We start from the raw sequence: 115343 nt of genomic DNA on the forward strand, positions 1-115343 counted from the left end.
AAAAGGCCATACCGCCCACCCTGGCACCAGTCAACTTGTTGCTGAGTGTATTAAGGCTGCACTTGAGAAAGAGTGCTTACCGCAAGCCATCTTCACGCTATTGCAAGGTAACAAACGTGCACTTGGCCAAGCACTCGTTACCCATCCAAAAATTAAAGGGGTTGGGTTTACAGGTTCAGTCGGTGGTGGCCGTGCGCTGTTCAATCTAGCCCAGCAAAGACCAGAGCCAATCCCCTTCTATGGCGAACTAGGGGCGATTAATCCAACATTTATTCTCCCTTCAGCCATACGGGCAAACGCATCATTGGCTGAAGAATTTGTGGCTTCTATGACTTTGGGCTGTGGACAATTTTGTACAAAACCAGGCGTTGTATTTGTCTTGAATAGCCCAGAAACGCAAGCCTTTATCGAAATCGCTCAAGGGTTAATTCGACAACAATCAACGGCCACTTTGCTAACGCAAGGAATCCGAGAAACGTATGAATCCGAAGTGGATAAGCGAGCTTCCGAAACAGGCATTAACGTCACTCGTTCTGAACAAGCAGAAGCGACCAATGTCTCACCAGCACTGTTCGTGACGGACAGTAAAAACTGGCGTGAAAACCCGCAATGGGAGGAAGAAATATTTGGTCCTCAATCGTTAATCGTAATCTGTGAAGATTTCGATGACATGTTGAAACTGAGTGATTCACTGACTGGATCGCTCACCGCAACCCTTCACGCTACCGCTGAAGACGAAGAACAAGCCAAGCAACTGCTTCCAAGTTTGGAAGAAATCGCCGGACGCCTTGTATTCAACGGTTGGCCAACTGGCGTCGAGGTTGGTTACGCTATGGTTCATGGTGGACCATATCCGGCTTCAACCAATTCTGCCTCAACATCTGTCGGTGCGGAGGCTATTCATCGTTGGTTGCGTCCGGTCTCTTATCAAGCTTTGCCAGAATCTTTATTGCCGGATTCATTAAAAGCGTCGAACCCACTGGGTATCCAACGCGCCATAGATGGCAGGGTGTCCCAATAAGCCCACCAAATGGCTCAAAAAGGCATCAACTGATGCCTTTTATTTCACTCTACTTCTCAAAACCTTCTTTCCTAGTTGGTTTGTGCCAGAAAAACAATAAACTACTAAAGTAAAATGGATTGGATACAATATTAATTTCACGGGAGACTTCAATGTCACAGAAACCTGTTTTTAAAACGCGCACTCAGCTCGTTGAGGAAGCAATTCGAACTCAGATCTTGAAGGGCGAGTTAAAAACTGGTCAACCTTTACGTCAAGATGCGTTAGCAAAAGAGTTTAATGTTAGCCGAATTCCTGTGCGTGAAGCGTTAGTTCAATTGGAAGCACAAGGACTCGTTAGCTTTGAACCTCACAAAGGTGCGACGGTCACTGAGCTATCTCCAGAGAAAATCAATGAGCTATTTGAACTGCGCGCTGTCGTGGAATGCCACATTTTAGAGCGCGCGATTCAAAATATGACAGACGCTGACCTTGAACGCGCGCGCGAAGTTCGCGAACGTTTCGAGTCAGTAGTGAACAGTGGCGACGAAGTAGAAGAATGGAGCAACTACAACTACGAGTTCCACAAAGCCCTATATGCGCCAGCCAACATGCCTGAAACTATGGACGTCATTTACAACCTGAACACAAAGTGTGACCGATACATACGCATGCAGCTATTGTTTACTACAGGCATTAAAAAGGCAGAAGAAGAGCACTTAAGCTTGTTTGAAATGTGCCAAAATCGCGATATCGAAGGCGCCAAGTACCTACTGAAAAAGCACATTCTAGAAGCAGGCACAGCGATTCGAAACCTGCTGCTTGAAAGGCAAAATATCAGCCAGTAAACGGAATAACGAATAAGGTGATATTCAAGGATGAATGTTGGACCAAAGTTTTTACTTGCAGCGCTACGACAAAAGATTAAAGAAGAAGGGCTTTGCTACAATTCCTTGTCAGAGAAAAGTGGCATCCCTTTATCTAGTATTAAACGCCACCTACATAATCCAGCTTTAGGTTTGGATAAAGTACTTATTTATCTGAACTACCTGAATACCGATCTCATCGAACTCGCAACCTTAGCCAACGAGCTTCAGCACCAAAACGAGCAAATGCTAACAGATGAAGAGAGCGCCCTTTTCGTTGAGCATCCTTATTTACTTGATTTTATTTATATGCTGACTTCTCGTGATATTAAACCGCAAGAGATAGCCCAAACTTACGGACTTTCTGATACAAGCTTACGATTCTATTTGCGTATCGCGGAAATTCTAGGATATGTCGAAAACTTCGGAGACGGCTTGTTTTACCGTTCTGGTCGTCGATTTATTATGGAAGAAGGTACGGCATTAGACACCTTATTCAAAGAGCGATTTCAACAAGATTCGCTTTCTCATGATATCAACCCAGGCGTATGTATAGGTCGCATTAGGCTCACCGAAGAGCAGAAAGTGCAAATAGAGGACGAGCTTTGTAATAAATTAGCGAAACTTAACGCAGTTAACACTTCCAACAATGAAGGTGAACTAACAAATATATTAATGCGCTGCACTCCCGGTGCTCAGATATTTTTCGCTGATGATTTACCTAACATTGACGGAAGCTTATTAAAGCACGTCGCTCAACTCACTAAATTAAGTTAAAGCATCAGATAAATAAATCAAACACCCCCGAGATAACATCATATATCCCTACCAAACTATTGATTCAAAGCGTTTCCTGAATCTAATTCTGATTTTTTATTTAGCAAGCGTCGCTTAGTCAACTAAGAACTTGTCTTAATTTCACACTTATTAATTGTCTTGTTAGCTCTTTTGAAATAGACAGAAAACTTAAGTAATGACTAATTTAGCTTAAGTATAAAAGACAACTTTTTTACGTTATTTACCTCACACTATTTAACTATAAATTTGCAGACGAACAAATTAAATTAATACATTCACCTAGCTAATAAAAACAAAAGCAAAACACATAATTATAATTCTATTATTTATAAGGACATAGAAAAGTGAAATTTAAGTATTCTTTAGCAACGGCAGTCACTCTCGCATTATTACAAGGCTGTGGCGGTGGTGGCGGTGATAGCTCATCACCTACTCAGTCCACTAGCAGTGCAAACGGTCCAACGTGGAAAGTTCATGATTTTAGCCAACCGTCGAAAACGTTTATCAACCAATGTGAAACGCCCCGCGTCGGACTGGACCCATATGACAACTATGCCGCCTATCCAGATAAATTGGGCTCTGCATTACACGAAAAACTCTTTTTAAGAGCTTTTACTAACGAAACGTATCTATGGTATGACGAGGTTCCTGATAATAATCCAGCAAACTACAAAACTGTTACTGATTACTTCAATACGCTGGTCACCTCTGCTACTACCGCGACGGGTAAACCAAAAGATCGCTTCCATTTTACCGTCCCTTATGAGGATGATATGAAATCATCGCAATCCGGTTTAGTTGCTGGATTTGGTTTTAACTGGGCATTCCTACGTGGCGTACAACCTCGAGACGTTCGTATTTCCTACACTGAAGAAGCCTCGCCAGCTGATAGAAGCGGCATTGCTCGTGGTGATAAGCTTCTGAAAATCAATAATATTGATGTGGTTAACACCGGTAGTCAGTCCGACATTGATTTTATTAATAAAACGCTCTTTAACCCTGACATCAATCAAGATTACACCTTCACATTTGAGAGTGTTGGCGGTCTAGAGAAAACCGTGACGCTTACCGCCTCTGATGTCATGACCTCTCCAGTTAAAAATGCCAAAGTGATTACACAAAATGGTATGCGGATCGGCTATCTGCAATACAACTCCTTTGAACCAAGCGCTCAAGCCCCGCTTATTGAGGCGTTCAGTACGCTCTCAGCAGAGAATGTTGACGAGATCGTCGTTGATTTACGTTACAACGGCGGTGGCTTAGTCCTTCAGTCCTCGCAAGTAGGCTACATGCTAAGCGGTGCTGGTCAGAACCGAGTCTTCAGTGAGTTGATTCATAATGACAAAGTGATGCGTACCATTAAAGATGGGGATAACATCTATCGCTTTACGAATCTAGCAATAGACTGGGCAGCACAGAAATATTCGGACCAAGTGCTTCCGACACTGAACAAAAAGCGCGTATATGTACTGACTTCAGGAGGCACGGCTTCCTCAAGTGAACTGTTGATCAACGCTTTGCGCGGCATTGATGTGGAGGTTATCCAAATAGGCTCAACAACCACAGGTAAACCGTATGGGTTCTCACCAGAACAAAACTGCGGCACTATGTACTACACTATTCAGTTCAAGTCGGCGAACGAGAAAAAATTTGGCGACTTCGCTGATGGTTTTATTCCTACTCCAAAGAGCCAAATCAATACCGAGTTAGGCTTAAACAACAGAGTGGAAGGTTGCTGGGTCAATGACGACCTAACAAAACCATTAGGCGATCCGTCTGAAGGTATGCTTTCTGCGGCACTAAACTACATGGAAACTGGAACCTGTCCGCCAGTCTCCTCTTCAAGTTTCAACGCCATGCCGCGTAACATTTCATCTCCGGAGTTAAGCGATCTTCGCTCTCCGCTACGAACAGAGGCAATTCATGTTGAGATCAACTAACTTTTTACGAATGCTGATTCGGGTTGCGCTTTTCTTAGGCACTTCGATTTCTTTGATAGGATGCCAAGCTATGTCACAAGAACCCGTTGAAGCATTGAGTAAAAAGAACTCTCCGGAAACAGTCATAGAGATTCAAAACGCGATCGCAGAAATCCAAGGGACACCAGCACCTAGAGTCGCAAATAACGTATTTGAATCCTCACCGCATTTGTTGATTGAAAAAGGACGAGTAAAAGGGAACAACAATCAACTGTTGGATGGCAGCTATGCGGATCTTCCAGACCAATATACGTTGCAGATAAGAGGTGAAACCTGTGGCTTGTACTATGCCAAAACAGATACTTTTGTCTCTCTCAGTTCACTAGATTGTGAGCCCATCATTAAGTTTTAGATCTCCCAAAATAGAAGCCCGCTGATATCAGCGGGCTTCCTACTTTATTGTTCAGTGTGAAACGGTCAACGTTACTTTAGTTCAATCCATGCTTTGCGCTGTTGCTTATCCATGTATGACCAAGCTACAAAGCGGCTCACTTTCTGCCCTTGACTCATTTCAACCACACAAACGGCTTTCACACCCAATTTTTCAAGCTGCTTGCGCATCGGGCGAACGTTGTCTTTTTTGGATATAAGTGTTGTAAACCACAAGACCTGTGCGGCAAAAGCTTGGCTTTCATTCGCCATTTTTCGGATAAACGCCGCTTCTCCGCCTTCACACCACAATTCAGCGTTTTGACCGCCAAAATTCAACGCAGGCTTACTTGTCTTTACTGGTGCGGTTTGAGGTTTTAGCCCTTTCTTGCGCTGGTTTGCTTTTAGATTATCGATTTTACGCTGGCTGCCCATAGCGGCATCTTCCGCCGAACGGTGGAATGGCGGATTACATGTCGTCACATCATAACGATCATTCGGTTGAATGATACCTCGATAAATATTGGCATCATTGTATTGCTGTACCAGTGCAATTTTTCCCTTCAAAACACGATTGTGCTCTACGATCGTTTGAGCCGATTGGATGGATTTTGGATCGACATCGCTGCCCGTATAGTGCCAACCGTATTTTGTTACACCAACAATCGGATAAATACAGTTTGCTCCCACGCCAATGTCCAACGCTTTCACTTTTTGGTGCGCGTACTGACCTTTTACTTCACTATCAAGTAGTTCTGCCACTCGGTGAATGTAATCAGCGCGGCCCGGAATCGGTGGGCAAAGGTAGGTGTCGGGAATGTCCCAGAACTCGACACCATAATACGCAGCAAGCAATGCTTTATTGAGCATTTTAACAGCGTTAGGATCAGAGAAGTTTATGGAGTCTTCCCCTTTCGGATTTTTGATAACGAATGGCTTTAACTGTGGTTCACTTTCCACGAGTTTTTTAAAATCGTAACGACCTCGATGAACATTACGCTCATGCAAACCATTCTTCGCTATTTTTATGAACTCGACTTCGCTCTTTCCTGCAGGCTGCGGAGATTTGCGCGCAACTTTGTCTTTAACACGCTTCGGCTTGGCTTTATTCGCGTCTTTATTCTGAGCCGCCTTTGAAGTCTTTGGCTTTGCTTGCTTCGCGTTGTGATTATTGTTCTTCATTCAAATTCGCTTTTAAATCGAGGTAAATCATAAACAAACGAGCATCAAATTCGAGTTGGTGATACTCAGGCTCCATATAGCAACATAGCTGATAGAACGCCTTGTCGTGGTTTTTCTCACGAGTATGCGCCAACTCATGTACCACCAGCATTCTTAATAGTGGCTCGGGCGCATCCTTAAATACATTGGCAATGCGAATCTCGTTTTTCGACTTCAGCTTACCGCCATGGTTTCTACTGATTACACTGTGCAAACCAAGCGCGTTGTTTACCGCGTGAATTTTCTTATCGTAGACGACTTTACTGATTGGCGCGGCTTTCTTCATGTAGCGGTTTTTGATTGCCATGGCGTACTCATAGAGCGCCCTTTCGCTTTTGATTTGGTGCCTGTCGGGATAACGCTTTTCGAACCAAGGAACAAACTTGCCACTCGCTATCAATGAGCTCACCTGCTCTACGATGTTTTGTGGGTAGCCTTGAATGTATCGAAGTGACGGATGCATAGAGTTAACGTCTGTTATGACAAAATAAAGGCGCTCAATATACCTGAGATAAAGGACAGTTTCACCTTAGCTTTCGCCTTTCATTTATGACGAAAGGCCGTTAAACTTCGCCTCCCAATGATAATGGAGAGAAATTCAATGAAACGTGTCGTTCTTTATGTCAAAGACAAATGCCCTCACTGCAAAGATGCTCAACGTTATCTGGATTCGAAAAATATTAACTATCGTTTGTGCAATGCTAAGATGCAACGCGGTCGCAAAGAACTTGATGCGCTTGGTGCTCGTTCAGTGCCAGTTTTAAAAATTGGTGATCGGGTAATGATTGGCTGGAACCCAAAGAACTTCGAGAAGATGTACAAAGGCGACTAGTGCTCGGACGATGAATCTGCGCTGCGTTTAAACGTAGCGCTTGATAAAGTCGATAAACGTTCGATCTGCTATTGATAAGTACCCCTGCTTGCGCCAAGCAAGTGCCAGATCCAGCGTCACTGGTGGTTCAAACGGTAAGCCAACAACGCCCGACTCATGTTGAGTCACCAATTCCAGTAACGCGGTAATCGCAAACTCTTGTTTTACAATACTCAAAATCAAAGGCAGTAAGTTGGTCTCGAATGATGACTTCATGGTAAACCCATGCTCCTCACTCACCTGATCCAAAAATTCGCGGTGAAAATAGCCATGCTGAAACATAACCAAATCGTGTTCAAAGAACTCATCAAAAGTAAGAGCGTGTCGCTGGGCTAACTCATGCTCAGGTGAAACAACTGCGACCATTTGGCTAGTAAACAAATGGTCAGTTTCTAGATCATCAGGCACATTATCACAACTGATCACACCAATATCGAGTTGACCATTGAGCAGCATACGACGAATCGATTGAGTCCCAGCTTCGACCAAGGTCAATTTTAACTCCGGGAACTGGCTTTTAAACGCCATCACAATTCGTGGAAAGAAATAACTGCCCATCATTGATGGCGTCCCTAGTCTTACTTCGCCTTTCGCTAAACCTTTCAACTCATCAATCGCGAGCTGCGCGTCGTGCAACTGTTGAATCACCCGCTTAGCATGCACAAGTAACGTTTCGCCCTCTTTCGTTAAGCTGATTTTTTTATCATCACGGCGAAATAGGGTAACGCCCAAAGACTGCTCAAACTTTTTGATAGAAATGCTTAATGCGGGCTGGGCAATATGCAGGGCTTTCGCTGCATGGGTAATGTTTCCATGTTCAGCGACCGCCAGAAAATGTTTAAGTTGTTTCGATTCCATTAGATCAAAAATATATGGTGTCCATATTTTTAATATATTTTTTTAATTTACAACGAACTGATAGATTGATCACAGTCTCTCCATTTGCTCACATTAGGCAGGATTCATGGTCAGTTTTGGCACACCGGAATACAAACGCATTACGCTCTCGCTAGCGCTTGGTTCCTTCTTGGTTTTTTCAAATTTATACCTACTACAGCCAATGCTGCCCACTTTTGCCCAAATTTTCACGATCTCAGAAACGCAAGTGAACTGGTTATTTGCGGCCTCAACACTCGCTCTCTCTTTTAGCCTCGTTCCAATGGCTGTGTTGTCAGAATCAGTGGGACGAAAGCCAGTCATGATGGCTGGTCTGTTTTCGATTCCTACCCTTTCCGCTTTGATGCTGTTTGGTGACTCATTCCTGTTTTTGGTGGTATGTCGAGCACTGATCGGTGTCGCGCTCGCAGCTTTTGCTGCGGTCGCCGTGGCTTACATGGCAGAAGAGCTCGACACGCACGCCTTCTCGATGGCAATTGGAACGTACATTGCGGCTAACTCATTAGGCGGTATTGCAGGGCGTATTAGCGGCGGCTTATTGGCGGACAATTTCAGTGTTGATGTCGCCATTGAGGTTATGATGGTGTTCACTCTTCTTGGTGTCATTGGCGTTCACTATTTATTGCCAACACAGCGCAACTTCACCCCGTCATCAAGCAGCTTGCGCCATCAAAATCGTGCGCTTATTGGTCATTTTAAAAACCAACGCGTGTGGTTCGCGATGCTGATAGGAGGACTCAACTTTGCTTTGTTCGTCAACCTTTACTCCGTAATGGGGTTCCGTCTGGTGAGTGAACCTCACAATGTGCCCGTCGGGTTGGCCTCACTGATCTTTATTTGTTACTTGGGAGGAACTTTCTCCTCTCGTTGCGCAGGCCACTGGAGTAAACGTTATTCCTCAATCCTAGGTATGTTCTTAGGCGCGATAGTAAGCATGACGGGAATGTGGATTGCTGCGGTTGAAAGCCTGACTGCAATGCTAGTTGGGTTGTTGCTGATAAGTTTTGGTGCCTTCTTTACTCATACCCTCGCCTACGGATGGGTCGGTCAGAATGCCACTCGCGCCAAAGCCACCGCAACAGCGCTCTACTTAGTACACTACTACGTAGGCGGTAGCTTGGGAGGATTCTTACTTCTTTATTGTTGGCAGCATGGAGGTTGGTCGAGTGTTCTTATGGGGGGAAGCGCAGTCTACCTAGCGATGTTTGCTGCGATTGCGTATTTGAAACACATTGCCGAAAGAAAGCATACTGACCAAACACCTGACGCTGCGAGTTTAAAGAGTAGCTAAGGTACGCTCATTTGCGTAATACCTCTCTGGTTACTTGGATAACCAACTCTGCTATGCTTGGGCTACTTTAATAAAAACCAGAAAGTCGTATGTCAACGCGTTCAACACAAAACACAGATATCGAAGCGATCACTCAACAGGTCGATCAATGGCTCAACGATGTGGTAATCGGACTCAACCTTTGTCCGTTTGCTGCCAAGCCGCAACGTAATAAACAAATCAAAATCTTTGTTAGTGAAGCGACTCAAGAAGAAACGCTTCTTGAAGATATTTTATTGCAACTGATTGAGCTGAGTAACACAGAGCCCGAACAACTTGAGACCACGTTGGTTGTGGTTCCCAACATGCTACAAGATTTCTGGGACTACAATTTTTGTATCGATTGGGTTGAAGGGTTAATTAAGCAGCAGAACTGGGAAGGCATTTTCCAAGTAGCGACTTTCCATCCTGATTACTGTTTTGGCGGCGCTAGGCCTGAAGACGACGAAAACCTGACCAATCGTTCTCCTTACCCGATCTTCCATTTGATTCGCGAAGAGAGTATGGAAAAGGTACTAAAACACTATCCTGATCCTGAATCCATTCCCGATACGAACATCGCTCGTGTTTCCGCCCTTTCAGAGGAAGAACGTAAAAAGCTGTTCCCTTACCTATTTCGTTAAGCCCCACCATTCCCCAAAGGCAGATTTATCACCAGTTAGATGCAATGCCCTTGGGGTTCAAAGTGCGGTTTGGTATCATTGCCGCTTCAATCGATTCAATGGAAATTAGAATGCAACTGTCAAAGCTAACCCAAGAGATTTTTGATCACTTATACCGTGATATCACCGAGTTCCGTAGTACGTTCGACTTACCAGTCGCAGACGCTGCAAGCCTTGATACGCAAGCAGACACACTACACACCTCTTTGGCGATCGAAGAGCTAACAGAGCTAGCAGAAGCAGATTGTAAAACTGAGCAAGCAGATGCCATCGTAGACAGCGTGTATGTATTAATGGGCCGTCTCGTTCATCTTGGCCACAGCAAAGTAGAAGACAATCTGGCGATCAGCTACTTAATTGATCTTCTATTAAACGTTGCGGTAAACCGTGGTATCGAGTTTATTCCTTGCTGGGATGAAGTACATTCAAGCAACATGAGCAAAGTATGCCGTAACGAGCAAGAGTACTCAGAAACAGAAGCATTCTACGCAGAACAAGGCATCAAGTTGATGGCGGTGCAGAAAGGTGAATACATCATCGCGAAATGCGCCGAAGATTTCGTATCGGAAGGTAAAACCATTCGTAAAGGCAAAGTACTCAAATCTGTTTACTACCGCCCAGCAGATCTAAAACCGCTAACTCAGTAAGCGTTGAGTTTGGCTTTCTCGATTAAAAAAACGACCTCAAGTAGGTCGTTTTTTTATTGTCCCTAAATACTAATCAAAGATTAAATAAGGTTGCTCATCTACGATGACCTTTTTGACTTGAGTATTGAACACTTCCCCGAGCGCTTCTTCCGTTAGCACAGTATCGGCACTTCCGGATGAGTGCAGCACACCGTTGTTAAGCAGCAATACTTTATCTGCGTGCTTTAATGTGCGATTGAGATCGTGATTAGCAACCAATACTCCAATTCCCTGCGCCGCCATAGCGTTAATCAATTGATAGAGCAGACCCTCTTGCGCAATATCTAACGGTGCTGCTGGCTCATCCAAAATTAAAAACTGCGAAAAAGGATTAATGGTACGCCACACCTGCAAACATACACCTGCTAATCGGACACGCTGCCACTCACCACCGGATAATGTTTGAATACTGCGATGAAGCTTATCTTGCAGTTGTACCAGCTCCACCACCATATTGACGGCATCACGCACTTTGATATCCGCAATCTCAGCACCACTTGGCAGAGATAAAGCGAGATACTGGAACACATCAACATTAAACGCTGGGCGCGATTGCTGACACAAATAACCTCGAACATGAGCTTGCTCTGACAACGGTAAAGTAAGCAAGTTTTTGTTGCCAACGTACACTTCACCACTCATACCGTCTCGGTGACTTAACGTACCAGAAATCGCAGCCAATAAAGTACTCTTACCGGAACCATTAGGCCCAACGATATGTACGATTTCGCCAGCTTTGCATTCAAAAGAAAGAGGCAATAATCGACTACCAACCGACATATGTTTAACGTGCATCATGACTCTTCACCAGCATCCAGATGAAAATAGGTGCGCCAATCGATGTTGTCATGACACCTAAAGGTAACTCTGCGGAGTCCAATAACAGTCTTGCGCCGATGTCAGCAAATACAAGCAACGCAGCACCAGATATTGCAGAAAGTGGCAATAAATAACGGTTTTCCGTACCAAAAGCCAAACGCAACAAGTGCGGCACCACCAAACCAACAAAACTGATGATGCCACCCAAAGCGACTGAACTACCCACCAAAACAGAAATGGCGAGGATCAATTTCCAACGCATTTGATGCACATCGACACCCAATTGGGTCGCATGAATCTCACCCAGCATCAATTTATCAAGCGACTTGCCTTTACAACATAACCAGATAAGCACCGGTAACATCACCAAAGTAACGGTATGTTGATACCAACTTGCACCGCCAATACTGCCCATTAACCAATACATCAGTTGGCGTAAACTGAGATCATCACTAAAGTAAAATGCCCACGTCACAATCGCGCTCGATAAAATACCCAATGCGACCCCAACCAAAAGCAATCGAGCCGTCGTCAGGTGCATTGCCCTTGCTATCGCCACCAAAACAAACGTGAATACCATCGAGCCTGCAATCGCTGCCAACATAAAAACAATCGGGGTAGGAAGAACAGGTGACGCGAACATGATTAAGACCATTGCTAAGCTTGCACCACCAGATATACCGAGTACGCCGGGTTCAGCCAACACGTTCCCAAGCAACACTTGTAACGTCGCGCCAGATACCGCTAACGCAGCACCAATAATTGCCGCAGACACTAACCTCGGTAAACGCAAGTCCACCAATAACTTCTGTTCAAATGCAGATAAGGATTGAAAAGGAGAAAGGAAAATTTCTCCGACCATCAAGTGAATGGCAGAGAGTACAGCGAGCACGATCGACATAACCATCAGGTTACGTTGCCAGCGTCGCTCCTTGTTCAGGATAAGTTGTTGAAAATCCATAGCAGCCGATACAAACAAACGAGGCTTAACCTTACAGTTAAGCCTCGGTAAATTGCAATTAACTTCTCAAAGCAATGTTGGATTAATCGTAAACCAACTCACCCTCTTCAAAACGGGTTTTCACTTCACAAACCATCAGAGCTGCGCGTTGACCTATTGCGACGTGGCGATTCGGGAAGACAATCGCTTCGTTTTCATTCTTCGCCATTAATGGTTTGTCGCCATCATGACCAAACACTTCGCCGTGAACAAATGAGGTGAAGTTTTCAACATTGTCGTCGAACATAAAGTCAAAGTCTTCGTTCAAACGAACGATTGTGCGACTTACGCGATACTTAATGCATGGTTTTGGTAGGTGTTCTGGCTTCGTTTCCGCAATCAAATTACGTAAAGACAAATCAAACGCGGTCAGTTTATCGAGGTCATTTTCACCGATACGAGCCACACGGCCAAGCTCCATTGTGAGAGCCTGCGCACCAAAGTTCTCGGCACTGTACCAGCTAAACGTGCTCGATGGTGAGTTTGACAGGAGCACTGCTTCAATGTGTGCACTGTCCAAGAAATCGATCAATGCTTTGCTGCGCACAGGATGACGAGTCTTAGGACTTACTGCAAACGTATAGTGCTTCGAGCCTCTAATCGCGCAGTGTAAATCAAGGTGCCAGCGTGTTGTCGGGTCGGTATCCTGATAAAAATCTCGAACAAGCAGCTTAAGCGTATCGGCGATAACAAGCTCTTTTGTCTGTTTGTGTTCTTTTTCGTCAAACAGACGGTTGAGGTTTTCTTCAAGGAATCGCGTGTGCGCCAGAGTGGATTCTGGGTGAGCAATAATGAACAGACAACGGGTATCGACCGTCTGGAACCCAGATTCTATGTCTTGAATAATGGAATCCACCAGCTCCATCGGTGCGGTTTCATCTCCGTGAACCCCACAAGAGATGATGATGTTCTTCGTATCCTGAGTATAATTCGCAGGGATTACTTCTAATACACCACGCTGATAGAGTTTAAGTTTTACACCGTTAGAAAGCACCTGCTCCGCTGGTGCAACATCAATATGAACATCTAACGTGTCAGTTAAAAACGATTGGCGAAAGAGAGACTTCGTCATGCGTTACTCCTTAATAGCACGGCGGATATGTTAATAAATTGTACAAAGGATTTTTGTTGCTGCGATCTCACTTATGAGTAGAAATCACTATTTCCCTCGAAAATCCGATGCCTTTTCGCGCCAGGCACTCAAATCAAGCATTGAGGCGTTTAATTTTCAAACAATTACAAAGTGTTAGGGCTGTGAACTTTACCACAGCCCTGATTAAGATCATTATGATTTGATCAAATTTTTGTAGCTATAAAGCAGATTATGCATCAACACTGCGAAAAACTTAGCCGCGCTGTGCGAGCAAACGCTCAAACTCATCGACTTTTTCACGCACTAGCTCAACACTCTGCTGCCAAAACGTTGGCTGGGTTAAATCCATCGACAGATGCTTTTCAACGACATCTTCCGCCATCATGCAGCCTGTATCGCGCAGCAAATTGATGTAATCGGTGTAAAACGCTTCGCCTTTGGTTTCTCGCTGTGCATAGATACCCTTGCTAAACAAGAAACCAAATAGGTATGGGTAGTTATAAAAGCTCACGCTATCAATAGAAAAGTGCAGCTTGCTTGCCCAGAAGTACGGATCCGGTTCGCTCATTACGTCGCCATACCATTCTTTCCAAGTTTCTGACATCAACTCACAGAATTCATCTGCGGTTAACTCTCCATCCTGGCGGCGTTCATAGAACGATTTTTCAAACTCATAGCGAACCGGAATGTTGATCATTAAAGCTAGCGCAGATGACAACTCTTCCCACAACATCTCGAGCTTTTCATCAACGCTCTCAGCTTTCGAAATCAAATGATCACGAACGATGTTTTCTGCAAAGATAGAGGCGGTTTCTGCTAACGTCATTGGGTAGTAAGTTTGGCAAAGTGGCAAATCACGAATAACCCAGTTATGGAACGCATGGCCAAGTTCATGTGCCAGAGTCATAAGGTCTGACCGGCTGCCACTCCAAGTCATAAATACAAGTGGTGTTCGCGTTGCTGGCAGTTTGGTGCAGTATGCGCCAAGACGCTTGTTAGCATTTGGCGCGGCATCAATCCAACCATTTTGTACCATCAAACGGACAAATTCCGACATCTCAGGGTTTACTGTTTCAAATGCTTCACAAATAACCTCAATCGCTTCATCAAAGTCGTAAACCTTCGCTTCACCGCTCAAAGCAGGCATAGCCGCCAGATGATTCCAAGGTTTCATCTCATCCAGACCATGTACTTGCGCCATCAATAAACCCGCTTTCTGACCAATAGCTCGACTGTCTTTGGCTACGGTCATCATCGCATTTAAAGTTTCAGCTTGGATTCGGCTACCATGCAAACTCGGCTCTAGGAAGTGAACTTCACGCTTCGTAGAACGCTTTTTATTTTCAGTTAAGCGCCATCCTGCTAACGCATTCAAAATCGCAGCGAATGATTCTTGGTGCGTTTGCATTGCATCTTGTACGCCTCGCCACGCGGCTTCTTGACGCTCGAATTCAGAACCATAAAGAATGCTTGCCGCTTGAGAAAACCCAAGCTCTTCACTATTACCATCTGTGTACTCAAGCTTCACTTTCAATGAGCCAGTCAGGTTATCGTATAGGTTACCCCAAGCCGATTTGCCATCCACACTCATCGCAGCCAGTAACTGTTCTTCTGCGTTGCTAAGACGAGTATCCGCCAACTTTCTAGAATTCAAGATAGAAAAAGCTTGCCCACTGATATCAGGATTCTCATGGTCTAACACGCGCAAGATAAACTCTTCGTCGGCATGCGTTAGTGTCAAATCAAAGGGACTGAACGCTTGGGAAAGCTCCGAAAAGATGCGGGTCATTTTACCAAGTAACGATTTCGCTTCGGCGTTTGTTGCATCAACAGAAGCATAACAACTCGCAAAATTTGCAACTGTGCCCGCTAAACGACTCGCGGCTTCATTGGTTAAAATCGCATTTTGCATGATCTCTACGTTGCCACAATCTGCTGATTGTTTATTCAAAAGATCAATACATTGTTCCACAAGAGCAATATCGTCTTGAATTCGTGGGTCAGAAAGGTCGTTATAAACGATGGACAAATCCCAACTCGGCGTTGTCATTTCTATATTTCCTTTTTATGTAACTGAGTCAATTTTCGCTTCCTGCACCTAGCAGATGGGCTTCCACTGACATCTTCCGTGACTATGCCCGTAAGCAATATCGTTCTGGGCATTTTAATATTTATAAATTAACGAGTTAAAAGAGGTACGCCAATCGAACGCACCGAGGCGTAAATTTGCTCATCTATGGTAATTGTTACATGCGTGACAGAAGCGTTTCCTATCGACAACGTCGAATACCACTTTGGGTTACGCCAATCTAACTCCAATACATGAGCAAGAATCATACGAATGACGCCACCATGCGTGACGATAAGTAGATTGTCATTGATATCGTTGATGATTTGAGACCAAACGCGACATATGCGCTCAGAAAATGTGCTTAAGCTCTCAGCATTCGGCAACGTATGTTGTGCTGGCGATTGCCAAAAAGCATCTAGCTTTTTCCACTGCTCAGTGAGCATATCAAAAGGCATACCATCAAAATCACCAAATGCCATCTCTTGTAAAGATTCATCCGTCATTACTGGTAATAATTGCTGTTCAGCAATGATGTTTGCCAGTTCTTGACAGCGTGAAAGTGGAGAAGAAATTATTCCACCCACACCTCGTCCACTCTCAGCCCAAGCCCGAGCAATACTCTCTTGATCAGCAGGCGTAACTTTTACATCTGTTTGGCCATGGAGTCCTGGTGGAGCGTCTACTTTTCCATGACGCACAAGATAGATATTGAGTGTTTTCATTTTGTTCCATCCTACTCTTTAAGAACCAACGGCAAACCAGCAGCAACAAAGGTAACGCGATGGCAAACACTGGCTAGTTTTTGATTCATCCGTCCTGCATTATCCACAAAATAACGACTAACCGCCCCCAAAGGTACAATGCCCATTCCAACCTCGTTAGAGACGAATATTAACGTCGCATCTGAGCCACGTACCACCTGTATAAGCTTTTCAATTTCTGCTTCTAGCTTCTCATTGGAACATTCATCACCTAACTCAAATATCCAATTGTTGAGCCACAAGGTTAAACAGTCGATCAATACAACATCGGTGATAGCGAAATTTGTCAGTAACTCAGATAAATGAAGGGGGCATTCATGCTCTTGCCACTCGCCCCCGCGTTGCTTTTGATGATGCGCTATTCGCTCTCGCATTTCTTGGTCAAATGGCAGCGCGGTTGCAACATAGTGTAATGAACGATGAGAAGCGACCGATAATTGCTTAGCTGTTTTTTCTGCCAAATGCGACTTCCCAGAGCGCGCGCCACCGAGTATCAATTGCTTCATGAGGAGTGATACAACCCAATCATAGTGAGATAAATAAGCAGTTCCGACAACTGTTGCGCTGCGCCAAGGCAATCCCCCGTAAAGCCGCCAATTCTCTTGGTTAACCAACGTTTGAACATCAAACGAAATACCACGAGAACAAGCGATATCAAGATCGCATCCGCGATACCAAGCACAAGCAATGTTACGCCACCAGTAAACAACAAAATGGAGACTTCTAGAGAAGACTGGCGACTTGCTAGCGGTTTACTTTTCGACGTATCACTGTCACTGACATAAGGCATGTCATAAATAAGCGTCGCTGCTAGTGCTCGGCTTGCGGTGTAAGCGACGACAATGACCAACCAAAAGTGCGGCAAGTTAGCCAGTTCACTCCAAAAAACATACTTAGCCAATAACGCCATAATGAGAGTGGCGGCACCATAAGTGCCAATACGACTGTCTTTCATAATAGAGAGGCGTCGCTCTACGGTCATGCCACCGCCAATGCCATCCGCCATATCGGTCAAGCCGTCTTCGTGAAAAGCCCCAGTTAACAATAAGCTAAACACCATCGTTAATACTATGGCAACCGACTCTGGGAAAAAAATTGAGGTGAGCGAGAATACCAAAGCGCAAAGTGCTCCAAGCACGAGACCAACTAACGCGAAGTAACGGCCTGCCTGATTCATGCGTTCTTCACTGTAAGGCAACGCTTGGGGCACGGGTAAGCGGCTAAAAAAACTGGTAGCTAATAGAAATAACTCCCACTGGTATCTTAACGATGACGGCGTGACTTTCTCAGAATTATCAGGGACTGACACTATACTGTAACTCCTGCACTCTCGAAGCTCGCCATTTTGTTGTAAAACTGAGCGGCAGCTTTTAACAAGGGTAAGGCAAGAGCGGCTCCTGTTCCCTCCCCTAGCCGTAAACCAAGGTCGAGCAGAGGTTCTGCTTTAAGATGTTCCAATACAAATTTATGTCCATTTTCTTCAGAGCGATGGGCAAACAACATGTATTCACGCGTTTCTTCGTCTAACAACGTCGCAATATAAGCCGCTACCGATACGATAAACCCATCCACTAAAACTGGAGTTTTAAGCCGCTTGGCTTCTAAAAAAGCGCCCACCATTTGTACGATTTCAAAGCCCCCAACCTGTGCGAGAATCGCTTTGGTATCAAGACCTCGACATCGGTTTACCCCCTGTGCTACCAGTTTATATTTGCGGCTCAACTGCTGTTGATTGATTCCGGTGCCAACGCCAACACAATAATCAATATCTAATGAGCTCAGCGCCGATAACAGTGCTGAGGCCGAACTGGTATTACCGATGCCCATCTCGCCGAACATTAAGAGGTTTGAACCATGCAAAATGGTATGCTCAGCAATCTTCGCACCATATTTTAAACCTAACGCCACTTGTTGTGGGGACATCGCGGATTGTTTAGAAAAATTAGCCGTGCCGTTACCCAACCGTTGTTCAACCAAGTTGGGATGGGATTTAAATTCTGGAACCAGCACATCAATAGGAGCCAACATGCCGCAATCTATTACTTTGAGTTGAATGCCATTAATGTCGCAAAAACAGTTGATGGCTGCGCCGCCAGCGAGAAAGTTAGCCACCATTTGCTGAGTGACTTCGCTTGGCGCAATGCTCACACCCTCCTCTGCAACGCCGTGATCTCCAGCAAATACCAGCATGCTCGGTTTGCAGATAGCGATGGAATCAACTGGCTGAGGTTTATCCTGACTTTGAATAAGAGCTAACTGCAGTGCCACCTTTTCCAATAAGCCTAAAGAACCGACGGGTTTGGTTTTGTTATCTATGCGTGCTTGTATCTCCGCAGCAAAAGAGTCATCCATTTTTTACGTTCCTTTGATGTTGTCTGGGTGAGAGATGTTCTGTTGTTCAAGAGGTCTTGTTCAGCGACAGTTTTTGCGCGCCCCACTATTGTATACACTTGCATCCAATTGGGGCAGCGCTAATCAAGTTTATCTCAGGATAGTCTGCCGAGTTCGCAGAGCGTCTCACCTTTCTTGCACGAGATTATAAGTAACTCGTTGAAATCCGCTACAATAGCTTAGACTATGTTCCCATATAGGAGAAAAGATATGGATAACAACACCTGCGCAATCATCGCCGGTGCAACTGGCTTAGTAGGCTCAAAAGTCATTGCAAACCTCATAAATCAATCAGGTGTTGGAACATTATATTATCTTTCTCGCCGCCCACTCGATGGCGTCCTAGATGTGGACAACAAGCTTATTCCTCTCATTGATGCAGACCTTTCTATCCACGAATGGGATGAGAACCAACCAACACCAACCATCGGCTTTATCTGTTTAGGCACGACCCTTAAGCAAGCAGGCAGTAAGGATAATTTGCGTAGAGTAGATGTTGATCTGGTGTGTAAAGTCGCCCAGCAGATGAAAACAATCGGAGTTAAACGCCTTGCGGTTGTTTCTAGCCTCGGTGCAAATAGTAAATCGCCATCCCATTACTTAGCTTGTAAAGGACAAATGGAACAACGAATCGAAGCTATGGATTTTGAGGAAATCGTATTTGTTCGCCCAGGCCCGCTTGTTGGTCAACGTCAAAGCCCAAGAATGGACGAGAAGTTAGTACAAACTCTGTTTAAGGTAATTCGCCCATTCATGCTTGGCAAACTGTCCAACTTTTTACCGATTCGAGCAGAAGATGTCGCCAAAGCGATGATTTATCAACTTTTCAGTTATCAAGAAGACTCGGTGGTTTACTTACAAAGGAAAGAAATGCGTGACTTACTGCATCACTACGAATAACCATTTTGTACAATTAACGTGCTAATTCACGCTCTCACGCGACTTAGATCTCGTTTTTATATTCATTTTAGATCTAGCTAATACCCGTTTGTCATTTTTAAAGTTATATCACGAGCGTTATCTTACGCTCCATAAATACATCCGTATAAAACCCCGTATAAAAAACAACCGCCACTTCGGTTGGTTGATAAGGTCAAATTATGAATTTTGCAGTGATAGCCTCTCTAGCCGTCTTTGTTGGCATATTGTTCTTTCTATTTAGTCAGCAACAAAAGAAACATACTCTTTCACGTCTCGTTTTGATCGGTCTTGTTACCGGTTCTCTTTTTGGTCTTGCTTTGCAACTCATTCACGGTGAAGGCAACAGCGCAATTGCTCAAACACTTGAATGGGTGGGCATTGTAGGCAGTGGCTACGTTGGTCTACTGAAAATGGTCATCATGCCACTAGTATTGGTATCGATGATCTCTGCAGTTGTTAAATTGGAGAAAGGTGGATCTTTAGGTAAAATTTCTGGCCTGACCATCTCTGTTCTTCTAGTAACGACTGCAATTGCTGCACTTATCGGTATCTTGGTGACAACAACATTTGGCCTTTCAGCAGAAGGGTTAACTGAAGGTGCGCGTGAAACCGCTCGTATCGCCGTTCTAGAAAGCCGTGCCGGTACAGTAAGTGACCTAACTATTCCTCAAATGCTAGTTAGTTTCATTCCAACCAACCCATTTGCTGATCTAACAGGTGCTCGCTCGACATCGATTATCGCTGTAGTGATTTTCGGCGTGTTAACTGGTATCGCCGCTCGTAAAGTGATGATGGAAAAAGCAGAGTTGGAATCACCGATTCGTACTTTCGTAGAAGCTGCTCAATCTATCGTTATGCGATTAGTGAAGATGATCATGGCCCTAACGCCATACGGCATCGCAGCACTGATGGCAAAAGTGGTAGCGACATCAAGCGCAGGCGACATCCTAAACCTACTTGGCTTTATTGTGGCGTCTTATGTTGCTATCGCACTGATGTTTGTTGTTCACGGCGTATTAGTCTCTTTTGTCGGCGTTAGCCCTGCGGAATACTTTAAGAAAATCTGGCCTGTACTGACCTTCGCGTTTACATCTCGTAGCTCAGCAGCAACAATTCCACTAAACGTAGAAGCGCAAATCACGAAGCTTAACGTACCACCAGCGATTGCAAACCTATCAGCATCGTTTGGTGCCACTATCGGCCAAAACGGCTGTGCGGGTATCTATCCTGCAATGCTTGCAGTGATGGTAGCTCCAACAATGGGTATCAACCCACTTGATCTACACTTTATCCTGTCATTGATTGCGATTATCACCATCAGTTCATTTGGTATTGCAGGTGTTGGCGGCGGTGCAACGTTTGCAGCCTTGATTGTTCTTCCTGCAATGGGCTTACCTGTGACCATCGCGGCGCTACTTATCTCTATTGAACCATTGATTGACATGGCACGTACCGCACTAAACGTTTCAGGCTCAATGACTGCGGGTACAATTGCTAGCCGAGTGCTGAAGTCACCAGAAAGTGAAGCAACATTGGAAGAAACACGAGCATAGAACTCAAATTCCTTCCAAAGCGATAAACGTAAAATATCAAGCCGATGGTTCGCCATCGGCTTTTTTCATTTTCAAAAATTCAACTTGCATCTTTCGTTGCTAGTCAAGGCGTTGAATGGTCTAATACTGTCATCGGTTTTGTAAACGGTAAGCAGAATGCACCAAGATAATCAGCCCACTTTTTTCTTCTTTGATTATGAGACATGGGGAACCAACCCCGCGAAAGATCGCCCAAGCCAGTTTGCTGGTGTTCGTACAGATGAAAACTTTAATATCATCGGCGAGCCTTTAGTCATGTACTGTCAACCACCAGCTGATTATCTTCCGTCTCCTGAAGCTGCGCTTATTACTGGTATTACTCCGCAAAAAACGGTTCAAGAAGGCCTTTCTGAGCCAGAGTTTATCGCTAAGATTCACGCTGAACTCGCGAGACCAAATACCACCAGTTTAGGCTACAACAGCATTCGCTTTGATGACGAAGTGACCCGTTATACTTGTTATCGCAACTTTATCGATCCATACGCATGGAGTTGGCAAAACGGTAACTCGCGTTGGGATTTACTCGATGTACTACGCGCGTGCCATGCCCTTCGCCCAGAAGGCGTAGAATGGCCAGAAAACGAAGATGGCTTCACTAGCTTTAAATTAGAACACTTGTCTGTGGCTAACGGCATAGAACATAGTAACGCGCACGATGCCATGGCAGATGTGATTGCGACTATCGAAATGGCAAAGAAAGTAAAAGCAGCGCAACCAAAATTGTTTGATTACTTTTTTTCTATGCGCCAAAAGCGCAAGCTCAATGATTTAGTCGACATCGTCAACATGACACCGTTGATGCACGTTTCAGGCATGTTAGGGCGCGAATGCCAGTACACTAGCTGGATTGTGCCTGTTGCTTGGCATCCAACCAATAATAATGCCGTTATCACCATCGATTTAGCGAAAGACCCTCAACCTATTCTTGAGCTATCCGCAGAAGAGCTGCACGAAAGACTCTACACTAAGCGCGAAGATCTTGGTGAATTGCTACCAGTGCCAGTTAAACTAGTTCATTTGAACAAATGCCCTATTCTCGCCCCTGCAAAAACGTTAACGGCTGAAAATGCAGAGTCTATTGGCATTGATCGCCAGCAATGTCTCGCTAATCTCGCTTTGTTGCGCCAACATCCTGAAATTAGAGAAAAGCTGATTAGCCTCTTTTCAGTCGAGCGTAAATTCGATAAAAGTGATGACGTCGATACACAGCTTTACGACGGGTTCTTTTCTCCGGCTGATCGCGCAGCTATGGATATCATTCGAGAAACCGACCCGAATAATCTTGCTGCATTAGACATTGAATTTGATGACAAGCGTATTAAACCTCTATTGTTCCGCTATCGTGCGCGTAACTTCCCAGGCACATTAGACGAGCAAGAACAAAGACGCTGGGCACTACACTGTCGAGAAGTGTTTGAAAGCCAAATTGAAGAGTACATGCTGAATTTAGAAAACTTAGTTCACGAACATGAAAGTGACGAAAAGAAGATTGCGATATTAAAATCCGTGTACTGTTATGTAGAGAGCTTAGCTTCCTAACTCCTCCTAATACAAGCGCACCTTATGGTGTGCTTGTTGTTTATATACTGTCAAAATGATTAAAGAACGATTCTTACAACTGATCCAACTGCTCATTTCAATCTTCCTCATCATGGGAGCACTTGGCATCGGAATTACCATTCAAAAGTTCACTGGCGTTTCCGTTCCTGGAAGTGTCATCGGTATGCTCGTACTGTTTTTCTCCATGACTCTTGGGCTTGTAAAAGTCGACTGGGTCAAACCGGGCGCCACGCTATTTATCCGCTATATGATCTTATTGTTCGTTCCTATTAGCGTCGGATTAATGCAACATTTCGATATGCTACTCGCTAATGCCCTCCCTATCATTGCCAGCGCAGTTGGAGGCTCACTCATTGTACTAGTCAGCCTCGCTTGGCTGCTGGACTACTTGCTAAAGGAGAAACACTGATATGTGGTTAGTTGTTACCATTGCGGTTTTTCTTATCGCTCGCCAAATCGCAATCAAAGTGAACAATCCTCTAGCAAACCCTTTGCTGATCAGTATCGCAGTGCTCATTCCTTTGCTTACTTACTTAAATGTGCCATTTGAAAAGTATTATGCGGATAACGAAGGAATTAGCTTTTTGCTTCAACCTGCTGTAGTTGCTCTGGCTTATCCACTATATGAACAACTACCACAAATTAAAGCAAACTGGCGAATCATCACTTTCGCTTGCACAGTAGGCAGTGTGATGTCGATGATGACAACCACCTTGATCGCAGTCGCTTTCAAAGCAGATATCAGTTTAATCGCAAGTCTAGTGGGTAAATCCGTCACTACGCCAATAGCAATGGAAATTTCGAGTCACCTCGGTGGTGAAGCTGCCGTTGCGGCGATCTTGGTTCTGATTGTTGGTTTATTGGGCGCGATTTTGGCATACCCAATTTACAACTTAATTGGAATTAAACACCCGATTGCACGTGGTCTGACAATGGGTACAGTCTCTCATGCCTTAGGCACCGCTACTTGTGCAGAGAAACAGCCCATAGATGCCGCGTTCTCATCACTCGCATTGGTTTTATGTGGGATCATAACTTCTATTTTGGCTCCAAGTTTTTTTGCTTTGGCGGTCTGGCTATATCAATAGTTAAGCGCTCTCGGTCTGCCCTCCTTCCGGCAGGCCGTAGCCTTTCCGTTTCTTACTTATCCCTTTTCAAAACCCTATCTTATCTATCAAACTCACCCAGTAATATCGTGAAGGGACTTGACTGAGATATACATTCATAGCATTAGCATTCTAGCTGCTACCACTCGCTCTAGATTACGTAAGTATAAAGTAGCATAGCGGTAAAAGTCGCGTTGGTAACATACTCCTGCTCCTTGGTCATATGAATATATACTGATATGGTTAATTGTGAGACGGAGATAACGCTTCACACCTGTGCAATCGAATACATGTGTGAGCTCACTCTAATTATGTAACAGAATTATCAATTGCATTATTTATCGTGATCTAACGCACGGAACATTTCTATCTTTCACATAGAATAACTGTCCATGCAATAACAAGGATTCAACATGAAAAGTCGCATTGAACAGGCGCTAGCAGGCGCTCCAGAAGCACTTTCCAAACAACTTGCTCCTATCATCCAAGCTGATGATTTTGATGCTACGCTTTCAGTTCAACAATTTGAGCAGTTGCTTTCAGCTACCGGTCTATCAGACAAAGAGCTTCGTGTTGCGCTACTTCCTTTTGCCGCAGCGTACTCCTATGCTCCCCTTTCTGACTTTTATGTCGGCGCTATCGTTCGTGGTCTTTCAGGTCGCCTTTACTTCGGTGCCAACATGGAATTCTTTGGTGTACAGTTGGGTCAAACGGTTCACGCAGAGCAGTCTGCGATTAGCCATGCTTGGATGAAAGGCGAACGTGGTGTTAAGGATATCACTATCAACTTCAGCCCATGTGGTCACTGCCGCCAGTTCATGAATGAGTTATCTACCGCAAACGAGCTTAAAATCCAGCTCCCAGAACGCGAAGAAAAGTCACTTCATGAATACCTGCCTGAAGCCTTTGGACCAAACGATCTCGGTATCGAGTCCGGCTTAATGGCAGAAGTTAAACACCAATTCTCATGTGATGATGAAGACGCACTCATCCAAAGTGCAGTTGAAGCGATGAACATGAGCCACTCTCCATACACCAACAACTTGAGTGGTTTAGCATTAGAGATGACTAGCGGCCGTGTATTCCAAGGCGCTTATGCAGAAAATGCAGCGTTTAATCCTAGCTTGCCACCGCTACAAGTTGCGCTAATCCAAGTTTTACTTGCGGGTGAAACCTTTGACAGCATCAAAGCCGCTGCATTGGTAGAAAACTCTGAAGGTAAGATCAGTCACTTAGCCGATACGCAATCAACGTTGGAAGCGTTGAATCCAGATATTCCGCTTAGTTTTGTCAACGTATAAACGACAAATTCAACAAAAAGCTCTACAACATGTAGAGCTTTTTTATTACCTAAAAACCAAAAGCAAACGTTTGCTTTGTCATGAAACTTGAGTATGATCTCCTGCAATTTCTGTCTCATCACTCTATTTTGTAAGGGAACACTATGTTTGGCACTGCAACTAGCGCAAATGCTACCCGTGTATTACTTTTAGGCTCTGGCGAACTCGGTAAAGAAGTCGCCATTGAATGCCAGAGACTTGGTTTAGAAGTGATTGCTTGTGATCGCTATGCCAATGCTCCAGCGATGCAAGTCGCTCACCGTAGTTATGTTATCGACATGTTAGATGGGAACGCCTTAGAAGAAGTTATTACGAAGGAACAACCTACTTACGTCGTACCAGAAATTGAAGCCATCGCAACCGGCAAACTGGTAGAGCTTGAAGAAAAAGGACTGAATGTTGTTCCAACCGCTAAGGCAACCAGGCTAACAATGAATCGTGAAGGTATCCGACGTTTGGCAGCAGAAGAACTGGAATTGACGACTTCACCTTATCGTTTTGCAGATAACTTTGAAGACTTCAAAGCCGCGGTTGAGCATGTGGGTATTCCGTGCGTGGTGAAGCCTGTGATGAGCTCTTCAGGTAAAGGGCAAAGTGTTATCAAGACCGAAGACGACGTTACAAAAGCATGGGATTACGCTCAGGAAGGCGGGCGTACGGGTGCAGGTCGCGTTATCGTGGAAGGTTTTATCGACTTCGATTACGAAATCACTTTATTGACCATCAGAGCCGTTGACGGTGTGCATTTCTGTGCTCCAATTGGTCATCGTCAGGAAGATGGCGACTACCGCGAATCATGGCAACCGCAAACTATGTCAGAAAACGCAGTAAAAGCAGCTGAATACACGGCTGAGAAAGTGGTAAACGCGCTCGGTGGCTACGGCATCTTTGGTGTAGAGCTATTTGTTAAAGGCGATAAAGTCATTTTCAATGAGGTCTCTCCTCGCCCTCACGATACGGGTATGGTTACAATGATTTCACAGGAAATGTCTGAGTTTGCTCTCCACGTGCGCGCGTTTACCGGAATGCCAATTAATAATATTGTGCAATATGGCCCATCTGCGTCTGCTGTTATTCTTGGACAAGGGACTTCCACAAACATTCGCTTTGAAAACCTAAGCAAAGCTTTAGCTCAACCTCAAACACAAGTTCGTCTATTCGGTAAGCCAGAAATCGATGGTCGCCGCCGTTTAGGTGTTGTCCTTACGCGACGAAAAACCACCGAAGAAGCCGTTCAAGATGCTATTGAAAGTGCTTCAAAAGTGAATATCATTTATTAAATACGAACCACTCATACAAAAATAGCGCAGCTCAAATTGCTGCGCTATTTCGTGTTCCAAACCGAAGAGAGCCTATTCACTCTCGATTAAGTACACTTCTTCAGAGAAGCGACTTAAGCCTTTTTTCGCAATTTTAGGATGATTCTCGTCAGCTTCATCTACGTTCAAACAAGTAACTTTGTAACCTGAAAATAACTGCTCAATCTCTTCGACCGGCACGCTAAATGGAGGCCCCGCCATCTCTTCTTGAGGATAGTTGAGTGTAACAAGCAAAATACGACCGCCTGGGTTCAAAAGTTGCTTGAGACGCTCTACATACTCCTCTCGCATATCTTGCGGTAAAGCAACCAACGCGGCGCGATCATAAATGATATCGGCTTGAGATACTGGTGCAGTGAAAAAGTCCCCAGTATAAATAGAGAGCTCATCAAATTGATAAAGCTCGTGCATGCCATTAAGAGGCGTTACCGTTGGCGTGTAAAAATGTTCAGCAAAAAAGGCACGCACAGCAATATGGCTTAGCTCAACGCCTTCAACCGAATCATGCTTCATCGCTAGCCAAATCAAGTCTTCTGACTTTCCACATAAAGGAACTAACACTTTATCTTCACGCTTTGGATTAGTGTGTTTCCAATATACTGGTAATAGCGGGTTTACATCTTCCAAGTGAAATCCGATTTGATTGCTGGCCCATTTGTTATGCCAAAATTCTTGGTCTCTCATTTTACTTTCTACTTGTCGGCTGTTTTCATTTTGAGAGGTAAGACTAACGTTTTTTTTCAATTTGTCTATGCCGTTCATCTTTGGTTAATACTGCGGTGATAGGATGTAATCGGTCTCATAGGAGACGCGCCTTTATCTGATAATCAGAATAAAGAAAAGAGAAATGGTGATCTAACGCATGATTCTACTTCAAGATAAAACTGAAACCTTGGAATCTTTCGTAATGGCCCCATTTATAAGTTAGTACCTGATTTGCCGAACTTAGCGACCTTTATGTTCCCTATTTTCTAAGTACAAGCAAGTTAAGGAGAGTGAATGAGCTTATTTCTTCGTACTACAGCATTGATGCTTTTGGTACTTAGCCGTGCACCGGCATTTGCCGCACTTCCAATTACCCCTGCGCCTAATGGCGAACAAAATCGTTCAACCAGCCAAAACGAAGTTTGTTCGAAACTTTTTAAACACAGCCTTAGCGGTTTATATGGCATTCAGTCAATCGACACCACACCAACTCAGCCATATTCTGACTTCGACATCCTTTACAGCAAAGCTCACCAAGCACAATTTGAACTTGAAACTATCTGTAAGAGTACCGCACTTCTTAATGACGCTCAGCCATACTTCGCAGGCGTGAAATCCAAACAACGAGCAGAAGAAAAGATAGCTTTAGAGTTAGATGGGAAAGTTGAACGTATTACTGACCTAGCACGTGCAACGATTGTAGCTGAAGACGTCGCGAGCTTAGTCTCCATTTATGAAACGTTAGAGCGTGAAACAACGATTGTGAAAGTAAAAAATCGATTCAAAAAACCTGGCCCTTCAGGATATAGAGACTTGAACTTGCTCGTTCGTTTACCAAAAACAAACCTAGTAGCCGAAGTTCAACTGCACTTGAAAGCAATCGCAGATGTAAAAAGCGGTCCCGAACACGACCTATACGAAAAAATCCAGAAACTAGAACGTCAAGCGATGTTGGAAAAACGTGAGCTAAGCGAAATAGAGCTTGCCTCTATTCGCAACATGCGTACACAGTCTAAGAACTTGTACCAACAAGCATGGCAACCATACTTAACAACGCATCTAGAAGCGGCGTAACCGATATCATTAAGCGTCTCTCATAAACAGAAAAACCACCGCATGGCGGTGGTTTTCATTTGTATGCACACGAATTTTACGCAAAAAAAGACCACGCCTTAGCGTGATCCATTTATTCGGCTTACTGTACTTTCTTCAGGTTTTCTACACGAGCTTTTAACTTCTGACCCGGGCGAAAAGTCACTACACGTCGAGCAGTAATTGGAATATCTTCACCAGTTTTCGGGTTACGACCAGGTCGTTCATTCTTGTCACGAAGATCAAAGTTACCAAAACCTGACAGTTTTACCTGTTCGCCACTTTCCAGTGCCTTACGAATCTCTTCAAAGAACACTTCCACCGTTTCCTTGGCGTCCCGCTTACTAAATCCTAATTTATCAAACAGGTTTTCTGCCAGTTCGGCTTTTGTGAGCGCCATAAAACTTTCCTCAAAGCTATGTTAAACAATGCTACGTTAGTGTAGCGCCAGAGCAGTTTTACCCTACCAATTCAACAACATATCGGGGTTACATCAGGAAGTGTATGACAAGCTTATGATTTTCGCCAACTTTTTTCTTGGCGAACAAAAGGAATAGCACTACGTAAATTATTGTTAAACGCCAGAAATTTGATATTTTTGTTTTTGTTTCATCTTTATCAGGAAAAACATCCAGATTATAAAACTAAAAGTAGTTTAAATATCAACATTAAACACTATTTAATAAAAATATCAGATATTGGTTATTTAACAGACATTTGACATAGAACTTGTCGTAAATTCAGTGATTTGTATGTAACTCGATACGTAACAATTAGATTAAAAGGTATGACCACCTGTACTTTGCAACTGTGCTTTGAAAGCTTGATTAAACCCACGCTTCTCGCTGTTTAACGATGACGCCATATATAAAGATTGATAATGTGGAAGTTCGTGTATTTCCTCATTAGCTTCTTACACTGCTTCTAGGCGACCATGATTAATCAAATCATAAATATTCTTTTCCCTGTTTTTGCTCTTGTCGGAGTTGGCTATTTGGTCGGTCGTTACATCAAGCCTGACTTTCGCCCAATAAACCGCATTAATATTGAGGTGTTTACGCCAGCACTGGTATTTTCGTCACTCGTTAGCATGCCGCTCGATTCAAATCAGGGGCCGCTTCTTTTGGCGGCAATTGTCGCGGTTTTAATTCCCGCACTACTCATGATCCCGGTATGTCGATGGACGTCACTCTCGTTTAAAACCTGGGCGCCACCACATATGTTTCGCAATAGCGGAAATCTAGCTATTCCTTTGTTTACCTATACGTTTGGAGAAATTGCGCTGTCGTCAGCAGTGCTTTTATTTGTCGTGTCAGCATGCTTGCATATCAGCTTAGGCGTAATGCTGCTTAGTCATGGCAACCCTTTTAAGCAAATAGTCAAGATGCCAATCTTTTTAGCAGCGTCGTTGGCTCTGTTTCTCAACGTGTCAAATGTGGGTGCATGGGCGCCTTTATACGAAGCCACTGCTCTACTTGGGCAAGCGGTCGTACCCGTGATGCTTTTATCTCTGGGGGCACAAATGTGTCATTTACGGTTGGACGGTTTAAAGATTGGTGTGTTGTGTACCGTGCAGTCACTGGCAACTGGTGCTGTCGCTTTTGCACTTATTTATTGGTTAATTCCCCTTCCAACGATGCAATTGCAAATGATGGTGCTCTTCACAATGCTGCCGCCAGCCGTCATGAATTACCTATTTGCGGAAAGACTGAATATAGAACCCATGAAGGTGGCGTCAATGGTACTATTTGGCAACTTTTTCAGCATTCTTACGCTGCCTCTTCTGCTTAGCTATACCCTCTCACTCGCTGCCTAACCGCCAATAAGCTATCGTTAGCGTGTATTAGCTGAAAAACAATACGTTCCTAATCTCGGGTAAGGGCCATCCCTAGTTTGGTCTAGTATTTTAAAATAATGAGGGGTGGTGCGAGCAGTAAGGAACTTGAACAACGATAAGGTAATCCTAAAAATAAAAAAACCCTGCCAAACTGGCAGGGTTTTCATTTCTTAAGAAGATACGTTACGCGAGATTAGTCACGTAGAGACGCACCAAACTTCTCAGAAACGTGAGCAACGATAGCGTCAACCGCACCAGCGATATCTGCATCTTCAAGCGTACGCTCAAGTGACTGTAGAGTCAGAGCGATTGCTAGGCTCTTCTTACCTTCTTCAACGCCTTTACCTACGTAAACGTCGAACAGTTTTGCATCTTTAAGGAACTCGCCACCTTGCTCTAGACAAGCGTTAACAATGTCACCAGATGCAACAGCTTCATCCACTACTACCGCGATATCACGACGGTTTGAAGGGAATTTAGAAAGTGCTACCGCTTCTGGGATCACTTTGCTGTTAATTGCAGACCATTCGATTTCGAATACGATAGTACGACCATTTAGACCGAACTTACGCTCAAGCTCAGGGTGAACGGTACCGATCACGCCCACTTCTTTGCCATCTACGATGATTGCCGCAGATTGACCTGGGTGAAGTGCTGGGTTAGCTTTTTTGCTTTCAGGTGACAGTGCAGCGAAAGAGTACGCTTTTTCGTTCGCAGATAGCTCTAGAATCGCTTCTAGATCGCCTTTAAGGTCGAAGAAATCAACCGTGTTAGTTTCGATATCCCAATGTTCTTCACCGCGAGTACCAGCGATAACACCCGCTAGCATAGGCTCTTGGCGCATGCCGTTTTCTGCAGATTCACATGGGATGAAACGTAGGCCGTATTCGAATAGACGAACGCGTGGCTGTTGACGCTTCTGGTTGTGAACAACCGTGTTCAGCAGACCTTGGATAAGACCAAGACGCATTGCTGACATGTCTGCAGAAATTGGGTTTGGAAGTACTAGAGGCTCAACACCAGGTACAACTAGCTTTTGCTGCTCAGGCTCAACGAAGCTGTATGTGATTGCTTCGTGGTAACCACGGTCAACAAGAAGATCACGAACGCGTTTCAGTGGAAGATCCGCTTCAACGTGGTTGTGCATCTTAAGTGCTGCTGCTGGGTTTTGGTTAGGAATGTTGTCGTAACCGTAGATACGGCCAACTTCTTCAATCAGATCTTGCTCGATAGCGATATCGAAACGCCATGTTGGCGCTACTGCCACCCAACCTTCTTCTGAAGCTTCAACAGTCAAACCTAGGCGCTCTAGGATTTCTACTACATCAGCATCAGCGATGTGGTGACCTAGTAGGTTGTCTAGTTTCGTGCGACGTAGTGCAACTTTGTTTGGCTTAGGTAGGTCTGCTTCAGATTCTACAGCTACAACAGGTGCTACTTCACCACCACAAATTTCAACAAGAAGCTGTGTTGCACGCTCCATTGCGCTCACTTGTAGTGCGTAATCCACACCACGCTCGAAACGCATTGAAGAATCAGTGTGAAGACCGTAGCTACGTGCGCGGCCACGGATGTGGTCAGGTGCAAAGAATGCACACTCTAGTAGAACGTCTTTAGTCTCAGTTGTTACACCAGACTCTTCACCACCAAAGATACCTGCGATTGCAAGTGCTTTGTTGTGGTCAGCAACTACTAGTGTATCTGCGTTTAGTTCTGCTTCGTTGCCGTCAAGAAGCGTTAGCTTCTCACCTTGCTCAGCCATACGAACTACGATGCCACCTTCGATCTTCGCTAGATCGAATGCGTGCATTGGTTGGCCTTGCTCTAGAAGAACGTAGTTAGTGATGTCTACTACAGGGTCGATAGAGCGAATACCACAACGACGCAGTTTCTCTTGCATCCATAGTGGTGTTTCAGCTTGAACGTTTACGTTCTTAATAACACGACCTAGGTAACGAGGACACGCAGCAGGAGCTTTCACTTCGATAGACACTTTATCGTCGATTGAAGGGGCAACTGCTTCTACTAATGGCTCTGTCACGTCAGCACGGTTTAGTACGCCAACTTCACGAGCTAGACCACGAATGCTGAAACAGTCAGCGCGGTTTGCCGTTAGGTCTACGTCTACTGTTACGTCGTCTAGACCTAGGAATTCACGGAAATCGGTACCGACTACTGCGTCTTCTGCTAGTTCCATGATACCGTCTGACTCAACGTCGATACCTAGTTCAGTGAATGAACAAAGCATGCCGTGAGATGGCTGGCCACGTAGTTTCGCTTTTTTGATTTTGAAATCACCTGGAAGAACAGCACCAACTGTTGCTACTGCTACTTTCAGACCTTGGCGACAGTTAGGTGCGCCACAAACAATGTCTAGAAGCTCTTCTTCACCCACGTCAACTTTAGTTACGCGCAGTTTGTCTGCATCTGGGTGTTGACCACATTCAACAACGTGACCGACTTTAACGCCAGTAAAAGAACCTGCAACAGGAAGAACGTCGTCTACCTCTAGACCGGCCATTGTAATTTGGTGAGTTAGCTCGTCAGTAGTAACCGCAGGGGTTACCCACTCACGAAGCCATGATTCGCTGAATTTCATGTTGATGAACCCTCTGGATTACTTGAACTGTTTTAGGAAACGAAGATCGTTCTCGAAGAACGCACGTAGGTCGTTCACGCCGTAACGAAGCATTGTTAGACGCTCAACACCCATACCGAATGCGAAACCAGAGTATTTTTCAGGATCGATACCTACGCTACGTAGCACGTTCGGGTGAACCATACCGCAGCCTAGTACTTCTAACCATTTACCGTTTTTGCCTTTCACGTCTACTTCAGCTGAAGGCTCAGTGAATGGGAAGTAAGATGGACGGAAACGTACTTCTACTTCTTCTTCGAAGAAGTTACATAGGAAATCGTGCAGGATGCCTTTCAGCTGAGCAAAGTTTACGTTCTCATCAACCAGCATGCCTTCCACTTGGTGGAACATTGGCGTGTGAGTTTGGTCGTAGTCGTTACGGTATACACGGCCTGGTGCGATGAAACGGAATGGTGGTTTACCATTTTCCATCGTACGGATCTGTACGCCTGACGTATGAGTACGAAGCATCAAGTCTGGGTTGAAGAAGAAAGTATCGTGGTCAGTACGCGCTGGGTGATCAGCTGCGATGTTTAGCGCATCGAAGTTGTGAAATGCATCTTCGATCTCTGGTCCAGCCTCGGTGTTAAAACCAAGTTCGCCAAAGAACTTCTCAATACGCTCTACAGTACGAGTTACTGGGTGTAAACCACCGTTTTCAATACGACGACCTGGTAGTGTTACGTCGATTGTTTCTGCTGCTAGTTTTGCTTCAAGCTCAGCACGTTGTAGTGCATCTTTACGAGCTGCGATAGCTTGCTGAACGACGCCTTTCGCTTTATTGATCTCTTGACCAGCTTCACGGCGTTCTTCTGGTGGTAGTTTGCCTAGGCTTTGAAGTTGAGCAGTTAGCTCACCTTTTTTACCCAGATACTGAACACGCACTTCATCAAGTGCGACTAGCGATTCGGCAGCTTCAATTGCAGTGCTCGCGCTAGCAATGATCTCTTCTAGATGTTGCATCGTTTCCTCATCTACCTGTAGGTAGTGTCCATAAGGGAGTGATTGGTTTTTTGATAGCTGTACATAGTAGCCAAACCGGGCACCAATGCCAAATTGAATTACGAAAAGAAGAGGTTATTGAATAAAAAGAGCACAAAAACGTCAAAAATGTCATCTTTAGTTGAACTGCCGTTTAGTTGTGCCCTTTTTTTTAGAAATAGTATTGAATAGATAGCTCGATAAAATCGTCATCTCTAGCGAAGTAGAGCAAATCATTTGGTGTTTCATTTTTAAACAACCAAGCATCAATTTGCCACTTAACGTGATTCGATATTCGGCTCGATGCTTCTAACTTAGCATTGTAAACATCATCGTTATCTAAATCCTTCGTAATTCCCGTCAATACTTCCGTTCCGTCCTCATCATTGAGCGCCCAACGAATACCTGCAAACACATCATTTTGACCGATAGTTTGTGCGTTGTTCCCACGACTGTCATAGAGGTACTCACCAATAACTCCCACATCCCAAACCGTGTCAAATGCACCGACGAAGGTATACTCAAAACCCGTCACAAGACCGACATGATTATCAGCGCTATCTCGATAAACACTTTCTAGTTTCCATAACCAATCGCCAACAATTCCTTGCACATCCAGACCGACATGACTCATCAGAGCGTAGTAAGGCTTTAATTCTCCGTACTCAAAACGAAAGTAAGGATCCCGGTTTGTTCCATATAAATAGCTCAGGCCTACGTCCCAATCGCCAAGCATTTTCGAATATCGAAAAGCCACATCTACGTGCTTCTCTTCTCTGCTTGATTCATAGATAGCATCATCAGAGACAACGGGGTCGGTTCGCAAGCGGCCATCTGTACCCGCAAACGTTCGTTCCCTAAAGTAAGGTAACAACATTGCGTGGACGGTGCCCCAGTCTTTGAAAGAGGTAAAATGTAACATCGGCTGACCGAGTTTATCTTCACCATCGACGGCTTCAATGGCATCTGTTTGGTTTACGACATCAACTAAATGGGCTGATTCAGTCACTCCCCAAAAGACCTTACTAATCCCAACTCGAAGCTCATAATCATCCCAATAAGTCAGATAAAGTGCCTCTCGTATGTCGCCATGACTTCGCTCATCGTCTAGACCATCCAGACGATAGAAAGGTGTGAAAGTAAAGTTTGCATCACCATTTTGCATCTCCCAGTAAAATTCTGGCTGCAAAACCAATGACGTTTGCGCTTTGCTCTGACCCTGAGAGCCCGTTTTAAAAAACTGACGATGCTCAATATTGACTTGTCCTGCGAGCTCGACGGCAGTCAGAGGCATCGAGTAAAAAAAGGCTGCTGCACTAAGCAACAACCCAACATTTAATCGCTTCATTTTTCCTCCACTACCTCACTCGCTTCAACACATTCTTATGAAAGTCATTGTCTTGTAATCCAGTGTTAAAACGCATTTCGCTAGTCGTTAGCTCAGTACTTTTTCCTGTTTGATGGTTTGTCATCGCCATAGTGTGCGCTCGCCAATATTGGTTGAGATATTGCTTGTAATCGGAAAAAGAAAGCGTTTTTAACAAAGAGCCTTTGCGGTCGTAAAACTCAACTTTAAGTGGACGATAATGCGCTTTATCTAACCATACCGTTTGCTTGGTATAACCTGAGTTCTTATCGGTCGGAATTTGCTCTACGACGAAAACATCTTGCCCGTTTATGCTGTCATCTTTTAGGTAGTTGAAACGGTATTTTTCAATCTCAAAGGAACTGAGATCCTCATACGCGAATTCACTGCCCATAAAAGGACCTGATTTGTTACGCGAGGAAATACGTTTCACACGTTTCAGTGCAGGAAGGTAAAGCCATTGGTCATCGGCACCCACCGTATGAGAATGGTTAAGAAACGCCGTGCCTTTTACATCTCTCGGTTCATCAAATATCGTGAGCCCTTTGTCACCATCGCCATCAACTTCGAGTGATTGTAAGCGCATTAAACGTGTGCTGCTTTCTCCTTGCGCGTTTCGCAGAATCATTTGCATCGTAGCAACAGAATCCCCCCACCCTTCATCACGGGCTTTGCGCTCTTGGGCAATTTCTAGTCCTTTGGCTTCATCCGCCAACACCGCATGACTCATAATAAGCGAGACAGAAAGTACTGATACTTTTAAGGCATTTTTTACTAAATTCATGTTCAATCCTTTAATTCGTTATGACTGAGTAACAGTCTTGGTTTGAGAGTCAGTTGATTTAAGCTTATTTCGGCGCTCCACCTCGTCGTAAACGCCTTTGTCAAACAACATCAGTAGAGTCGGTAGAAAGATGAAATCCACAACAAGAGCAATGAAGATAACAATGGCACTCAACTGTCCCATATCGGCATTTAAGCGGAAGCTCGACATCGCCAGAACAGAGAAACCAGCAACAAGCACGACCGTCGTAATCCAAAGCGCGCGCCCCACGGTGCGAAAGGCGTAGCGAACCGCTTGCTCCGCACTGTGGCCATCTTTACGAGCATGTTGATATTTAGAAAGAAAGTGAACGGCGTCATCGACAACAACACCAAGCGTTAATGTCACAACGACAGACAATCCCAAGTTTATCTCGCCAGAAACCAGCGCCCAAATACCAAAACCAATAAGCGCAGGAGCAATATTCGGGACAAGACTAATTAAGCCAAGCTTGAACGAACGCAAGGCAAAGATCAGTAATGCAGAGATTAAGACAAGAGTAATGGGCAAGGTTGACAGCATGCTGGCCATATTCGTTTCACCAATATGCGCAAACATCAATGAAGGACTAGAAGCAACAACATCATATTGAGGCGCGTTTTCGTTAAACCATTGGTAAATGCGATTTTCCAAATCAACAAGCTCGACGCTGCCCAAGTTCTCCACGGTGAGAACCATCTTGATCGACGACTTATCTACATTGATTTGGTTGTTCAAATCTAAACCATACGGTAGTGACATTTCGTAAAGCATCAGATATTGAGCCGCTAATTCTCTGTCTTGAGGGAGCGAGTAATAAGCCTGATCATCTCCATGCATGTTCTTGTTTAGGCGCTTATAAACATCGCTCAAGGTCGCAACATGGTCCGTTTCTGGCTGCAACCTTAGCCAGTCAGTAAATTTACCCACGGTATTGAGAAAATTAGGATCCGCAATACCCTGCGATTCGTTGGTTTTTATCGCGATACTGATGTTCGCCATGCCACTGATTCGCTCTTCCATAAAATCAGCCGCTCGGCGAAATTCATTGCTATGGCCAAAGTACTCGACGGATTCATCATTGACTTTGTTCAGTGGAATCAAGCTCGCACTCGCGACAATAACAAGCACCGACAACGGCAATAAAGCATGTCGCTTTGACACCACGAAATCTCCTAAATGATCCATAAAGTGCTTTCTTTCATCAGAAATATCCGACTTCACCGTAACCGGAAGGATATTAAGCAAGGCGGGAAGTAACGTGATGGAAAGGAAACAAGCAACCATGACGCCAAGGGCTGATAGGTTGCCGAAATCTCTCAGGATTGGAGAATCCGACATATTCATCATTAAAAAGCCGATCGCGGTGGTAATGGAGGTAATCAAGATAGGCATGAAATTGAGCGCAATACTTCGCTCAATAGAGTGGGCTTTACTAAAGCCGTTTTGCATAGACTGACGCATTGTCGCGATGATGTGTACACAGTCTGCGACGGCAAGCGTCATCACCAAGGTAGGCACATTAACGGTCGCCGTGCTTAAGAACATACCAGCCCATCCTGACAAGCCCATTGTAACCATAACCGAGCCGATAATAACGATGAGCGTCGCGATGACGCTAAGCAATGAGCGCAACATGATGGTCAGAAACACCAATATCACTAGTAACATAGTTGGCACTAATGTTGCGCTATCATCTTGGGCTGCGGTCATAAACGCGTAGTTCATTGCAATAATGCCAGCCTTGTGGAATTCGGTGTCTGGGTACACTTGCTGATAACGCTCAATCATTCCGTTTATGTAAGCAACCACCTCTTGTACTTCAGCAGTTTTATCTATTTCAGGGAGTTGGACCGTAATGTTTACGACCGTGACATCTCCTTTTTCAGAAATCAGTGAACTTTTCAAAACCGGCTCACTCAACGCAATACTTTTGACTTTCTCTATTCGTTGAGGTGTCAATTCATATTCGCTATACAGTAAATCTTTGACAAGAAGATCATCTTCAAACGCTTCGGTATGCTGGTAGTTAGCGAGGGAATCAACGCGGGTGGAGTATGGAACTTGCCACGCCTCGTCAGTGATCTGCTGAATAAGAGATAATGTGCTAGGAGTAAAAACAGTGCCGCTCTTTGGCGCTATAACCAAAGCAAGACTGTCAGATTTTGCAAAGGTGGTTTGAATTTCATCAAACGCAAGTAACTGCTCATTTGTTCCATCAAAGAAGATGTCGTAATCTCCTCTAAAGTAAAGATTTTTTCCTCCAATGGTTGCTATGACAATCAATAAAACGGTAGCAAGCATCACCAATACACTGTAATTCGTTGGTAGCTTACCCCACCCTGAACGGGCGTATTGTTGAACGTTGTGATGTGGCATCACACTCTCCTTTTGTGACGTTTCGTCAAATTTAAAAACTAAAAAAACAGCAAATGCTGTAAATAACCAGACAAACTCGACATGCAAACTTTAGATCGAATGAATTTGGCTACATAAGTCAGTTTTTAGTAACTTCCTATGCTTCTCGTGATCATTGGCTGAACGCCAACCCTCGAGATTTAATGACGATTCGTCACAATAGTGCGATAAAAAAGCCAACCATAACGTCAGATTGGCCTTTCCAGTTTATTAGCGATTCACTGACTCTAAATAAGCAAGCTCTTCACTAAATAACTCCTGCTCCACTCGACGCCAGGTTTTACGGTAGTCCCATTCTGTAGATAAAGGCGACCAACCTAAACCATCAAGTAACATATTCGCGTTGTGCAGTACTGAGAATGGGTCTTGAATTCGCTGAATACATCGACTGTTCGATGCATTTTGCGCCAAAGCGTTTGAACCGAATGCAATAGACCAGTTGGCGAATACAATAGCATCAGAACCAATTGCGGGAGAAAACTTAAGATCACCACATTCTACCGCATTGTTCACCAGCGCATCAGCACCATCTATTACTTGTTCTTCCAAGTTATTCAGTTCATTCACACGTTTAGGCGAAGCCTTCTCTAGAACCCAAGGCGTCTTTGCAACAATCGCACAAGTTGATAGTACTGGCTCCATACGAGCGTAAATACGATAACCTACATGCATCGCAATGATTTTTTCTCTGGTATTGCCATTAAATTTGGCGGTACGTTCGAAAAATATTGCTTCGCTTTTCAGCGAATGAATACAAAGCGCAAGAATCACATCTTCTTTGCTGCAAAAATGATTGTAGATCGTCCCTTTAGAATAAGGGCTTGACGCTGTAAGCTTGTCCATCGTTAAGTTGGCAAAGCCTTGCTCTTGAACTAAAGACTTAGCCAATTGAATAAGCTCTATCTCACGATCAGCAATCGCCTGTTGCTTTTTTGTTAGCCCTGAAGACACACGACATCCGTCTTGCTTGCTATATTTTTTACAGCGAAAGTTAAACATAATCCTTTGATCCGTATACCAACACACTCCCAATAATTGTAACACGATTCTTTAATACGGGAACGCAACTAAAGTTGACGAACCGTCACAAATGACACTTCGTCATAATAGATCAAAAAACAAACATTTCAAGTATGAATTTATAATTAGAAGATAAATAGCTACCAATTATGCATACCCAAGTAGCTACAGGATGCTTGGTTCAACGAGAATGGTTTCTTTGTAGAGGAAGCGAGAGAGGCTTTGGGAGGAACAACGAAGGAAATCAGCATGTTAAAAATAACGAAAGTAGATGCTGAACAGGTATTATTCGAAATAAGCCCAACACACTTTAAGTCTGAATTAAGAGCAAACACCGCTGAATGCCCTACTTACAAAGTATTTGCTGTCTTAGGCTTTTTCTTTTGCAACGCCCTTTCAGAAACTCTCTTCAAAAAAGGCTCAAAATCTATATAGATAGGCTTGGCTTATCACCTGCAGCTGCGATGGCATAACGAATATCATCAATAAATCGCCCCTCTGTCTCAATAATGCCGTCAGAGAATGTGACTGGCTGATGTGGCCCAGCAAGTAGAACAATATTAGTAAAATCAGAGACATTAAAGTTCTCTGCTACAACATTTTTGGAATGAAAATCAATGACGGTCTTTGCAACTTGATCTTCCAGTAACAAAAGCTGTTCTTCAGTAATTTTCATACGCGCCAAAGCAACGCGAACACACTTATCGTGGGTAGTCGTCTGCTCTTTTATGATTTCGGTATATTTGTCGTTGAGCTTGGAGTTCTCTGCATAGCTATAATATAAAGGCCCGTGCAGCGTTATATTTTTATCTTCATCAACGTAAACGAGATCCAACAACTCTAATGCTTTTAAGTAATCAGACATGCTCTGCTCAGACAAGTCATACTTTTTCTTTAAAATAGAATAACCGTCTTTACCTCGAAGCATTCTCAATTCACGATAAAAGTCGTAAAGGTGAGGGAATTGAAAGAATACTTCATCCTGTGTGCGACTAAAGTAATCCTCGTCTTCACCTTGCAATTGATTTGCGAGCTTTTGTAGTTCATCTAACGTGCAATCAACCGCTCTACAATATTCCAGCAACTTATCTAAAGCGAGATTCGTGCTTGTAAGATGTCTCTTAAAGGTAGATAGTGGCATACCCATTTTCTCAGATAGCTCTCGATATGTTAGCCCTTTTGTTTTAATCGCTTGGCGTAATGCGGCTAGCAAGTATTCGGGAGTCAGATCTCTCATCTACAATTCCTTTTGGCAATGTTACAGCTGTATAGTATTTGTAACAATTTAGAACCGCTTGGCAAGGTATAAGTTCATATTTTTATAAGAAAAACATGAATTAATATACCGAAAAGAGAATTCACACAACAAATGAAAAATTCAATATGAATTCAATTTCATTATAGATATAAAATAATATGCAAAATAAAAGTAAAGCAATTACTCTAAATCATCGTGATTAATTTTAATAGTAACGTAAAGTTGAGAATATAAACCTATTCTCTCTACAAAAATCTAGAATAATTAACCTAAAAGGAACAGAACGGTAAATGCATAATAATTCACCGCTCTCTATTAGCATTTTTGCAATGCTATTCAAGTAGACTAGTCCGCTAGTTTCACTGCAGTACCAAATGCCAAAATTTCCGAAGAACCATCTACGATTGAGCTTGTGGTAAATCGAATCCCTACTATTGCATCGGCACCTTTAGATTCAGCGTCCGCCACCATGCGCTGTATAGCAATATCACGCGCGTCGGTCATCATTTCCGTGTAACCACGAATTTCGCCGCCAACAATGCTCTTGATACCCGCCATGAGGTCACGGCCAATATGCTTTGATTGAACAACATTACCAGTTACAACCCCTCTGATTTCAGAGATCTGCTTGCCAGGAATGCTTTCGGTCGTTGTGTAGATCATTTTTAATCCCTTATAAACGTAAAAATTTATACCCAAGCTACCTTATAACTAACATAAGATGCTAACCAATAAATTGAGAACACTGATAAACAATACTCTAAATAGCCAAGCTAAAAGTCATTTGGGTATAAATTTTAGCAATAAAAAAGGAGAGCTAATGCTCTCCTTCTCTTAATCCTAAACTGCTAATTAAAGAGCAGCTTTCGCTTTTTCAACTAGAACTGCAAATGCAGCTTTGTCGAATACAGCGATGTCCGCAAGGATCTTACGGTCGATCTCGATAGATGCTTTCTTCAGACCGTTGATGAAACGGCTGTAAGATAGACCATTTTGACGAGATGCCGCATTGATACGTGCAATCCATAGTTGACGGAATTGACGTTTCTTAGCGCGACGGTCACGGTAAGCGTATTGACCAGCTTTAGTAACTGCTTGGAAAGCTACGCGGTAAACACGTGAACGCGCACCGTAGTAACCTTTAGCTTGTTTTAGAACTTTCTTATGACGTGCACGAGCTTGTACACCACGTTTTACGCGAGGCATTATGCTTCTCCTAAACTAAACGATTGATAACTAAAAAGAATTAAGCGTATGGCAACATACGGATTACTGCAGCCACTTCACATTTTGGAAGGATTGCATTCGGACGTAGTTGACGCTTGTTCTTAGTAGTACGCTTAGTCAGGATGTGACGTTTTGTAGCGTGCTTGTACTTAATACCACCAGCAGTTTTCTTAAAACGCTTAGCAGCACCTTTGTTGGTTTTCATCTTAGGCATGATGAATAACTCCGCATTGAGTAGGTTTAATAAACAACGTAATTAGGGCGAACAAAACCCAGCCATATGCCTTTATATAAAGGAAAGCGGCTAGGTTTTAATTACTTGATGAGCCGTTAATTACTTCTTTTTAGGGGCTAGCACCATGATCATCTGGCGACCTTCAATCTTCTTAGGGAAAGATTCAACTACAGCAATTTCTGCAGTATCTTCCTTAAGACGATTTAGAACGTCAACACCGATGTCTTGGTGTGCCATCTCTCGGCCACGGAAGCGAATTGTTACTTTCACTTTGTTGCCTTCTTCAAGGAAACGCGTCAGGTTGCGTAGTTTTACCTGATAGTCTCCAATATCAGTTCCAGGACGGAATTTTACTTCCTTGATCTGGACCTGCTTTTGCTTCTTCTTCTGCTCTTTAGCAGTTTTGCTCTTCTCGAAGAGGAACTTACCATAGTCCATCACACGACAAACAGGTGGCTCGGCGTTAGGACTGATCTCAACGAGATCCATACCAGCTTCTTCAGCAGCTGCAATGGCTTCTTGAATCGATACAACACCAACTGATTCACCGTCAGCGCCTGTTAGTCGAACTTCACGAATACCACGAATTTCACCGTTGATACGGTGCGGGTTTTGTTTTACCGGCTGTTGGCCACGTCTTCCGCCTTTAATAGCTTATTCCTCCAGATTGAGCTTACGGCTAGAGATCTCGTCTTGGATGTATGCAATAAAATCATCCACTTTAAATTTACCAAGATCTTTACCTTTACGAGTACGCACTGCTATTTCGCCAGCTTCCATTTCTTGGTCACCAACAACAAGCATATACGGTACACGCTTCAAAGTATGTTCGCGGATTTTAAAGCCAATCTTCTCATTTCTCAAGTCCGCTTTAGCTCTAATTCCACTTTTTTGTAGTTTTTGTACTATTTCTTGAACATAACCTGACTGTTTATCAGTAATGTTCATAAGAACTGCTTGTTCTGGCGCCAACCAAGTTGGGAAGAAACCAGCATATTCTTCGATAAGGATACCGATGAAGCGCTCTAGTGAACCTAGAATCGCACGGTGAATCATTACCGGTACAAGACGTTCATTGTTTTCACCTACATAAGTTGCACCTAAGCGACCTGGTAGGTTGAAGTCTAGCTGGACAGTACCACACTGCCACGCACGGTCTAGACAATCGTATAGTGTGAATTCAATCTTAGGGCCGTAGAACGCACCCTCGCCTTCTTGAATTTCGTATGGGATATCCATCGATTCAAGAGACTGCTTCAATGCTTCTTCAGATTGATCCCAGATTTCATCTGAACCTACACGTTTCTCTGGACGAGTAGACAGTTTCACTACGATGTTGTCGAAACCAAATGTTTGGTACGTATCGTACACCATCTTGATACAGTTTGTTACTTCTTCTTGAATTTGGCTCTCAGTACAGAAAATGTGAGCGTCATCCTGAGTAAAGCCACGTACACGCATAATACCGTGTAGTGCACCAGATGGTTCGTTACGGTGACATGAGCCAAACTCAGCCATACGTAGCGGTAGGTCGCGGTACGATTTTAGACCTTGGTTGAAGATCTGTACGTGACCTGGACAGTTCATTGGCTTAATCGCGTATTCACGGTTCTCAGAAGAAGTTGTGAACATTGCATCAGCGTATTTGTCCCAGTGCCCAGAGCGTTCCCAAAGAACACGGTCCATCATAAGTGGACCTTTCACTTCTTGGTAACCGTACTCATCTAGCTTAGCGCGGATGAATACTTCTAGATCACGGAAGATAGACCAACCATTGTGATGCCAGAACACCATACCCGGTGCTTCTTGCTGCATGTGGAATAGGTCGAGTTGCTTACCAATCTTACGGTGATCACGCTTCGCCGCTTCTTCTAGGCGAGTTAGGTGCGCTTTCAGTGCTTTCTTGTCGTGGAAAGCCGTACCGTAGATACGTTGAAGCATTTTGTTGTCGCTGTTACCACGCCAGTAAGCACCTGCAACATTCAGCAAAGTGAAGTGTTGACAGAAGCTCATGTTAGGAACGTGAGGACCACGACACATGTCGATGTATTCTTCATGGTGGTAAAGGCCTGGACGATCATCACGAGATACGTTTTCGTCAAGGATTTCCACTTTGTATGGTTCGCCACGTGATTCAAACGTATCACGCGCTTCCTGCCAGCTTACTTTTTTCTTAACCACTTCGTACTTGGTTTTCGCTAGCTCTTTCATACGCTTTTCAATCTTTTCAAGATCTTCTTGCGTTAGAGATTCGTCTAGGTCGATATCGTAGTAGAAGCCATTGTCGATGGTTGGACCGATCGCCATTTTAGCTTGAGGGTAAAGCTGCTTAAGAGCGTGACCAAGAAGGTGAGCACAAGAGTGACGAACGATTTCTAGACCGTCTACTTCATCTTTAACTGTGATGATTTCAAGGCTTGCGTCTTCTTCAATTAGGTCACACGCATCAACGCGGTTACCGTTTACACGACCAGCGATAGTTGCTTTGGCAAGACCGGGACCGATCGATTGCGCAACTTCCATAGTAGATACTGGGTTGTCAAATTGACGCTGACTGCCGTCAGGAAGAGTAATAATAGGCATGCTATGTCCTTTACAGTGGTGTTGCACACCAAGCAACACATGTTATTCAAATTAGAAGCTATTTGTTGAAAATAGTTGAGAGTCAATAAAGGCCTCTCGGTAACACGAATACCGGACCGTTATCGAAAATGGGATTGTACCTAGCTCACATTTAGAATGCAAAGCGCGATTTTGTTTGGTCATAAGAACTTAACCGCAGACCCGTCACGACAAACTGATCATGCTTTTTTAAGAGACCGCATAGCTGGTGAATGGAATTGCCCCTCAATGAACTTACACAACAAATTACAATATCGCCTATTACGTGTGAACCGATACAAAGCCTAACACGCTGGGCGAGTGCTCAACGTGCGATTTAGGTATATAGTTGTTTTATAGAGTAGTTTGTATGTAGGTATTCATCATGGTCTATTTCAAATCGCACTTTATGGTGCTTCTAAGCACCTCGATATGTTCTTTGCAAGCCTTCGCATCAAATGACTTATATGGCCCGCTGCGTTCTTACGCACAATCCCCAATGCAAGTGGTTAGTCACACCAACGTACTGCGTTCAGGACATAGTCTGCCCTATGGTTTTGTCGAAGCTTATGGTTCGGGAACCGTGGCAAGTGTTTGGGCTCATACTGATGAATACGCACTGGATTATTACCACAATCAAATCGAATTAGGCAGCAAATGGCAAGTCAGCAACCGTTGGCAGTGGGAGCTCAACTATCGATGGGTCTTTGCCGCTGACAACCATTTAGATGGACTGACGAAAAGCTTCCATAAACTTTTCGGTATCGGACAAAATGGGCGGGATAAAGTAGACAGAGATCGTTTTTACATTTCAATGCCGCAATATGATGTGCTTGAAGATGATTTCGAAGGACAAACACTGGCCAATAACCTATCTACTTACTTACAGTATCAAGTGTTCCAAAATGAACATCACGGCCTATCGATTGGCGGCAGTTTGTATTTTAACGATGTGGCTCACGGTACTTTTCAAGGTAGCAGTTTCGAGCAAGGCTTCCAATTAAACTACAGCTACTTAAGTGATGCTCATGCATTTTATTCGATGATTGGCATGACTTTTCGCTCGGATGACCGTGCCTTGCTCGATCTGCCCTATCGACATAATACGATTGCCATTGCGGGTGGGTACCGTTATGCCTTAGAAGATAACCATCACCTGATGTTGGAATATCATTGGTATCAAGGCTCAACAGAAGGGCCCACAGAGTTTGCTGATGCCTCTAATGAACTGGTATTGGGCTATCGATATCTAATGGAAAATTCAGCGCTTGAGTTTTTAGCCGTAGAGAACGCAAGAAACATGGATAACAGTACCGATATCGCTTTCACAATAGGATATCGGTACATATTTTCATCAAGTTGATGAGAGCTATAGATTTAGCGTTGGTGCAACTGCGGCAGCGACTTGAGCATCGGTTGCATTGATCGGCAACGTAAACGAGCGATATTGGTCACCAGCCAAGCTGAGCGAACGGTCAATCTCTGCCAAACAATGCATGACCTGCCCTTCCAGAATAAAAGAGAGCTCAATTTCTTTTGATGAGATAAAGCCGCTGTTACGGAACTCTAGCTCTTGATAAATACCAGAGCGAGAGGCAAACGAGCCACCGCGCAAAAAGCCTTTTTCAACATCGGCTTTAACCATAGTGAAGCCAGCTTGCTCGATCGCTTGAATAACCCGAGATGCTACTGGTAGTGGTTTCACTTCAATATAGTCACGGTCACGCGGGTCAATCGCAAAATCAATATCTAACGTCGTCTCGACCCAAACATGACATTGATTCTTAAGTGCGCTAACCGCAGTAATTGGCGTTTCATCAGGCAGTTTTAGCTCAAACGGAACCTGCTTTTCTTCATTAGGTTGAATCACAAAAGGGTCAACTGCTTTCAATTGATCAATAGTGAAGGTTTGGTAACTTACGCTATCATCCACTTCGACTTTCATTTCCGTGTTCAATTTAATCGTAATAGCATCAATTTGTTGTTCGACGTCTCCGCCTTTGATATGAACATGCCCTTTCAGCGTCGCTCCTTGAAACACGCTCATTTCGTCCAAAATGGTATCTACTTTTGCAGAGCCGATCCCCAGTGATGCTTTCAATTTTTTAAACATATTTTTCCTTTTTTAGCGACTTTTCTTCTAATGATCGTTTGTTTACACAATTGTTTTCTGCTGTGCAAGCAATAGACCACAAGAAAATGTTTGAATTCAATCATCAATCCAAATAATGCTCAGCAGCAAGAGTCATTCAGCCCTGCAATAGGATTGTTCGGTCACTAAGCTGTACATTCGTCGAGAAATGTTTGCAATTTGTACCTAAATTAAGCAGTATTTGTATAGTCAAATAAAGGAAAATGATTATGTCTGCACCACTCTACATTCAAATTAAACAATTTATCCTGGATAAAATTGAGGCTGGAGAGTGGGTAGTTGGTCATCGCATCGCCACCGAGATTGAGCTTACCGAGCAATTTGGTGTCAGTAGAATGACAGTGAACAAAGCAATTCGGGATTTAGTTAATGAGGGCCGATTACAACGTCGCCCACGCTTAGGCACGTTCGTGTGTGATCCTGGTGAAAAGTCAGAATCTCCCCTGCTAGACATTCGAAACATTGCCGAAGAAGTCAGCGATAGAGGGCGAAAGTATGGCAGTAAAGTGCTCAAACAGATTGCCATAAAAGCAGATGACAACATTGCGACAAAACTCGGCGTTATGCTAGGCACGACAGTGTTTTACAGTGAAATTATTCACTATGAAGACCAAACGCCGATTCAATTGGAGCTCCGCTGGGTGAATAGCCAATATGCTCCGAGTTATTTAAATCAAGACTTCACACAAATCACTCCAAATCAATACCTGTCAAATAATTGCCCACTCAGCGCGATAGAACATACTGTAGAGGCAATTGTGCCTGAAAGCCGTATTAAGCAAGACTTAAAAATGCAAGCCAATGAACCTTGCCTTCTCTTGAATCGCAGAACGTGGAGCCAAGATAAATTAGTCAGTACCGCCCTACTTTATCACCCTGGTAGCAAATATAAGCTGAGCTCAAAAGTGCTCATTTAAGGACAAGATTTGTCCTCTAGATCTACGTTTTGATCACATTTTAGCAACATCAACCTTGTCAGTGTTCTTATTTTGCTCTATTTATTTGTATATACATTTAATGATACAAATAAACACAGGGACACAAACATGGATTTGCTGATTGAAAACGCACGTCTAGTTACCATGCAATCGGGAGAATGCGGATACCTTCCAACGCCTCCAGCGCGCATTGGTATTCAATCTGGAAAAATCGTTGCGATCAGTACCTGTGCCATTGGTGAAGACGCACCGCAAACCGAGTCTCTGTTGTCTGCCCAACATTACCCTCAGAGTATCGATCTTCAAGGCCAGTTAGTTCTGCCAGGTTTGATCGACTGCCACACTCATCTTATTTACGCGGGCAATCGTGCCAACGAATTTGAAATGCGCTTAAACGGCGTGCCATATCAAGAAATTTCCAAACAAGGCGGCGGGATTCTCTCAACGGTACATGCGACACGCTCTGCAACCGAAGCACAACTAGTTGAGTTAGCGTTACCACGTTTAGATGGGTTACTCGCGAGTGGCGTCACTTCTGTCGAGGTGAAATCTGGCTATGGATTGACACTGAATGATGAAATAAAAATGCTCCGTGCCGCCAAAATGCTAGAGCAAGAGCGCAAAGTTAAAATCACCACTACACTTCTCGCCGCTCACGCTATTCCGCCAGAGTTTCAAGGTCGTGCAGATGATTATATTGAGCACATTTGTCAGGACATAATCCCTGTTGTCGCAAAGGAAGAATTAGCTACGAGTGTCGATGTTTTTTGTGAATCGATTGGTTTCAATCTTGAACAAACAGAAAAAGTGTTTGTAGCTGCAAAACGCCACGGCTTAAAGGTTAAAGGGCATACTGAGCAACTTTCTAATCTCGGTGGTACAGCCCTCACTGCGCAATACAACGGTCTGTCAGCGGATCACATCGAGTTTTTAGATGAGCAAGGTGTTAAAGCACTTGCTCGATCAAACACCGTCGCCACTCTATTGCCTGGCGCTTTTTATTTTCTAAGAGAAACTCAGTTACCACCGATTGAGTTGTTGAGAGAGCATAACGTGCCGATGGCAATTGCTACGGACGTCAACCCAGGTACATCACCATTTTCTGATCTCACACTCATGCTGAATATGGCGTGCACGCTATTTCGCCTTACACCGCAAGAAGCTCTGCGTGGTGTAACGCAACATGCAGCCAAAGCTCTGGGTTATCAAAACTTACGTGGCGAAATCAAAGTAGGGTTTGATGCGGACTTCTCTATCTGGGATATCGAAAGCCCTGCGGATTTAAGCTATCAAGTCGGAGCAAAACGTCTGGTAGGTCGTATAGTAAATGGTGAATACATTTCACACGGAGGCCAATAATATGTCTCAATTCGACCTACACTCTCCCCTATTTCATTGGCAAGGCCGTCATGATGCCGAGGACGGCAAGCTTGGTCAGCGAATTCATCACGTTGTTCAACGCCAAAAAGCAGATGAGTTGAGTGCCGTTGCGCATGGCGTCTCATTACTCGGTTTTGCTACCGACGCTGGCGTTGCGAGAAACAAAGGACGCATTGGCGCGAAAAAAGCGCCAGACTTAATCCGACGAGCACTCGCTAATTTAGCATGGCACCAAGACGCCCCACTATATGACTTAGGTACTGTGGTGTGTGAAGACGACTTACTGGAAGAGAGCCAAGCTCTATGTGCAGCAACCATTTCAAGCGCACTGCCCCATACGCCAGTCATCGTGCTAGGTGGTGGGCATGAGATTGCGTGGGCCTCGTTTTCCGGCTTAGCGGAATATTTTAAAGCGCACCATCCAGAGAAGAAGCCTAAAATCGGCATTATTAATTTCGATGCGCATTTCGATTTGCGCGCATTTGAGAGCAACCTCACCGACATAAGACCGAGCTCTGGTACACCCTTCAACCAAATTCATCATTTTTGTCAACGTAACGATTGGGACTTTCATTACGCTTGTATTGGTGTAAGCCGTAGTAGCAACACTAAAGCGCTATTTGAAAAAGCAGATGCGTTAAATGTTTGGTATGTAGAGGACAATCAGCTCTGCTACTTAAACCACAGTTATCACTTAACTCAGCTTCAGCATTTTATTGACGACTGTGACTACCTCTATTTGACCATTGATCTAGATGTATTTCCTGCCGCAACCGCACCTGGAGTCAGCGCACCAGCAGCTCGGGGAGTGAGTTACGACACTATTGCACCCTTTTTAGAGCGAATTCTTCATTACAAAAATAAGCTAATGCTGGCTGATATCGCCGAATACAACCCAAATTATGACGTCGATAGTCAAACTGCACGATTAGCTGCCCGTTTGTGTTGGGATATCGCCAACGCAATGGCGGAAAAACAGCACAAACCATAATGCATCCCAGATGCCACTGATTATTACGACCAAGCAAGTACTTGGTCATCACGAGAAACTAAAGGAGTCTGAAATGACACAGCGCCAGGGACAAGATCCACGACTTGATACAAGCAGAACAATTCGTGCACCTCACGGAGATAAACTGCGCGCAAAATCTTGGCTAACCGAAGCCCCTCTTCGTATGCTGATGAACAACCTTGATCCTGATGTTGCAGAACATCCACATTCACTGGTTGTATATGGCGGCATTGGCCGAGCAGCGCGAAACTGGGAATGTTACGACAAGATTGTTGAAGTACTTGAAAGACTCGAAGATGACCAAACGCTTTTAGTTCAATCAGGCAAGCCTGTTGGTGTTTTTCCTACTCATAAAAATGCCCCACGCGTGCTTATCGCAAACTCAAACCTTGTTCCGCATTGGGCAAACTGGGAACACTTCAACGAGCTCGATAAACAAGGCTTGATGATGTACGGCCAAATGACCGCTGGCAGCTGGATATACATTGGCTCGCAAGGTATCGTACAAGGCACATACGAAACGTTCGTATCTGTTGCAAAAAAACACTTTGACGGTGAAGCAAAGGGCCGTTGGATTCTAACAGGTGGTCTTGGTGGCATGGGTGGTGCTCAACCTCTCGCTGGTACAATGGCGGGCTTCTCCATGATTGCAGTAGAGTGTGATGAATCACGTATCGATTACCGCCTGCGTACAGGCTATGTCGATAAGAAAGCGACTTCTTTAGATGAAGCGCTAGCTATCATTAAAGAGTCAGACACACCAGTATCGGTTGGTCTACTAGGTAATGCAGCAGACGTTTTCTCTGAGCTGGTAGAACGTAATATCACGCCTGATGTCGTAACAGACCAAACGTCTGCACACGACCCGCTCAATGGCTATTTACCACAAGGCTGGAGCATGTCTCACGCAGCAGAAATGCGTTTGCAAGATGAAGCAATGGTCGTAAAAGCAGCGAAAAAATCCATGGCTGTGCAAGTTCAAGCGATGTTAGAGCTGCAAAATCGCGGCGCCGCAACACTCGACTACGGTAACAACATCCGCCAGATGGCCTTGGAAGAAGGCGTAGAAAACGCATTCGATTTTCCTGGCTTCGTTCCAGCCTACATTCGTCCTCTATTCTGTGAAGGTATCGGTCCTTTCCGTTGGGCTGCTCTCTCTGGCGATCCTGATGACATTTATAAAACCGACCAAAAAGTAAAAGAGCTAATTCCAGATAATCCGCACTTACATAACTGGCTAGATATGGCTCGCGAACGCATCCAGTTCCAAGGTTTACCTGCGCGTATTTGCTGGGTTGGTCTTAAAGATCGTGAGCGTCTTGGTCAAGCATTCAACGAAATGGTGAAAAATGGCGAACTTAAAGCGCCCGTTGTCATTGGTCGAGATCACTTAGATTCTGGCTCTGTAGCAAGCCCGAACCGTGAAACCGAAGGTATGATGGACGGTTCTGACGCCGTATCAGACTGGCCATTATTAAACGCGCTACTCAACACGGCGGGCGGCGCAACTTGGGTTTCACTACACCACGGTGGTGGCGTAGGTATGGGCTTCTCGCAACACTCAGGTATGGTTATCTGCTGTGACGGCAGTGAAGATGCCTCAGAACGTATTGCCCGCGTGCTGCATAACGACCCAGCAACAGGCGTTATGCGTCATGCTGATGCGGGATACGATATCGCTAAACAATGTGCAGCAGAGCAAGGGCTAGATTTGCCAATGCTCAACGAAGAACTGAAGAAGCTCAAGTAAGGATGAAAGAGATGTTAAATTTAACGCTAAAGCCAGGTCATATTAGCTTAAACGAACTACGCCAAGTGAGCCGTTCACCAGTCAACCTTACTTTGGATCCTGAAGCCATTCCGGCCATTGAAGAAAGCACACAGGTCGTAGACCGAGTCATCGCGGAAGATAGAACGGTTTACGGAATTAACACTGGTTTTGGGCTATTGGCTAACACACGAATAGCACCAGAAGATTTAGAAACACTTCAACGCAGTATCGTTCTTTCTCATGCGGCAGGTATCGGTGAGTTTATGTCAGATGAAACGGTTCGTCTGATGATGGTATTAAAAATCAATAGTCTGTCTCGTGGCTTTTCTGGGATTCGCCTAAAAGTCATTAATATGCTGACCGACCTAGTCAACGCACAAGTTTACCCTTGCGTACCAAAAAAGGGCTCTGTTGGCGCATCAGGTGACTTAGCTCCTCTAGCCCATATGAGCACAGTATTACTGGGAGAAGGACAAGCTCGCCACAACGGTAATATTATTTCCGGGCAAGAAGCATTAAAAATTGCAGGTCTAGAGCCTATCACTCTGGCGCCAAAAGAAGGCTTGGCGCTACTAAATGGGACTCAGGCATCAACAGCGTTCGCATTGGAAGGCCTGTTTATCGCGGAAGACCTTTTCGCGTCAGCAACCGTTTGTGGTGCAATGTCTGTTGAAGCCGCTCTCGGCAGCCGACGTCCATTCGATCCGCGCATTCACCGTGTACGTGGTCATCGCAGCCAAATAGACGCAGCACTCGCATACCGTCATTTGTTAGACACATCGAGTGAAATAGGTGACTCGCACACTAACTGTGAAAAAGTGCAAGACCCGTATTCTTTGCGCTGTCAGCCTCAAGTGATGGGCGCGTGTTTACAGCAAATCCGCAATGCGGCGGAAGTATTACAAGTAGAAGCGAACTCCGTATCAGATAATCCGTTGGTGTTTGCTGAAGATGGTGACATCATCTCTGGCGGTAACTTCCACGCGGAGCCGGTTGCAATGGCAGCCGACAACCTAGCACTTGCGATTGCCGAGATCGGCAGCTTGTCTGAACGTCGTATGGCATTACTTATCGATAGCGCGCTATCAAAACTGCCACCGTTCTTAGTCGACAATGGTGGTGTGAACTCTGGTTTCATGATCGCTCAGGTTACCTCTGCTGCGTTAGCAAGTGAAAACAAAACACTCGCTCACCCAGCGTCAGTAGACAGCTTGCCAACATCTGCAAACCAAGAAGATCACGTGTCAATGGCAACATTCGCGGCTCGCAGATTGAAAGAAATGGGCGAAAACACTCGCGGTATTCTGGCTGTCGAATACCTCTCAGCAGCACAAGGCCTAGACTTTAGAGCGCCAAACAAGTCCTCTGAGCGTATTGAGATTGCGAAACAAATGTTGCGTGAAAAAGTATCGTTCTACGATAAAGATCGCTACTTTGCGCCGGACATTGAACAGGCAAACACTCTGCTGAAGCTGGCTATCCACAACACGCTCATGCCAGAGAGCTTGTTACCAAGTGTTCAATAATTTAGCACAACTGGCATTTCATCGAATAAACAGATGATGACTTGAAGGCTCTACGTTCTGCGTGGAGCCTTTTTACATACGATTAAACATGTTGATGGCACTATTTATGAACGCCAGTCTACTTTGATGGCTATACTTTAAAAGATAGGCGAGCGAAAAGGTCGTTGTTTATTGTTTTCACAAATAAAAGCGTTGCTAAAGTATGCGTTTTTAACGGTTTATCCGCCGAAATAGTGTCTTATTGTTAGGATACGGTGAAGTTTTCACTGGATGGACCATTGCTACGCAGATATTCGCATATAATCCCACACAGTTTTGGTTACTACGTAAAAATTATGTTTCTAACACCTTATTTTTCAAACACTAATCACCAGTTTCAGTTCACTCGCGAACAAGCAAGCCACTTTGCAAAACGTGTCGCAGGTGACTACAACCCAATTCATGATGAAGACAACAAACGCTTTTGTGTCCCTGGAGATTTACTTTTCGCTGTGCTTCTTAGTAAAGAAGGCGTTAGCCAAAAGATGCGTTTTAACTTCTCTGGCATGGTAAACGATGGTGTAGCACTTCATATTGAAAATAAGTGTGACAAAGAAAGCGCTGTTGTTGACGAGGCAGGTAAAGAATACTTACACATGTCCCGTGAAGGTGAAACTAACCACGATCCGGCATTTATTGAGCATGTAGTGACAAATTACGTGCAATTTTCTGGTATGAACTTCCCTCACATCATGGTTCCTCTTATGGAAGAGAAGCAAATGATGATTAACTGCCAGCGTCCATTAGTTATTTATGAAAGCATGGAAGTCGAATTTTCACGCTTAGACCTTACGCATCCAGAGGTGGATTTCACTGGCGCAACATTCGACGTAGAAGGAAAACGAGGTGTAGTCACCTTAAACTTTGCGTTTAAAGAAGACGGTGAAGTCGTTGGTAAAGGTATTAAGCGCATGGTTGCCAGTGGCTTGAAGCCATATGACCAAGAAGCGGTTGATGACCTTGTACGCCGCTTTAATGAACGTAAGGATGCATTCCTAGCAAAGTTCGTTAAGGCAGCCTAGTCGACTGCCCTATCAGAAGCGCACAAAAAACGTGTTTACTAAAAGAAAGCCCAACGTCGACCGTTGGGCTTTCTTTTTATGTCTCATCCAAACAAAACTAAACGCAATGCTTAGAGCCAACGACGAACATGATTTTTATAATCCACATACTCCTCACCAAACAATCGCTCTAGAACGCGTTCCTCAGGCTTGATTTGAAACCGATTCATATAACTGACAAATATCACGCCACAAAGCACCACACTCAAGTGCTGCCACCACAAACCAGTTGCTATGATTAGAAGCAATAATGCCGTGTACATAGGGTTGCGTGAAAAGGCAAACACACCAGTTCTTACAACAGAAGATGCCGCTTCAGGTTTTACTGGGTTCACTGTGGTTTTTACTTTGCGAAATTCATACACGCCAGCAATGCCCATGTAGCCAGACAACAAAGTTAATACACCTACTACAAATTCAACAAAGGGTACTCGAATGTTCATGCTCGGCGTCAAAACTTTAAGTCCGTACATCAAAAGTATGACTAGCAAAAACACCACAACAGGTGGGACTTTGAGTTCAAGTTTTCTCAAGATTCATATCCTTTGAAAGGGTCTAAATACGGTTTCTAAAAAGCCCAGTAAAACTGGGCTTGATTTAGTCCGATTACAACAAAGTTAACAGCGCCTGAACGGGATGCTTGGGCTTCGTTCCTTCAAAGCGTTTAACTTGGCTGCGGCAAGAATAGCCTGTAATCAAACATCTCTCGTTATCCAACTTATCTAAGATTGGCTTCCAGCTTAAATTGTAAATATCTTTCGACATCGACAACTTATCAACCTCATGACCAAACGTACCCGCCATACCACAACAACCAACAGGTACCGTATTCAAAACTGCACCAAAGTGAGCAAAAATAGCGCCCCACTCTTTTTCCGCATTTGGCATTTTGGTTTTCTCAGTACAGTGAGCAAACAGATACCAAGGTTCTTGCGCCTTATGCTCTCCGCTTTCAAACGCTTCTAGTCTTGGGTAAAGCCATTCGTGGGCTGTTAGTACATCGAAATTACCTCGCTTACTGCCAAGCACTTCAGCGTATTCATCTCGATAACACAGCACCAAAGCAGGATCGACGCCAACTAATGGAATATCCAGATCCGCTACCATCGCCAAGAACTTCGCTGTGTCGGCTGCTGTGCCCTTAAACTGACGTAAAAACCCTTTAATGTGTTGTGCTTTACCATTCGGCTTAAACGGCAGAAGTACCGGATGCATACCCAGCTTTTTCAATAACTTAACGAAGTCTTCAACGACATCAGCGTCGTAGTAGCTAGTGAATGGGTCTTGAACAATTAAAACATGCTTGCTCTTTTCAGACGAAGACAAACCACTGAGCGCTTGCAGATCATAAGGCGTTGTCAGCGACTCTACTCGTTGTTTCAAGGTGGGTACTGATAACAACGGCGCATCGACATACCCGACCGTAGATGCCGTTAAACTTTTCACCCACGACTGCTTCAAAACACCATTTACGACACCTGGCGCTTTTGCCATCATCGGCAGCATAGTCTCAATGTTCGCAACCAGATAGTCTTTTGCAGGACGTTGATAACGAGAGTGATAGATGTTTAAAAAGCGTGAGCGAAAGCTCGGAACATCGACTTTAATCGGACACTGGCTCGCACATGCTTTACACGCCAAACAACCATTCATCGCTTCATACACTTCGTGGGAGAAATCGTATTCGTGACGACGATTGATAGAATGACGTACGCGGTCAATCATGGTTTTGATTGATGTTTTGTTTTCTAGTGTTTGCTTTTCTAAGTCAAGAATATCAATGCCTTGCTCAGTAAGCTGACGCAACCACTCACGAACCAAACCTGCACGACCTTTTGGTGAATGACGACGATCGGCTGTTACTTTCATCGATGGACACATTGGCGAGCTAGTATCGTAGTTAAAGCACAAACCGTTACCGTTACATTCCATCGCTTGTTTAAAGCTGTCACGTACTTGAACGTCAATCTGACGGTCATAGTAACCACGTTTGGTATCGGTAACTTTTACTAACTCTGCATCACTATCAAGCGGCGTACAGATTTTGCCCGGGTTCATTTTGTTGTGTGGATCGAATGCCGCCTTCACACGTCTCAGCTCAGTAAACAACTCATCACCGAAAAACTCAGGGCCATATTCTGAACGGAAACCTTTGCCGTGTTCACCCCACATCAAACCGCCGTATTTCGCCACCAGCTTAACCACTTCATCAGAAACTTCGTGCATCAATGCTTCTTGGTGCGGGTCACACAAATCCAACGCAGGACGTACGTGAAGCACCCCGGCATCGACGTGACCAAACATGCCGTAGTTCAGAGACTTGCTGTCTAACAGCTCTCGAAACTCTACAATGAAGTCCGCCAGATTTTCTGGTGGCACACAGGTATCTTCAGCAAATGCGACCGGTTTAGCGCGGCCTTTTGCTGCGCCTAACAAACCCACCGCTTTTTTACGCATGTTGTAAATACGCCCGATACTCGCTACATCGTTACAGACTTGGTAACCGATGATGCCCGCTTCTTCTGTTTCCAGCATGGTATCGAGCTTGGCGGTCAGCGATGCAACCTGCGCTGCAACTTCTTCTTCGTCCTGACCTGCGTATTCCACCATATTGATGCCAAGCATCTCTTTATTTGGAACATCGGTAAGTAAATCGCTCACGGTGTGCCAGACGATATCTTGCTTCGCGAGATTAAGCACTTTCGAGTCAACGGTTTCTACAGACAGCGCTTTCGCTTCGACCATCAACGGTGCATTACGCAGTGCAGAATCAAAGCTGTTGTATTTAACGTTAACCAAAGTACGCGCTTTCGGAATTGGCGTCAGGTTAAGCTTCGCTTCGGTAATGAATGCCAATGAACCTTCAGCGCCGCACAGTACTCGTGTGATATCGAAACGGTCACCTTCTTCATTCAAGGCATTTTTTAAATCGTAGCCCGTTAAAAAGCGGTTAAGAGGAGGAAACTTATCTACGATCTGCTGGCGTTTTTCACGACATACGGATTCCGTTACACGTAGCGCCTTGGCAGCAAACTCGTCTTCTTTTGGGTAGCCGTTGGACAGGTCTGATTCTAAAACTGAGCCATCAGCAAACACCGCTTGTAGCGACAAAACATGATCGGATGTTTTTCCGTATTTCAGAGAACCTTGACCAGAAGCATCGGTGTTGACCATGCCGCCAATCGTTGCACGGTTACTGGTAGATAAGTCTGGAGAGAAGAAGTAGCCATAAGGGCGAACTGCGTCATTTAACTGGTCTTTCACTACACCAGTTTGTACACGAACCCAGCCTTCTTTCTCATTAATCTCAAGCACTTTGTTCATGTGGCGAGACATATCCACCACAATACCTTTGGTTAGCGACTGACCATTGGTCCCTGTGCCGCCACCACGAGGTGAAAAGGTAATTCGTTCGTACTTTTCTTTATTGCTCAGTTTCCCGAGGAGAGAAACATCTTCTGTCGTTTTGGGATGAACGACAGACTGAGGAAGTTGCTGGTAAACACTGTTGTCAGTGGCAACCGCTAGTCGGCTTGAATATTGGCTTTCGATATCACCAGTGAATCCGGCGTGCTCAAGCTCTTTCAGAAAACTAAGAACAAGAGGATCGACATCAGTTTGCGAGTGTAATCTTGGTAACATTTGCTTCCTGCCCCTACGACGCTGATCCGATCAGCTGCGGGTTGTGTAATTATTTGCTCACTTCTCATACAAATTGGCGCTAAGCGAAAAAACACCACAAAAGAGTTAGTGAAGTAATATTCTTTGAATTTCGTCACTTTACAACATTTAAAAAGACGAGCAAATCAGAATCTCGATACAATAATTAAACTTATGCTTTATTTTTTCACGCTTGATGCCTACATTGGGGAACGAATCGCGTTTCTAGATGAGTTTTCAGAATGAAAAAAAATAAAATTGTGACCACTGAAGATATCCTTCTCAAACTTTGCCAGTCTGTTTCTGGCGTACTTACTTCGGCGACATCTTCTCAAGTAAATTATTCAGCAATGGTGCAAAAAATCCACAAGACTAGCCTCAAACCAGATTTTGGCTGTTTTGTTCTGTTTGATGGCGGATTTACCGGGCTAGTTGTGATTAATTTTACGGCAAAAGCCGCACTGGAGATCTACACCAACTACATGCGTAATATGGGCATGCCAGAAGAAGAACTGGCAATATCTCATACTTCTGACGAGGTAGGCGATGTTCTGGGTGAACTCATGAATCAACTGGTCGGAGACTTCACTAATAAAATTCGTAAAGACCTGCAAACGAACATCACACAAAACCAACCAAAAATGCTGGCGCTGAATAAGCAAGTTATCTTACAAGTTGATACCAACCTTGACCGCCCTCAAGCGCGCAGAGTGACGTTCTCCACCGAAAACAACAATATTTTCTATCTCGAACTAGCAATGGATAAAACTGAGTTCATCCAACTGGAAGAGTTTGAAGTTGCTGAAGACGAAAACCCAGACGACATTTTAGAGGCAACACGTAAACAGTTGGCTGAGAAAGAATCTAAATCGTCGGGATCAAACGATGATGCCGATGACTTGCTCAACCAGCTCGGGTTGTAATTCTAACGAATCTTAATGAAGAATGGCTTCTTAGACACAAGTACGACTTCATACTGATTACGACGAACTAAAACGCCAGCCTCGCTTAATGCGAGGCTTCTTTTTATGTGCTGAAATTATCTTCAGTCCCACCTTGTATTTCGTTTTTATGTCAAAAAAGGTAATATGTCTGACTTCATAAATTTTCTGCTTTCGTTACTGGTTGTCGATGGATAAACAAAAAGCTCTGAAAAAAATCGCCAAGTGCTTAGAACTGGGCAATTCCGCTAATGTTAATGAGGCTGCCAATGCTATCAAAATGGCACATCGCCTCATGCTTAAATATGGTCTCGATAAAGACGATATTGAGTTCATCAGAATGGGAAAAACACAATCTTCTCATCTGCTACCAGCGAACATCAGTTCTACCATATTGCGAGTGATTCGCGGCATTAACACAAAATTCGGTGTCGAAGCAGTATTGTTGAATCACAAAGGGCTCAAACGTGTCGAATTTATCGGTGAAGCAGATCGCGCTATTTTTGCTGCATTTGCTTTCGATATTGTTTATCGCGAGATGAACGAAAGTACCGGACAATTCCGAAACAGCTTTGCTGGCACCGGCACCTCTTCTCAGGAAGTGACTCGCCGTGTGAACTCATTTGTATCTGGCTGGGTGGAAGGCGCGATTGAAAAATTGCCAATTATTTCTCCAGATGAAGAGTCGGCCAATAAAATTAATGACTATATTGATAAAGAATTCCAAAACATTGACCGCGAAACGTTCAAGAAGCAATTGAAAGAAGCAATGAAAAACCTAACTGAAGACTACGAAGTGGGCTTAAAGAAAGGTAGAAAGGTTTCAGTTAACCGTGGAGTGGGCGGCGAACAAGCACGCAAAATGTTGGGCGATTCATCGAAATAGCCAGAATAGTAAAGGATTCACATAAGCAGCAATGACTTCGATGTCGATGGGGCTTACTTTGAGAGCTTTGGCAGTATTGGTAGGAATTTTCTTACAGAAACTCTTATCAATCTTACTTTCTCATAACAAATATTAATGCTTGTTTATTCATAATTCGCATCCCATTATGAGGCATGGTTTCGCCTCAGTTTTATACGGAGATTTTCCCTTGAAAAAGATGCCTATTGCACTAGCTCTAGTGCTAGCTCTTACTGGCTGTCAAGCCACTCAACGCCAAAATGCAACAACGGGTGAATACGAAACTAACTCCACCACGCAAGGCGCGCTTATTGGTGCGATCGCTGGCGCAGCAATCGGCCTAGCAACGGGTGATGATGCTAAAGAACGTCGTCAGCATGCACTCATTGGTGCAGCCGCAGGCGGAGCGACTGGCGCTGGCGTTGGTTACTACTTTGACCAACAAGAAGCGGAGTTACGTCGCGCTTTGCTAAACTCTGGCGTACAAGTTCAGCGTGTTGGTGAAAATCAGCTTTTACTGCGTATGGAAAACGGTATCGGCTTCTCTTCAAGCTCTTACCAGCTTGATGCTAGTATCCATAATACTCTACGCGGTGTTGCTCGCATCCTAGTTGAGTACCCAGATACCAGTCTCGTTATTGACGGTTACACGGATAGCACAGGTAGTGAGTCATACAACCAAACGTTGTCAGAGCGCCGTGCAGAGTCCGTACGTCAATTCCTAGTATCTCAAAACGTTGCACCTGGTCGTGCAATTGCACGCGGCTACGGCGAACGTAACCCAATTTGCTCAAACCAAACTTCTGAAGGTCGTGCGTGCAACCGTCGTGTTGAAATCCAGATCTTGCCACTGAAGTAATTTGGTTGCACCATAACGGTAATAATAAAAAATTACCGGAGCAGGCCTAACCATTATCGTTAGGCCTGACATATTAATGTCTGTCAAAACGTCTGCCCTACTCTGCTTATTTAGCCTCAGCTTTTCTGGTTACTCGCTTGCCTCTCAAGCTCCAATTGACCCCATCGAACAATATGAGTATGCACAGCAATTATTGGCATCACACAAAGCTGAAGCCTCACCAGAAACGCGTTACTGGCTAGAGCAATCCGCCAACCAAGGTTACCTCCCTGCGCAAAAACAGCTCGCGAACGACTTTGCTAAAGGGATAAATGGCGAAAAAAATGAAACACAAGCGTTATATTGGCTAACCTCTATCGCACTCAATGACCCAACCGATCGGGGCTTTCTTCTCGCTAACTTTATTCAGCGCAATCAAGATAAGGTCACAGCATCTCAATTGACTGAAGCCTTGTATCAAATGGCTTCTCAGCATAATCCAGCAGCAGAACAGGCTTATAATCAACTGTTAGAGCAGCGCTTCAACCAACTGCGAGCTAAACAAGTCTCGCAAATAAAGTCGCTCGATAAAAAGGCGGAGCAAGCACAGGAAGAGAAAAGCACAGTTGCAAACCCCAAAGTAAAACACTCGCCGTTTCTATGGCTGATTTGGCTAGCGGCGATACTCATCATCAGCGGCTTAAGTTTCCTCGTGATCAAAAAACTCAAGCAGAATAGAAAAGCGCGTGAAGCCAAAGGGGAAAGCCAAAATCAACGAATGGCGGAAAAAATAAAAGAGCTAGAGTTTACGAACAAGCAACTGAAGCGTCAGTTAGAGAAAGTATTCAGAGAATTTAAGAAATCCAAAACTCAGGCAGAAAACCATAAGCTAAGCGTCGCGTGTGCTATGTTTGGCTACACACCACAAACCATCCCTGATTTACAGGCAATCAAGCTACGCTATAGACAGTTATCAAAGCTTTATCATCCTGACACAAGGGGCAGTGAAGAAGAAATGAAGCGACTCAATCATGCCTTTAAGCTCGTCTCACAAAATGTTACAAAACAGTAAAAATAGGTCAGGATACTTTGGCTACCATGCTTTTATTCCCATATAATCAAACACCGCAATCGATCTCCCTCTCAAAGAAATTAACAGACATTTAACTTAAGTCGCGCTTTTATGCCATAATGCCCGGCGCAAAATAACACCTAACGACTCAAATTAATCTAGGTGGGGAGAAAATCAATGTTCACTGAAGAAGGCACCTGTGATTGGTGTAAAAAACCTAGTCTTGTAACTCGTCACGATTATTTAGATGGCAAGCACCACTACTCATGTAAAGCTTGTTACGATATGGCAAAAATCGACGTGCGCCTATTTAACCAAGGCGAATTGCAAATGCGCGAACGTTTGCAACGAGCGAGCTAAGCAAGACGGAATCAATGGAACTGATTTTCAAAGGCGCCTTTTATAAGGCGCTTTTTTGATCTCCCAAGCCTATTTCCAATCTCTATCTCGTATTCCCTCCTATCCTACATAGCATGTCGCATCGGTTATCAGCCCTCTTCCACTGTATACAAACCACTGTCCGTGAAAAACACCTGTATATACAGTAGTAAACCCCTGTATGTCTCTCGTCCAACTTTCTACTCACCTCACATTTTTAAATTGATGTTAGACATATCAGAAATAAAAAATAAACAAATAAATTCAATTACTTAAAGTAAAATTCTTTTATTTCCTTTTCAAAAAACCGCAAATAACTTTTGAGAAACTTGTTGATCAGGTCGCCAAAACAAACTACTGTATAGGCATACAGCATGTATAAAGGAACAGTAAGATGCAGTTACAAAGTCAATCTCATACATACTCTCGTTACAACGTATTGGCACAAGCAACTAAGCCCATGGCCGTTTCGGATCAGCTTCTATCTAAGCTGGCTGTTTTATCGCAGCAGAAACAATGGATTTTGTTTACAGCAGACTGCCCTCGTCCAGACTTTGAACAACTCACTGCTTCTAATATTTGCTGTAAAAACGTTATTCAAATGAAGCCCTCTCAACAGCTTTCAGAAGTCGAGATCGTGATAAAAGCCATCCGATCAGGCAATGCCAGTGCTGTTGTCGCATCCAATAAAATTGCACTTATGAATCAATCTATGTTGCGCGACATGGCGCAGCGCTATCAGTGTGAAGTCTTTTTCGTCGAAGGCAGAGTTAATAAGTACCACTAATAAGTTCGACGTTATCCATCCTGCATCTCGCCTCCTTTTTAAGGGGGCTTTTTTTGTATTAAAGAAAATAGGCAAACGTTTGCTTTTTCTCTGGCGAGTTAAAATAGTTCTGGTATGATGCCCACATTCGATTTATTCAGCGCCCACATTTTGCTGAATATCTTCTCTTTCTGACGTTTGATTAAGATGATAGGAATGTCGCAATGAGCCTTGCTAATCAAGTACTTGCCGTCAATGACGACCTGCCAATTCGCACCCATAAACCCGTTCATAGTGGAAAAGTTCGTTCAGTTTACTGGTTAACTGATGAAGACAGCGCCCGACTGATCAAAGAAAAAGGATACAATGTCGCGCCAGATGCGCCTTTGGCTATCATGGTGATTAGCGACCGAATCTCTGCGTTCGATTGTATTTGGCATGCTGAAGGTGGTCTTAATGGTGTCCCGGGTAAAGGGGCTGCGCTTAATGCGATTTCTAATCACTGGTTCAAACTGTTCAAAGAAAATGGCTTAGCAGATAGCCATATTCTAGACATTCCTCACCCTTTTGTTTGGATTGTACAAAAAGCCAAACCGGTAAAAATCGAAGCCATCTGCCGCAAATACATCACGGGTTCGATGTGGCGCGCTTACGCAAATGGCGAGCGCGAGTTTTGTGGAATCCAACTTCCTGAAGGGTTAGAAAAAGACAAAGCACTGCCAGAGTTGCTAATGACCCCATCCACAAAAGGCATTCTAAAAGGCATTCCCGGTGTGCCAGAAGCGGATGACGTTAATATTACTCGTCAAAATATCGTAGACAACTACGAAGCATTTAACTTCTCAAGTGCGGACGATATCGCACTCTACGAAAAACTGCTGAAAGAAGGCTTTAACGTTATCAGCCAAGCATTAGAAGCAATTGACCAAATCTTTGTCGATACCAAATTCGAATTTGGTTATGTTCATGATGCTGCTGGCAATGAAAAGCTGATTTACATGGATGAAGTGGGTACACCAGACTCGTCTCGTATATGGGATGCTAAAGAGTACCAAGCAGGTCACATCGTAGAGAACTCAAAAGAAGGTTTCCGCCAGTTCCTACTTAACCACTTCCCTGACCCAGATATCTTGCTAAATAAAGAACGTATGCCAGAGCGTGAAGCACTCGCTCGTGATAATGCTTTACCCGTCGAATCTTTGATGGCGATTTCGAGCACCTACATTGGTATTGCCGAGAAGATTACAGGCAAGCCGATTCATTTGAGTGAGAATCCGAAAGCGGAAATCATCGAAGTTCTGAGCAAAGAATACGGATTGATTGACTAGCACTGTCGCTAGATTGCTAAATGCTTTCCAATAAAAAGTCCGCACTAGCTTGCGGACTTTTTTCGTATTAGGCTCAGTTTAGCCGATATTTAACGTAGTGCCATCTGTTGTAGAGGCTGACTTGGTCGTCACCTGATATGTTTTGTCTTTAATCGTTGATACGAAATACCAGGTCGACTCTGCCTTGTCGGGCGTAAAAGTAACGCGCATAAAGCCACGCTGTTTGATGTCTGCCCACTGTAATTCTGACACTAAGTGCGGCAGCGTGTATTCCATTTGAGCGATCGCAACAGGGTCTAACGCGAGGTAGGCCTCTAACCCAGGGGAACTCACAGAGCTAGTCGCAAACTCTACCCCGATAGGATGCTTAGATACGTCTTTAAGCTCACTTGCCCATGCGTTGTGCGTATCTCCTGCCAAACAGACAAAGTTACCACTGCTGGCTTTGGCCAGTTGATAAACGTTCTCTCGCTCAACGTAGTAACCATCCCATGCATCTAGGTTATATGGCAAAGCAATGGTATCTAAACTTGGGTCAGAGAGATAACCCGTAATCGCAGAGTTTACCGCTAATAACGCCTCTGTTTTTTGTTCTTCAGTGGCAGTAAACAATTGAAACATCGCGGTCATAACCGAACTTGGCAACTCCATACGAGACATTAACACTTGTTGCCCTAGCACATTCCAAGTTGCGTCGTGCGTACTGAACGCATCCATCAGCCAAGCGAGTTGGTCAGCGCCTAACAGCTCTCGGTCTTGACTGCGCGACTGGGCAACTAAACCGCCAATAGCTTCCATCGTTGGTGAGCTGAGCGAGAAATAATCCAACGGTTTATCACGCCCCACAAGTCGCGTGTCGAGCATCATCAAATTGACTAAACTTCCAAACGAAAACTGACGGTAAATCAGCATGTTTGAGAAAGTGTTTTCACGAACGGGCAACCATTCTGTCCACGCGGCAGCCGCAGATGCACGACGATCATTAAAACTGCCTTCCTCTTCTTGATGGTTTTCCGCACCATTTTTCCAAGTATCATTTGCAAGCTCATGGTCATCCCAGACAGCAATCATTGGTAGGCTCGCATGTAACGCTTGCAGATCAGCATCTTGGCGATATTGCGCATACCGTTTTCGGTAATCATCTAAGGTAATACATTCAGTGCCTTTGCTTGGCTCTCGCCCTAGTGCCTCAGCATCTTCACTAGCGTAGCCACCAGCACCATACTCATAAATGTAATCACCGAGATGAAGCACCACATCAAACGGGTCTTGCTCATGTTGATTTAAAATCTCTCGATACACATGGAAATAGCCAGCAGGATAGTTTGCACAAGAAACAACCGCCATGGATGCCTTTTCTACACCATCCTCTGGTAATGTTTGAGTTTGCCCGACTTCGCTAGTGACATCTCCAACCATGAATCGATAGTAGTAGCGAGAATTTGCGTTGAGATTTTGAACATCGACTTTTACCGTGAAATCTCGGCTCGTGTCTGTGGCAAAAGTGCCACTTTGCACGATATCAGTAAAATTTTCGTTAGATGAAACTTGCCAGCTTACATCTGCGTAGCTTGCTGAGGTCGTAACTCGAGTCCAAATGATTACTTGTGTTTGAGTAGGATCTCCACTCGCCACTCCGTGCTCAAAGGTAACCGCAGCAGATTCACTAGCATCGCTACCACAGCCCACCAGCCCGGTAACAATCGCCGTTGAAGAGGCAGCTTTCATAAAGTCTCGACGAGACAAAGACATATTGACTTCCTTTCTTATTGTGTTTGTTTTTATGCCCAAATGACGTGGTGACTCGATCATCCTTGTATGCCAATAAGGGACGTTAATTCGAACTTACAGTACCAACCACTTAGTCGGTAATTTGTCCTAAAAACACAAAGTTAGAAGCTAGTTATGACAATTGCATTTCCAAACGTTACATTTTTGTTAATTTAAGTGCAAATACTCTATATTCATCACATTTCCTAAGACCTGCGACAAAAACCTCAAAATAAAAAGCGACCTACTTTGAGGTCGCTTTTCATTGCACTATTGTTAAGTGGTACATCGATGAAGTGGAAATGTTCAGCCTAAAACTTGATGTTAAGGACATCTTGTTCTGACGTATCCACCTTCAACTGACTGCGAGATTCTATGTACTCGATTTGCTGAACATCGAGCGAATATGGCATAACGACTCGCAATTCATTGATCCCTTCATGTTTAGCTAGCTGGGTTAAGCGGACCAAATTGGATTCATCACTTTTACGAGAAGACATCGATTTTAATGCGGCATCCCACAACCGATCTTCAGGCTTGCTCAATTCCGCAATGTTCTGTTTCCACATCAAACCGAAAATAGGCGCGATGGTGGCAAATGCCTCTAAAAAGGTCCATTTCTTACTACCTGTCGCTCCTAAAAAGCTAGTGTAGTCGAATTCAATGCACGTCTTTCCTTGTTGATCCATTCTATGCCCCCGACACTCGAAAATGAGATATACCAAATATCGTTCAACTGTTTTGATATAGCAATGGGATATAAAACATTCGTCTTTTATGCCCTAATTTACATACAAAAGGAAATATTAAAACCAGCTTTGTAACAACTGATGTACAGCTTCGCCATATATAAGCATTCAATTGATTAATATTTCAATTAAGAAACTAAAAACAACACACAAGTAACGCTATCAATATGAAATAATTATAGATTCACCAAGAAAATATCAATTCTTGTCACAACGTCATCCGCCGACCTACTTCACATCAATCACTCGACTGGCCTTTTTATACTGTATCTTCCAACCAGCCCAGCGTGGCAGCTCCCAACGCTTCGGGTCTCCCTTACGGTTTCCCTCTCGATAAACGACCTGTACCAGCTTGCGAGACGCGTAATACTCAACATCCAGTTGGAGTTCTGGCAGCGAAAGTTCTAAAGGGTACTGCTCCGTGAAATCGTCGTATTCCCATTCTGGAACACCGTTAAATGTTAAGTCTTCCGGTTCAAATAACGCCATATCATCGACATTTTCAACGCCTAATGTTTCCAACTGATCCTTTAACCAGCTAGAAAATGTCAAGGAGGCCAAGTCGTTAACCTCTTCTCCTTCGACATTAAGGCCCAATGCGTTGTAGAGTTTCCAGTGTTGGATTTGTTGTTTTCTTTGAGAAGCAAAACCTGGTAACAGTGTCTCGTCTTCTATCATTTCGACAATAGACTGAACAGCAACATCACCTTGTAACGCTTGGTGTTCAGAACAGACTGTTCGCCCGGCGTAGACCAAATGCATTGTTGCTCTTGGCGTCTCTTCTTCATAATTCGTCTCACCTTGTCGCCACTCCCCAAATTCAAGTTCGCGTAACAACGTCAGCGGGATAGGCATCATAACCGATGCGAGGTTTAGTGTTTGCTTAACACCTCGTCCTGGCACGCTATGGCTATCTAGCACGATGGCCGCTTCTTCTTTATCAGGAAAGCGGCTGTTACGCCCAACCAGCATCTCGACTACGCCATTTCCTAGAGCATCCCTTCGACGAGCTCGTCGGACAAACACAAGCTCAGGGTGCAATGAGGCGATGGAGAAAAAGAGCGCTTCACGTTTATATCGAGAGGCAACGTCAAGTTCCGGCAATTCAAACACTTCTCGCATTTGTTTCGCTAAACCTAGTGCCTCTTCGAGCGCGCTAGCGTCAATGATAATGCCTGAGAGTTGCTCCCCTCGAACCAAACGGATCAGTAAAGAGGCATCACATCCGTATGGCTCCTCTTGAGATAGAAGCTCAGCAACTTCACCACTTTGTCGCTGATAGAGCTGCGCAGGCACAGATAAGGCGGCAGCCAAATCAATCATTGCTTCCTTCTCTGGCTTCGCTTGAATTCTGGTAACGAGATCGGCAAACAGTGCATCAATGGGTAGTGGATATACTTTTCTCCCGTGCTGCGTGACATTGCCATCCTCATCAATCGCTTCCATGGATAACAACGTCGAATGAGATGCCTCTAGCGACTTTTCTGGAATTGAGTCGAGAAAATCGAGTGTTGAGAGACGGTACCCACAACAAGCCGCTGCCAGCATGGGCTCGACGAGCTCTTCTCTGTGTAATTCTGGAGGCGTCACTAATTCTAAAGGCGCGTGCTCACCATATAGACGAATACAAGCCCCTTCGGTAACGCGACCTGCTCGCCCCATTCGCTGCGCGGCACTGGCCTTAGAAATGTTGGTTAATGTCAGTGCTGTACGTCCATTTCGTTGTACAGTTCTGCGCTCTAAACCACTATCGATTACCACACGGATGTTAGGAATGGTCAGAGAGGTTTCCGCGACGTTGGTTGCCAATACGACTTTCCGTTGCTTTTGTACCGTCAGCGCACGATGTCGTTCTTCATCACTGACCGAGGCATGAAGTTTAACCACCATGACATCACTGCTGCTTTGTAGCATCTGCGCGCATTGGGCGATCTCTTTACGTCCTGGGAGAAAAACAAGAATATCGCCATCTTCATCTTCCAGTGCTTCTTTTACCGCTCCGACAACCTCCTGTTCACATCCCTTTTTGTTCGGTAAATAGCGGCTGTCTGTGGAACGATGTGTCACCGTGACTGGAAAGCAACGTCCCTCTGAACGCAGACGCTTAGCATTCAGGTAACGAGAAAGCTTTTCGCCTTCTAAGGTAGCGGAAGTGACGATCAATCGATGTTGATTTTCTTGCTTCAAAATGGCGGTTAATAGATCAATATCCCAGCGTCGCTCGTGAAATTCGTCCACTATCACGACATCAAAGTCTGCTAGCTTGTTTTCCGAAAACCAACGCAGTGCAACCCCCGGAGTCACAAATACAACTTCGGTTTTTTCATCAAAGTAGGCATGAAGCTTGATCGCGTAACCGACTTTGCGACCTATTGGCTCTCCAGATTGCTCCGCAAGAAATTCAGCCAGCGAGGTACAAGCAATTCGACGTGGTTCAATAACCAGAACGCGTCCGTGTTTTGCCGCCCACATGGGCAAGCGGGTAGATTTACCCGACCCGGTTTCGGCTTCCACCACAAGATGGTTAAGGTTTACATGATGGTCAAACTCGGCTTGCAGGCTGTCGATAGGTAGTTGAAACATAGAAATTGGATTTGATTTGATGATGCAAAACATTATACCCAAGTAAAAAAATCCTGCTTTAGGTATCTCTAAACAACCAATATTGCCGATATTTTCGTCGGTATCTGAATTTTTTTGCGACATTACATTGATGTGCATCAACGCATGTTTACAACTAAATAGTGAACCCGTTAAAATTTGGTGCGCATCCTTCAACCCTACATAAGGCACCCAATGAACAACGATAAACGCCCACTATATATTCCATATGCGGGTCCGGCTCTTTTAGCAACCCCTCTTTTGAACAAAGGCAGTGCATTCTCTGCTGAAGAACGTAGTTCATTCAACTTAGAAGGTCTGCTTCCAGAGTCGACCGAAACTATCCAAGAGCAGGTGGAACGTGCCTACCAGCAATACAAAAGTTTCGAAAGCGATATGGATAAGCACATTTATCTGCGTAACATCCAAGACACCAACGAAACATTGTATTACCGCCTAGTGCAAAATCACATTTCTGAGATGATGCCTATCATCTACACGCCGACTGTTGGCGCAGCATGTGAAAACTTCTCTAACATTTACCGTCGTGGTCGCGGTCTGTTCATTTCATACCCGAACCGTGACCGTATTGACGACTTGCTGAACAACGCAGCAAACCACAACGTTAAAGTGATTGTTGTGACAGATGGCGAACGTATCCTTGGCTTGGGTGACCAAGGTATCGGCGGCATGGGTATTCCAATCGGTAAACTGTCACTATATACCGCGTGTGGTGGTATCAGCCCTGCTTACACGCTACCAATCGTTCTTGATGTGGGTACCAATAACCCGCAACGCTTAGCTGATCCGATGTACATGGGTTGGCGTCATCCTCGTATTACGGGTGCAGAATACGATGCATTTGTAGAAGAGTTTATCCAAGCGGTACAGCGCCGTTGGCCTGATGCTTTGATCCAGTTCGAAGACTTTGCTCAGAAAAATGCGATGCCTCTTCTAGAGCGTTACAAAGACCGCGTGTGTTGCTTCAATGATGATATTCAGGGTACTGCAGCTGTTACTGTTGGTTCTCTACTTGCAGCTTGTAAAGCAGCAGGAACTCAGCTTTCTAAACAACGTATTACCTTCCTAGGGGCAGGGTCTGCTGGTTGTGGTATCGCAGAAGCGATCATCGCACAAATGGTATCGGAAGGAATTTCTGACGAGCAAGCTCGCTCACAAGTTTACATGGTTGACCGTTGGGGTCTGTTACAAGAAGGCATGCCTAACCTTCTTGATTTCCAACAACGCTTGGTGCAAAAGCATACCAATACGAAAGAGTGGGAAAATGAAGGAAATGGCTTCTCACTACTCGATGTAATGCGTAACGCCAAGCCAACGGTACTAATTGGTGTTTCTGGTGCTCCTGGCCTATTTAGCCAAGAAGTCATCGAAGAAATGCATAAACACTGTAAGCGTCCGATTGTCTTCCCACTGTCGAACCCAACAAGCCGCGTGGAAGCGACACCGAACGACATCATTCGTTGGACAAATGGTGAAGCACTGGTTGCAACAGGTAGCCCATTTGAGCCAGTGGTTCATGAAGGTCGCACTTACCCTATTGCACAATGTAACAACAGCTACATCTTCCCAGGCATTGGCCTTGGTGTACTTGCTGTCAATGCAAAACGTGTCACTGACGAGATGCTAATGGAATCAAGTCGCGCGCTAGCAACATGTTCTCCTCTAGCAATCAATGGTCGTGGTGCACTACTTCCACCACTGGAAGAGATCCACTTAGTGTCGAAAAAAATCGCATTTGCCGTTGGTAAAAAGGCAATTGAACAAGGTGTCGCATTAGAAATTACTGATGAAGCATTGAACGTGGCAATTGAACAGTCGTTCTGGCAACCTGTTTACCGCCGCTACAAACGCACTGCGTTCTAAGCTTGAGACAATTCGTTTAATAATTAGTCCCTACCATGTAGGGGCTTTTATTTTTTTATCATCCTAACCAGATTTTGGCATAAATGGGCTTCTCTCTTTTTGTTTCTATCAGATATGATGAGAACTACATTTTTAGTTAAGGATATAAAACGTTTTGTTGTTTTCTCGCATAAGATCAAAGTGGAAGCTGAAATTTTCCTGGAAGCGATTTGCTTTGATTTTGTCGATCTCTGCACTTAGTCTGCTTGTTTCTGTTATAGCCATCGACCGGTGGGTGGTTTTACAAGCCAAAGAGAGCATTTTCACTGAATACGAGCAAATCCCTCAACATGAGGTTGCCGTAGTTCTTGGTACCAGTAAATACATCGGAAAGATCCTCAACACTTACTACACTCATCGCATTAATGCGGCGATTGAGCTTTACAACCAAGGCAAAGTAAAACAGTTTTTATTGAGTGGTGATAACGCCCACCGTTCATACAACGAACCGTGGACAATGAAACGCGACTTACTTAAAGCAGGCGTGCCTGAAGAAGTGATTCACCTTGATTATGCTGGCTTTCGTACCTTAGATTCGATTGTACGAGCGAAAAAAATTTTTGCTTCGGAGCGATTTCTGATTGTGACTCAGCGCTTTCACTGTGAACGCGCACTGTTCATCGCTGATGCTTACAGCATTGATGCACAGTGTCTCGCGGTAGCAGGGCCGACGGCCAACAAGCAAAAAACATCGATGCGTGTTCGAGAACTGCTAGCCCGTGTGAAAGCGTTTTTAGACCTGTACATTATCAATACGCAGCCTAAGTTTCTTGGCCCTCAAGAACCTATCGTTGCAGTAAAAGAGCCAAATAAAGCAGCTAACGAGCCTCTTCAAGTCCCCGTCGAATAGAGGAATAACGTGGCTCACAAGCCTAGTAACATTTCTATAAAACAAATGGGTAGTTTTCTACCCATTTCCAATTCTCAACATCACACTTTCTAATTTGCTCTACGATTCAGGCAAAACTCTTTTTCGCATTCAAAGTAACATTTCATCAATAAATAACTACAAGTCAGTTACTTTGCCATAAAAAAACCGACAAAAGGCAATGCAAAAGGAGCACTACCCATGACCGCACTCGCTGTGACATTGAAGAATTGGTTCTTCACTCGCAACAGCATGATTTTGAACGCGAATATCCTATTGTTCATTATCTTGTTTAATACCTTACCCTTTGAACCACAAGTAGTAACCGGCCTGAGCATCTTAGTTTTTGTTGCTATTCTGTGGCTAACCGAAGCGATTCACGTCAGCATTACTGCGCTGCTCATACCACTACTTGCGGTATTTTTGGGTGTGTTCAACACTCAAGCCGCACTGAATAACTTTTCCAACTCCATCATTTTTCTATTTTTGGGTGGTTTTGCACTAGCTGCGGCTCTACATAAACAAAAGTTAGATCAAGCGATTGCAGATAAAGTACTATTGCTGGCAAGAGGAAAAATGTCTGTCGCTGTATTCATGCTATTTGGTGTGAGTGCTGGCCTGTCAATGTGGATTTCAAACACCGCCACCGCCGCGATGATGTTACCGCTTGTTCTGGGTGTGATGACAAAGCTAGACGCCAAGAAAAACCACAACACCTTTTTGTTTGTTCTACTCGGTATCGCTTACAGTGCTTCAATTGGTGGTATTGCAACACTGGTTGGTAGCCCACCAAACGCAATTGCAGCCGCTGAAGTTGGCCTAAGCTTCACTGAATGGATGAAGTTTGGTGTACCTATTTCCCTAGTATTAATGCCAATCGCTATCCTCGTATTGTACACGATGACTAAGCCTGACCTTAGCCACAAGTTTGACCTTGACCATCAACCAGTCGAATGGACAAACGGCAAAATGATTACGTTGGCGATTTTCTTACTGACCGTAACTTTGTGGATATTCAGTAAGCCTATTAACGCTATGCTGGGTGGCTTCGCGAAGTTCGATACTCTTGTAGCCATTGGCGCCATCCTTCTACTTGGTGCTTCTCGCGCCGTCGAGTGGAAAGATATTGAGAAAACAACCGACTGGGGTGTGTTAATCCTATTTGGTGGTGGTATCTGTCTGAGTAACGTCCTAAAAGCAACTGGAACAAGCGTATTTTTGGCTCATAGCTTGTCAGGCTTCCTTGAGCAAGCCGGTATTCTCTTAACGATTCTTGCAGTGGTTGCTTTTGTTGTCTTCTTGACTGAGTTTGCGAGTAACACCGCCAGTGCTGCGCTACTTGTCCCTGTATTTGCGACCATTGCAGAAGCCTTAGGCATGTCTCCGGTTATTCTCTCTGCACTGATTGCCGTCGCTGCATCTTGTGCATTTATGTTACCTGTTGCAACACCTCCAAACGCGATTGTGTTCGGTACGGGTCATATCAAGCAAAAAGAAATGATGCGAATTGGTTTCGTATTAAACATTGCCTGTATTGCTGCACTAACGCTTTTCGCTTGGTTGTTCTGGTAAAAATAGCAAATTCGATTAGCACTACACTGCTGCTCACGGTAATCGTATCGATAACCCAAACTTCCCCCCTAAGTGGTGTTCAGCAGTTTCCCTCTTGGTGGCCAGTTGGCCACCTTTTTTCTTTCCTTTTAGTGAACGGCTATCAGGCTTGCTTCTTTTCGCAAGCAAGTAAACCATAATGAGCTTCCACTCGGTTGCGACCATTGCGCTTCGCCTGATACAACACTTCGTCAGCTCTCGCCATTGTTTCTGAGACGCGTTCATTCTGCATTTGGGCAATGCCAATACTGCAAGTTAATGATTCACCGTGCACCCACAAATGATCCTCCACATTTTTGCGAATCATTTCTGCCTTCTCTAACGCTTGTTCAATATTGGTATCAGGGCAAAATACGACAAACTCTTCGCCGCCCCAACGAACGAGTCGATCGTCTGAGTAAATAGAAGTCGCTACCACCATGACAAATTCGCGCAATATGTCATCCCCCATTTGGTGCCCAAATTTGTCGTTCACCTTTTTAAACTTATCCAAGTCCAAATAGAGAATACTGAAGGTGTTATGCCCCCAGCGAACCTGACGAGATTGTTGTTCCAGCCAGTGTTGCACAGCATATCGGTTCATCGCGCCTGTCAAAGCATCTCGATGCGCTAACTCTGCAAACTCATAGTTTTGAGCTCGCAAAGTATCATTCACCTTTTCCAAATGACGGTGACGCTTTTGCGCTTTTTCATAAGCCACTCTATTTTTTCGTAACTCATGCAGTGAAAAAGCCAGTCCAAGCGCCATCCAAGAGAGTAATAATGCATACAACAATGTTTCTTGCGCAAGGTAAGCGCCTTCAAACTCAATTTTATCAATCACAATTCTATGTTTACCAAGTGCCGCACCAGACCCAGTTGCAATATCAATACGTGTGATGTTTGAAAATTCAGGTGCAGAGTGCTCAATCGCGACTCCGTTATCTGCTAACCACCAGGTCATCACCTGAAGATTTTTAATCGGAATTTCGACAATATCGATCGAACCCGACGGAGAAAACTGCATGCCATTATATTTAATGGTGTACTCGTCGTCCGGCTTGGAATACTCAGAATTATAATTGCGAAGATACAAACGTAGGTCGTGGCTAGGGTTAGCCCCTATTCCTGCCTCTTCATATCGCACCTTCAATCGAATCGTATGGTAGTTGGAAAGGTCAATACCCTGTGTTGGCGTTGCTGAATCGGTATAAACCGAGATTCCGCAGTAAGGCCAAGCATACGAGCTCTGCTTTAGTTCACAGCTAAGAACTAGGCTTTGCCGATCGTATGTGATATCAGCCTCACTCACACCTCCTTCACTGGCATCTTTAGTTGCATAGATATTGAAATGCTCAGGTGTAATGGTCAGCTTTCGCGTATCGCCAAGCACACTATAAAGGGCAACCAAACTGATAGTGCAAATAGAAAGAGCAAAGATAAAGTTATGGATCCACTTCATGGGCAAGTGACCTGCTGAGATTATATGCAATACGTGAGGTTCAATAATTTCAAAAAATGAAATCAAGGTGATTTATCAAGAAATAAAATCACTTTCTCATTCAATTCTTAGTTTCGACACATAGTAACGGATTTTGAACCGTTATCACGTTTTAAAATTTCTAAAAAGTGCAGCTCAACTTCTATTTGCGAAGCATTTCACAGCCATAATTTTTAGAAAATAAAACACGATGCATAATAATTTAGTGCAAGACATTTACTTTAAAGCTCCTGTCAACCCTGCATCTCTTCTCCACTTCAGTATATACTGTGCAAAAACACAATAATGAGTAATGTCATGTCATTAATTGCAACTGGCACGCTAAACAAAATGCGTGCTTCTCTGGACGGTGCCGTCAACTACCGTCTTCCTGTCGGTGAGGAAGAAATCGACTTAACTCCGTTTCTGGGTAAAACGCTCACACTGACTCACACTGGCAATATTTTTTGTTGCTCATGTGGAAAGAAAACGAAAAAGAGTTATTCGCAAGGCCACTGTTTTGTATGCATGAAAAAGCTAGCAAGCTGCGACATGTGTATCATGAAGCCAGAGACCTGCCACTACGATCAAGGGACTTGTCGCGAACCACAATGGGGTGAAGAGAATTGCATGGTGGATCACTTTGTCTACCTGTCCAACACATCCAGCTTAAAAGTTGGTATTACTCGTCATACTCAAATCCCGACTCGTTGGATTGACCAAGGCGCGACTCAGGGCTTGCCAATTTTTAAAGTAAAAACTCGCCATATCTCCGGTTTAATTGAAGTTGAACTGGCGAAACATATCGCAGACAAGACCAATTGGCGCACACTGCTTAAAGGTGACGGTGAACCTATGGCATTGCAGGACCGTTTTGCTGAGCTATTGCCTTTAGTCGAAGAGAAAATTGCCGAGATAAAACAGCAATTCGGCGAAGATGCCATTGAAGTATTAAACGAAAGCATTACCGACCTTAGCTACCCGGTACAACAGCACCCAACGAAGATCACTTCGCATAACTTCGATAAAAACCCGGTTGTTACTGGCACTTTGCAAGGCATTAAAGGTCAATACCTCATCTTTGATACTGGCGTTATTAATGTAAGAAAATTCACTTCCTATGAAGTTGAAGTTAGTGAGTAATCGCTTGTAAAACGCGTTGATTCAAATAAAAACGAAAAAAGCTCGAGTTTGACTCGAGCTTTTGTTTTTCTATTAGGAAGAAATCGTTAGTTATGCGTCAAGGATGCTTTCTAGCACATCGAATAACATATCGACTTCTTCTATTGTATTGTAATGCATACAACCAATTCGCACTACACCACCCGATTCTTCTAAACCAAGTTGACGAACTAAGCCCAACGCATAAAAGTGACCATTCCATACACAAATGTTATGTTCACCCAGTGTTTTCGCGATGAACTCTGGAGAATATCGGTCAAACGTTAGCGCAAAAGTTGGCGTGCGGAGTTGGCTATCTTCCTTTGCGATACCGAATAGATTGACACCATCTAATGCATTCAAACGCTGTAAGAAACGCTCACTCAAGCGCTGCTCATGTTGTTCATACAGTTGGTAGCTTTGCTCCAACCGTTGGCGAAGAGGTAAACCGACTTCACCAAATTGAGCCAGATACTCAACCGCAGAAACGACACCAGCAAGACCTTCAAAACTTTGCGTTCCTGTTTCAAATCGACCAGGGCCTATATTAGTGGCAGGCTCGACTTTGTAAGGGCGAATACTGTGGAGCCACTGATCGGCTATGTAAGCAATACCAACGTGCGGTCCGAAAAACTTGTAAGCTGAGCAAGCTAAAAAGTCACAACCTAACGCTTGAACATCAACCAAATGATGAGGCGCATAATGGACGGCATCCACATAAACTTGTGCCCCAACATTGTGCGCCATGCTGACTACTTGCTGTACATCCACAATAGAGCCCGTCGTGTTCGATGCATAAGTCACAGCGACAAGGCGCGTTTTATCAGAAAGAAGGCGGCTTAAATGCTCCATATCCAGCGTACAATCTTCTTCGTTGATACGAACTTGATGAACCGTAACGCCTTTATCTTCTGCCGCTTGCTGCCAGCTGGATACATTTGAATAGTGATCCAAAGCGGAAACAATGATCTCATCTCCTACTTGCCAATCTCGACTAATCGCGCGACTAAGCTGAAAGGTTAGTGAGGTCATATTGGCACCGAAGACAATATTGCCAGATGAAGGGGCATTAAGTAGAGCCTGAGCCGACTCACGCGCATTTTGCATTACGTCAACGGTCACTTGGCTAGAAAAATAATGCCCGCCTAAGTTAGCGTTGAAACGACCTAAATACCCTACCATGCTGTCTAGTACTAATTGAGGCACTTGTGAGCCACCTGGACCATCAAAAAACGTCACGGGCTTGTCGTTGTGGTATTGAGCCAACGCCGGAAATTGCTCTCTGATCTGATTAAGATTGAAGTTCATTACGCTTATCCGTAGCCGTGAGTACAAATACATCCATATGGCCCGCTTCGTCATCAATAACAGAGCGGATTGGGCACGCGTTATGCCACAGCTTGCTATCAGCCAAGATTGCGACCTCTCCGGTTTCTAGCACTTTACGGAAAAATGGGGCTTGGTTATGGCTGCTGTACAGCATGATGTCGCCACCGATGATGTTATGGCGTCCCACACCAACCATTGCAATGTGATCAAAACCGTCTTGGTGCACACCTTCAGGTGCTACTTGGGTTTCTTCTTCCAGTGCCCTGATACGGATTTGGTGAATTTCTATTTCTTGACCGTTTGGCAGATGATTCGCATTGACAAACAATTCACACATTTCTCGAAATCCATCGCTGGTAAGAATATCCTTCTCAATTGGCTCGAATTGTCTTACAACATCACCTTGAAATCGGTTGATATCAGAGGATTGAACAAAGCTATTTTTATTTAAGTCGATGACTTTGCCGTTATCAAAACCAACCACAGAATAACGTCGTAGTCGATACTGACCATCTGCATGTTCGGTACGAGGCAGTTCTTCAAACGATGGGGAAAGCTGCTCAATTGCTGCCATGCTGAGCTGTGTTAAATGTAGAGTATTCTCACGTGAATGTAACATCATTTGCTCCTTTAATGAGGCACATTAATTAACATTTAATTTACACACTAGGTTACGCAAATATTCTGCAATTACCAGCTTTTAACGTCGATAGCTTCAACAAAACGACGAAAACAACATAACAAACCAAATCAAACCACAAAAACAGAGCCATGTTTCAGTTTTACGCTTTGACAATATTTGAAACTAGACTTCTCTACTACGAATAGAATTTTATGCTAGAAGTCAACGTTCTCTATCAATATTTAGTGGGTTCTAATCTATAACCAATTATTCGATCACAATCGTTGTTTATGCTTTTAAAGCACTAAGAATTTCCATACAATCGAGGGAAATGTTACGCCCTTTTTGGAGCCATAATGAGCGACGTAAAACACTGTAAATTATTAATTCTTGGTTCTGGTCCTGCAGGATACACAGCTGCCGTCTACGCAGCGCGTGCAAACTTAAACCCTGTGCTTGTGACGGGAATGCAACAAGGTGGTCAGCTAACCACCACAACTGAAGTTGAAAACTGGCCAGGCGATGCTGAGGGACTGACAGGTCCAGCATTGATGGATCGCATGAAAGAACACGCCGAGCGTTTTGAAACTGAAATCGTATTTGATCACATCAATGAAGTAGAGCTATCACAACGCCCATTTCGTTTAAAAGGCGACTCAGGTGAGTACACTTGTGATGCCTTAATCATATCTACCGGCGCATCAGCAAAATACCTTGGCCTTGAGTCTGAAGAAGCATTTAAAGGTCGCGGCGTTTCTGCTTGTGCAACCTGTGACGGTTTCTTCTACCGTAATCAGAAAGTTGCAGTTGTGGGCGGTGGTAACACGGCTGTTGAAGAAGCGCTATACCTATCTAACATTGCGTCAGAAGTTCACCTGATCCACCGCCGCGATTCATTCCGCGCAGAGAAGATCCTTGTGAAACGTCTGATGGATAAAGTTGAAAGCGGTAATATCGTTCTTCATACCGATCGCACTCTCGATGAAGTACTGGGTGACGATATGGGCGTAACGGGCGTCCGCATTAAAGACGTGAACAGCGGTGCGACAGAAGATATCGATGTAATGGGTGCATTCATCGCAATTGGCCACCAGCCAAACACACAAATCTTTGAAGGCCAAGTAGACATGAAAGATGGCTACATCATCGTTCAATCAGGTCTTGAAGGCAACGCAACACAAACTAGTATCGAAGGTGTATTTGCAGCTGGCGACGTAATGGACCACAACTACCGTCAAGCGATCACCTCTGCAGGTACAGGTTGTATGGCTGCATTAGATGCTGAACGTTTCTTAGACTCACTTGGTGACAAATAACTTTTCACATTTGTGTCATATCCTTAAAGCCCAGCGGTATTCCCGCTGGGTTTTCTTTTGTATACTACCGCCTCATTAAAACAATTATCATTAAGCCTTCACGATGGATAAGAAAAAGCAAAGCAGCTTGAATAAGTGGCTGAAGCAACAAAGTAAGTTAGCCAAGCGCTGGCTTATGATTGCGATAGGCCTAGGCGTACTTTCAAGCGTGTTTTTATTGGCTCAAGCAGCCCTGCTCGCCTCCATTCTGCACCAGTTAATCATTGACCAAGTCGACAAAGCCGAGCTCATTTGGCATTTTGTTGGGCTCGGTGGCACGGTTATCGGTCGAGCTGCTTGTACCTGGGGTCGAGAGCTTGCCGGTTACCGTTGCGGGGAGCAAATTCGAGTTTATATTCGCCAACTCATTTTAGATAAAGTTCATAAGCTTGGGCCAGCTTACATCAAAGGCAAACCTGCTGGCAGTTGGGCAACGCTCATCTTAGAGCAGGTAGAAGATATGCAAGATTTCTTCTCACGCTACTTGCCTCAAATGTCATTATCGGTACTAGTGCCTTTCATCATTTTGGTTGTCGTATTCCCAGTAAACTGGGCAGCAGGCTTGATCTTCCTGGTCACTGCACCACTAGTGCCTATTTTCATGGCACTGGTTGGGATGAAAGCCGCAGAAGCAAACCGTAAAAACTTTAAAGCGATGCAGCGTTTGTCGGGTCACTTTTATGACCGCTTGCAAGCAATGACAACCATTCGCTTATTCGATAGAACAAAATCTGAAACTGAGACGCTAAAGGGTGCTTCAGAAGTCTTTCGTACTCGTACCATGGACGTTCTGAAAATCGCGTTTCTGTCTTCTGCGGTGTTAGAGTTTTTCACTTCCATTTCTATCGCAATTACCGCTGTCTACTTTGGCTTTAGTTATATCGGGGAGCTGGACTTCGGCTACTACTGCACAGGTGTTACGCTCTTTGCTGGTTTGTTCATTCTGATTCTTGCTCCAGAGTTTTATCAGCCATTACGTGATTTGGGCACGTTCTATCATGCGAAACAGCAAGCGGTTGGGGCAGCAGAAAGCATTGTCGAGTTTCTGGATTTGGAAGTCGATCAAATCAAAGATGGTACCCAAGCGTTAGATAAAAACAGCCCTATCCATATTGAAGCGAACCAGTTAACCATTTTTAGTCCGGAAGGTAAGCAGCTCGCAGGTCCCCTATCCTTCTCTCTTGAAGCCAACAAAAGTACGGCTTTAGTTGGACCAAGTGGCGCAGGTAAAACAAGCTTGGTAAACACCATCCTCGGTTTCATGCCTTATCAAGGTAGCTTGAAGATTAATGGTTGTGAATTGTCGCAACTGGATCTAGCCACATGGCGAGAGGCAGTAAGCTGGATTGGTCAAAACCCGATGCTATTACACGGTAGCATTCGAGATAACATCACACTAGGTAAGCACAATATTCAGGATGCAGACGTACATTCTGTGTTGAATGACTCTCACGCTGCTGAATTTGTTGAAATGCATGGGTTGGATTATCCGATATCTGATCGTTCTGGTGGTTTATCTGTCGGCCAAGCGCAGCGTTTAGCACTGGCTCGCGCCATGCTACAAAATGGTCGTTTTTGGTTATTAGATGAACCAACCGCAAGCTTAGATGCTCGCAGTGAAAAACTCGTGATGGAAGGCATTAACAAGTATGCGCATGCCACAACGAATTTGATGATTACTCACCAACTTGCGCCTTTACAAAACGTATCGCAAATTCTTGTTATGCAGGACGGCCAGATTGTTCAACGTGGTGATTACGCCACACTGTCGACAGAAGATGGCTTATTTAAAGACATGTTGGAAGCGAACCTCGCACAACGTGAAACAGACAAGGGGAACTTAGATGCGTGATTTACTCCCTTATCTAAAACTCTATAAGAAACACTGGTTTGGTCTTTCGCTAGGTATGCTACTGGCATTTCTGACCTTAGCGGCGTCTATTGGCTTATTAACGCTATCAGGTTGGTTTATTTCAGCCGCAGCGGTGGCAGGCTTGACGGTTGCTCGTGAGACCTTCAACTACATGTTACCAGGTGCCGGGGTACGCGGCGCTGCAATGGCTCGAACCGCAGGTCGATGGGGAGAACGTGTCGTTAGCCACAATGCAACGTTCAAGCTGCTTACCGATCTACGTATCTTCTTCTTTAAGAAACTTGCACCACTGATTCCGGGTCGTGTTTCTACGATGCGTGATGCCGATCTGCTCAACCGCCTAGTAGCGGACGTAGATGCGATGGATCACGTTTACCTTCGACTTATCAGCCCTGTCGTGATTGGTGTTTTTGGCATATTGAGTTTAACGGCTGTCCTGGCTTTCTTTGATTGGCATCTCGCCCTACTGCTTGGCTCGATTCTTACCGTCATGTTGTTTGTATGGCCAGTACTGTTCTATAAACTGGGTAAAAACAATGGCGAGAATCTCACTCATCATAAAGCGCAATTGCGAGTGGCGACACTGGACTGGCTTCAAGGCTACAGTGAACTGAGTATCTTTGGAGCAGAAGAACGTTATCGTAATCTCATTCTAGAGAAGCAGAAGCAGTTGCTGTCTAACCAATTTGTGAACGCGAATTTAACGGGCATGGCTTCAGGACTGCTTATGCTGGTGAACGGCATTACACTGGTTGTGATGCTTTGGTTTGCTGCAGACGGCGTAGGTGGTCGTGCTCCTGATCCTTGGATTGCGCTGTTTGCGTTTGCAACCATGGCGAGCTTTGAGATTCTGATGCCTATCGCGGGCGCATTCCAGTATCTCGGTCAAACGTTGACCTCTGCTCGTCGTTTAAATGAAGTAATTTTGGCTGAACCTGACGTTGTCTTCCCTGAGCAGTCGAAACATAAAGACACAACGTTAGACATTGAATTCGACAACATAGATTTTACTTACCCTGACGGTCAGCAAAAGGTACTGAAAGACTTGTCACTCTCACTACCGTTGGGCACTAAAACTGCAATTGTAGGTCAAACAGGTTCAGGTAAATCAACACTGATTCAGCTTCTTTGCCGCTACTGGGATGTTAACCAAGGTGAAGTTCGAATCGGTGGTGCAAAACTGCAAGATTGGAGCGAGTCTGACCTGCGAACAGCAATGACTGTGGTCAGTCAACGCGTAGATGTACTAAACGGGACACTACGTGACAACTTACTCATGGCCGCTCCGGACGCAAGTGATGAGCAACTGTCTACTATTTTACAAAAAGTCGAGCTTGGCGGACTTCTTGAAGAGCCGGGTTTAGACGCTTGGTTAGGCGACGGCGGTCGTCAGTTATCTGGTGGTGAGAAACGCCGAATCGGTATTGCTCGAGCATTGCTACGTGATGCCCCAATCCTACTCTTAGATGAGCCGACTGAAGGCCTCGATAAGCGTACGGAACAAAAAGTGATGGCGCTTTTCAATGAACACTTTGCTAATAAGACAGTAGTATTCATTACACACCGACTGATAGAGCTAGAAAGTATGGATAGCATCTGTTTGATGGAACAAGGTGAGATCATCGAACAAGGCGACCATCCAACGCTACTCGCTCAAAAAGGTCGTTACTACCAGCTATTACAATCTCTATAATTCGATTTTCAGTGACGAGAAGGGCTCATCAAACGATGAGCCCTTTTGTTATTCCTGTATTAATTAGTTACCTAATTAAGCACGTATACAGTGCTGATTTACCGACCAGATTTTTTGAGATAAGCCGCCATTTCATCTTCCGGAACCATGCCCCCACCAGTTGCCCAAACAAGATGTGTTGCGTTTTTGAGTTTTTCTTCGTCAAATTTCATTTGAGACTGATAAGCATGGTTATTCGAGACGTGCACTGCCCCAATCATACCGGCTAATGCAGAAGGCTCTAGATTAATACCTTCCAGTTCACTTAACTCACCCAAGTGGTGATACATACGAGCGTCATCAATGGTGTAAAAACCATCAAGTAGCCTTTCCATCGCTCTTCCGACAAATCCCGAGGCACGCCCGACTGCCAAGCCATCAGCGGCGGTGATGTTATCGATACCCAAATCTTGTACCGAAATATCGTCATGCAAGCCTGTATGTACGCCCAACAGCATGCACGGGGAGTGCGTTGGCTCCGCGAAAATACAATGGACATGCTCGCCAAACGCTACCTTCAAGCCAAATGCCACGCCACCAGGCCCGCCGCCAACACCACAAGGAAGATAAACAAACAATGGATGATGCTCATCAACAACGATTCCCAAGTCATCAAATTGCTGCTTAAGACGCTCACCCGCAACAGAGTAACCTAGAAACAGCGTCCGTGAGTTTTCATCATCGATAAAGAAACAGTTGGGATCTTTTTCTGCCTCTTTACGACCTTGCGCGACAGCAATACCATAATCCTCTTGGTGCTCTACGACATTAACACCATGTGACCGGAGCTTATTTTTCTTCCATTCCCGCGCATCCGCAGACATGTGGACTGAAACTGAAAAACCCAGCTTCGCACTCATGATACCGATGGACATACCAAGATTGCCGGTTGAGCCAACTGCAATACTGTACTGCTTAAAAAACTGCCGAAACTCATTGCTGAACAATTTGCTGTAATCATCGCTTTCACAGAGCAAGCCGGCTTCAAACGCCAACTTTTCTGCATGAGTGAGCACTTCATAAATACCACCTCTCGCTTTGATCGAACCAGAAATTGGCAAATGACTGTCTTTTTTGAGCATTAAATGGCCCAATATTGGTGTGTCGTATTGCTGCTCCAAACGCACTTTCATATTGGGAATATCCACCACTGCGGACTCAATAACGCCACGCGACGTTTCCGTTTCGGGAAACGCTTTCATCAAATAAGGCGCAAATCGTGCTAGCCGTTCACTCGCCGCTTGAATATCTTTTTCATCTAACCCGACATGAGGTAAGCCTTCCTCCAAGGAAGTGATATGGGGGTTAAACCAACAAACCTCTTCAAGATCAATAAGTGCTGCCAAGAGTGGGAACTGCTTAGTCAGCGCTTCAATATTTGCCTTGGTCATTTTACCTTCCTGGAATGATGTGAGTTGAGATAAACAAAAGCGCCGCAATAGCGACGCTTTGGAGAACAACTATCAGTTTGAGCTTACGCGTAGTTTTTCTCAAACTCTTGCATGAAGTCTACTAACGCTTGAACACCTTCTAGCGGCATTGCGTTATAAATGGATGCTCGCATACCACCAACTGCTCGGTGACCTTTTAGCGCTTTCAGCCCTTTAGAGTCTGCTAGCTCAAGGAAGGCTGCATCCAGTTCAGGCTTAGCAAGTTGAAATGGCACGTTCATCAAAGAACGGTTTGCTGAGTGCACGCCATTACGGTAGAAATCAGACTGATCGATGTAATCATACAGTAGCGCGGCTTTAGCGCGGTTCACTTGCTCAATCGCTTTTACTCCGCCCTGTGCCTTCAGCCATTTGAAAACAAGACCAGACAGGTACCATGCAAAGGTTGGTGGCGTGTTGAACATTGATTCTTTTTCTGCCAAAACAGTGTAATCCAAAATACTTGGTAGTACCTGCTTCGCCATACCTAATAAATCATCGCGCACGATAGCAATAGCAATGCCGGAAGGACCAATATTTTTCTGAGCGCCCGCGTAAATCACACCGTATTTCGACACATCAATTTCACGAGAAAGAATTGTCGAAGACATGTCAGCAACAATCGGTTTGTCGGTGATAGGAAGATCGTTAATCTCAATACCATCAATGGTCTCATTTGGACAGAAGTGAACGTAAGCCGCTTCTGGAGCAATTTTCCATTCACTTGCAGGTAGAACCGCGACTTTCCCGTTGATTTCTGTTTTTGCATCAAACACGTCTGGTTCGCAGTATTTTTTCGCTTCAGCTACCGCGCTTTCAGCCCAATAACCACCATCGATGTAAGTTGCCGTATCGGCATCACCAAGTAAATTTAGAGGAACAGCAGCAAACTGAGCACGAGCACCACCTTGGCAGAACAGCACTTTATAGTTGTCCGGAATATTCAGAAGATCACGTAAATCCTGCTCGGCTTCTTCTGCAACTTTGATGAACTCTTTGCTTCGGTGGCTGATTTCCATGACCGAAGTGCCAAGACCTTGCCAATCGATTAGTTCCTTTTGTGCTTGCTGCATAACTGCTTTAGGCAGACCTGCTGGCCCTGCACTGAAGTTAAATACGTTGTCCGTATTTTGTTCCATGATGCTCATTGCTCCTGCTATGTAAATATTACGAAATTAATATCACGTTTTCGCAGTGATAAAAACAAGAAAAGAGGTCTTACGACCTCTTTTTAAAGACTAAGCGTTGAATTGGAACAAATTCGCAACAACACGAATTACTGTTGTTGCATCAAAGCAGGCATAAGTAGAGCCACCAATGGGAATTCATGCCCATTTTCGAACTTCAATTTGCCTTCACCAATTTCTGCTTTTAATTGATAACCGCCCTCTACTTTTTCGATCAACTCCATAATAAGGAGCTCATCAATCCCTTCTTGAATAAATGGGTAATGCGTTACTAATTCATCAGAGAAGTAAGTGCTAAGTTCACCAGTAGTGGCCGTCACCAACTTCATTGGATCTTGAGTAATATGCTCAGTACCTTCAGGGATGGATAGTTGCCACTTATTGTGGAACTTGCCGTCACCGAACGCGAGTGAAAGCTCGTTCACGGATAAATCAAAACCTTTGCTAAACAGCGTATCGACATGCGGCAATAAATTCGCAATTTCCTGCTCATCTAACATAGGAGAGCTTTGATAGATAGACATAATTTGATCAAAAGACTGGCTATCCACATCTGCAATTGAGAAATCCAACTTAAAGTTATCGACATCCGTCCCATCAGTTAAACGTAGTTTCTTAGCATCTAGGTTTAATTGACTGTTCAGCTTATCACCAGACTCACTCATCGTAGTGTTACCACGGTAGCTCGCATTTTCAATCAAAAAGACAGGCGTTAAGTTCGCATCAACCACATCTAGCTTCTCTAGAGAGAAAGATTGCTCGCCTAACCAGTAGCCTTTTGCTTGCTTTCCTTTACCTTGCCCTGTCAATGCATTCAGATGAAGCTCTTCACCGTTTTCAAAATCCACTTGAACAGAAGGAACGGAAACTTGGTAATTGAGATCACCCAATACCGTAACATCACCTGTTACTTTTGCAGGGCTTGTAGAAACAGAAACACCTTGCGCTTCGTTACGATAATGCCAACTGTCTAGGTCGAGGATAAATGCTGTATTGCCATTTAGTTGAGTCTGGCTATGCATCGTGAGAGGCAAAAAGTCATTGTCCACCAATTTTGAATCTGCTGTTAGGCTTGTTAGACCGTGGCTAACATCACTGGTTACGTCAAACGTCGTTGGCATACCATCACGCTCTAACTGCGTTTTAAGCTCAGGATCAACAACTGAATAACGAGTCAGCACGACTGAAGACAAATAGCCACGCTGATACTCGACCACTTCGCCTTTAATCATTTCATCATTCATATTGGTAATACCATCTTCAATGATGGACTGACCAATTTGTCCGACAGCCAATGGCCAACACAGTGCTAATGAGATAGCACCACCAATGGCGCCGATTTTTTTAAGATTTTGCATAACGTCACTTATTAGATATTTTCGGTCAGTCTACCCCAAACCACCTGCGGAGAAAACATTGAGACAAATCAGACTATTGATGCTTATTCTAGTCCATTAATCAGGAATCATACTTGGCTCCCACTCATCATGTCCTTTTATTGTTAAAGTTTGCGTGGCGAAGTTTTAACCGGAGCTAAAACATCTGTGAATCGTTATGCTGTGTTGTGTCTCGACAACAACCCAATCAGTGCTGAACAGTTTCGATTGGAGCTGTCTGCCTTCTCAAGTAAGTTTGATATATTTTCTGTCGAATCGATAGAAGAGGCTCAAAGCGCTTTAGAGTATCTAGAAGAAAGAGAACAGACTGTTGCTTTAGTTATAGCGAGCCATCACGCTCATTTTAACGGCGTGGATTTTCTTATTGGTTTAGACCGGATGCCACATACCGAGCAAGCAAGAAAAATTCTTATTAGCTGCTCGTCTGATATAGAGGCAATTCTCACTGCCGTTAATGAGGGCAGGCTCGACCACTGCCTCACTAAACCTTTGCCAGATCACGTCTTATTTAACACAGTGCAAAAAGAGCTGACCCAATTTATCTTGCGAAATGGCAAAGAAGACCTGCTAAGTTACAGTCAGATATTGGATCATCACAGCTTGTTGCGAGCGCACATCAATAACCAGATGAGCCATTATCAAGCCGGATTCTTACACGACTACCACTCGATGTCTGATGCCGAGTTAGCCGAGCAAGTGATCTCCGCTCTCCAGCAATTTTTCAAAGATAATGACGAAACAAGAGCGTGCCGTACATACTCACCTGAACATTTGTTAACCGTGGAAGGCGAGCCAAATAGCTTTTTGTGGTTTATCACCGAAGGTGAAGTGGCTCTGTACAAGCGCGATGAGCAAGGCATGCAGCGAGAGGTTGTACGCCATAACAAAGGGAATATTGTCGGAGGCATGTCGTTTGTTACTGGGGAATGTTCTTTCTCGACAGCTCTAACACTAACCAAAACAGAAGTTATCAAACTCGATCGCAACGTATTCAATAAAGTGATGCAAAGCGACTCAAACTTACTGCCTCTTTTTACAAACTTGCTCTTACGCCACTTCAACCGCCGATTGCAAAGAAGCATCAACACCAAACTGCAACTTCAAAAAACGCTCGAATCTTTAGAATCAGCCCACCAGCAGCTCATTGAAAGAGAAAAAATGGCGATGCTTGGTCAATTGGTTGCGGGAGTGGCCCACGAACTAAACAATCCAGTAGCCGCGATATTAAGAGGCGTAGAGAATTTAACGCATACACTAGAACGATTACTTAACGATGCGCCCAGTTCCGATATACAAACCAAAGGCATTGAATTACTGAACAAAGCGCAAACCTCAAAACCCGCTTCAACCGCCGAGCTCAGATCACGCGTAAAAGCGCTTAGCCATACTCTTCCAGACCGAGCGTTGGCAAAGAAAGTGGTGAGCCTTGGTTTAGAATCCGATCACGAGCTACTTACCCAACTAACGAGAAAGCAGCAAGCGTCTTATCATGCTCTCAATACACTAGAGCAATACCACAAAGCAGGTTCTACACTTCGCTCAATTAATGTCTGTGCAGCACGAATTGCTGATATGGTAAAAAGCCTGAAAGGATATGCTCGGTCAGATGATGAGACCCTGCACTATGCCGATATTCATGAGGGCATTGAAGACACCTTGGTGATTTTCGAGAACAAATTAAAAATGCACCAAGTTTCAACCGACTATGCAAACTTGCCTTCCATCCTTTGTCAACCGATCGCACTCCAACAGGTGTGGACGAACTTGGTCTCTAACGCCATTGACGCATTTCCAGAGAAAGGTGTGTTAAACATACAAACACGCCTTGTAGAAAAAGAGCACACACATTATGCCGTTATCTCATTTGAAGATAATGGATGTGGCATTCCTGAATCGCAAAGAGACGCCATTTTCGAGCTGAACTTCACCACAAAAAAAGAAGGTAATTTTGGCTTAGGCATCGGGCTGTCCATCTGCCAGCAAATCGTAACAGCACACAGAGGGTGGATTGACGTCGAATCAGAGATCGGCCAGTTCACACGAATGACCGTCTGGTTACCAGTCATCGAAGAAGGAGATGAAACATGACCAAGTATCTAATTTTATGTGTCGATGACGAACGAGAAGTCTTGGATAGCGTGCTCCAAGATCTTGCTCCCTTCGAGGAGAACTTTGTCGTCGAAGGAGCGGAATCGGTGACTGAAGCTCGGCAAGTGATTGAGGAGATGGCGGAAGAAGAAGTTCAGCTTGCGCTCATTTTATGTGACCACATTATGCCGGAACAAACTGGGATCAGCTTCTTAATCGAACTCAGTCAAAATGGTGACACAAAAGCAGCGCGCAAAGTTTTACTCACAGGACAAGCTGGTTTGGAAGACACCGTAGAAGCCGTAAATAACGCGAGTCTCGATTATTACATTGCCAAACCTTGGAAAGGTGAAGCATTGAGAAAAGCAATCGTGTCTCAGCTTACCGCGTTTGTGATTGAGAATGATGATAACCTGCTATCCTGGACTCAAATCCTTGATTCTGAGGCAATCCTCAACGCCATGGCAGAAAGAAGAGCAAGCTTTGGCGAGTAATAAAGTGTTTGGTTCTAACTTGAACTCAACGATGCTCATTGCACCACCTAACCTCGCATAGTCGAATGAGGTTAGAAAAACATCGTTACTTGTCCGAGTGAAATTCTCGGACACTACGTATATGGCGTAGTTTTTGCTTAAACCAAGGAACTATTAAGTTAATTGACAAAACATCGACACATTTTTGTTGGTCGTGGACCTTCCTTTTTATTATGATGTCGGACAAATCAGATTACGGTTCAAGTGGTTGCTTGAATCCATGGAAATAATGAACAAGGTTTATCGTTAGTTATGCGTAAAACACTATTAGCCGCTGCCTTACTAGTGGCATCAAGCCATGCCCTAGCTGCAAACGATCGCAATGCGCCAGCAACTATGAGCAACTTTAGCTACGACTATTTCGAAGCACGTATTGGCGCAAGTCCTGTGACATTTGGTGCTGGATTCAGCAAATCAATTCACCCGAACGCGCATGTTATTGCTCGTATTGACTCTGAGTTTGAAAGTGATTTTGACTCAGCTGCAGGCTTTGGCTTCCATTCTCCGCTAAACAACTGGGCAGATCTTACTGGTGAAATGCTAATGCGCGTTGTGCAACCTTCGAATGAGAGCAGCACAGATGTTGGTATGGAGCTTAACTTAGGTGTTCGCCAATGGTTGGGCCCTCAATTAGAAGTAGGCGGCAAAGTCGGCTACGTTTCTATCGATAACGATGACGATTGGACTGGCTCTGCCTACGCTCGATTCCACTCAACAGAGCTTTTCTCTTTGGGTGCTGAAGCACGTATCAACGATTTTTACGGTGATCAGGTAATGTTCACTACGCGTTTTAAGTTTTAAGATTTGTGCTATAAGAAAAGAGCAAATTAAAAAAACAAAAACCGAGGTCTCTGCCTCGGTTTTTTTGTCTAATTTAATGACTAACTCAATGAAGTGGTAAAAAACTTCAACGTCCTTTTTCCGCTTTTCACACTTGCCTTTACGACCCGCTAACTCCATCGAAACGAGTCAATCATTGTGCGATCAGCTTCGCTTAGTCACACAGTGCCAATAACTGTTTTTTACGCGGCTCTTGGATCAGTTTCCAATGTACGCCATCAGTTGCACCAGCAAATTTCCACAGTAGCTTTACATCAACATCATTACCGTAAGCCGTTTTAACTTTGTTGAAGACTTTTACAGGTCCAAGTTCTAAAAAGGTTTCTACGTCATCAACACCGGCTTTCTTGACCATACGTTCAAGGGTTAGTTGCATGTTGGGTAAGTCTCTTAAGCGTCTACTGGCAGAGGACTTTTGATATTTCCGTTCCTTAATTGAGTATTCAATTGATTTCTGTACCAGTTCATCAAGCCCTACATATCCGGATTCGAATAAATCGGTTACATCATAATAATTTACGGTTGCCGTCGTCTGTTTTTTGACGTGCTTATACTTCTCACAGCTCAGTTGAGTAAACACTTCATCTAGCCCATTACCACCACGTAAGTAGCAGCAATCATTGCTGACAAGCGCAAACATAGCATCATCGGTGAATAAACCAATACCACCGAACATAGAACGTTTTTGGTACTCACTGAAGGTGCGTACATATTTAAAAAAAGCTTGGTCTGTCATGTCCATTGACCTCTTTAATCTGAATAAATTACCCCGATTAGCGATGTCACCAGATAAACAGCAGCTTATAGCGAATTATAAATGTCGATTTGTTGGCGATATTTTTGTGAGTTGTGCTCACCAACTTGCTTAATCATACTTAACGTTGAAAAATAAGTTAGGACATAGGTCACATATAAAAAAGTATAAATTCTGCATACGTGATTAGTTTCACACTTATTGTTTGTGTGGTGATATTTTTTTGACGCATAGCATGCCTAAAACACGCCATCATTATGATCTCGCTGGCAATTACGGGCACATAATACTCATTTAATTGATAAAGAATACGCTGTAAGGGTACACTGTACGAAAGATCTCAAGTACAGCGTCACAATGGAACATTTATCATTTTTTTGGCTGCCAAATAATAAAGATAAGCTTATAAACGCACTGGAATCCGAGTTTGCTCAGCTGGTAGAACAGTCCATCGCCACGGGTAAGATTTCGTTACCTCCTATTCCTGATGTCGTGCTTAAAATTCAGCAGTTATGTGTCGAAGAACACACCACGATTGCCGATGTTGCTAACTGTTTATTGGAAGATCCCGGATTAGCAGCGGTCGTTTTACGAGTCGCTAACTCTGTGATTTTCAATCGCAGAAATATCACCTGCAACGACTTAACTACAGCGGTATCTCGTCTCGGAATACTTCGTGTACGTGATATTGTTACCGCACAAGCGATCGAGCAACTTAAACACTCAGTTAATCTCACTAAAGAATGCAATGCCATCTTGGTGAAGAGTGCAGCGATATCGCGTGAGCTCGGTGCCGTCATGGTGATGTTGGTTCAATCGTTTCGTAGCCACGAGCCAGGCACTTATGGTCATCTAGAGCAAGAAAAGGCGTTATTGGTCGGTCTATTAGCCGATATTGGGTTATTTTGCCTAATTAATGAGTACCACTTGTACTTAGATAGGGGCAATTACTTAGACCCAGATATTGCATTGCAGATCTTCCAAACACGTTGTTCTGCCACAAGTAAACTGGTACTTGAGCGTTGGGGGTTTGACAACGACTTCAGAGAAGTATCCTCAAACGAAAAATACGAGTTAACGCGACCAGAAGTGAGTTATCTCGACATCGCTAGAATTGCGCATCATTTATTGATGTTCCGCAATCACGATGAACGCATTGACGAACATGAAGTTGAATTCAACTTAACTGGTGCAGAAGTCTTGTATGAACTTAGTAACATGAGTGATACTGACTTCAATGATCAAATCCGTGCTGTACTCAATGCTAGCGGTTTGTAATTTATCGCTTTCTGATAATACCTTATCCGCGATAAAACGATTCGCTCAAGGCTGAGCTGTGTGGTGAAATGTCTCTAATTTCAACCGATAGATAATTTGATTTATGCGTGTTGATGTTATCTCAAAAAGGAATCATTGAGCTTTATGTTCTCAGGGATGCTATTTATTTTCGCTCCGCTTGTGGTGGGGTATCTAATTCCTATATCTCGATCTTCGTTATTGGAGAAGATCAATCAGTCAACGTCCTACCTTATTTACGTCATTTTGTCGTTGATGGGTCTTAGTTTGGCGGCGCTCGATAATTTAAGCAGCAACTTACAAAGTATTCTCCTCTATGCGAGTACGTTTTTTTTGTGTCTAAGTGCCTGCAACCTGTTGGCTCTGCCTATTATTGATAAAATTATTCCACTCCAGACCAATCAGAATCAAAAGAAGCTACCGTTATCTTCGATGGCTTTAGAGTCAGTTAAGCTTATCGTGGTCGTTGGCGGAGGGTTAGTGGTTGGCCTGCTGTTACCCATTGATTTGAGTTGGGTAGATACAGCAAGCGAATGGATACTCTTTCTACTTCTATTTTTTATTGGTATTCAGCTGCGCAATAGTGGACTTACTCTGCGTCAAATCCTATTAAATAAACAAGGAATGGCCATTGCGGCTGTTGTCATCGCAACATGTATGCTTGGTGGCGTTCTTGCAGCGGTGCTTTTGGATCTTCCTCTTTATCAAGCACTCGCAATGGCTTCAGGTTTTGGCTGGTATTCACTCGCAGGTATTTTAATGGGTGACGCTTTTGGTCCGGTATTTGGTGGCGCGTCGTTCTTGATTGAATTGATGAGAGAGCTAGTCGCACTGGTTGCCATTCCTCTCTTTATTCGTAGCTATCCGTGCACCGCAATTGGTTATGCCGGTGCAACAGCAATGGACTTCACCCTACCCGTTATTCAAACTACCGGTGGTGTGCGTTGTGTTCCTGTTGCTATCGTTAGCGGCTTTATTTTGAGTTTATTGGTACCAGTTATGATGCTTTTCTTTGTATCACTTGCTAGCTAGATCTCAGGTTTTCGCTTTAACATCCATTACAATACGGCAAAAATTTAAATACCCAGTTAACGTCAAAGTGGTCAATATTTTTTGGCAAGACCCCTCTTTCTTTTCGTCATTCAGCCCAACGATTTGTCACGACCAAATAGAAAGAAGGGAGAAACATCAACTGATGTGCATTGCGTTAATAAAGGGATAACAACCAGAAGGAAGAAGAATGAAACGCTTTGTCGTTGCAGCGCTCCTCGCTACAAGCTCAACTTTTACGCTTGCCGCAGATCAACAATGTCTTGCTAGCAAATACGATGGCTACGTCGATGCCTCACTACAGTGGTATCAAGATCTTGTTGATTTGACGGTTACCCAATATCCAGATCTGAAAGAAGTTAGTCAATGGTTCTTGGATGGACGTAAACATCACTTTGAATTAAACCGCGAAGCGGTTCACTACTTTCTAGAGAACGACCCTAGCCGCGTTGCGACGGAACAGCCAATCGAAGCATGGTTAAAACTAGAGCAACATGACGTTAAGCAGTTAGCGACCCGAAGCGATAAGTTAGGTGAAGTTGCAAAACAGACATTTAGCGACCGTCAATCAACTAACCACCCAAAAAACTACGAGCTTCGTTCAGCATTCGCTGATCTGCTTAGTCATCCCCAACAAATTGATACCGCACTTAATAAGTACAATCAGTCAATAGAAAAGATTGAAAAGCAGAAATGTGACTAAGATTGCTCGCATTAGTCGTTGATTAGCATTCGAAAACACTAGAATGTTTTAACGTACTCAATCTAGAATTTTTTAATGTGAATATCGTAACCTTCACCTAAAATTTTCATTTCTACAACTTGGGTTTCAACAATTAAAACGGGACTTTGCGCCCGTTTTAGTTTAGATTGTGCCGCTCGCATTACCAAAATAACTACAAAGATTCTTTGCTATGGTTAAGGAACAAAAAACCGCTGATGTTAGCTTTGAGAGCTTGCTAAAGATCTTCACTGTCCCAGAAGGTCCGGACTCAACGTTAACTAAAATTGACGAGAGCCTCTCGCGAAATCTAAATCAATTTCTTCGTGAACACATCGTGGCAGAAGAAAAGCCTTTACGCGAAATCGAAAAAGACTTTTCTTCTGCTCAGATTCCTGAGCAGCCAGAGTTCGTGTCAGATCATACAGAGCACTTACTCGACACTTTGGTGTCGCACTCAGTTCACACATCTTCACCAAGCTTCATTGGTCATATGACATCGGCACTGCCTTATTTCTTGATGCCACTGTCAAAGATCATGATCGCCTTAAACCAAAACCTGGTAAAAATAGAGACTTCCAAAGCCTTTACGCCACTTGAGCGTCAAGTTTTGGGTATGCTGCATCGCTTGATATATGGTCAGAATGATACTTTTTACAATCAGTGGATGCACAGTGCAAACCACTCATTAGGCGCATTTTGTTCCGGCGGCACCATTGCCAATATCACTGCGCTTTGGGTAGCACGTAACAAAGCGTTAAGAGCCAATGGCTCATTTAAAGGCGTTGAGAAGGAAGGCCTTTTTAAAGCCATGAAGCACTATGGCTATGATGGCTTAGCGGTGCTAGTGTCTGAGCGTGGTCACTACTCCCTTAAGAAAGCAGCCGATGTATTAGGGCTAGGCCAAGAGGGCTTGGTTGCGGTTAAAACCGATGCCAACAACCGTATTATTGTCAACGACCTGAAAGCGAAAATTGTTGAGCTCGAAAAACAAAATATCAAGCCTATTGCTGTTATTGGTGTGGCAGGCACAACAGAGACAGGTAATGTTGATCCATTGCCTGAAATCGCTGAAGTCTGCCAAGCTCACGGCTGTCACTTCCATGTAGATGCCGCATGGGGTGGCGCAACACTTATGTCTAACCATCACCGTCACCTTCTTAAAGGTGTGGAAATGGCAGACTCAGTAACTATTGATGCGCACAAGCAGCTCTACATCCCGATGGGCGCTGGTATGGTTCTGTTCAAAGACCCTGACGCAATGAAATCCATAGAACATCACGCTCAATATATATTGCGCAAAGGTTCAAAAGACCTAGGCAGCCATACATTAGAAGGTTCACGTTCGGGTATGGCGATGTTGGTCTACGCCGCAATGCACATCATAAGTCGCCCAGGTTATGAGCTTCTTATTGACCAAAGCATTGAAAAAGCTCGCTACTTTGCGGATTTAATCAAACAGCAAGATGATTTCGAATTAGTTTCTGAACCAGAGCTTTGTCTGCTCACATACCGTTATTTGCCGCCATTCATCCGTGAAGCATTAGCACAAGCAGAAGGCTCACAAAAAGAACAACTGAATGAGCTGATCAATGAGTTAACACAGTTTATTCAAAAGCGTCAGCGCGAAACGGGCAAATCGTTCGTTTCACGTACAAGACTGAACCCAGACCAATGGCAACGCATGAATACGATAGTGTTTAGAGTGGTTTTGGCAAATCCACTGACCACAAAAGAAATTTTGAGCTCAGTGCTTGATGAACAACGCGAAATCGCCAAGCAAGCACCAAATTTGATGAAAAGGATTCAACAGCTGGTTGTTGATATTCAATCGTCTTAACAGCCAGATCGAGTTACATCAATTTGAAATTTTTTTTCGTTTTGATGTAACTCAAACATCATTATCGTGCGACTAGCGCAACAAAACTTCGTTTACACATCCAATTCTGTAGTTTTTACAACATTTTGTTTGAGGCCTGTCAAATTCTCACTAAATAGTACCCGTTATTGGTTTAGACTGATTGAAGATCAGGTTTATACTGATTCTATGGCGCTGGTTGTTTTCGTTAACGCCCCACTCTACTCCGGAATCTTCGTGTTTCCTTTCGTTAGCAGAGCCAGCGAGTTGTTCTCTATACCCTCGTGAACACTATGAATACATTAGAAAAAATTCAAAAAAACCTGGAGAATTTCAGTAAGTCAGAGCGCAAAGTTGCGGAAGTAATTATGGCGTCTCCACAAACTGCAATTCATTCAAGCATTGCAACGCTGGCTAAAATGGCTGACGTTAGTGAGCCCACTGTAAACCGCTTCTGTCGTCGTCTGGACACCAAGGGCTTTCCAGATTTTAAGCTTCACTTGGCACAGAGCCTAGCAAACGGCACCCCTTACGTTAACCGTAATGTGGAAGAAGACGATGGCCCAGACGCGTACACCCATAAGATTTTCGAATCGACGATGGCGTGTTTAGATGTCGCGAAAAATAGCCTAGATCCAATGCAAGTGAACCGTGCGGTCGATTTGCTAACGCAAGCGAAGCGCATTTCATTCTTTGGCCTTGGTGCATCATCTTCTGTTGCCCGAGACGCACAAAACAAGTTTATTCGCTTTAATATTCCAATTACTTGTTTTGAAGATATTGTTATGCAGCGCATGAGTTGTATCAACTGCAGTGATAATGATGTTGTGGTTCTTATTTCTCATACCGGTCGAACAAAGAGTCAGGTAGAAATAGCGAACCTTGCTCGTGAAAATGGCGCAACGGTTATTGCGATTACAGCGAAGGATTCTCCTCTAGAAAAGGCAAGCTCGCTGGCCATCACGCTCGATATTCCAGAAGATACCGACGTTTACATGCCAATGGCAAGCCGAGTTGTACAAATGACAGTGATTGATGTGCTAGCAACTGGCTTCACTCTTCGCCGTGGTACAGGTTTCCGTGAGAACCTAAAACGCGTAAAAGATGCGTTGAAAGACAGTCGCTATGACAAACTAAGCCAGTACTAAGCACTAAAGCTTAGTCAATACTTTATCTAGGGGAGCTCAAGGCTCCCCTTTTGTTTTAATGCTGCTAAGGGAGCAATCACCCTAAGTCGTTGACACTCGATAAGTCCGTTCTTGATTCCAGTACTTCAACAGAACTGACATGTTGTGCACTCTCAGCTGCGCACTCTCCGCTACAATCACAGACTTGCTGTAATATGTGTATCAAACGTTCCTGATTAAGAGGTAAAGGATTCCCTTTGATTGCCATTGATTTAAGCGCATCATTCGCCACTTGCTCAAAAGAGGTTTGGCATACTCCAAATTGAGCCAGTAGCGGTAACGCTAACTTATCTAGCACCATATTTACCCAAAGAATTCCATCGTGTTCGTTAGCATTTACTCGCTCAGTGACTAATTGGGCCAGCTTGCGATAACGACTTATCACATCATTCCTACCCGCGAGTTTAGCGGCGTTAATGTTCTCCTGCATCACGTGCGGAGCTAGGCGAGCCGTAATAACGCTATGGGGGGCGTCTAACTTGCCTCCTAACGCCGATGCTAACCCATGAGCGGCACCTAATTTGGCATTAGTAATCGCCATACCACCAAGCAATGCAGCGAACGATAAATCAGAGCGCGCCTTATGATTATCTTGCTTACAAGCGGCAATCACTGAACGGCTTAAACGGCGTAGCCCCTCTTCGCAGACCATATCAGTAAGAGGGTTTGGCTCACCACACACATACGCTTCCATTAAATGAGTGAACGCATCCATTGCGCCACGTCCAGATGTGTATTGGTCGGTCCCGTAAGTAAGTGTCGGGTCTACAATGGCAACGTCTGCGAGCATATCAGGGCTTCGAAGACTCACTTTCACTTTATCTTGTCCAGATTTCAGCACAGCATTTCTGGTCACTTCTGAACCGGTGCTTGCTGTCGTAGGAATTGCAATAAAATAAAGAGGCTTTGCTTTTAAAGGGACGCTTCTTCCTACCACTTCTACGTAATCGTAAACATTGCCTTGATTGGGAATAATGGCAGCTAAGGCTTTGCCCATATCGATGACGCTGCCACCACCTATCGCAACCACCATATCAGGTTGGAATTTTCTACCAAGCACTGCGGTCTCTTCTACCATCGTGATGTATGGTTCACCAACGATAGCTACGTGCTGGTAACGCATATTTTGAGCTTTAAGATATTGGATAATGGGGGCGGCTCGTTGGGTATCCTGCCCAGTGACCAGCAAAACACTGTAGCCAAATTGGTTAATAACGGATAATGAAGATTGAAGTGCACCTTCACCAAATATAATCCTTGTTGCAGTCATAAACTGAAACATACACACCCTCCCAAAAGAATATCCCCAAATAACCTCTCGCCCTCTGATTTAACACTTATGTTAGAGTTGAAGTTATTTGCGTATAGCCAAAATAGATTGCTATTTTTTTAAACAAAAAAAATTGACCAATTCCACCTTGCCATCATTAACCCTTTAGAATGTATGTTTTTTATGCGTCACTTCACATACTTCAGAGCCGTAAAATAAGAACACGCGTTTAGTTTTTATTCGATAGATTTCACCTATAGAACCAAGAGGTAATTGCCGCTTTATTTCCGTATCTGGATCGGGCATAGTTACTCCAACAAAAGAAAGCGCACTCAGCCGCTATGTTTTGTACGCTTTCAAAAAAGAATAGATTTAGGAGAAATAAGATTATGTTCGTTGTTATCTTTGGTCGCCCTGCATGTCCTTTCTGTGTTCGTGCAAAAGAGCACGCAGAAACGCTAAAAGCAAAACGTGATGACTTCAACTACCGTTACGTTGATATTCACGCTGAAGGTATTTCTAAAGCAGATCTTGAGAAAACAGTTGGTAAACCAGTTGAAACCGTTCCTCAGATCTTTATCGACCAAGAGCACATCGGTGGCTGCGACGAGTTCGAAGCATACGCGAAAGAGCACCTAGGTCTATTTGACGAGTAATAAAGACTGTTTTCAAAAAAGCCGCTTCATGCGGCTTTTTTATTATTTTTCAGCTGGTTATTACGTTAAGTCAACTAATGGTAAAACCTAAAAAAATTCACTTATCTTTTTGCTATATTTAGTTACAATTCACAGTTCTTAATCTTTTTTGGCACACACTCTACCGAGCCACACAGTGAACATAGACGTCGTATACCTTCTCGAGCAAAACCCTATCCTTCTAATCTTCGTCGTATTAGCCATTGGCCTTGCCATCGGAAAAATTCGATTTGGCAAATTACAATTAGGCAACTCTATTGGCGTTCTTATTACCTCTTTGGTAATGGGCCACCTTGGTTTCTCATTTAATGCAGAAGCTTTAACCATTGGCTTTATGCTGTTTATCTACTGCGTTGGCATTGAAGCTGGACCAAACTTTTTTGGTATATTCTTCAGAGATGGTAAGCATTATTTTATTTTAAGCATGACTGTTCTCGTGTCTGCGGTCAGCTTAACGTATGGCTTGAGTCACTATTTCGGCCTCGATTTTGGCTTATCCGCCGGTATGATGGCAGGCGCATTGACCGCAACGCCAGTACTGGTTGGTGCACAAGATGCTCTTAACTCTGGCCTTGCGACTATACCGCGGAATATGGAATTTTCTCTGGTATTAGAAAATCTATCCGTAGGCTACGCGATGGCTTATCTGGTCGGCTTAATTAGCATGATAATGTTTGCTAAATTGTTGCCAAAACTGCAAAAACAAAACCTTTCTGATTCCGCGCAGCAAATCGCACAAGAGCGTGGCCTTGGAAATTCAAGCCAGAGAAAAGTGTATTTACCCATTATTCGAGCTTACCGAGTGGGCCCAGAGCTAATTGACTGGACTGATGGTAAAAACTTGCGAGAACTCGGTATTTATCGTCAAACTGGCTGTTACATTGAACGAATCCGTCGCAATGGTATTCTCGCCCACCCAGATGGTGATGCTATCTTGCAAGAGGGAGATGAAATTGCACTGGTTGGCTTCCCTGACAGCCATGCTCGCTTAGACCCTAGCTTCCGTAATGGTAAAGAAGTATTCGACCGTAACTTGCTTGATTTGCGCATCGTTGAAGAAGAAATCGTCGTAAAAAGTGACGCTATCGCTGGTAAGCGTTTATCGGATTTGAATTTGTCTGAGTTTGGCTGTTTCTTAAACCGCGTAGTTCGCGCTCAGATTGAAATGCCTATGGACTTAGACATTGTGCTCGCTAAAGGGGACGTCCTTCAAGTGAGCGGCGAGAAAAGCCGAGTACATGGACTGGCGGAAAAAATCGGTTTCATCTCGATCCACAGTCAAATGGCCGATTTGCTCGCTTTTTGTAGCTTCTTTATTTTGGGTATTCTGTTCGGCCTCATCACAATGACGTTCGGTCAGGTGTCTTTCAGTTTGGGTAATGCGGTGGGTCTTCTGTTGTCCGGTATTACGCTTGGTTTCTTACGAGCAAATCACCCTACTTTCGGTTATGTCCCACAAGGGGCGCTGAATATGGTCAAAGATCTAGGGTTAATGTTCTTTATGGTGGGAATTGGTCTAAGTGCAGGTGGAAAGATGTTCGAGCACCTAACGCAAGTAGGACCAAAAGTCATTGGTTTGGCATTTATTGTCAGTGTTGTGCCTGTGGTTCTGGCTTACTTAGTTGGCGCACACGTACTCAAGATGAACCGTGCCTTGCTCTTCGGTGCCATTATTGGCGCCCGTACTTGCGCTCCAGCTATGGATGTCGTTAACGACTACGCTAAGTCCACCATCCCAGCCCTTGGTTATGCGGGTACCTATGCGATTGCGAATATTTTAATGACGCTAGCTGGTACGATACTGATAATACTAAGTTAATACTCACTTTGGCTATGAAATACAAAAAGGCGCTCAATGAGCGCCTTTTGGTTATCTAGTCTGTGATTCGATTAGATTTGAATGAAGTCTGCTTCAACTGCTGGATTCACATCCGCTTCGTAATCTACGCCTTCAACGCCGAAACCAAATAGTTTCAAGAACTCTTCTTTGTACTCAACGTAGTCAGTCAGCTCTTTTAGGTTCTCAGTCGTAATTTGAGGCCATAGCTCACGACAGTGCTGCTGAATGTCGTCACGAAGTTCCCAGTCATCCAGACGTAGGCGGTTCATCTCATCAACTTCTGCCGCGCTACCGTCTTCTTTGTATAGACGTTGGCTGAACATACGGTAGATTTGTTCCATACAGCCTTCGTGTACACCTTCTTCGCGCATTTTCTTGAATACCATTGCGATATACAGTGGCATAACAGGAATTGCAGAACTCGCCTGAGTTACAACAGATTTAAGTACCGCAACATTGGCACTGCCGCCTGTTGCTGCTAACTTGTCGTTTAGCGCTTTCGCTGCACGGTCTAGGTCCATTTTTGCTTTACCTAGTGCACCATCCCAATAAATTGGCCAAGTTAGCTCAGTACCAATGTAGCTGTACGCGACGGTCTTACAACCTTCAGCAAGAACACCAGCATCAGACAACGCATTGATCCAAAGTTCCCAATCTTCACCGCCCATTACAGTGACAGTGTCTTTGATTTCTTCTTCTGTTGCAGGCTCAACGCTAGCTTCGATGATCACATCTTTGTTGGTATCAACAGCCGTTGATGTGTAAGTTTCACCGATAGGTTTAAGAGATGAACGAACTAATTCACCAGTTTCTGGCATTTTACGTACTGGAGATGCCAGTGAGTAAACCACCATATCGATTTGACCTAAGTCTTCTTTGATCAGCTCGATAGTTTTCTGTTTCGCTTCATTTGAGAAAGCGTCGCCGTTTAAGCTTTTTGCGTACAGACCTTCTTCACGCGCTAGCTTTTCAAAAGCAGCGGCATTGTAAAAACCTGCTGTACCTGGTTTCTTCTCAGTACCTTCTTTTTCGAAGAAAACACCGATAGTTGATGCACCGCCACCAAATGCCGCAGCGATACGAGAAGATAGACCGTAGCCACTTGATGCACCAACAACAAGAACACGCTTAGGTGCGTTTTTGATTGGACCTTGCGCTTTGGTGTACGCAATTTGTTCTTTTACGTTAGCTTCACAACCAACAGGGTGCGTTGTAGTACAGATAAATCCACGAATTCTAGGTTTGATGATCATATTCAACTTCCTTTAAAAAACCTTGTTAGGATAAAAGTTTCGTTGGGATTTCGCATCTAATTTCTGTAAAAATGCTCTTAAAAGGCAAGTGGTTGGAGCACTATCCCACCATCCACTCCCCAAGAATACAAAAAAGCACCTCATTGAGGTGCTTTTCTTAACATTAGTTGTCTATTATGCCGCCGGATTCAACTGCGACTTTTTTGGGCTATGAGTTCGCACTTCAGAAAAGTCATGACTAAAGTGGTCAACTTGAATCGCCTTGTAGCGCAATTTATCTGCAGCCATGATTTGATCAATCTCTTGTTCAGTTAACACGCCTGCTTCAAATGCTTGCTGCAAACGATCATGTAGCAGACCTTTACGAGCCACTTTACCATCCTTCGCAGCCTTCATAAGTTTACGCTCCAAAGGTTTAATGTCGTACATTGCAAGGAATGTATTCTCCATTAAGCCTACGCTGTCATCCTCTGATTTTCCGATGTAGCACAGATGCGTGAGGCGATCACGTTGCGCGCCTGGCGTCATCATCGCTTCAGCCAAATTCACACACAGCTCATCACTTGGCTTATTGAAATGATTACCAAGCGGGAACAATAGCCCCTTAAGCACACCGCCAACGTATTTCACAGGGAAGTTGGTGTAAGCCTCATTTAATGACTTAGAAGCGTTATACAAACAGTGTTGAACAGCGTAATGAACGAAGTCTAGATCGCCTTGCTGACGGCCTTCATCTTCATACTTTTTCAAGGCAGCAGATGCCATGTATAGATAGCTTAATCCATCACCCAAACGTGCGGAGATCATTTCTTTACGCTTCAAGTCTCCACCTAAGGTTAACATCGCAAAGTCTGCACTTACTGCAAGTGCACGACTGAGACGAGTAATGTCTTTGTAGTATTGCTGCGTTGGGCCACTCATGTGCGCGTTAACAAATCGAGAACCAGTTAGTGCTGCACCAAATGCACCGAATGTATTACCGAGCGCGTGCTTGATGTGTTTAAAGAGTAAGTTATCAAATTCTTCCGCACCTTGTTCAGAATCTGGATTCGCCGCGGCTTCCATTTCTTTTAGAACATATGGGTGACATCGAGTCGCACCTTGACCAAAAATCATCAGGTTACGAGTCAGAATATTCGCGCCTTCAACGGTGATAGCAACCGGGACCCCAAGGTAATGTTTAGCAAGATAGTTCATTGGGCCATCTTGAATCGCACGACCCGCATGGATATCAAACGAATCATTTAGAATGGTACGCGCGATTTCCGTCATGTGGTACTTGGCAATCGCGGTTACAATCCCAGGTTTTTCTTTCATATCGAGAGAAGTCGTCGTTAGCGTACGCGTCGCTTCTAGTAGGTAAGTAAGACCACCAATGCGCCCCATTGCTTCTGCAACACCTTCAAACTTACCGATCGACATTCCAAACTGTTTACGCACGTAAGCATAAGCACCTGTTGTACGTGTAGTAAGGTGACCAATCGCTGTGCCAAGCGCTGGAAGAGAGATACCACGCCCCGCAGAAAGACACTCAACCAGCATACGCCAACCTTTACCTGCGTAATCAGCGCCACCGATCAACCAGTCCATAGGGATGAAGACATCTTCACCACGAGTTGGACCATTCATGAACGCAGACCCCAGAGGATCATGGCGTTCACCTATCTCGACACCTTCATGGTCAGCGGGAATCAACGCACATGTAATGCCAACCTCTTTCTTGTCTCCAAGTAGCCCTTCAGGATCTTGCAGTTTAAATGCTAACCCGAGCACTGTCGCAACTGGCGCAAGTGTGATGTAGCGTTTATTCCAACTAACTCGCACGCCAAGCACTTCTTTGCCTTCATGGGTGCCGTAACAAACTACGCCTTGATCAGGTATGCCACCCGCATCAGAACCCGCTTCAGGGCCAGTTAGGGCGAAACAAGGGATGTCTGTACCATCAGCTAAACGAGGCAACCAGTAATCTTTTTGCTCTTGCGTACCATAGTGCGATAGCAGCTCACCAGGACCAAGAGAGTTCGGTACCATTACCGATACTGCGGTACTGATACTTCGAGTCGCAATACGAGAAACAATGGTTGAGTTCGCCAAAGCGGAAAATTCACGACCACCATATGCTTTCGAGATGATCAAAGAGAAAAATCGCTCTTTACGTAGGTACTCCCATACTTCAGGCGGTAAATCCCTGTCTTCTTTGACAATCTTCTGGTCATCAAGCATTTCTAGCAGGGTTTCAAGCTCATTATCCATAAATGACTGCTCTTCTGCCGTCAGTGTAGGCGTTGGATAATGATGCAATGTTGTGAAGTTTGGCTTGCCTGAGAATAGTTCTGCATCCCACCATACACTACCCGCTTCCATCGCCTCTTTCTCGGTGCTAGACAGAGGTGGCAATACTTTTTTGAACACTTTAAAAGCCGGGTCACTAATCCATTTTCTTCGTAGAGAGCTCATAGTTCAGATCCTTTTGTTCACGTAACCGCTCGGGGTATAATCTTATTATTGGTTTAACTTTCTTATTTGTCTTATGCCAACTGCTTTGCTGACATTCCTGCTGACAAATATGGAATCAGTAAATCGACGACAGATTTCACATCGACTTCCTTTTCAAACTTACTTTCTGCCAGCTCCGAAAGAGCCTGGCTTGAAGCCATCGTAAATACACAGGTTCCTAACGTGAAGTGCAGTCGCCAAAACAACTGTTCTTCACATAGTTCCGGGTTCGCCTTCATTATCGAGAAAGTGAAAAGGTTCAGTACCTCTTCGTATCTGGTGGTAATGAACCAGCGTAGATGACCTTGAACGTCTGTATAACCGCGGCCAATTAACAACATAAATAGCGCAGTACCATTTGGGCGTACATCATTTAATGTACGTAAAGGTAATCGCAATGACTCAAAGACATCGTCCATGTTGTAGCTATCGCGCGTGTTTAACTCAATTAATGAAGTCTTAATGCTCGGCATTAGTGCTTCTAAATACCTATCTAAAACCGCTCTAACCAGCGTTTTTTTATCGCCAAAGTGATAGTTTACCGATGCTAAGTTAACGTTAGCTTTACCTGTTATCGTTCTTAGCGAAGTATCATTAAAGCCATGTTCAGCAAAGAGTCCTTCTGCGACATCGAGTATTTTTTCTTTTGTTGATGTTCTCGGGGCCATTTTAATCACTCGTATTAAACAACTGTTTGAAAATATACTCCCGAAACTTAAGATTAACAAATGATTAACATCACACTTTAACCAATTGGTCTGACCAGACAGTAAAAGGTGTGATCTAATCTTTTGAAATTCAATCGAATACTCCAGTGAAGCTTGTCAGAAGAAAACGATCAAACTTCTCAGTCCATCGCAATTGAAATGCTAACAATAGCCTTGGCGGCTTGGAGTGAGCGACGAGAGTATGAAATACATCTTCGGTTCTAGGGGAGATAAAATGAGAAACACAGAAGTTAGTAACTTCGCCAAGTTGGTAATCCATCTCGATTTTTCTATTACTTTCGGGTGTGTAAGAAGCTAGAAAGCATTAAGTAGAAATTTTTTGAAAAAAAATGGAACTGTTTGGAAAAGGCTCGGTCTGAATATACGTAACAGTTAGGGCATTTGAAGTTTCACTGGCCGTCAAACTTGTTTCCATCTAATTGTTACGTTGCTGCTTTTTTCTTATTAACTCCTATGTTTGTATCCGCCCAGTCAAATTTTCGGCTGGGCTTTTTTTCGCCTATAGATTTGCCAAGCGCCTCTTTCGATGATTTGCCCCAACTCCATAAGCTAGACCTTAGTTGGTCACAAAAGTAACCATCCTGAAGTAGTTGATGTGCCGATCTGCAGACATAAAAAAGCCTCCCGAATGGGAGGCTTTACTAAACAGTGTGTATCTTACGCTTGCGCTTTCTTAGGCAAAGAAAAGTGCAGTAACGCGTAGCCAAGTAACGCGGCTGTCGTCGAGCCCATTAAGATACCTAGTCGAGCATAGGTATCAAACTCAGGGCTTACATTTCCAAACGCTAAAGAGGAAATGAATATAGACATTGTAAAACCGATACCACACAACACAGAGACCGCAAAGATATGCTTGAAGTTAATGCCTTCCGGTAGCTTAGCTACACCCATTTTCACAGCTGCCCAACTAAAGGTGAAGATACCTAGAGGCTTACCAACCAGTAGCCCCAAAGCAATACCTAATGGCAGCATTGAAGTTAGGCCTGACATCGATACGCCTTCTAGCGAAATCCCCGCATTTGCAAATGCGAATAGAGGTAAGATACCAAATGCCACGTATGGATGAAGTGCATGCTCCATGTGCTTAAGTGGGGAATGTTCGCCCTGTTTACCCTTAAGAGGAATAGCAAAGCCGATCACTACGCCTGCAAGTGTTGCGTGAACACCAGATTTAAGTACCGCAAACCATAAGATCGCGCCGACTATCATGTATGGCGTCAGTTTCGTTACTTCCTTCGCATTCAACATGAACAGGACACCAGTCATGATGAAGCCAACAAGCAGCGCCATGCTAGAAAGATCACCTGTGTAAAACAGTGCAATAATAACAACCACGCCTAAATCGTCGATGATAGCGAGAGCTAACAAAAATACTTTAAGGCTTACTGGTACGCGCTTACCTAGTAGCGCCATGATACCTAGAGCAAATGCAATATCCGTCGCAGCTGGAATGGCCCAGCCAGAAACCGCCTCTGGGTCGTTAGCATTAAACGCAACGTAAATAAGAGCAGGGGCTAACATACCACCAACCGCTGCAATCGCAGGGAAAATTGCGGTTTCTTTTGATTTTAGCGCTCCTTCAAGTAGCTCTCGCTTCACTTCAAGGCCAATAAGTAAGAAGAAAACAGCCATTAGGCCGTCATTAATCCAGTGAGAAACTGACATACCGAATACATAAGTATGCAGTACAGATTGATAAGTTTCGCCCAGCGGTGAGTTAGCAATGGTCATCGCAATTGCCGCTGCAATTACGAGAAGAATACCACCTGCTGATTCCATTTTGAAAAAGTCACGAATGACATCGTTCATGGTTTCGTCCTTATATTTATTATCTTAATAAACGATTAACAAAGAGTGATAAGAGTGTATAGCTGTCGAAAACTTTAGAATAATCGCTTCTTCAGAGTATAAACTTCGGTTTTTTCGATGTTAAGTTTACTATACATCGTATTTTCCAACATGACACTCAATTTTGATCGGAGATCGTATTTGTTTTTGTCGCACCAAATATTTATCAAGATGATGAGAAAATCAGCATAACACGGCTTGTACCATCATGATAACCCCGTACTTTTGAGAAAAAGCTAGGAAGCTTCGCGCACTAAAAAACCACCCGTAGGGGGTGGTTTTCTTCACAACTCAATAGCCTGTCAGCTGCATAAAGCCCCAAGCCTCATTGGAGCCGGAGGCTAAAGTAGGCCCTTCCCAGTAAGGTATTACAAAGGGTAGCCACATATCTGACTTGATAATGCGGGTAGTCAAATTAATTTGATGCTTCGGAATATTGATAATCCACTGCAAAGGTAACCTTCTTCCATTGGATAAACTGGTCACTTGCATTGGTTTAATACTGATATCATCGTCTGAGAGGTTGATGACTTTACCTGAGCGTGTCGACAACGTGCCAAATACGTGCGGTGTTTGCCCATGGTGACGATAACGGCTAACAGTTAATGCTCGACCATCATCTAAATTGAAAACAAACCAATCCCAGCCTTGTTGCCCCTCACCAATTAAGCCGCTGCCCCATTCTTTTTGCGCCCAAGCAGAACCCGTCACTGAGAATCGCTTACCATTTAAGCTTAAGCTACCTTTTACTTTTAAAAATGGAGCACTGAAGCTAAAAGAAGCAACAGATTGCAACGCATGTTTAACTTGGAAACCTTTGTCTCCATTCACGACAAAGGGGCCGCTTGTCATGGTATTGAGCTCAAGTCCAAACGTATCAGTATTCACATTCAAGTTGCCCGGGAAAGGCGTCGCACCGAGTGATCGCCAAGTCCAATTATCAATCCATAACCTGAAAGGGCGATTGATCATACCAGCTTGGCCTATCCCACCTCTAGCTACCCGTTGCTCTTTCCATACATGCGAGCCATGACTGACGACAACATGTGAAATGTACAATTGAGGGTTCTGCCAACCGCTGGTTTCTCGCTCGTCCGTCGCAACCCTAAAATAGCTCCATTGAACATTGTAGATCTTGCCTTGCTCATCTTTTAGTTTCGCAAAGTAGTGCCACCATTCATGCTGATACTCGGGATGAAAGCGAAAGTCTGAGGGTAAAGAGACATGCTCATTAGGTAGTACAGGCTCGAAAATCGTTTGATTTTCACGCGTTAAGATAGAATCAAGTTCGCTTTCTCGTGTTGCTGTCGCCTCTAACCAAAAAGTTGAGTAAAAAGCAGCCCCAGTCAGAAAAGCGAACGTAACAACAATGAGCGTTGAAACCAACAAGCGTTTTTTAGAGCCCATTTTTTTCATTACAACGCGTCCCTTAATGACTTCATCGGTGTACTTTTGATCATTCTAATAACTGGCAATGCGCCAGCAACCATGATGGCAAGCATCGCCCAAGCAATGGTTTGAGCATACTCCCATGGAATCGTTTGAAGCTCTAGAGACCAGCCAAATGATTGCTTAATGATAATATCAACGATCAAATGTGCGAGCGCCAAGCCGAGCGGCACTGCAATAATCGCAGAAATGGCTCCGAAGACGAATAGCTGCAAACCACCTAATACGACAAGTTCTTTTCCGGACACACCCATGCACCTTAATAAGGAAAAATGCCGCTGCCGTGAAAGTTCTCCTGCCAACGTCGCAAAGAATAAACCAAACACTGCAATAATCAGCGTGATATTGCCCAAGGTTCCTGCTATCGCAAAGGTATGATCAAACACTCTCATTGCTTGGCTATAAATATTACCGTTATCAAACACACGATCTTGCGGGAGACGGAATACATTCTCTAAGCGATTTTTCAGCCCTTCTCCATTGACGTTATCTTTTAATACTACGCCAAGACCAACATTACCCGTACCTGCAAATGCATACAGCCAATTCCGGTGCGACATCATCACCTGGTTATATGGGTTTCCATAATCGTAGTAAACGCCTACGACTTGCCAGTCACCACCAAGCGGTTCTTGCAAGTTAATGAAATCGCCAGGGCGGATATCCAGCTTCAAGGCCATCGACTCACTGACCATTAAGCTCTTGGTAGCGTGCAGTTGATACCAGTAATTTGGGACACCTAACTTGACGGTAAGTGAGTCTAACTCACCTTCAGAAGAGCCCGTACTCACAACTTGCAGAGCACCATGCTCGGTCGGCATATCTTTTTCCCAGCGCCACCAAACCGAGTTCACCTCTGGCTGATTCTGGAGCCATGCGCTCATCCTAGCGGCTGAATTGTTGGTCGGATAGATGTACACATCAGCCGCTAATCGCTGATTTAGCCACTTATCGGTTGTATCTCGAAAGCTTCCGACCATCGTTTCTACACCAATGTTTGCCGCCAGCGCTAACATAAACGCCATCGTAGCCACACCGCGATAGCTCATGCTCGCTGCTGCATCAGCAAAAAACCAACGGACACGAACCCATCGCATGGTATAAGAAAAACTTTGGAACATATGCCACATAATAAATGGCATAAACAACGCCACACTAACCAACATCAGCGCAATAATAGCAAAGCCGGTTTCTTGTGTTTTCGGCGCCTGATATACCGCTATTGCAGCGACACAAAACGCACATGCCGCAAGCGCCTGCCAAGAGAACTCTCTTCCAGCAAATCGCATTAGCGACAGTCGAGAAGAAAGGCGGATTGGTTGTGACTTCAACAAACGGATTAATGGCCACAGACACGATATCAACGCACCCATCGCTGCCATGATTAGACTGTATAAGCTAGATTGCCATGACCATCCTATGGTTAAGCCTACGTTGGCATCATACAAATCACTCAGGCTCGAAGACACTGCTGGGATAAGTTCATTTGCTAAGATCAAGCCAAAAAAGTTACCACACGCCCACGCAATAAAGACGAGCAAAGACAACTCTAGCAATAAGGCTTGCGCTAACTGTGTTCCGTTAACACCAGTCTGTCTCAAAATACCTACCAAACGTTGTCGCTGGATGAAAGACAGAGACATCGCTTGATAAAAAATAAACAACCCAACCAAAAACGAGAGCATTCCCATCGCGGTGAGATTCATATGGAATGCGTTAGTTAGCGACTCAAGCTCAGTACGCGTATTCCTAACAAGCGTCATTCCGTTTGGCAACATGTTTTTCAGTGCTATCAGCTTTTCCTCTGGCATTTCGCCACAAGAAATCGCAGACAAACCTGAGCTCCGCTTGAGCATACGCAACAACGATATATCAGTAACCAACCGAGTACCCGAAAGCATCTTGTCCTTATCTACTTGAATAGGCCCAAGACGGCTTCCGTCATTCATCTCAATGAAGTCCCCATCCTGCCAACTCATGTAAGCGGCTAAATCTTGACTAACGAGAATAGGATAAGGAGGCTTCATTAGAGATAAAACAGGCATCTCACCTAGCGATTTTCCTTGTTGTAGTGGGATCATCGCGACAGGATCAATCCCCACCAACATCAGGCTCATATCGGTCTTGGCATCTAGATGAAGCACGTCAAACGGTGCACATTGGTTAAACCCAGCTCGACGTAACTGAATATAGAAACCTTGAGGAATTTTATTGGCAGAGTGCTTCGTTCGGATTCGGTACGGCAAAGGATTGGAGAAAAGCTTTTCACCAGTGGCATAACTTTGTTTTGCATGCTGGTTGATAGAAGTAACACCAACAAGGAGGGACACGCCTAAAGTTAATCCCAGCCAGACAAGAATAATTTGTAGAGGGTAACGACGGTAATGACCGAGTAGTGCCTTAACTACGGGCCATAACATGTAGCTGCCCTCCTTGAAGTCGAATCTTTCCTTCCATATGGGCGGCCACTTTTTCACTGTGCGTCACTAACAGCAAAGTACACTCCAGTTGGCGAGCGAGGCTCGTTAGTAAGCGCATTACTGCTTCTGCGTTTCGCTCGTCTAGGCTACCAGTTGGCTCATCAGCAAGCAGGATTTTTGGCTCCATATAGAGTGCACGAGCAATCGCCGCACGTTGTTGCTGACCACCAGACGCCTCTTCCGGATAACGTCCTAGCAATGGCATTAAGTCCAAAGCAGAAAGAATTTGACGCCACAACTCTTTATCTTCCGGCAGACCTTTTAACTGACGACAAAAACGAATATTGTCGGCAATATTAAGTGTAGGAAGCAGGTTGAATTGTTGGAAGATATTCCCAATATTGTTACGGCGATAAAGGGTTCTTAAATGCTCCGGTGCTTCATGCATAGCAAAATTTGGAAACTGCACTTCACCAGAGTCGGCAGTATCTAATCCGGCGATTAAATTCAGCAGAGTACTTTTACCCGAACCACTTTCTCCCATCAGAGCAACTTGGTCGCCTTGCTGCAATGTTAATTCTGCCCCTTGTAATACAGGGTGAAACTCTCCCCCGTCTACATAGCCTTTACATAGGTCTGACAGTTTTAACATTGATTATGCCGCTCGGATGGTGTTTAAAAATTGGGATCAGAATCTACACTAAAATCCTGTTAGTAGAAAGTATTTTGAATGCTTGATCACACTATGGAAGTACAAATGCAACTCGATTCACTTTCTGTTGCTAATTTTGTTGACGTTTTGAGCAGATTTTTGCAGCCAAAATAAACTCTGTTCCTCCTTACTGGCCAATCAGGTTTTTCATCCATTTTCGGCTAACCATTCTTGGCAAGCAAATCACCCACTTCACAACTTCTTCTGTCAAAAAGAGTAAGTAAACCCATTGTGGGTCCCAATTGAGATAAATCGCTGCAAATGCTGCGAGTGGAATCCCGATCACCCACTGCGCCAAGATGTCTTGATACAAACAAAACTTAACATCACCGCCCGCACGTAATACACCAACAATAGCCATCATCGGCACCGAGCGTAACACGACACCCAACGCTAGAATCACCATAAACTGTTCAGCTAGCTCGCGAGTGTCTGTTGTCAGTGCACTAAACGCATTAAGGATCCATTGATTTGACACTATCAACAAGACGGCGACCACAAATGCGATAAGCACATTCAAAATGACCGTAGCCCATGCTTGATAATAAACGGGTTCAAAATTACGAGCGCCGAGTTGGTTCCCGACTAGAACTGCAGCCGCACTCGATAAACCAATCATCATCGCCAATGCGATCGACTCAACAGGTGTCATTACGGAAAGTGCCGCCAAACCTTGTACACCTGCTTGCCCCATGATGGCGTGATAAGCAAACAGCCCACCAGCCCACGCCAAGAAGTTAAATGTGGTTGGCAAAGAGAGGCTCAAGAAACGCGTAATTTTATCTAAGACCAATCCTGCGCGTATATCATCCCAACCAAATGCGATTATGTGTTTTTTCAACCATAGATAACCAAACAGGCAACCTACTTCGATCGCGCCACTGATTACCGTTGCTATCGCTGCTCCCGTAATACCCAGAGCAGGAAAGCCTAATTGACCAAAAATTAAAACCCAGTTAAGAAACACATTAGATAAAATGCCTATACCACTAAAAAAAGTGCTTAAGCCTGGTTGGTGCATCGCCCTTAGGCCCACCGACATACTGGCCACACATGCAACAGCAAACATGCTAACCGACGAAATAATGAGATAGCTGGCCCCTAGCTCAATCACTTCTTGTGAATCGGTAGTCAAACTCATGATGGGCTGTGGAAAAACAACAAACAAAGCAACAGCAATCGCAGCAAACATCATTGCGATCATCCATGTTAAAGCGGTACTGCGACGCACCCCAACTTTATCGCCAGCCCCCCAATATTGAGCGGTTAACAACGCACCGCCCGTTGTCACCCCAACTAACATGATGGTGGTGACGAAAGTCGCGCGCGCAGCAACTCCAACAGCGGCAATTTCTGCTTCACCAAGTTGACCAAGCATAAGAACATCGACGAGGCTTCGGCTTGAAAACATCATGCTTTGCAGTGTAATTGGTAACGCGATTGCAAATAAACGACGTAAGAATGCTTTATCTGCGTGTATTGAGAGTTGAGAAAGAAAAGTCACAAGCGCTCCAACGACAACTTATTGATAGAATGGGGAAAGTGTCTCATGATTATACTCTGTGGTGTTTATTCCACCAACGATAAAAGGACAGATAATGAAAAAGGTGTTGGTACTAGGCGCCTCGGGTTACATTGGCTCTCAACTTCTTCCGTTACTTTTAGATAAAGGTTACGCCGTCACAGCAGCGGCGCGACATATTGATTATTTAGAGTCAAGAACTCAGCCTCACCCTAATTTAACGTTAAGGTATCTCGACTTGGCTGACGCAGAGACCACGAAGGCTGTAGTGAACGATTTTGATTTAGTATTTTTTCTCGTGCACGGGATGGCTCAAGGTGATGACTTTGTTGAGTACGAACTAAACCTTGCTTTGAACTTCAAATATGCGTTGGAACAAAGCTCCGTCGAGCATGTTATCTATTTGAGTGCCATTCAACCTCAAACCGGAAACTCTCGCCATTTAGCCGCTCGTAAAGCCACGGGAAAAATAATTCGACAGTCTGGTGTTCCAGTAACTGAATTGCGTGCTGGCGTTATCATCGGCCCCGGCTCTGCCGCTTTCGAAATCATGCGTGACTTTGTCTACAACTTACCTATTTTGATCGCGCCTAAATGGGTCGACTCAAAAGCGAACCCTATTGCCTTGCCCAATCTCAACCACTATTTATTGAAGTTAGCAGAAGCCCCCTCTCCAGAAGAAAGTCACATTTATGAAGTTGGTGGGCCAGATACACTTAGCTACCGCGAACAGTTCAAAGTCATTTGCCGAATCACGAACAAGCCGTATCGGCTGTGGTCGACCCCGCTACTTACTCCGAAAATGGCATCGTACTGGCTAGGTTTAGTTACCTCAGTGCCAACTAGTATCGGTAAAGCATTACTTGCGGGCTTAGAGCACGACTACATTGCAGACTCCAAAGCGATTGAAGAACGATTTCCTCAAACGCTGATCAGCTACGAGCAAGCGGTAACTGATACCATTCAAGATGAAGGCACATTTGTACGCAGTAATGTCTGGGGGTTTGAACCCGCAGCGCTTCGTCGATGGCAACCAGGATATGGCTATTACCCAAAACAAGCTGGAGCGAGCATTAAAACTCATGCCTCCGCTGCGGCATTATGGAAAGTGGCGCAAA

The 115343-nt window shown here is 44.3% G+C and carries 98 protein-coding genes (2 of these 98 running past the window's edge); 51 read left to right on the forward strand and 47 right to left on the reverse strand.

Translation table 11 applies throughout. The annotated features are described in order from the left end of the window. From R7035_RS01450 to R7035_RS01470, 5 genes are all read left to right on the forward strand, one after another. A protein-coding gene (locus R7035_RS01450; protein ID WP_262652066.1) for an aldehyde dehydrogenase (NADP(+)) crosses the window boundary here: on the forward strand, positions 1–1021 show its 3' portion. Its footprint begins 512 nt before the window's first position; 1021 of the gene's 1533 nt are visible here — the last part of the coding sequence; the start codon falls outside the window, past its left edge; its stop codon occupies positions 1019–1021. Between the two features lie 152 nt (positions 1022–1173). Beyond that, entirely contained in the window at positions 1174–1848 is a 675-nt protein-coding gene (locus R7035_RS01455; RefSeq protein ID WP_005377862.1) for a GntR family transcriptional regulator, read from the forward strand. A 30-nt stretch (positions 1849–1878) separates the two neighbouring features. Further along, positions 1879–2643, forward strand: a complete 765-nt coding sequence (locus R7035_RS01460) for a hypothetical protein (protein ID WP_005377865.1) — start codon at positions 1879–1881, stop codon at positions 2641–2643. 365 nt (positions 2644–3008) lie between these two features. Beyond that, positions 3009–4604 (forward strand): S41 family peptidase, encoded by a 1596-nt coding sequence (locus R7035_RS01465; protein WP_258497324.1) that lies wholly within the window; start codon positions 3009–3011, stop codon positions 4602–4604. Positions 4605–4674: 70 nt separating this feature from the next. Continuing rightward, positions 4675–4995: a hypothetical protein gene (locus R7035_RS01470; protein WP_262652060.1), complete on the forward strand. Its 321-nt coding sequence runs from the start codon at positions 4675–4677 to the stop codon at positions 4993–4995. A gap of 71 nt (positions 4996–5066) precedes the next feature. Here the strand turns inward: R7035_RS01470 and rlmF are convergent, their stop codons facing one another. Both rlmF and R7035_RS01480 read right to left on the reverse strand, forming a co-directional pair. Beyond that, the gene (gene rlmF / locus R7035_RS01475) at positions 5067–6194 is read right to left on the reverse strand and encodes a 23S rRNA (adenine(1618)-N(6))-methyltransferase RlmF (RefSeq protein WP_132936601.1); all 1128 of its coding nucleotides are present in this window, start codon (positions 6192–6194) and stop codon (positions 5067–5069) included. Then, positions 6181–6696, reverse strand: a complete 516-nt coding sequence (locus R7035_RS01480) for a M48 family metallopeptidase (protein WP_005377870.1) — start codon at positions 6694–6696, stop codon at positions 6181–6183. Before R7035_RS01480 ends, rlmF begins: the two co-directional genes overlap by 14 nt. A 138-nt stretch (positions 6697–6834) precedes the next feature. Between R7035_RS01480 and R7035_RS01485 the strand changes: the two genes are divergently transcribed. Then, the gene (locus R7035_RS01485; RefSeq protein ID WP_005377871.1) at positions 6835–7065 is read left to right on the forward strand and encodes a glutaredoxin family protein; all 231 of its coding nucleotides are present in this window, start codon (positions 6835–6837) and stop codon (positions 7063–7065) included. Positions 7066–7092: 27 nt separating this feature from the next. On the opposite strand, the gene R7035_RS01490 is transcribed toward R7035_RS01485, so the two are convergent. Beyond that, positions 7093–7962: a LysR family transcriptional regulator gene (locus tag R7035_RS01490; protein WP_109168432.1), complete on the reverse strand. Its 870-nt coding sequence runs from the start codon at positions 7960–7962 to the stop codon at positions 7093–7095. Between the two features lie 106 nt (positions 7963–8068). Here R7035_RS01490 and R7035_RS01495 point away from each other — a divergent pair, with 106 nt between their 5' ends. From R7035_RS01495 to R7035_RS01505, 3 genes are all read left to right on the forward strand, one after another. Further along, complete coding sequence (locus R7035_RS01495) at positions 8069–9292, forward strand: MFS transporter (RefSeq protein ID WP_167415156.1); 1224 nt, start codon at positions 8069–8071, stop codon at positions 9290–9292. 89 nt (positions 9293–9381) lie between these two features. After that, positions 9382–9954: a DUF1415 domain-containing protein gene (locus R7035_RS01500; RefSeq protein ID WP_017633946.1), complete on the forward strand. Its 573-nt coding sequence runs from the start codon at positions 9382–9384 to the stop codon at positions 9952–9954. A gap of 110 nt (positions 9955–10064) precedes the next feature. Continuing rightward, the gene (locus R7035_RS01505) at positions 10065–10640 is read left to right on the forward strand and encodes a nucleoside triphosphate pyrophosphohydrolase family protein (protein WP_005377875.1); all 576 of its coding nucleotides are present in this window, start codon (positions 10065–10067) and stop codon (positions 10638–10640) included. Between the two features lie 69 nt (positions 10641–10709). Here the strand turns inward: R7035_RS01505 and btuD are convergent, their stop codons facing one another. The 8 genes from btuD to cobT form a co-directional block, all read right to left on the reverse strand. Continuing rightward, positions 10710–11477 (reverse strand): vitamin B12 ABC transporter ATP-binding protein BtuD, encoded by a 768-nt coding sequence (gene btuD / locus R7035_RS01510; RefSeq protein ID WP_017820884.1) that lies wholly within the window; start codon positions 11475–11477, stop codon positions 10710–10712. After that, on the reverse strand, positions 11464–12459 hold the full coding sequence (btuC, locus tag R7035_RS01515) for a vitamin B12 ABC transporter permease BtuC (RefSeq protein ID WP_042521936.1): 996 nt from the start codon (positions 12457–12459) through the stop codon (positions 11464–11466). The genes btuD and btuC overlap by 14 nt, the downstream gene beginning before the upstream one ends. An 82-nt stretch (positions 12460–12541) precedes the next feature. Continuing rightward, complete coding sequence (locus tag R7035_RS01520) at positions 12542–13570, reverse strand: succinylglutamate desuccinylase (protein ID WP_005377878.1); 1029 nt, start codon at positions 13568–13570, stop codon at positions 12542–12544. A gap of 274 nt (positions 13571–13844) precedes the next feature. Then, the gene (locus R7035_RS01525) at positions 13845–15641 is read right to left on the reverse strand and encodes a M3 family oligoendopeptidase (protein ID WP_042521938.1); all 1797 of its coding nucleotides are present in this window, start codon (positions 15639–15641) and stop codon (positions 13845–13847) included. A 128-nt stretch (positions 15642–15769) separates the two neighbouring features. Further along, on the reverse strand, positions 15770–16384 hold the full coding sequence (cobC, locus tag R7035_RS01530) for an alpha-ribazole phosphatase (protein WP_017820880.1): 615 nt from the start codon (positions 16382–16384) through the stop codon (positions 15770–15772). An 11-nt stretch (positions 16385–16395) separates the two neighbouring features. Further along, positions 16396–16929 (reverse strand): bifunctional adenosylcobinamide kinase/adenosylcobinamide-phosphate guanylyltransferase, encoded by a 534-nt coding sequence (gene cobU, locus R7035_RS01535; protein ID WP_065274411.1) that lies wholly within the window; start codon positions 16927–16929, stop codon positions 16396–16398. Next, entirely contained in the window at positions 16926–17732 is an 807-nt protein-coding gene (locus R7035_RS01540; RefSeq protein ID WP_054576446.1) for an adenosylcobinamide-GDP ribazoletransferase, read from the reverse strand. The genes cobU and R7035_RS01540 overlap by 4 nt, the downstream gene beginning before the upstream one ends. Then, positions 17732–18775, reverse strand: a complete 1044-nt coding sequence (cobT, locus tag R7035_RS01545) for a nicotinate-nucleotide--dimethylbenzimidazole phosphoribosyltransferase (protein ID WP_318145937.1) — start codon at positions 18773–18775, stop codon at positions 17732–17734. The genes R7035_RS01540 and cobT overlap by 1 nt, the downstream gene beginning before the upstream one ends. Positions 18776–19024: 249 nt before the next feature. On the opposite strand from cobT, the gene R7035_RS01550 reads away from it, so the two are divergent. The 7 genes from R7035_RS01550 (at position 19025) to purT (ending at position 26613) form a co-directional block, all read left to right on the forward strand. Next, a complete protein-coding gene (locus R7035_RS01550) occupies positions 19025–19714 on the forward strand; it encodes an NAD(P)H-binding protein (protein WP_318145938.1) in 690 nt (229 codons plus the stop codon). Positions 19715–19914: 200 nt separating this feature from the next. Then, the gene (locus R7035_RS01555; protein WP_047100707.1) at positions 19915–21288 is read left to right on the forward strand and encodes an L-cystine transporter; all 1374 of its coding nucleotides are present in this window, start codon (positions 19915–19917) and stop codon (positions 21286–21288) included. A gap of 156 nt (positions 21289–21444) precedes the next feature. Continuing rightward, positions 21445–22866, forward strand: a complete 1422-nt coding sequence (gene sbcB, locus R7035_RS01560) for an exodeoxyribonuclease I (RefSeq protein ID WP_047100708.1) — start codon at positions 21445–21447, stop codon at positions 22864–22866. Between the two features lie 55 nt (positions 22867–22921). Next, complete coding sequence (locus R7035_RS01565; RefSeq protein WP_005397786.1) at positions 22922–23296, forward strand: CidA/LrgA family protein; 375 nt, start codon at positions 22922–22924, stop codon at positions 23294–23296. A 1-nt stretch (position 23297) separates the two neighbouring features. Further along, positions 23298–23975, forward strand: coding sequence for an LrgB family protein (locus tag R7035_RS01570; RefSeq protein WP_171344747.1), 678 nt, complete (start codon positions 23298–23300; stop codon positions 23973–23975). Positions 23976–24406: 431 nt separating this feature from the next. Beyond that, positions 24407–25294, forward strand: a complete 888-nt coding sequence (gene cdd / locus R7035_RS01575) for a cytidine deaminase (RefSeq protein WP_005377892.1) — start codon at positions 24407–24409, stop codon at positions 25292–25294. A 143-nt stretch (positions 25295–25437) separates the two neighbouring features. Beyond that, the gene (gene purT / locus R7035_RS01580) at positions 25438–26613 is read left to right on the forward strand and encodes a formate-dependent phosphoribosylglycinamide formyltransferase (protein WP_132936598.1); all 1176 of its coding nucleotides are present in this window, start codon (positions 25438–25440) and stop codon (positions 26611–26613) included. Between the two features lie 72 nt (positions 26614–26685). Here the strand turns inward: purT and R7035_RS01585 are convergent, their stop codons facing one another. Then, entirely contained in the window at positions 26686–27336 is a 651-nt protein-coding gene (locus R7035_RS01585; RefSeq protein ID WP_021707633.1) for a thiopurine S-methyltransferase, read from the reverse strand. 315 nt (positions 27337–27651) lie between these two features. On the opposite strand from R7035_RS01585, the gene R7035_RS01590 reads away from it, so the two are divergent. Next, positions 27652–28431, forward strand: coding sequence for a phosphoribosylglycinamide formyltransferase (locus R7035_RS01590; protein WP_005377897.1), 780 nt, complete (start codon positions 27652–27654; stop codon positions 28429–28431). Between the two features lie 121 nt (positions 28432–28552). Here the strand turns inward: R7035_RS01590 and ihfA are convergent, their stop codons facing one another. Beyond that, entirely contained in the window at positions 28553–28849 is a 297-nt protein-coding gene (gene ihfA, locus R7035_RS01595) for an integration host factor subunit alpha (RefSeq protein ID WP_005377899.1), read from the reverse strand. Positions 28850–29383: 534 nt separating this feature from the next. Here ihfA and R7035_RS01600 point away from each other — a divergent pair. Then, positions 29384–30265, forward strand: coding sequence for an AEC family transporter (locus R7035_RS01600; protein ID WP_318145939.1), 882 nt, complete (start codon positions 29384–29386; stop codon positions 30263–30265). A 214-nt stretch (positions 30266–30479) separates the two neighbouring features. Here the strand turns inward: R7035_RS01600 and pheT are convergent, their stop codons facing one another. From pheT to R7035_RS01630, 6 genes are all read right to left on the reverse strand, one after another. Continuing rightward, complete coding sequence (gene pheT, locus R7035_RS01605) at positions 30480–32885, reverse strand: phenylalanine--tRNA ligase subunit beta (RefSeq protein WP_085569564.1); 2406 nt, start codon at positions 32883–32885, stop codon at positions 30480–30482. A gap of 18 nt (positions 32886–32903) precedes the next feature. Then, positions 32904–33887: a phenylalanine--tRNA ligase subunit alpha gene (gene pheS / locus R7035_RS01610; protein ID WP_005385470.1), complete on the reverse strand. Its 984-nt coding sequence runs from the start codon at positions 33885–33887 to the stop codon at positions 32904–32906. 190 nt (positions 33888–34077) lie between these two features. Next, positions 34078–35253 (reverse strand): hypothetical protein, encoded by a 1176-nt coding sequence (locus R7035_RS01615; RefSeq protein ID WP_206969851.1) that lies wholly within the window; start codon positions 35251–35253, stop codon positions 34078–34080. A gap of 10 nt (positions 35254–35263) precedes the next feature. Further along, positions 35264–36055, reverse strand: coding sequence for an outer membrane lipoprotein-sorting protein (locus R7035_RS01620; protein WP_025766823.1), 792 nt, complete (start codon positions 36053–36055; stop codon positions 35264–35266). An 18-nt stretch (positions 36056–36073) separates the two neighbouring features. Next, positions 36074–38452, reverse strand: a complete 2379-nt coding sequence (locus R7035_RS01625) for an efflux RND transporter permease subunit (RefSeq protein ID WP_318145940.1) — start codon at positions 38450–38452, stop codon at positions 36074–36076. Between the two features lie 249 nt (positions 38453–38701). Further along, positions 38702–39490 (reverse strand): TetR/AcrR family transcriptional regulator, encoded by a 789-nt coding sequence (locus R7035_RS01630; RefSeq protein WP_005377913.1) that lies wholly within the window; start codon positions 39488–39490, stop codon positions 38702–38704. Positions 39491–39760: 270 nt separating this feature from the next. Here R7035_RS01630 and R7035_RS01635 point away from each other — a divergent pair, with 270 nt between their 5' ends. Then, positions 39761–39946, forward strand: coding sequence for a hypothetical protein (locus R7035_RS01635; protein ID WP_031780965.1), 186 nt, complete (start codon positions 39761–39763; stop codon positions 39944–39946). Here the strand turns inward: R7035_RS01635 and R7035_RS01640 are convergent. The 6 genes from R7035_RS01640 to thrS form a co-directional block, all read right to left on the reverse strand. After that, positions 39939–40748: a helix-turn-helix domain-containing protein gene (locus tag R7035_RS01640; RefSeq protein WP_005385480.1), complete on the reverse strand. Its 810-nt coding sequence runs from the start codon at positions 40746–40748 to the stop codon at positions 39939–39941. The genes R7035_RS01635 and R7035_RS01640 overlap by 8 nt on opposite strands. Before the next feature lie 366 nt (positions 40749–41114). Further along, the gene (locus tag R7035_RS01645) at positions 41115–41432 is read right to left on the reverse strand and encodes a heavy metal-binding domain-containing protein (protein ID WP_005377919.1); all 318 of its coding nucleotides are present in this window, start codon (positions 41430–41432) and stop codon (positions 41115–41117) included. A gap of 189 nt (positions 41433–41621) precedes the next feature. Further along, positions 41622–41975, reverse strand: a complete 354-nt coding sequence (gene rplT, locus R7035_RS01650; protein WP_004727974.1) for a 50S ribosomal protein L20 — start codon at positions 41973–41975, stop codon at positions 41622–41624. A 40-nt stretch (positions 41976–42015) separates the two neighbouring features. Continuing rightward, on the reverse strand, positions 42016–42210 hold the full coding sequence (gene rpmI / locus R7035_RS01655; protein ID WP_005377932.1) for a 50S ribosomal protein L35: 195 nt from the start codon (positions 42208–42210) through the stop codon (positions 42016–42018). Between the two features lie 120 nt (positions 42211–42330). Beyond that, a complete protein-coding gene (gene infC, locus R7035_RS01660) occupies positions 42331–42882 on the reverse strand; it encodes a translation initiation factor IF-3 (protein ID WP_080276913.1) in 552 nt (183 codons plus the stop codon). Between the two features lie 3 nt (positions 42883–42885). Continuing rightward, positions 42886–44814 (reverse strand): threonine--tRNA ligase, encoded by a 1929-nt coding sequence (gene thrS / locus R7035_RS01665; protein ID WP_005395892.1) that lies wholly within the window; start codon positions 44812–44814, stop codon positions 42886–42888. A gap of 403 nt (positions 44815–45217) precedes the next feature. Here thrS and R7035_RS01670 point away from each other — a divergent pair, with 403 nt between their 5' ends. Continuing rightward, positions 45218–46195, forward strand: a complete 978-nt coding sequence (locus tag R7035_RS01670; protein WP_170893860.1) for a DUF3187 family protein — start codon at positions 45218–45220, stop codon at positions 46193–46195. A 6-nt stretch (positions 46196–46201) separates the two neighbouring features. Here R7035_RS01670 and R7035_RS01675 read toward each other — a convergent pair whose 3' ends face one another. After that, complete coding sequence (locus R7035_RS01675) at positions 46202–46945, reverse strand: sporulation protein (protein ID WP_262651850.1); 744 nt, start codon at positions 46943–46945, stop codon at positions 46202–46204. Between the two features lie 248 nt (positions 46946–47193). On the opposite strand from R7035_RS01675, the gene hutC reads away from it, so the two are divergent. The 6 genes from hutC to R7035_RS01705 all read left to right on the forward strand — a co-directional run bounded on the left by hutC (position 47194) and on the right by R7035_RS01705 (position 54672). Continuing rightward, entirely contained in the window at positions 47194–47901 is a 708-nt protein-coding gene (gene hutC / locus R7035_RS01680; protein WP_115385887.1) for a histidine utilization repressor, read from the forward strand. A 129-nt stretch (positions 47902–48030) separates the two neighbouring features. Further along, a complete protein-coding gene (hutI, locus tag R7035_RS01685) occupies positions 48031–49281 on the forward strand; it encodes an imidazolonepropionase (RefSeq protein WP_262651849.1) in 1251 nt (416 codons plus the stop codon). Position 49282: 1 nt separating this feature from the next. Next, the gene (gene hutG, locus R7035_RS01690) at positions 49283–50293 is read left to right on the forward strand and encodes a formimidoylglutamase (protein ID WP_047100717.1); all 1011 of its coding nucleotides are present in this window, start codon (positions 49283–49285) and stop codon (positions 50291–50293) included. Between the two features lie 73 nt (positions 50294–50366). Continuing rightward, positions 50367–52064: a urocanate hydratase gene (gene hutU, locus R7035_RS01695; RefSeq protein WP_158173815.1), complete on the forward strand. Its 1698-nt coding sequence runs from the start codon at positions 50367–50369 to the stop codon at positions 52062–52064. Between the two features lie 11 nt (positions 52065–52075). Further along, positions 52076–53611, forward strand: coding sequence for a histidine ammonia-lyase (gene hutH / locus R7035_RS01700; RefSeq protein ID WP_213870104.1), 1536 nt, complete (start codon positions 52076–52078; stop codon positions 53609–53611). 335 nt (positions 53612–53946) lie between these two features. Next, positions 53947–54672 (forward strand): DUF3581 domain-containing protein, encoded by a 726-nt coding sequence (locus tag R7035_RS01705; RefSeq protein WP_017821813.1) that lies wholly within the window; start codon positions 53947–53949, stop codon positions 54670–54672. Positions 54673–54782: 110 nt separating this feature from the next. Here R7035_RS01705 and R7035_RS01710 read toward each other — a convergent pair whose 3' ends face one another. Then, positions 54783–55244, reverse strand: a complete 462-nt coding sequence (locus tag R7035_RS01710; RefSeq protein ID WP_005377951.1) for a methyltransferase family protein — start codon at positions 55242–55244, stop codon at positions 54783–54785. A gap of 73 nt (positions 55245–55317) precedes the next feature. Continuing rightward, a complete protein-coding gene (locus R7035_RS01715) occupies positions 55318–58353 on the reverse strand; it encodes an FAD-binding and (Fe-S)-binding domain-containing protein (protein ID WP_158173813.1) in 3036 nt (1011 codons plus the stop codon). A gap of 260 nt (positions 58354–58613) precedes the next feature. Here R7035_RS01715 and R7035_RS01720 point away from each other — a divergent pair, with 260 nt between their 5' ends. From R7035_RS01720 to R7035_RS01750, 7 genes are all read left to right on the forward strand, one after another. Then, entirely contained in the window at positions 58614–59294 is a 681-nt protein-coding gene (locus R7035_RS01720; RefSeq protein WP_005388843.1) for a DUF3334 family protein, read from the forward strand. A gap of 208 nt (positions 59295–59502) precedes the next feature. Further along, complete coding sequence (locus tag R7035_RS01725; protein WP_005377954.1) at positions 59503–60198, forward strand: DUF2786 domain-containing protein; 696 nt, start codon at positions 59503–59505, stop codon at positions 60196–60198. 217 nt (positions 60199–60415) lie between these two features. Then, positions 60416–61075 (forward strand): OmpA family protein, encoded by a 660-nt coding sequence (locus R7035_RS01730; protein ID WP_005377956.1) that lies wholly within the window; start codon positions 60416–60418, stop codon positions 61073–61075. Positions 61076–61151: 76 nt separating this feature from the next. After that, positions 61152–62126, forward strand: a complete 975-nt coding sequence (locus R7035_RS01735; RefSeq protein ID WP_262651848.1) for a J domain-containing protein — start codon at positions 61152–61154, stop codon at positions 62124–62126. 177 nt (positions 62127–62303) lie between these two features. Further along, the gene (locus R7035_RS01740; protein WP_005377960.1) at positions 62304–62486 is read left to right on the forward strand and encodes a hypothetical protein; all 183 of its coding nucleotides are present in this window, start codon (positions 62304–62306) and stop codon (positions 62484–62486) included. 412 nt (positions 62487–62898) lie between these two features. Continuing rightward, positions 62899–63291, forward strand: a complete 393-nt coding sequence (locus tag R7035_RS01745; RefSeq protein WP_005377962.1) for a SulA-like leucine-rich domain-containing protein — start codon at positions 62899–62901, stop codon at positions 63289–63291. Positions 63292–63494: 203 nt separating this feature from the next. Then, entirely contained in the window at positions 63495–64598 is a 1104-nt protein-coding gene (locus R7035_RS01750) for a phosphoribosylaminoimidazolesuccinocarboxamide synthase (protein ID WP_064376418.1), read from the forward strand. Between the two features lie 78 nt (positions 64599–64676). Here R7035_RS01750 and R7035_RS01755 read toward each other — a convergent pair whose 3' ends face one another. From R7035_RS01755 to R7035_RS01765, 3 genes are all read right to left on the reverse strand, one after another. Continuing rightward, positions 64677–66350, reverse strand: a complete 1674-nt coding sequence (locus tag R7035_RS01755) for an alkaline phosphatase D family protein (RefSeq protein WP_064376419.1) — start codon at positions 66348–66350, stop codon at positions 64677–64679. Between the two features lie 329 nt (positions 66351–66679). After that, complete coding sequence (locus R7035_RS01760; RefSeq protein ID WP_005377965.1) at positions 66680–67057, reverse strand: hypothetical protein; 378 nt, start codon at positions 67055–67057, stop codon at positions 66680–66682. A gap of 288 nt (positions 67058–67345) precedes the next feature. Then, positions 67346–69700, reverse strand: a complete 2355-nt coding sequence (locus R7035_RS01765; RefSeq protein WP_213895494.1) for a helicase-related protein — start codon at positions 69698–69700, stop codon at positions 67346–67348. A 213-nt stretch (positions 69701–69913) separates the two neighbouring features. On the opposite strand from R7035_RS01765, the gene R7035_RS01770 reads away from it, so the two are divergent. The 3 genes from R7035_RS01770 to R7035_RS01780 all read left to right on the forward strand — a co-directional run bounded on the left by R7035_RS01770 (position 69914) and on the right by R7035_RS01780 (position 74081). Continuing rightward, a complete protein-coding gene (locus R7035_RS01770) occupies positions 69914–71602 on the forward strand; it encodes an NAD-dependent malic enzyme (protein ID WP_005377977.1) in 1689 nt (562 codons plus the stop codon). A gap of 154 nt (positions 71603–71756) precedes the next feature. Next, positions 71757–72491, forward strand: a complete 735-nt coding sequence (locus R7035_RS01775; protein ID WP_005388862.1) for a vancomycin high temperature exclusion protein — start codon at positions 71757–71759, stop codon at positions 72489–72491. A 219-nt stretch (positions 72492–72710) separates the two neighbouring features. After that, positions 72711–74081: an SLC13 family permease gene (locus tag R7035_RS01780; RefSeq protein WP_017634863.1), complete on the forward strand. Its 1371-nt coding sequence runs from the start codon at positions 72711–72713 to the stop codon at positions 74079–74081. A gap of 142 nt (positions 74082–74223) precedes the next feature. On the opposite strand, the gene R7035_RS01785 is transcribed toward R7035_RS01780, so the two are convergent. Next, the gene (locus tag R7035_RS01785; protein WP_042522150.1) at positions 74224–75561 is read right to left on the reverse strand and encodes a GGDEF domain-containing protein; all 1338 of its coding nucleotides are present in this window, start codon (positions 75559–75561) and stop codon (positions 74224–74226) included. Between the two features lie 336 nt (positions 75562–75897). Here R7035_RS01785 and R7035_RS01790 point away from each other — a divergent pair, with 336 nt between their 5' ends. After that, positions 75898–76722 carry a DUF2797 domain-containing protein gene (locus R7035_RS01790; RefSeq protein ID WP_005377984.1) on the forward strand — a complete coding sequence of 275 codons (825 nt, stop codon included), beginning with the start codon at positions 75898–75900 and terminating at the stop codon, positions 76720–76722. A 90-nt stretch (positions 76723–76812) separates the two neighbouring features. Here R7035_RS01790 and R7035_RS01795 read toward each other — a convergent pair whose 3' ends face one another. Next, entirely contained in the window at positions 76813–78048 is a 1236-nt protein-coding gene (locus R7035_RS01795) for a cysteine desulfurase-like protein (RefSeq protein ID WP_065274399.1), read from the reverse strand. After that, positions 78032–78688, reverse strand: coding sequence for a 2OG-Fe dioxygenase family protein (locus R7035_RS01800; RefSeq protein WP_005377989.1), 657 nt, complete (start codon positions 78686–78688; stop codon positions 78032–78034). The genes R7035_RS01795 and R7035_RS01800 overlap by 17 nt, the downstream gene beginning before the upstream one ends. Positions 78689–79047: 359 nt before the next feature. On the opposite strand from R7035_RS01800, the gene trxB reads away from it, so the two are divergent. From trxB to cydC, 3 genes are all read left to right on the forward strand, one after another. Next, on the forward strand, positions 79048–80007 hold the full coding sequence (trxB, locus tag R7035_RS01805; protein WP_005377991.1) for a thioredoxin-disulfide reductase: 960 nt from the start codon (positions 79048–79050) through the stop codon (positions 80005–80007). A gap of 103 nt (positions 80008–80110) precedes the next feature. Beyond that, positions 80111–81898: a heme ABC transporter permease/ATP-binding protein CydD gene (gene cydD, locus R7035_RS01810; RefSeq protein ID WP_318145941.1), complete on the forward strand. Its 1788-nt coding sequence runs from the start codon at positions 80111–80113 to the stop codon at positions 81896–81898. Further along, positions 81891–83612 (forward strand): heme ABC transporter ATP-binding protein/permease CydC, encoded by a 1722-nt coding sequence (gene cydC, locus R7035_RS01815; protein ID WP_262651847.1) that lies wholly within the window; start codon positions 81891–81893, stop codon positions 83610–83612. The genes cydD and cydC overlap by 8 nt, the downstream gene beginning before the upstream one ends. 98 nt (positions 83613–83710) lie before the next feature. Here cydC and R7035_RS01820 read toward each other — a convergent pair whose 3' ends face one another. From R7035_RS01820 to R7035_RS01830, 3 genes are all read right to left on the reverse strand, one after another. Next, a complete protein-coding gene (locus R7035_RS01820) occupies positions 83711–85042 on the reverse strand; it encodes a D-serine ammonia-lyase (protein WP_064353825.1) in 1332 nt (443 codons plus the stop codon). A gap of 83 nt (positions 85043–85125) precedes the next feature. Further along, on the reverse strand, positions 85126–86220 hold the full coding sequence (gene serC / locus R7035_RS01825) for a 3-phosphoserine/phosphohydroxythreonine transaminase (RefSeq protein WP_256901059.1): 1095 nt from the start codon (positions 86218–86220) through the stop codon (positions 85126–85128). A gap of 137 nt (positions 86221–86357) precedes the next feature. Next, positions 86358–87626, reverse strand: coding sequence for a DUF945 family protein (locus R7035_RS01830; RefSeq protein WP_318145942.1), 1269 nt, complete (start codon positions 87624–87626; stop codon positions 86358–86360). Positions 87627–87812: 186 nt separating this feature from the next. Between R7035_RS01830 and R7035_RS01835 the strand changes: the two genes are divergently transcribed. From R7035_RS01835 to R7035_RS01845, 3 genes are all read left to right on the forward strand, one after another. Then, positions 87813–89753, forward strand: a complete 1941-nt coding sequence (locus R7035_RS01835; protein ID WP_025766845.1) for an ATP-binding protein — start codon at positions 87813–87815, stop codon at positions 89751–89753. Continuing rightward, positions 89750–90247, forward strand: a complete 498-nt coding sequence (locus R7035_RS01840; RefSeq protein WP_005378005.1) for a response regulator — start codon at positions 89750–89752, stop codon at positions 90245–90247. The genes R7035_RS01835 and R7035_RS01840 overlap by 4 nt, the downstream gene beginning before the upstream one ends. A 291-nt stretch (positions 90248–90538) precedes the next feature. Beyond that, positions 90539–91087, forward strand: coding sequence for a hypothetical protein (locus R7035_RS01845; RefSeq protein ID WP_005378006.1), 549 nt, complete (start codon positions 90539–90541; stop codon positions 91085–91087). Between the two features lie 193 nt (positions 91088–91280). Here the strand turns inward: R7035_RS01845 and R7035_RS01850 are convergent, their stop codons facing one another. Continuing rightward, a complete protein-coding gene (locus R7035_RS01850) occupies positions 91281–91868 on the reverse strand; it encodes a TfoX/Sxy family DNA transformation protein (protein WP_005378007.1) in 588 nt (195 codons plus the stop codon). Between the two features lie 369 nt (positions 91869–92237). Here R7035_RS01850 and R7035_RS01855 point away from each other — a divergent pair, with 369 nt between their 5' ends. From R7035_RS01855 to R7035_RS01875, 5 genes are all read left to right on the forward strand, one after another. Beyond that, a complete protein-coding gene (locus R7035_RS01855) occupies positions 92238–93158 on the forward strand; it encodes an HDOD domain-containing protein (RefSeq protein WP_005378009.1) in 921 nt (306 codons plus the stop codon). Between the two features lie 144 nt (positions 93159–93302). After that, positions 93303–94208, forward strand: a complete 906-nt coding sequence (locus R7035_RS01860; RefSeq protein WP_005378011.1) for a lysine exporter LysO family protein — start codon at positions 93303–93305, stop codon at positions 94206–94208. 208 nt (positions 94209–94416) lie between these two features. Further along, positions 94417–94929: a hypothetical protein gene (locus R7035_RS01865; protein ID WP_017634875.1), complete on the forward strand. Its 513-nt coding sequence runs from the start codon at positions 94417–94419 to the stop codon at positions 94927–94929. 211 nt (positions 94930–95140) lie between these two features. Further along, a complete protein-coding gene (gene panP / locus R7035_RS01870) occupies positions 95141–96787 on the forward strand; it encodes a pyridoxal-dependent aspartate 1-decarboxylase PanP (RefSeq protein WP_005378019.1) in 1647 nt (548 codons plus the stop codon). 311 nt (positions 96788–97098) lie between these two features. Next, positions 97099–97953, forward strand: coding sequence for a MurR/RpiR family transcriptional regulator (locus R7035_RS01875; protein WP_005378021.1), 855 nt, complete (start codon positions 97099–97101; stop codon positions 97951–97953). Between the two features lie 76 nt (positions 97954–98029). Here R7035_RS01875 and R7035_RS01880 read toward each other — a convergent pair whose 3' ends face one another. Beyond that, positions 98030–99274, reverse strand: coding sequence for an iron-containing alcohol dehydrogenase (locus R7035_RS01880; RefSeq protein ID WP_132936585.1), 1245 nt, complete (start codon positions 99272–99274; stop codon positions 98030–98032). 377 nt (positions 99275–99651) lie between these two features. Between R7035_RS01880 and R7035_RS01885 the strand changes: the two genes are divergently transcribed. Beyond that, positions 99652–99918: a GrxA family glutaredoxin gene (locus tag R7035_RS01885; RefSeq protein WP_005378026.1), complete on the forward strand. Its 267-nt coding sequence runs from the start codon at positions 99652–99654 to the stop codon at positions 99916–99918. Between the two features lie 175 nt (positions 99919–100093). Beyond that, complete coding sequence (locus R7035_RS01890) at positions 100094–101776, forward strand: aspartate:alanine antiporter (protein ID WP_005378028.1); 1683 nt, start codon at positions 100094–100096, stop codon at positions 101774–101776. Between the two features lie 71 nt (positions 101777–101847). Here the strand turns inward: R7035_RS01890 and fabV are convergent, their stop codons facing one another. The 8 genes from fabV to R7035_RS01930 all read right to left on the reverse strand — a co-directional run bounded on the left by fabV (position 101848) and on the right by R7035_RS01930 (position 114207). Next, positions 101848–103050, reverse strand: coding sequence for an enoyl-ACP reductase FabV (gene fabV, locus R7035_RS01895; RefSeq protein WP_005388648.1), 1203 nt, complete (start codon positions 103048–103050; stop codon positions 101848–101850). A 174-nt stretch (positions 103051–103224) separates the two neighbouring features. Then, positions 103225–105507 carry an acyl-CoA dehydrogenase gene (locus R7035_RS01900; RefSeq protein ID WP_132936584.1) on the reverse strand — a complete coding sequence of 761 codons (2283 nt, stop codon included), beginning with the start codon at positions 105505–105507 and terminating at the stop codon, positions 103225–103227. Between the two features lie 71 nt (positions 105508–105578). Continuing rightward, a complete protein-coding gene (locus tag R7035_RS01905; RefSeq protein ID WP_005378033.1) occupies positions 105579–106214 on the reverse strand; it encodes a TetR/AcrR family transcriptional regulator in 636 nt (211 codons plus the stop codon). A 717-nt stretch (positions 106215–106931) separates the two neighbouring features. Beyond that, on the reverse strand, positions 106932–108083 hold the full coding sequence (gene nhaA / locus R7035_RS01910; protein ID WP_005378034.1) for a Na+/H+ antiporter NhaA: 1152 nt from the start codon (positions 108081–108083) through the stop codon (positions 106932–106934). Positions 108084–108413: 330 nt separating this feature from the next. Continuing rightward, positions 108414–109538, reverse strand: a complete 1125-nt coding sequence (locus R7035_RS01915) for a lipocalin-like domain-containing protein (protein ID WP_042521997.1) — start codon at positions 109536–109538, stop codon at positions 108414–108416. Then, positions 109538–111991, reverse strand: a complete 2454-nt coding sequence (locus R7035_RS01920; protein ID WP_005378038.1) for an ABC transporter permease — start codon at positions 111989–111991, stop codon at positions 109538–109540. Before R7035_RS01920 ends, R7035_RS01915 begins: the two co-directional genes overlap by 1 nt. Continuing rightward, on the reverse strand, positions 111972–112643 hold the full coding sequence (locus tag R7035_RS01925; RefSeq protein WP_005378040.1) for an ABC transporter ATP-binding protein: 672 nt from the start codon (positions 112641–112643) through the stop codon (positions 111972–111974). Before R7035_RS01925 ends, R7035_RS01920 begins: the two co-directional genes overlap by 20 nt. A 187-nt stretch (positions 112644–112830) precedes the next feature. Beyond that, positions 112831–114207 (reverse strand): MATE family efflux transporter, encoded by a 1377-nt coding sequence (locus R7035_RS01930; RefSeq protein ID WP_262651844.1) that lies wholly within the window; start codon positions 114205–114207, stop codon positions 112831–112833. 94 nt (positions 114208–114301) lie between these two features. On the opposite strand from R7035_RS01930, the gene R7035_RS01935 reads away from it, so the two are divergent. Then, positions 114302–115343, forward strand: the 5' portion of a protein-coding gene (locus R7035_RS01935) for a DUF2867 domain-containing protein (RefSeq protein WP_225472785.1). The gene runs 410 nt beyond the window's last position; 1042 of the gene's 1452 nt are visible here — the first part of the coding sequence; the start codon lies at positions 114302–114304; the stop codon falls past the right edge of the window.

It is taken from the genome of Vibrio sp. 1731 (genome assembly GCF_033339955.1).
Lineage (GTDB): Bacteria > Pseudomonadota > Gammaproteobacteria > Enterobacterales > Vibrionaceae > Vibrio > Vibrio alginolyticus.

Bases quoted from the DNA above. Each gene is read 5' to 3' on its own strand.
- R7035_RS01455 (WP_005377862.1), top strand. From the start codon at position 1,174: ATGTCACAGAAACCTGTTTTTAAAACGCGCACTCAGCTCGTTGAGGAA.
- R7035_RS01460 (WP_005377865.1), top strand. From the start codon at position 1,879: ATGAATGTTGGACCAAAGTTTTTACTTGCAGCGCTACGACAAAAGATT.
- R7035_RS01470 (WP_262652060.1), top strand. From the start codon at position 4,675: ATGTCACAAGAACCCGTTGAAGCATTGAGTAAAAAGAACTCTCCGGAA.
- rlmF (WP_132936601.1), bottom strand. From the start codon at position 6,194: ATGAAGAACAATAATCACAACGCGAAGCAAGCAAAGCCAAAGACTTCA.
- R7035_RS01480 (WP_005377870.1), bottom strand. From the start codon at position 6,696: ATGCATCCGTCACTTCGATACATTCAAGGCTACCCACAAAACATCGTA.
- R7035_RS01485 (WP_005377871.1), top strand. From the start codon at position 6,835: ATGAAACGTGTCGTTCTTTATGTCAAAGACAAATGCCCTCACTGCAAA.
- R7035_RS01490 (WP_109168432.1), bottom strand. From the start codon at position 7,962: ATGGAATCGAAACAACTTAAACATTTTCTGGCGGTCGCTGAACATGGA.
- R7035_RS01495 (WP_167415156.1), top strand. From the start codon at position 8,069: ATGGTCAGTTTTGGCACACCGGAATACAAACGCATTACGCTCTCGCTA.
- R7035_RS01500 (WP_017633946.1), top strand. From the start codon at position 9,382: ATGTCAACGCGTTCAACACAAAACACAGATATCGAAGCGATCACTCAA.
- R7035_RS01505 (WP_005377875.1), top strand. From the start codon at position 10,065: ATGCAACTGTCAAAGCTAACCCAAGAGATTTTTGATCACTTATACCGT.
- btuD (WP_017820884.1), bottom strand. From the start codon at position 11,477: ATGATGCACGTTAAACATATGTCGGTTGGTAGTCGATTATTGCCTCTT.
- btuC (WP_042521936.1), bottom strand. From the start codon at position 12,459: ATGGATTTTCAACAACTTATCCTGAACAAGGAGCGACGCTGGCAACGT.
- R7035_RS01520 (WP_005377878.1), bottom strand. From the start codon at position 13,570: ATGACGAAGTCTCTCTTTCGCCAATCGTTTTTAACTGACACGTTAGAT.
- R7035_RS01525 (WP_042521938.1), bottom strand. From the start codon at position 15,641: ATGACAACGCCGAGTTGGGATTTGTCCATCGTTTATAACGACCTTTCT.
- cobC (WP_017820880.1), bottom strand. From the start codon at position 16,384: ATGAAAACACTCAATATCTATCTTGTGCGTCATGGAAAAGTAGACGCT.
- cobU (WP_065274411.1), bottom strand. From the start codon at position 16,929: ATGAAGCAATTGATACTCGGTGGCGCGCGCTCTGGGAAGTCGCATTTG.
- cobT (WP_318145937.1), bottom strand. From the start codon at position 18,775: ATGGATGACTCTTTTGCTGCGGAGATACAAGCACGCATAGATAACAAA.
- R7035_RS01550 (WP_318145938.1), top strand. From the start codon at position 19,025: ATGGATAACAACACCTGCGCAATCATCGCCGGTGCAACTGGCTTAGTA.
- R7035_RS01555 (WP_047100707.1), top strand. From the start codon at position 19,915: ATGAATTTTGCAGTGATAGCCTCTCTAGCCGTCTTTGTTGGCATATTG.
- sbcB (WP_047100708.1), top strand. From the start codon at position 21,445: ATGCACCAAGATAATCAGCCCACTTTTTTCTTCTTTGATTATGAGACA.
- R7035_RS01565 (WP_005397786.1), top strand. From the start codon at position 22,922: ATGATTAAAGAACGATTCTTACAACTGATCCAACTGCTCATTTCAATC.
- R7035_RS01570 (WP_171344747.1), top strand. From the start codon at position 23,298: ATGTGGTTAGTTGTTACCATTGCGGTTTTTCTTATCGCTCGCCAAATC.
- cdd (WP_005377892.1), top strand. From the start codon at position 24,407: ATGAAAAGTCGCATTGAACAGGCGCTAGCAGGCGCTCCAGAAGCACTT.
- purT (WP_132936598.1), top strand. From the start codon at position 25,438: ATGTTTGGCACTGCAACTAGCGCAAATGCTACCCGTGTATTACTTTTA.
- R7035_RS01585 (WP_021707633.1), bottom strand. From the start codon at position 27,336: ATGAGAGACCAAGAATTTTGGCATAACAAATGGGCCAGCAATCAAATC.
- R7035_RS01590 (WP_005377897.1), top strand. From the start codon at position 27,652: ATGAGCTTATTTCTTCGTACTACAGCATTGATGCTTTTGGTACTTAGC.
- ihfA (WP_005377899.1), bottom strand. From the start codon at position 28,849: ATGGCGCTCACAAAAGCCGAACTGGCAGAAAACCTGTTTGATAAATTA.
- R7035_RS01600 (WP_318145939.1), top strand. From the start codon at position 29,384: ATGATTAATCAAATCATAAATATTCTTTTCCCTGTTTTTGCTCTTGTC.
- pheT (WP_085569564.1), bottom strand. From the start codon at position 32,885: ATGAAATTCAGCGAATCATGGCTTCGTGAGTGGGTAACCCCTGCGGTT.
- pheS (WP_005385470.1), bottom strand. From the start codon at position 33,887: ATGCAACATCTAGAAGAGATCATTGCTAGCGCGAGCACTGCAATTGAA.
- R7035_RS01615 (WP_206969851.1), bottom strand. From the start codon at position 35,253: ATGAAGCGATTAAATGTTGGGTTGTTGCTTAGTGCAGCAGCCTTTTTT.
- R7035_RS01620 (WP_025766823.1), bottom strand. From the start codon at position 36,055: ATGAATTTAGTAAAAAATGCCTTAAAAGTATCAGTACTTTCTGTCTCG.
- R7035_RS01625 (WP_318145940.1), bottom strand. From the start codon at position 38,452: ATGCCACATCACAACGTTCAACAATACGCCCGTTCAGGGTGGGGTAAG.
- R7035_RS01630 (WP_005377913.1), bottom strand. From the start codon at position 39,490: ATGTTTAACTTTCGCTGTAAAAAATATAGCAAGCAAGACGGATGTCGT.
- R7035_RS01635 (WP_031780965.1), top strand. From the start codon at position 39,761: ATGTTAAAAATAACGAAAGTAGATGCTGAACAGGTATTATTCGAAATA.
- R7035_RS01640 (WP_005385480.1), bottom strand. From the start codon at position 40,748: ATGAGAGATCTGACTCCCGAATACTTGCTAGCCGCATTACGCCAAGCG.
- R7035_RS01645 (WP_005377919.1), bottom strand. From the start codon at position 41,432: ATGATCTACACAACGACCGAAAGCATTCCTGGCAAGCAGATCTCTGAA.
- rplT (WP_004727974.1), bottom strand. From the start codon at position 41,975: ATGCCTCGCGTAAAACGTGGTGTACAAGCTCGTGCACGTCATAAGAAA.
- rpmI (WP_005377932.1), bottom strand. From the start codon at position 42,210: ATGCCTAAGATGAAAACCAACAAAGGTGCTGCTAAGCGTTTTAAGAAA.
- thrS (WP_005395892.1), bottom strand. From the start codon at position 44,814: ATGCCTATTATTACTCTTCCTGACGGCAGTCAGCGTCAATTTGACAAC.
- R7035_RS01670 (WP_170893860.1), top strand. From the start codon at position 45,218: ATGGTCTATTTCAAATCGCACTTTATGGTGCTTCTAAGCACCTCGATA.
- R7035_RS01675 (WP_262651850.1), bottom strand. From the start codon at position 46,945: ATGTTTAAAAAATTGAAAGCATCACTGGGGATCGGCTCTGCAAAAGTA.
- hutC (WP_115385887.1), top strand. From the start codon at position 47,194: ATGTCTGCACCACTCTACATTCAAATTAAACAATTTATCCTGGATAAA.
- hutI (WP_262651849.1), top strand. From the start codon at position 48,031: ATGGATTTGCTGATTGAAAACGCACGTCTAGTTACCATGCAATCGGGA.
- hutG (WP_047100717.1), top strand. From the start codon at position 49,283: ATGTCTCAATTCGACCTACACTCTCCCCTATTTCATTGGCAAGGCCGT.
- hutU (WP_158173815.1), top strand. From the start codon at position 50,367: ATGACACAGCGCCAGGGACAAGATCCACGACTTGATACAAGCAGAACA.
- hutH (WP_213870104.1), top strand. From the start codon at position 52,076: ATGTTAAATTTAACGCTAAAGCCAGGTCATATTAGCTTAAACGAACTA.
- R7035_RS01705 (WP_017821813.1), top strand. From the start codon at position 53,947: ATGTTTCTAACACCTTATTTTTCAAACACTAATCACCAGTTTCAGTTC.
- R7035_RS01715 (WP_158173813.1), bottom strand. From the start codon at position 58,353: ATGTTACCAAGATTACACTCGCAAACTGATGTCGATCCTCTTGTTCTT.
- R7035_RS01720 (WP_005388843.1), top strand. From the start codon at position 58,614: ATGAAAAAAAATAAAATTGTGACCACTGAAGATATCCTTCTCAAACTT.
- R7035_RS01725 (WP_005377954.1), top strand. From the start codon at position 59,503: ATGGATAAACAAAAAGCTCTGAAAAAAATCGCCAAGTGCTTAGAACTG.
- R7035_RS01730 (WP_005377956.1), top strand. From the start codon at position 60,416: ATGCCTATTGCACTAGCTCTAGTGCTAGCTCTTACTGGCTGTCAAGCC.
- R7035_RS01735 (WP_262651848.1), top strand. From the start codon at position 61,152: ATGTCTGTCAAAACGTCTGCCCTACTCTGCTTATTTAGCCTCAGCTTT.
- R7035_RS01740 (WP_005377960.1), top strand. From the start codon at position 62,304: ATGTTCACTGAAGAAGGCACCTGTGATTGGTGTAAAAAACCTAGTCTT.
- R7035_RS01745 (WP_005377962.1), top strand. From the start codon at position 62,899: ATGCAGTTACAAAGTCAATCTCATACATACTCTCGTTACAACGTATTG.
- R7035_RS01750 (WP_064376418.1), top strand. From the start codon at position 63,495: ATGAGCCTTGCTAATCAAGTACTTGCCGTCAATGACGACCTGCCAATT.
- R7035_RS01755 (WP_064376419.1), bottom strand. From the start codon at position 66,350: ATGTCTTTGTCTCGTCGAGACTTTATGAAAGCTGCCTCTTCAACGGCG.
- R7035_RS01760 (WP_005377965.1), bottom strand. From the start codon at position 67,057: ATGGATCAACAAGGAAAGACGTGCATTGAATTCGACTACACTAGCTTT.
- R7035_RS01765 (WP_213895494.1), bottom strand. From the start codon at position 69,700: ATGTTTCAACTACCTATCGACAGCCTGCAAGCCGAGTTTGACCATCAT.
- R7035_RS01770 (WP_005377977.1), top strand. From the start codon at position 69,914: ATGAACAACGATAAACGCCCACTATATATTCCATATGCGGGTCCGGCT.
- R7035_RS01780 (WP_017634863.1), top strand. From the start codon at position 72,711: ATGACCGCACTCGCTGTGACATTGAAGAATTGGTTCTTCACTCGCAAC.
- R7035_RS01785 (WP_042522150.1), bottom strand. From the start codon at position 75,561: ATGAAGTGGATCCATAACTTTATCTTTGCTCTTTCTATTTGCACTATC.
- R7035_RS01790 (WP_005377984.1), top strand. From the start codon at position 75,898: ATGTCATTAATTGCAACTGGCACGCTAAACAAAATGCGTGCTTCTCTG.
- R7035_RS01795 (WP_065274399.1), bottom strand. From the start codon at position 78,048: ATGAACTTCAATCTTAATCAGATCAGAGAGCAATTTCCGGCGTTGGCT.
- R7035_RS01800 (WP_005377989.1), bottom strand. From the start codon at position 78,688: ATGTTACATTCACGTGAGAATACTCTACATTTAACACAGCTCAGCATG.
- trxB (WP_005377991.1), top strand. From the start codon at position 79,048: ATGAGCGACGTAAAACACTGTAAATTATTAATTCTTGGTTCTGGTCCT.
- cydD (WP_318145941.1), top strand. From the start codon at position 80,111: ATGGATAAGAAAAAGCAAAGCAGCTTGAATAAGTGGCTGAAGCAACAA.
- cydC (WP_262651847.1), top strand. From the start codon at position 81,891: ATGCGTGATTTACTCCCTTATCTAAAACTCTATAAGAAACACTGGTTT.
- R7035_RS01820 (WP_064353825.1), bottom strand. From the start codon at position 85,042: ATGACCAAGGCAAATATTGAAGCGCTGACTAAGCAGTTCCCACTCTTG.
- serC (WP_256901059.1), bottom strand. From the start codon at position 86,220: ATGGAACAAAATACGGACAACGTATTTAACTTCAGTGCAGGGCCAGCA.
- R7035_RS01830 (WP_318145942.1), bottom strand. From the start codon at position 87,626: ATGCAAAATCTTAAAAAAATCGGCGCCATTGGTGGTGCTATCTCATTA.
- R7035_RS01840 (WP_005378005.1), top strand. From the start codon at position 89,750: ATGACCAAGTATCTAATTTTATGTGTCGATGACGAACGAGAAGTCTTG.
- R7035_RS01845 (WP_005378006.1), top strand. From the start codon at position 90,539: ATGCGTAAAACACTATTAGCCGCTGCCTTACTAGTGGCATCAAGCCAT.
- R7035_RS01850 (WP_005378007.1), bottom strand. From the start codon at position 91,868: ATGGACATGACAGACCAAGCTTTTTTTAAATATGTACGCACCTTCAGT.
- R7035_RS01855 (WP_005378009.1), top strand. From the start codon at position 92,238: ATGGAACATTTATCATTTTTTTGGCTGCCAAATAATAAAGATAAGCTT.
- R7035_RS01860 (WP_005378011.1), top strand. From the start codon at position 93,303: ATGTTCTCAGGGATGCTATTTATTTTCGCTCCGCTTGTGGTGGGGTAT.
- R7035_RS01865 (WP_017634875.1), top strand. From the start codon at position 94,417: ATGAAACGCTTTGTCGTTGCAGCGCTCCTCGCTACAAGCTCAACTTTT.
- panP (WP_005378019.1), top strand. From the start codon at position 95,141: ATGGTTAAGGAACAAAAAACCGCTGATGTTAGCTTTGAGAGCTTGCTA.
- R7035_RS01875 (WP_005378021.1), top strand. From the start codon at position 97,099: ATGAATACATTAGAAAAAATTCAAAAAAACCTGGAGAATTTCAGTAAG.
- R7035_RS01880 (WP_132936585.1), bottom strand. From the start codon at position 99,274: ATGTTTCAGTTTATGACTGCAACAAGGATTATATTTGGTGAAGGTGCA.
- R7035_RS01885 (WP_005378026.1), top strand. From the start codon at position 99,652: ATGTTCGTTGTTATCTTTGGTCGCCCTGCATGTCCTTTCTGTGTTCGT.
- fabV (WP_005388648.1), bottom strand. From the start codon at position 103,050: ATGATCATCAAACCTAGAATTCGTGGATTTATCTGTACTACAACGCAC.
- R7035_RS01900 (WP_132936584.1), bottom strand. From the start codon at position 105,507: ATGAGCTCTCTACGAAGAAAATGGATTAGTGACCCGGCTTTTAAAGTG.
- R7035_RS01905 (WP_005378033.1), bottom strand. From the start codon at position 106,214: ATGGCCCCGAGAACATCAACAAAAGAAAAAATACTCGATGTCGCAGAA.
- nhaA (WP_005378034.1), bottom strand. From the start codon at position 108,083: ATGAACGATGTCATTCGTGACTTTTTCAAAATGGAATCAGCAGGTGGT.
- R7035_RS01915 (WP_042521997.1), bottom strand. From the start codon at position 109,538: ATGAAAAAAATGGGCTCTAAAAAACGCTTGTTGGTTTCAACGCTCATT.
- R7035_RS01920 (WP_005378038.1), bottom strand. From the start codon at position 111,991: ATGTTATGGCCCGTAGTTAAGGCACTACTCGGTCATTACCGTCGTTAC.
- R7035_RS01925 (WP_005378040.1), bottom strand. From the start codon at position 112,643: ATGTTAAAACTGTCAGACCTATGTAAAGGCTATGTAGACGGGGGAGAG.